At 64.2% G+C, this 115343-nt stretch carries 96 protein-coding genes (2 of these 96 running past the window's edge); 46 read left to right on the top strand and 50 right to left on the bottom strand.

Features of this window, described 5'->3' with window-relative positions:
- Positions 1 to 594 carry the 5' portion of an arginine--tRNA ligase gene (gene argS, locus AC5QPF_RS02080; protein WP_494961805.1) on the bottom strand. Its footprint begins 1143 nt before the window's first position, so 594 of the gene's 1737 nt are visible here — the first part of the coding sequence; its start codon is at positions 592 to 594; its stop codon lies off the left edge, out of view.
- 104 nt (positions 595 to 698) lie between these two features.
- Positions 699 to 2918, bottom strand: a complete 2220-nt coding sequence (locus AC5QPF_RS02085) for a primosomal protein N' (protein WP_494961806.1) — start codon at positions 2916 to 2918, stop codon at positions 699 to 701.
- 169 nt (positions 2919 to 3087) lie between these two features.
- Here AC5QPF_RS02085 and rpmE point away from each other — a divergent pair, with 169 nt between their 5' ends.
- From rpmE to AC5QPF_RS02100, 3 genes are all read left to right on the top strand, one after another.
- Positions 3088 to 3303 (top strand): 50S ribosomal protein L31, encoded by a 216-nt coding sequence (gene rpmE, locus AC5QPF_RS02090; protein ID WP_494961807.1) that lies wholly within the window; start codon positions 3088 to 3090, stop codon positions 3301 to 3303.
- Between the two features lie 59 nt (positions 3304 to 3362).
- Positions 3363 to 4103 carry a thermonuclease family protein gene (locus tag AC5QPF_RS02095; RefSeq protein WP_494961808.1) on the top strand — a complete coding sequence of 247 codons (741 nt, stop codon included), beginning with the start codon at positions 3363 to 3365 and terminating at the stop codon, positions 4101 to 4103.
- Positions 4104 to 4281: 178 nt separating this feature from the next.
- The gene (locus AC5QPF_RS02100; RefSeq protein WP_494961809.1) at positions 4282 to 5550 is read left to right on the top strand and encodes a malic enzyme-like NAD(P)-binding protein; all 1269 of its coding nucleotides are present in this window, start codon (positions 4282 to 4284) and stop codon (positions 5548 to 5550) included.
- 143 nt (positions 5551 to 5693) lie between these two features.
- Here the strand turns inward: AC5QPF_RS02100 and AC5QPF_RS02105 are convergent, their stop codons facing one another.
- Positions 5694 to 8123, bottom strand: a complete 2430-nt coding sequence (locus AC5QPF_RS02105; protein WP_494964110.1) for a PBP1A family penicillin-binding protein — start codon at positions 8121 to 8123, stop codon at positions 5694 to 5696.
- A gap of 188 nt (positions 8124 to 8311) precedes the next feature.
- Between AC5QPF_RS02105 and pilM the strand changes: the two genes are divergently transcribed.
- From pilM to hemE, 10 genes are all read left to right on the top strand, one after another.
- On the top strand, positions 8312 to 9220 hold the full coding sequence (gene pilM / locus AC5QPF_RS02110; RefSeq protein WP_494961810.1) for a pilus assembly protein PilM: 909 nt from the start codon (positions 8312 to 8314) through the stop codon (positions 9218 to 9220).
- Positions 9220 to 9759 (top strand): PilN domain-containing protein, encoded by a 540-nt coding sequence (locus AC5QPF_RS02115; protein WP_494961811.1) that lies wholly within the window; start codon positions 9220 to 9222, stop codon positions 9757 to 9759. Before pilM ends, AC5QPF_RS02115 begins: the two co-directional genes overlap by 1 nt.
- On the top strand, positions 9756 to 10640 hold the full coding sequence (locus AC5QPF_RS02120; RefSeq protein WP_494961812.1) for a type 4a pilus biogenesis protein PilO: 885 nt from the start codon (positions 9756 to 9758) through the stop codon (positions 10638 to 10640). The genes AC5QPF_RS02115 and AC5QPF_RS02120 overlap by 4 nt, the downstream gene beginning before the upstream one ends.
- A gap of 21 nt (positions 10641 to 10661) precedes the next feature.
- Entirely contained in the window at positions 10662 to 11924 is a 1263-nt protein-coding gene (locus AC5QPF_RS02125) for a type IV pilus secretin PilQ (RefSeq protein ID WP_494964111.1), read from the top strand.
- Positions 11925 to 11928: 4 nt separating this feature from the next.
- Positions 11929 to 12447 carry a shikimate kinase AroK gene (aroK, locus tag AC5QPF_RS02130; protein ID WP_458980051.1) on the top strand — a complete coding sequence of 173 codons (519 nt, stop codon included), beginning with the start codon at positions 11929 to 11931 and terminating at the stop codon, positions 12445 to 12447.
- A 100-nt stretch (positions 12448 to 12547) separates the two neighbouring features.
- Entirely contained in the window at positions 12548 to 13645 is a 1098-nt protein-coding gene (gene aroB / locus AC5QPF_RS02135) for a 3-dehydroquinate synthase (RefSeq protein ID WP_494961813.1), read from the top strand.
- Positions 13646 to 13661: 16 nt separating this feature from the next.
- Complete coding sequence (locus tag AC5QPF_RS02140) at positions 13662 to 15296, top strand: AAA family ATPase (RefSeq protein ID WP_494961814.1); 1635 nt, start codon at positions 13662 to 13664, stop codon at positions 15294 to 15296.
- Positions 15297 to 15667: 371 nt separating this feature from the next.
- Positions 15668 to 20113: a glutamate synthase large subunit gene (gene gltB / locus AC5QPF_RS02145; RefSeq protein WP_494961815.1), complete on the top strand. Its 4446-nt coding sequence runs from the start codon at positions 15668 to 15670 to the stop codon at positions 20111 to 20113.
- Between the two features lie 121 nt (positions 20114 to 20234).
- On the top strand, positions 20235 to 21653 hold the full coding sequence (locus tag AC5QPF_RS02150; protein ID WP_494961816.1) for an FAD-dependent oxidoreductase: 1419 nt from the start codon (positions 20235 to 20237) through the stop codon (positions 21651 to 21653).
- Between the two features lie 116 nt (positions 21654 to 21769).
- Positions 21770 to 22834, top strand: a complete 1065-nt coding sequence (gene hemE / locus AC5QPF_RS02155; protein ID WP_494961817.1) for a uroporphyrinogen decarboxylase — start codon at positions 21770 to 21772, stop codon at positions 22832 to 22834.
- A gap of 58 nt (positions 22835 to 22892) precedes the next feature.
- Here the strand turns inward: hemE and AC5QPF_RS02160 are convergent, their stop codons facing one another.
- A complete protein-coding gene (locus tag AC5QPF_RS02160) occupies positions 22893 to 23732 on the bottom strand; it encodes a hypothetical protein (protein ID WP_494961818.1) in 840 nt (279 codons plus the stop codon).
- Between the two features lie 150 nt (positions 23733 to 23882).
- Here AC5QPF_RS02160 and AC5QPF_RS02165 point away from each other — a divergent pair, with 150 nt between their 5' ends.
- Entirely contained in the window at positions 23883 to 24236 is a 354-nt protein-coding gene (locus AC5QPF_RS02165; RefSeq protein ID WP_494961819.1) for a NirD/YgiW/YdeI family stress tolerance protein, read from the top strand.
- 116 nt (positions 24237 to 24352) lie between these two features.
- Here the strand turns inward: AC5QPF_RS02165 and AC5QPF_RS02170 are convergent, their stop codons facing one another.
- On the bottom strand, positions 24353 to 25585 hold the full coding sequence (locus AC5QPF_RS02170; RefSeq protein ID WP_494964112.1) for an MFS transporter: 1233 nt from the start codon (positions 25583 to 25585) through the stop codon (positions 24353 to 24355).
- A gap of 163 nt (positions 25586 to 25748) precedes the next feature.
- On the opposite strand from AC5QPF_RS02170, the gene AC5QPF_RS02175 reads away from it, so the two are divergent.
- The gene (locus AC5QPF_RS02175) at positions 25749 to 26636 is read left to right on the top strand and encodes a LysR substrate-binding domain-containing protein (protein ID WP_494961820.1); all 888 of its coding nucleotides are present in this window, start codon (positions 25749 to 25751) and stop codon (positions 26634 to 26636) included.
- Here the strand turns inward: AC5QPF_RS02175 and AC5QPF_RS02180 are convergent, their stop codons facing one another.
- From AC5QPF_RS02180 to AC5QPF_RS02285, 22 genes are read right to left on the bottom strand one after another with little or no spacing between them, the layout of a single operon-like run.
- Positions 26637 to 27083, bottom strand: a complete 447-nt coding sequence (locus tag AC5QPF_RS02180; protein WP_494961821.1) for an excinuclease — start codon at positions 27081 to 27083, stop codon at positions 26637 to 26639.
- Between the two features lie 15 nt (positions 27084 to 27098).
- On the bottom strand, positions 27099 to 27542 hold the full coding sequence (locus tag AC5QPF_RS02185; RefSeq protein ID WP_494961822.1) for a hypothetical protein: 444 nt from the start codon (positions 27540 to 27542) through the stop codon (positions 27099 to 27101).
- 20 nt (positions 27543 to 27562) lie between these two features.
- Positions 27563 to 28789, bottom strand: coding sequence for a beta-ketoacyl-ACP synthase (locus tag AC5QPF_RS02190; protein ID WP_494961823.1), 1227 nt, complete (start codon positions 28787 to 28789; stop codon positions 27563 to 27565).
- Complete coding sequence (fabG, locus tag AC5QPF_RS02195) at positions 28789 to 29517, bottom strand: 3-oxoacyl-ACP reductase FabG (protein ID WP_494961824.1); 729 nt, start codon at positions 29515 to 29517, stop codon at positions 28789 to 28791. Before fabG ends, AC5QPF_RS02190 begins: the two co-directional genes overlap by 1 nt.
- Positions 29514 to 29981: an ApeP family dehydratase gene (locus AC5QPF_RS02200; RefSeq protein WP_494961825.1), complete on the bottom strand. Its 468-nt coding sequence runs from the start codon at positions 29979 to 29981 to the stop codon at positions 29514 to 29516. Before AC5QPF_RS02200 ends, fabG begins: the two co-directional genes overlap by 4 nt.
- Positions 29978 to 31165 (bottom strand): beta-ketoacyl-ACP synthase, encoded by a 1188-nt coding sequence (locus tag AC5QPF_RS02205; protein ID WP_494961826.1) that lies wholly within the window; start codon positions 31163 to 31165, stop codon positions 29978 to 29980. Before AC5QPF_RS02205 ends, AC5QPF_RS02200 begins: the two co-directional genes overlap by 4 nt.
- On the bottom strand, positions 31162 to 31647 hold the full coding sequence (locus tag AC5QPF_RS02210; RefSeq protein ID WP_494961827.1) for a hypothetical protein: 486 nt from the start codon (positions 31645 to 31647) through the stop codon (positions 31162 to 31164). Before AC5QPF_RS02210 ends, AC5QPF_RS02205 begins: the two co-directional genes overlap by 4 nt.
- On the bottom strand, positions 31644 to 32375 hold the full coding sequence (locus AC5QPF_RS02215; RefSeq protein WP_494961828.1) for a methyltransferase domain-containing protein: 732 nt from the start codon (positions 32373 to 32375) through the stop codon (positions 31644 to 31646). The genes AC5QPF_RS02210 and AC5QPF_RS02215 overlap by 4 nt, the downstream gene beginning before the upstream one ends.
- Positions 32372 to 33619 carry a tryptophan 7-halogenase gene (locus AC5QPF_RS02220; RefSeq protein ID WP_494961829.1) on the bottom strand — a complete coding sequence of 416 codons (1248 nt, stop codon included), beginning with the start codon at positions 33617 to 33619 and terminating at the stop codon, positions 32372 to 32374. The genes AC5QPF_RS02215 and AC5QPF_RS02220 overlap by 4 nt, the downstream gene beginning before the upstream one ends.
- Complete coding sequence (locus tag AC5QPF_RS02225) at positions 33606 to 34766, bottom strand: cation:proton antiporter (RefSeq protein ID WP_494961830.1); 1161 nt, start codon at positions 34764 to 34766, stop codon at positions 33606 to 33608. The genes AC5QPF_RS02220 and AC5QPF_RS02225 overlap by 14 nt, the downstream gene beginning before the upstream one ends.
- A complete protein-coding gene (locus AC5QPF_RS02230) occupies positions 34763 to 37132 on the bottom strand; it encodes an MMPL family transporter (protein WP_494961831.1) in 2370 nt (789 codons plus the stop codon). The genes AC5QPF_RS02225 and AC5QPF_RS02230 overlap by 4 nt, the downstream gene beginning before the upstream one ends.
- Positions 37122 to 37712, bottom strand: coding sequence for an outer-membrane lipoprotein carrier protein LolA (locus AC5QPF_RS02235; RefSeq protein WP_494961832.1), 591 nt, complete (start codon positions 37710 to 37712; stop codon positions 37122 to 37124). Before AC5QPF_RS02235 ends, AC5QPF_RS02230 begins: the two co-directional genes overlap by 11 nt.
- A complete protein-coding gene (locus AC5QPF_RS02240; RefSeq protein ID WP_494961833.1) occupies positions 37709 to 38134 on the bottom strand; it encodes a thioesterase family protein in 426 nt (141 codons plus the stop codon). Before AC5QPF_RS02240 ends, AC5QPF_RS02235 begins: the two co-directional genes overlap by 4 nt.
- On the bottom strand, positions 38127 to 39671 hold the full coding sequence (locus tag AC5QPF_RS02245) for an aromatic amino acid lyase (protein ID WP_494961834.1): 1545 nt from the start codon (positions 39669 to 39671) through the stop codon (positions 38127 to 38129). Before AC5QPF_RS02245 ends, AC5QPF_RS02240 begins: the two co-directional genes overlap by 8 nt.
- Positions 39652 to 40590 carry an LpxL/LpxP family acyltransferase gene (locus AC5QPF_RS02250; RefSeq protein ID WP_494961835.1) on the bottom strand — a complete coding sequence of 313 codons (939 nt, stop codon included), beginning with the start codon at positions 40588 to 40590 and terminating at the stop codon, positions 39652 to 39654. Before AC5QPF_RS02250 ends, AC5QPF_RS02245 begins: the two co-directional genes overlap by 20 nt.
- Positions 40587 to 41321, bottom strand: coding sequence for a glycosyltransferase (locus tag AC5QPF_RS02255; protein WP_494961836.1), 735 nt, complete (start codon positions 41319 to 41321; stop codon positions 40587 to 40589). Before AC5QPF_RS02255 ends, AC5QPF_RS02250 begins: the two co-directional genes overlap by 4 nt.
- The gene (locus AC5QPF_RS02260) at positions 41318 to 42988 is read right to left on the bottom strand and encodes an ApeI family dehydratase (RefSeq protein WP_494961837.1); all 1671 of its coding nucleotides are present in this window, start codon (positions 42986 to 42988) and stop codon (positions 41318 to 41320) included. The genes AC5QPF_RS02255 and AC5QPF_RS02260 overlap by 4 nt, the downstream gene beginning before the upstream one ends.
- Positions 42985 to 43530 (bottom strand): COG4648 family protein, encoded by a 546-nt coding sequence (locus AC5QPF_RS02265; RefSeq protein WP_494961838.1) that lies wholly within the window; start codon positions 43528 to 43530, stop codon positions 42985 to 42987. The genes AC5QPF_RS02260 and AC5QPF_RS02265 overlap by 4 nt, the downstream gene beginning before the upstream one ends.
- Positions 43527 to 43781 (bottom strand): acyl carrier protein, encoded by a 255-nt coding sequence (locus AC5QPF_RS02270; RefSeq protein ID WP_330073581.1) that lies wholly within the window; start codon positions 43779 to 43781, stop codon positions 43527 to 43529. Before AC5QPF_RS02270 ends, AC5QPF_RS02265 begins: the two co-directional genes overlap by 4 nt.
- Before the next feature lie 9 nt (positions 43782 to 43790).
- Positions 43791 to 44057 (bottom strand): phosphopantetheine-binding protein, encoded by a 267-nt coding sequence (locus AC5QPF_RS02275; RefSeq protein WP_330073580.1) that lies wholly within the window; start codon positions 44055 to 44057, stop codon positions 43791 to 43793.
- Positions 44032 to 44844 carry a 1-acyl-sn-glycerol-3-phosphate acyltransferase gene (locus AC5QPF_RS02280; protein WP_494961839.1) on the bottom strand — a complete coding sequence of 271 codons (813 nt, stop codon included), beginning with the start codon at positions 44842 to 44844 and terminating at the stop codon, positions 44032 to 44034. The genes AC5QPF_RS02275 and AC5QPF_RS02280 overlap by 26 nt, the downstream gene beginning before the upstream one ends.
- Entirely contained in the window at positions 44820 to 45533 is a 714-nt protein-coding gene (locus AC5QPF_RS02285; RefSeq protein WP_494961840.1) for a beta-ketoacyl synthase chain length factor, read from the bottom strand. The genes AC5QPF_RS02280 and AC5QPF_RS02285 overlap by 25 nt, the downstream gene beginning before the upstream one ends.
- Before the next feature lie 314 nt (positions 45534 to 45847).
- Between AC5QPF_RS02285 and AC5QPF_RS02290 the strand changes: the two genes are divergently transcribed.
- The gene (locus tag AC5QPF_RS02290) at positions 45848 to 46621 is read left to right on the top strand and encodes an AAA family ATPase (RefSeq protein ID WP_494961841.1); all 774 of its coding nucleotides are present in this window, start codon (positions 45848 to 45850) and stop codon (positions 46619 to 46621) included.
- Here AC5QPF_RS02290 and trxC read toward each other — a convergent pair.
- The 7 genes from trxC to betI all read right to left on the bottom strand — a co-directional run bounded on the left by trxC (position 46618) and on the right by betI (position 58058).
- Entirely contained in the window at positions 46618 to 47052 is a 435-nt protein-coding gene (trxC, locus tag AC5QPF_RS02295) for a thioredoxin TrxC (protein WP_494961842.1), read from the bottom strand. The genes AC5QPF_RS02290 and trxC overlap by 4 nt on opposite strands.
- Positions 47053 to 47221: 169 nt before the next feature.
- The gene (gene selO / locus AC5QPF_RS02300; RefSeq protein WP_494961843.1) at positions 47222 to 48682 is read right to left on the bottom strand and encodes a protein adenylyltransferase SelO; all 1461 of its coding nucleotides are present in this window, start codon (positions 48680 to 48682) and stop codon (positions 47222 to 47224) included.
- Positions 48679 to 51990 (bottom strand): mechanosensitive channel MscK, encoded by a 3312-nt coding sequence (gene mscK, locus AC5QPF_RS02305; protein WP_494961844.1) that lies wholly within the window; start codon positions 51988 to 51990, stop codon positions 48679 to 48681. Before mscK ends, selO begins: the two co-directional genes overlap by 4 nt.
- Before the next feature lie 53 nt (positions 51991 to 52043).
- Positions 52044 to 53786, bottom strand: a complete 1743-nt coding sequence (locus AC5QPF_RS02310; protein ID WP_494961845.1) for a potassium/proton antiporter — start codon at positions 53784 to 53786, stop codon at positions 52044 to 52046.
- A gap of 321 nt (positions 53787 to 54107) precedes the next feature.
- A complete protein-coding gene (betA, locus tag AC5QPF_RS02315; RefSeq protein ID WP_494961846.1) occupies positions 54108 to 55808 on the bottom strand; it encodes a choline dehydrogenase in 1701 nt (566 codons plus the stop codon).
- 83 nt (positions 55809 to 55891) lie between these two features.
- Positions 55892 to 57364, bottom strand: coding sequence for a betaine-aldehyde dehydrogenase (gene betB, locus AC5QPF_RS02320; protein ID WP_494961847.1), 1473 nt, complete (start codon positions 57362 to 57364; stop codon positions 55892 to 55894).
- 28 nt (positions 57365 to 57392) lie between these two features.
- Positions 57393 to 58058 (bottom strand): transcriptional regulator BetI, encoded by a 666-nt coding sequence (betI, locus tag AC5QPF_RS02325; protein ID WP_494961848.1) that lies wholly within the window; start codon positions 58056 to 58058, stop codon positions 57393 to 57395.
- Between the two features lie 484 nt (positions 58059 to 58542).
- Between betI and AC5QPF_RS02330 the strand changes: the two genes are divergently transcribed.
- Complete coding sequence (locus AC5QPF_RS02330) at positions 58543 to 60489, top strand: BCCT family transporter (RefSeq protein ID WP_494964113.1); 1947 nt, start codon at positions 58543 to 58545, stop codon at positions 60487 to 60489.
- A gap of 747 nt (positions 60490 to 61236) precedes the next feature.
- Here the strand turns inward: AC5QPF_RS02330 and AC5QPF_RS02335 are convergent.
- From AC5QPF_RS02335 to AC5QPF_RS02350, 4 genes are all read right to left on the bottom strand, one after another.
- On the bottom strand, positions 61237 to 62796 hold the full coding sequence (locus tag AC5QPF_RS02335) for a diguanylate cyclase (RefSeq protein WP_494961849.1): 1560 nt from the start codon (positions 62794 to 62796) through the stop codon (positions 61237 to 61239).
- Between the two features lie 172 nt (positions 62797 to 62968).
- Entirely contained in the window at positions 62969 to 64144 is a 1176-nt protein-coding gene (choV, locus tag AC5QPF_RS02340) for a choline ABC transporter ATP-binding protein (protein WP_494961850.1), read from the bottom strand.
- Entirely contained in the window at positions 64141 to 64989 is an 849-nt protein-coding gene (gene choW, locus AC5QPF_RS02345; protein WP_170946366.1) for a choline ABC transporter permease subunit, read from the bottom strand. Before choW ends, choV begins: the two co-directional genes overlap by 4 nt.
- A gap of 66 nt (positions 64990 to 65055) precedes the next feature.
- Positions 65056 to 66003 (bottom strand): choline ABC transporter substrate-binding protein, encoded by a 948-nt coding sequence (locus tag AC5QPF_RS02350; RefSeq protein ID WP_494961851.1) that lies wholly within the window; start codon positions 66001 to 66003, stop codon positions 65056 to 65058.
- Between the two features lie 447 nt (positions 66004 to 66450).
- Between AC5QPF_RS02350 and AC5QPF_RS02355 the strand changes: the two genes are divergently transcribed.
- Both AC5QPF_RS02355 and gbdR read left to right on the top strand, forming a co-directional pair.
- Entirely contained in the window at positions 66451 to 67827 is a 1377-nt protein-coding gene (locus AC5QPF_RS02355) for an L-serine ammonia-lyase (RefSeq protein ID WP_494961852.1), read from the top strand.
- Positions 67828 to 68224: 397 nt separating this feature from the next.
- Positions 68225 to 69328, top strand: a complete 1104-nt coding sequence (gene gbdR / locus AC5QPF_RS02360) for a choline metabolism transcriptional regulator GbdR (protein ID WP_494961853.1) — start codon at positions 68225 to 68227, stop codon at positions 69326 to 69328.
- A 56-nt stretch (positions 69329 to 69384) separates the two neighbouring features.
- Here gbdR and AC5QPF_RS02365 read toward each other — a convergent pair whose 3' ends face one another.
- From AC5QPF_RS02365 to choX, 5 genes are all read right to left on the bottom strand, one after another.
- Positions 69385 to 69645: a hypothetical protein gene (locus AC5QPF_RS02365; RefSeq protein ID WP_494961854.1), complete on the bottom strand. Its 261-nt coding sequence runs from the start codon at positions 69643 to 69645 to the stop codon at positions 69385 to 69387.
- Positions 69646 to 69954: 309 nt separating this feature from the next.
- Positions 69955 to 70425 (bottom strand): thioesterase family protein, encoded by a 471-nt coding sequence (locus AC5QPF_RS02370; RefSeq protein ID WP_494961855.1) that lies wholly within the window; start codon positions 70423 to 70425, stop codon positions 69955 to 69957.
- A gap of 13 nt (positions 70426 to 70438) precedes the next feature.
- Positions 70439 to 71404: an L-carnitine dehydrogenase gene (locus AC5QPF_RS02375; protein ID WP_494961856.1), complete on the bottom strand. Its 966-nt coding sequence runs from the start codon at positions 71402 to 71404 to the stop codon at positions 70439 to 70441.
- Positions 71405 to 71420: 16 nt separating this feature from the next.
- The gene (gene cdhC, locus AC5QPF_RS02380) at positions 71421 to 72305 is read right to left on the bottom strand and encodes a 3-dehydrocarnitine:acetyl-CoA trimethylamine transferase CdhC (RefSeq protein WP_494961857.1); all 885 of its coding nucleotides are present in this window, start codon (positions 72303 to 72305) and stop codon (positions 71421 to 71423) included.
- Between the two features lie 154 nt (positions 72306 to 72459).
- A complete protein-coding gene (choX, locus tag AC5QPF_RS02385) occupies positions 72460 to 73401 on the bottom strand; it encodes a choline ABC transporter substrate-binding protein (RefSeq protein ID WP_494961858.1) in 942 nt (313 codons plus the stop codon).
- Positions 73402 to 73571: 170 nt separating this feature from the next.
- Between choX and AC5QPF_RS02390 the strand changes: the two genes are divergently transcribed.
- Positions 73572 to 74519: a helix-turn-helix domain-containing protein gene (locus AC5QPF_RS02390; RefSeq protein WP_494961859.1), complete on the top strand. Its 948-nt coding sequence runs from the start codon at positions 73572 to 73574 to the stop codon at positions 74517 to 74519.
- A 7-nt stretch (positions 74520 to 74526) separates the two neighbouring features.
- Here the strand turns inward: AC5QPF_RS02390 and tssM are convergent, their stop codons facing one another.
- From tssM to tssH, 4 genes are read right to left on the bottom strand one after another with little or no spacing between them, the layout of a single operon-like run.
- Positions 74527 to 78117, bottom strand: coding sequence for a type VI secretion system membrane subunit TssM (tssM, locus tag AC5QPF_RS02395; protein ID WP_494961860.1), 3591 nt, complete (start codon positions 78115 to 78117; stop codon positions 74527 to 74529).
- Positions 78118 to 78131: 14 nt separating this feature from the next.
- Positions 78132 to 79565 carry a type VI secretion system protein TssA gene (gene tssA / locus AC5QPF_RS02400; protein WP_494961861.1) on the bottom strand — a complete coding sequence of 478 codons (1434 nt, stop codon included), beginning with the start codon at positions 79563 to 79565 and terminating at the stop codon, positions 78132 to 78134.
- Complete coding sequence (vasI, locus tag AC5QPF_RS02405) at positions 79553 to 80224, bottom strand: type VI secretion system-associated protein VasI (protein ID WP_494961862.1); 672 nt, start codon at positions 80222 to 80224, stop codon at positions 79553 to 79555. Before vasI ends, tssA begins: the two co-directional genes overlap by 13 nt.
- 13 nt (positions 80225 to 80237) lie before the next feature.
- Complete coding sequence (tssH, locus tag AC5QPF_RS02410; RefSeq protein WP_494961863.1) at positions 80238 to 82799, bottom strand: type VI secretion system ATPase TssH; 2562 nt, start codon at positions 82797 to 82799, stop codon at positions 80238 to 80240.
- A gap of 501 nt (positions 82800 to 83300) precedes the next feature.
- Between tssH and tssB the strand changes: the two genes are divergently transcribed.
- The 17 genes from tssB (at position 83301) to AC5QPF_RS02495 (ending at position 102571) form a co-directional block, all read left to right on the top strand.
- Entirely contained in the window at positions 83301 to 83804 is a 504-nt protein-coding gene (gene tssB / locus AC5QPF_RS02415) for a type VI secretion system contractile sheath small subunit (RefSeq protein WP_494961864.1), read from the top strand.
- 45 nt (positions 83805 to 83849) lie between these two features.
- Positions 83850 to 85331: a type VI secretion system contractile sheath large subunit gene (tssC, locus tag AC5QPF_RS02420; RefSeq protein WP_494961865.1), complete on the top strand. Its 1482-nt coding sequence runs from the start codon at positions 83850 to 83852 to the stop codon at positions 85329 to 85331.
- Positions 85328 to 85774: a type VI secretion system baseplate subunit TssE gene (gene tssE, locus AC5QPF_RS02425; RefSeq protein ID WP_494961866.1), complete on the top strand. Its 447-nt coding sequence runs from the start codon at positions 85328 to 85330 to the stop codon at positions 85772 to 85774. The genes tssC and tssE overlap by 4 nt, the downstream gene beginning before the upstream one ends.
- 22 nt (positions 85775 to 85796) lie before the next feature.
- On the top strand, positions 85797 to 87563 hold the full coding sequence (gene tssF, locus AC5QPF_RS02430) for a type VI secretion system baseplate subunit TssF (protein ID WP_494961867.1): 1767 nt from the start codon (positions 85797 to 85799) through the stop codon (positions 87561 to 87563).
- On the top strand, positions 87527 to 88546 hold the full coding sequence (gene tssG / locus AC5QPF_RS02435) for a type VI secretion system baseplate subunit TssG (RefSeq protein ID WP_494961868.1): 1020 nt from the start codon (positions 87527 to 87529) through the stop codon (positions 88544 to 88546). Before tssF ends, tssG begins: the two co-directional genes overlap by 37 nt.
- A complete protein-coding gene (tagH, locus tag AC5QPF_RS02440; RefSeq protein ID WP_494961869.1) occupies positions 88543 to 89874 on the top strand; it encodes a type VI secretion system-associated FHA domain protein TagH in 1332 nt (443 codons plus the stop codon). The genes tssG and tagH overlap by 4 nt, the downstream gene beginning before the upstream one ends.
- The gene (tssJ, locus tag AC5QPF_RS02445) at positions 89874 to 90878 is read left to right on the top strand and encodes a type VI secretion system lipoprotein TssJ (RefSeq protein ID WP_494961870.1); all 1005 of its coding nucleotides are present in this window, start codon (positions 89874 to 89876) and stop codon (positions 90876 to 90878) included. The genes tagH and tssJ overlap by 1 nt, the downstream gene beginning before the upstream one ends.
- Positions 90878 to 92215, top strand: a complete 1338-nt coding sequence (tssK, locus tag AC5QPF_RS02450) for a type VI secretion system baseplate subunit TssK (RefSeq protein WP_494961871.1) — start codon at positions 90878 to 90880, stop codon at positions 92213 to 92215. The genes tssJ and tssK overlap by 1 nt, the downstream gene beginning before the upstream one ends.
- Before the next feature lies 1 nt (position 92216).
- Positions 92217 to 93083 (top strand): type IVB secretion system protein IcmH/DotU, encoded by an 867-nt coding sequence (gene icmH / locus AC5QPF_RS02455; RefSeq protein ID WP_494961872.1) that lies wholly within the window; start codon positions 92217 to 92219, stop codon positions 93081 to 93083.
- A gap of 101 nt (positions 93084 to 93184) precedes the next feature.
- Complete coding sequence (locus AC5QPF_RS02460) at positions 93185 to 93703, top strand: type VI secretion system tube protein TssD (protein WP_494961873.1); 519 nt, start codon at positions 93185 to 93187, stop codon at positions 93701 to 93703.
- A gap of 97 nt (positions 93704 to 93800) precedes the next feature.
- Positions 93801 to 95873, top strand: coding sequence for a type VI secretion system tip protein TssI/VgrG (locus AC5QPF_RS02465; RefSeq protein WP_494961874.1), 2073 nt, complete (start codon positions 93801 to 93803; stop codon positions 95871 to 95873).
- On the top strand, positions 95870 to 96805 hold the full coding sequence (locus tag AC5QPF_RS02470) for a hypothetical protein (protein ID WP_494961875.1): 936 nt from the start codon (positions 95870 to 95872) through the stop codon (positions 96803 to 96805). Before AC5QPF_RS02465 ends, AC5QPF_RS02470 begins: the two co-directional genes overlap by 4 nt.
- A complete protein-coding gene (locus tag AC5QPF_RS02475) occupies positions 96802 to 99954 on the top strand; it encodes a T6SS effector BTH_I2691 family protein (protein WP_494961876.1) in 3153 nt (1050 codons plus the stop codon). The genes AC5QPF_RS02470 and AC5QPF_RS02475 overlap by 4 nt, the downstream gene beginning before the upstream one ends.
- A complete protein-coding gene (locus AC5QPF_RS02480) occupies positions 99951 to 100718 on the top strand; it encodes a DUF6708 domain-containing protein (protein ID WP_494961877.1) in 768 nt (255 codons plus the stop codon). The genes AC5QPF_RS02475 and AC5QPF_RS02480 overlap by 4 nt, the downstream gene beginning before the upstream one ends.
- Entirely contained in the window at positions 100715 to 101497 is a 783-nt protein-coding gene (locus AC5QPF_RS02485) for a DUF6708 domain-containing protein (protein WP_494961878.1), read from the top strand. Before AC5QPF_RS02480 ends, AC5QPF_RS02485 begins: the two co-directional genes overlap by 4 nt.
- A gap of 272 nt (positions 101498 to 101769) precedes the next feature.
- Positions 101770 to 102276, top strand: a complete 507-nt coding sequence (locus AC5QPF_RS02490) for a DUF6708 domain-containing protein (RefSeq protein WP_494964114.1) — start codon at positions 101770 to 101772, stop codon at positions 102274 to 102276.
- Between the two features lie 37 nt (positions 102277 to 102313).
- Entirely contained in the window at positions 102314 to 102571 is a 258-nt protein-coding gene (locus tag AC5QPF_RS02495; RefSeq protein WP_494961879.1) for a PAAR domain-containing protein, read from the top strand.
- 7 nt (positions 102572 to 102578) lie between these two features.
- Here the strand turns inward: AC5QPF_RS02495 and AC5QPF_RS02500 are convergent, their stop codons facing one another.
- Entirely contained in the window at positions 102579 to 102998 is a 420-nt protein-coding gene (locus tag AC5QPF_RS02500) for a DUF3010 family protein (protein ID WP_494964115.1), read from the bottom strand.
- An 8-nt stretch (positions 102999 to 103006) separates the two neighbouring features.
- Positions 103007 to 103414, bottom strand: coding sequence for a lysozyme inhibitor LprI family protein (locus AC5QPF_RS02505; RefSeq protein WP_494961880.1), 408 nt, complete (start codon positions 103412 to 103414; stop codon positions 103007 to 103009).
- Positions 103415 to 103929: 515 nt separating this feature from the next.
- Between AC5QPF_RS02505 and AC5QPF_RS02510 the strand changes: the two genes are divergently transcribed.
- Positions 103930 to 104229: a DUF3077 domain-containing protein gene (locus AC5QPF_RS02510; RefSeq protein WP_494961881.1), complete on the top strand. Its 300-nt coding sequence runs from the start codon at positions 103930 to 103932 to the stop codon at positions 104227 to 104229.
- A gap of 94 nt (positions 104230 to 104323) precedes the next feature.
- Here AC5QPF_RS02510 and AC5QPF_RS02515 read toward each other — a convergent pair whose 3' ends face one another.
- Positions 104324 to 105061, bottom strand: a complete 738-nt coding sequence (locus tag AC5QPF_RS02515; protein WP_494961882.1) for a hypothetical protein — start codon at positions 105059 to 105061, stop codon at positions 104324 to 104326.
- A 242-nt stretch (positions 105062 to 105303) separates the two neighbouring features.
- Here AC5QPF_RS02515 and AC5QPF_RS02520 point away from each other — a divergent pair, with 242 nt between their 5' ends.
- The 8 genes from AC5QPF_RS02520 to AC5QPF_RS02555 all read left to right on the top strand — a co-directional run.
- Positions 105304 to 106281: a membrane dipeptidase gene (locus AC5QPF_RS02520; RefSeq protein WP_494961883.1), complete on the top strand. Its 978-nt coding sequence runs from the start codon at positions 105304 to 105306 to the stop codon at positions 106279 to 106281.
- Positions 106282 to 106356: 75 nt separating this feature from the next.
- Positions 106357 to 106887: a DUF5943 domain-containing protein gene (locus tag AC5QPF_RS02525; protein WP_030139308.1), complete on the top strand. Its 531-nt coding sequence runs from the start codon at positions 106357 to 106359 to the stop codon at positions 106885 to 106887.
- Between the two features lie 17 nt (positions 106888 to 106904).
- Positions 106905 to 108965: a dimethylglycine demethylation protein DgcA gene (gene dgcA, locus AC5QPF_RS02530; protein ID WP_494961884.1), complete on the top strand. Its 2061-nt coding sequence runs from the start codon at positions 106905 to 106907 to the stop codon at positions 108963 to 108965.
- A gap of 141 nt (positions 108966 to 109106) precedes the next feature.
- A complete protein-coding gene (dgcB, locus tag AC5QPF_RS02535) occupies positions 109107 to 111053 on the top strand; it encodes a dimethylglycine demethylation protein DgcB (RefSeq protein WP_494961885.1) in 1947 nt (648 codons plus the stop codon).
- A complete protein-coding gene (gene etfA / locus AC5QPF_RS02540) occupies positions 111053 to 112276 on the top strand; it encodes an electron transfer flavoprotein subunit alpha (RefSeq protein ID WP_494961886.1) in 1224 nt (407 codons plus the stop codon). The genes dgcB and etfA overlap by 1 nt, the downstream gene beginning before the upstream one ends.
- A gap of 15 nt (positions 112277 to 112291) precedes the next feature.
- Positions 112292 to 113062: an electron transfer flavoprotein subunit beta gene (gene etfB, locus AC5QPF_RS02545; protein ID WP_494961887.1), complete on the top strand. Its 771-nt coding sequence runs from the start codon at positions 112292 to 112294 to the stop codon at positions 113060 to 113062.
- Between the two features lie 695 nt (positions 113063 to 113757).
- On the top strand, positions 113758 to 114654 hold the full coding sequence (locus AC5QPF_RS02550; protein WP_494961888.1) for an RHS repeat-associated core domain-containing protein: 897 nt from the start codon (positions 113758 to 113760) through the stop codon (positions 114652 to 114654).
- Positions 114651 to 115343, top strand: partial view of an RHS repeat-associated core domain-containing protein gene (locus AC5QPF_RS02555; RefSeq protein WP_494961889.1) — the 5' portion only. Its footprint extends 153 nt past the window's final position; the window shows 693 of its 846 coding nt (coding positions 1-693); it begins with the start codon at positions 114651 to 114653; its stop codon lies off the right edge, out of view. Before AC5QPF_RS02550 ends, AC5QPF_RS02555 begins: the two co-directional genes overlap by 4 nt.

Here is a 115343-nt window from a genome sequence, read left to right on the forward strand (position 1 = left end):
CGCCGCGCGGTAGAAGTTCTCCAGGTCCGACAACTCGTCGCTGGTGATGGGGTTCTCTTCCAGGTAGGCCAGGAGCATGCCGAACTGGGTGCCCCAGTCGCCCACGTGGTTCTGCCGGATCACTTCGTCGCCGAGGAATTCCAGGACCCGCGCCACTGCGTCGCCGATGATGGTGGAACGCAGATGGCCGACGTGCATTTCCTTGGCCAGGTTCGGCGCGGAAAGGTCGATGACCACTTTCTGCACAGCGCCCGCCTTGTGCACGCCGAGCTTGGCGTCGGCCAAGGCGGCATCCAGGCGCGAAGCCAGGGCCTGAGTGTTCTGGAAGAAGTTGAGGAAGCCGGGGCCGGCAATCTCGACCTTGCTCACCTGCGGGTCGGCCGGCAGCGCGGCGATCAGCTTCTCAGCCAGGTCGCGCGGTTTCAGACCAGCCGGCTTGGCCAGCATCATGGCGATGTTGCTGGCGAAATCGCCGTGGGTCTTGTCCCGGGCGTTCTCCACCTGGATCGCCGGCGCCAGCCCTTCAGGCAGCACACCTTCGGCGGTGAGTTGGGTCAGGGCTTGCTGGATGAGCTGGCGAATGGTGTCTTTCATGGGATTCTCTTTCGACCGCAAGCGCGGTGGCGCTTCGAGGCGCAGGTGGAAAAACTGGGCATTATCCGTTGCCGGGCATGGGTTGCCAACCTTTGCTGCCGGGGTCAGTACAGGTCCACCGGGTCCACATCGAGTGACCAGCGTACCTGGCGTCCGCTCGGCAGCCCCTCCAACACTAGCAGCCAGGCGCTGATCAAGCGGTGCAGCGGCGCCCGCGCACTGGCCTGCAACAGCAGTTGCGCGCGGAAGCGTCCGGCCCGGCGCTCCATCGGTGCCGGCACCGGACCGAGCAATTCGATCCCATGCAGACCCTGCTCGGCCAGCAATCGTTCGGCGGCGGAACAGGCTTCGTCGAGAAAACTTTCCGCCTGCCCCGGCTTGTGCGCTTCGGCGCGCAGCAGGGCGAGGTGGGCGAAGGGCGGCAGGCCGGCGGCGCGGCGTTCGCTCAGGGCCTGCTCGGCGAAGGCGAAATAGCCTTCCTCGGTCAGTTGCACCAATAAAGGATGGTCGGCCAGGTGGGTCTGGATGATTACCTTGCCCGGTTCCTCGGCACGCCCGGCGCGACCGGCGACCTGGATGATCAGTTGCGCCATGCGCTCGCTGGCGCGGAAGTCACCGGAGAACAGCCCGCCATCGGCATCGAGGATTGCTACCAGGGTGACCCGCGGGAAGTGGTGTCCTTTGGCGAGCATCTGCGTGCCCACCAGGATGCACGGCTGGCCACGCTGGATGGTGTTGAACAGCTGGTTCATCGCGTCCTTGCGTGAGGTACTGTCGCGATCGACCCGCAGTACCGGGTAATCAGGGAAGAGGATGCTCAGGCGTTCCTCCGCGCGCTCGGTGCCGGCGCCTACCGGTCGCAGATCGACGTGGCTGCATTGCGGGCACTGGCGCGGGATGCGCTCTTCATGGCCGCAGTGATGGCAGCGCAGTTCGCCGGAGCGCTGGTGCACGGTCATCCGCGCGTCACAGCGCGGGCATTCCGAGAGCCAGCCGCAATCGTGGCAGAGCAGGGTCGGGGCGAAGCCGCGGCGGTTGAGGAAAACCAGTACCTGCTGGCCCGCCGCCAGGGTCTGGGCAATGGCCTGTTGCATCGGGCCGCTGATGCCGCTGTCCAGAGGCCGGCTCTTCACGTCCAGGCGCAGGAAGCGCGGGGCCTGGGCGCCGCCAGCGCGGTGATTCAGGCGCAGCAGGCCGTAGCGCCCGGAGTGGGCGTTGTGCAGGCTTTCCAGGGATGGTGTCGCCGAGCCCAGAAGAATCGGGATGTTTTCCTGTCGCGCCCGCACCAGGGCCAGGTCGCGGGCGTGGTAGCGCAGGCCTTCCTGCTGTTTGTACGAGCCGTCGTGCTCCTCGTCGATGATGATCAGCCCCGGATTCTTCATCGGGGTGAACAGCGCCGAACGGGTACCGATGATGATGTCGGCCTCACCATCGCGTGCGGCCAGCCAAGCGTCCAGGCGCTCGCGGTCGTTGACCGCCGAATGCAGCAGGGCGATACGGGCATTGAAGCGCTGCTCGAAGCGGGCCAGGGTCTGCGGCCCGAGGTTGATCTCCGGGATCAGGATCAGCGCCTGCTTGCCGGCCTCAAGGGTCTCGCGGATCAGTTGCAGGTAGACCTCGGTCTTGCCGCTGCCGGTGACTCCGGCCAGGAGGAAGGCATGGAAGGTACCGAAACCGGCACGCACGGCATGGAACGCGGCACGCTGTTCGTCGTTCAGCGGCAGTTCCGGCTGCGCCAGCCAGTGTTCATGGCGTGCCTGCGGCGCGTGGCGGCGCACTTCCACCTGCACCAGATCCTTGGCCAGCAGCAGGTCGAGGCTGTCCTTGCTCAGGCCGAGCTTGCCCAGCACGCCATGGGCGACGCCGTGAGGGTGCTGGGCCAGGGTGGTCAGGGCCTCGCGCTGACGTGGGGCACGGGCGATGCGTGGGTCGTCGAAGCGCGCATTCGGAGCGATCTGCCAGAAACGCTCCTGACGTGCCTCGGCAGGCTCGCCCTGGCGCAGCAGCACCGGCAACGCCCAACTTAGGGTGTCGCCAAGGCTGTGCTGGTAATACTGGGCAGTCCACAGGCACAGCTTGAACAGGGCGGGCGGCAACGGTGAGACCGGATCGAGCAGGGCGATAGCCGGCTTGAGCTTGTCCGCCGGGACTTCGCTGTGTTCGGCGACCTCCACGAGAATGCCGATCATCTCACGCCGGCCGAACGGCACGCGCACGCGCATGCCCGGCGCCAGCGCTTGCCGGGCCATGCTCGCCGTGCCCCTGTAGTCGAACAGTCGCCGCAGTGGCGAGGGCAGGGCAAGGCGAAGAATGACGTCGGACACGCGGAGAATTCTCTGTAAGGATGATTCCAGATGCCCGCGAGCCTAGCAGACGACGGTTGGTGCGAGCGACACCTTGCGTTGATGGGCGCCTCTGGTATTATTCGCCGCCTAATTACGTGCGGTATTCAACAATGGTGTTGGATGGCGGCACGCAGTCGAGGAAATCACCATGAAAGCTGATATTCACCCAACTTACGAAGTAGTTGCAGTCACCTGCAGCTGCGGCAACAAATTCGAAACCCGTTCGACTCTGGCCAAGCCACTGGCGATCGACGTTTGCTCTGAGTGCCACCCGTTCTACACCGGCAAGCAGAAAGTCCTGGACACCGGCGGCCGCGTACAGAAGTTCGCCGACCGTTTCGGCATGTTCGGCACCAAGAAGTAATTCTGCGCGTGGGTTTTCCCACGTTGCTGAAGAAAGCGCCCCTTGTGGGCGCTTTTTTTATGGCCGCGATCTGGCAGCCACCGGCTCAGGCCTTCTGTCCGGCCCCGGCAGGAGGGAAGGCGGTGGAGGTGCGGCGGGTGATCGATGGCGACACCTTGCGCCTGGCCGACGGTCGCAGCGTCCGTCTGATCGGCATCAATGCTCCGGAAATCGGGCGCAAGGGCAAGCGGAGTGAACCCATGGCCGAGACCGCTCGTCGGCGTCTGAAGGCGTTGGTGCGAGAGAGCGGTGGTCGGGTCAGCCTGGTGGCTGGGCGCGAGGCGCACGACAAATATGGTCGCACCTTGGCCCATGTGTACGCGGGCTCTGGCGACAATCTGGCCGCCCGCCTGCTCAGCGAGGGTCTTGGCTACCGGGTGGCGGTTGCGCCAAACAACCGTCTGGTAGCCTGCCAGCGCCGTGCCGAAACGTCTGCGCGCCAGGCGGGCATTGGCCTTTGGCGCAAGCCGTCGCTGGTCACCACGCGTGAATTGCGCCGTTCCGGATTTGCCGTGGTCCGGGGCAAGGTCAGTGCAATTCGTCGTCATCGTGGCGCCATCCGCCTGGAAATCGACCATTCACTGGTGGTAGGTGTGCCGCGCAGCGTTCCTCTTTCCTTCACTGCTGGTCTCAAGGGGCAACGGGTCGAAGTTCGCGGCTGGGTGCTGGATCGTTCCCGCAACAACGGCTCGTCAGCCCGAGGAAAGCGCTGGTTGCTGCCATTGAGCGATGCGAGCATGCTGGAGAGGATCGAAAGCTAAAAATTGTGAACATTTTTTAATTCGATTGTACACACTGAAAGCCTTGAACTACGCGGGTCTTGGCTGAAAGTCGTAGGTTAAAGGCCTTGACACTGGTGACCGGGCAGTCTTGTCGGCCCATTGCTCTTTGCGTATCCTCGGCGGTCCGTCAGAACAGTAAACAAGCGGAATGCCCACCATGTCAGACCTGAAAACCGCCGCTCTCGAATATCATGCTCAGCCTCGTCCGGGGAAACTGAGCGTCGAGCTCACCAAACCAACCGCAACCGCACGTGACCTGGCGCTGGCCTACAGCCCGGGTGTCGCCGAGCCGGTGCGTGAAATCGGTCGCGATCCTGAGCTGGCATACCAATACACCGGCAAGGGCAACCTGGTCGCAGTGATCTCCGACGGTACCGCCATTCTCGGCCTGGGTAACCTCGGCCCACTGGCTTCCAAGCCGGTCATGGAAGGCAAGGGTGTTCTGTTCAAGCGTTTCGCCGGCATCGATGTGTTCGACATCGAAGTCGACTCGGAAAGCCCGCAGGCTTTCATCGACACCGTCAAGCGCATCTCCATCACCTTCGGTGGCATCAACCTGGAAGACATCAAGGCGCCTGAGTGCTTCGAGATCGAGCGCGCCCTGATCGAACAGTGCGACATCCCGGTCTTCCACGATGACCAGCACGGCACCGCGATCGTGACCGCAGCCGGCATGATCAACGCCCTGGAAATCGCTGGCAAAACCCTCGGCGACGCCAAGATCGTCTGCCTGGGCGCCGGCGCTGCGGCCATTTCCTGCATGAAGTTGCTGGTGAGCATGGGCGCCAAGGTCGAGAACATCTTCATGATCGACCGTTCCGGCGTGATCCACGCTGGCCGTGACGACCTGAACCAGTACAAGGCCGTGTTCGCCCACGCCACCGACAAGCGCACCCTGGCCGATGCCCTGGATGGTGCTGACGTGTTTGTCGGCCTGTCTGGTCCGAACCTGCTGAGCGCTGAAGGCCTGAAGTCGATGGCCGCCAACCCGATCGTGTTCGCCTGCTCCAACCCGGATCCGGAAATCTCTCCGGAACTGGCGCACGCGACCCGTAGCGATGTGATCATGGCCACCGGTCGTTCCGACTACCCGAACCAGGTCAACAACGTACTGGGCTTCCCGTTCATCTTCCGTGGTGCCCTGGACGTTCGCGCCAAGCGCATCAACGAAGAAATGAAGATCGCTGCTGCCAACGCCCTGAAGGACCTGGCCAAGCTGCCAGTGCCGAAGGAAGTCTGCGACGCTTACAAGGTCGATGCTCTGGAGTTCGGCCGCGGCTACATCATTCCGAAGCCACTGGACCCACGCCTGCTGAACGTCGTTTCCGACGCGGTAGCCAAGGCGGCCATCGAGTCCGGCGTTGCGACCCTGCCGTATCCGAAGCACTACCCGCTGAACAGCGTGGATGAAGTGTTCAACGGTTGATCCGCTGACGCTGTAAACAAAAAGCCCCGGCTCGTGAGAGTCGGGGCTTTTTTTGAGCTTCAAGCTGCAAGTTTCAAGTTACAAGAGAAAGGCCGTGTTGCTGCGGACTGCTTTTTCTTGCCGCTTGAAGCTTGCAGCTGATTTCAGAACAGATCCATCGGCGCCGCCTCATCCGCCGGCAGCGGGCTGCCCGGCGCACTGCCATTGCCCAGTTCGTTTACCGACGGCGGCGTATCTTCCGCCTTGAACAGTTCAAAGTACGCATTCGGCGTGCTCGGGGTCGCCGCACGGCCACTCACCGGGTCGATGCGCAGGCTGAGGATGCCTTCCGGCTCCGGCAACTGATGCTCTGGCCGGTCCTTCAACGCCGGGCCCATGAAGTTCATCCAGATCGGTAGCGCCACGGTACCGCCATATTCGCGGCGACCCAGGGTTTCCGGCTGGTCGAAGCCCGTCCACACGGTAGTCACGTAGTCGGCGTTGTAGCCGGAGAACCAGGCGTCCTTGGAGTCGTTGGTGGTGCCGGTCTTGCCTGCCAGGTCGCCACGGCCCAGGGCCAGGGCGCGACGACCGGTACCGCGCTTGATCACGTCTTCCAGCATGCTGGTGAGAATGTAGCTGGTGCGCCCGTCGATGATCCGTTCGGCGATCTGCGGTGCCTGTGGCAGCCCGGACGGCGCTGGCTGGCCATCGGTGGTGATCGGCTGGAGCTGCGGCGCGGCGATGCCGGCTGCGGCTTCGTGACCACTTGGCACCCGCGCCGGGTTGGCGGTGAACAGGGTCTCGCCGTTGCGGCTCTCGATGCGCTCTATCAGGTATGGGCTGATCTTGTAGCCGCCGTTGGCAAAGGCGCTCCAGCCGGTGGCGATCTCCATCGGCGTCAGGGTCGCGGTGCCCAGAGCCAGGGACAGGTTGCGCGGCAGGTCCTGCTTGTTGAAGCCGAACCTGGCGATGTAATCGATGGTCCTGTCCACACCCATGCTCTGCAGGAGTCGGATCGACACCAGGTTGCGCGACTTGTACAGCGCTTCGCGCATGCGGATCGGGCCGAGGAAGGTGTTGGTGTCGTTCTTTGGCCGCCAGACCTTGTCCAGGTACTCGTCGACGAACACGATCGGCGCATCATTGACCAGGCTGGCCGCGGTGTAGCCATTGTCCAGCGCGGCGCTGTAGACGAACGGCTTGAAGCTGGAGCCCGGTTGGCGCTTGGCCTGCATGGCGCGGTTGTAGTTGCTCTGTTCGAAGGAGAAACCACCGACCAGGGCGCGAATCGCACCGTTGTTCGGGTCCAGGGTCACCAGCGCGCTCTGCGCGCCTGGTACCTGGCTGAAGGCCAGGTGGCCGTCAGGCATGTGGCGCACGCGGATCAGGTCGCCGACCTGGGCGACATCACCCGGCTGCTGAGGGGCGCGACCCTGGCTATTGGTGTTGAGGAACGGACGGGCCCACTTCATGGTGTCCCAAGCCACGTTCGCCTCCTCGCCGGAGCGGGTCAACACGCGCAGACCGGTCTTGTCGACCTGGGTAACGATGGCCGACTCCAGGCCGCCCATGTTGCGCTGCTTGTTCAGTTCCTGCAGCCAGGCCGCGCGGGTCTTGCCCGGCAGGCGCGATTCGGGGCCGCGGTAGCCGTGGCGCTGGTCATAGTTGGTGAGGCCGTCGAGCACCGCGTTGTTGGCGATTTCCTGCAGGTTGCTCGGAACCGTCGTGGTCACGCGGAAGCCTTCGGTGTAGGCGTCGCTGCCATAGCGACCGACCATTTCGGCACGGGCCATCTCGGCGATGTACGGCGCGTTCACTTCTGGGGTCGGCACGTGGTAGCTGGCGTTAAGCGGCTCGGCGAGGGCGGCCTGGTAGCTGGCTTCGTCGATCTTGCCCAGCTTGTACATGCGCCCGAGGATCCAGTCGCGGCGTTCCTTGGCCCGCGCCGGATTGGCCAGCGGGTTGAAGCGCGACGGCGCCTTGGGCAGGCCGGCGATCATCGCCATCTGCGCCAGGCTGATGTCGCGGATGGACTTGCCGTAGTACACCTGAGCCGCCGCCTCGATACCGTAGGCGCGGTTGCCCAGGTAGATCTTGTTGACGTACAGCTCGAGGATCTCGTCCTTGGTCAGTTCGCGTTCGATCTGCAGGGCCAGGAGGATTTCGTTGGTCTTGCGCGAGAAGCTGCGTTCGCTGGTGAGGAAGAAGTTCTTCGCCACCTGCATGGTGATGGTGCTGCCGCCGGTCTGGATATGCCCGGATTTGACCAGCTGGGTCGCTGCGCGCATCAGGCTGCTGGGGTCGACACCATAGTGGTTGAGGAAGTTATCGTCCTCGGCTGACAGCAATGCCTGAATGAAGTGTGGGGGAATATCCGCGAAGCGGATCGGCGAGCGGCGCATTTCGCCAAACTCGGCGATGAGCTTGCCGTCACTGCTGTAGACCCTCAGCGGTATCTGCAACTGGATGCTACGCAGCGCCTCGACCGACGGCAGGCTGGGACTAAGATACAGAAACGCGCCGCTCAGACCGAGGACGGCTGCGCTAATGACTGCGACGAAAGACCACCAGAAGAACTTCAGCAGGCGTATCAAGGCGTTGGGGTGTCCAGTTGGAGTTTTGAGGGGGCGCAGGCCTTACGGGCCGGAAAAAGCGCTCGGCATTATAAGCAATTTTCACTTTCCCGCGTGATTTGCACCGGGTGTCAAGGTCGGCTATCGCCGCCTTCGCCAGGACGGCGGCTTGTCGCCTTTTTTCAGGGCAGAACGAGGAAAACAGGATGTTTGGACGTACAGGACGGGATACCGGTTCACTGCTGGGGGTGGAAATAGCCTCCGGCGCGGTCAGGTTGCTGCAACTGGAGCGCCGTCCACGTGGGCTGGGGTTGCGCGGTTGGGCGATCGAGGCGCTGCCGCCGTGCGCCCTGGCGGATGGCCGGGTGGTCGCCCACGAGGACGTGGCCGAGGCTTTGACCAGGGCGCTGGCACGCAGCGGAGCGAGTGCCCGGGAGGTCGCGCTGGCAGTTCCGGCGACGGCAGTGATCCAGCATTCGGTGGCCATGCCGTCGGGGCTGGACGACGAGGAAATCGACGAACGGCTTCGCGACGAGGCCGAGCAGTTCATTCCGTTTGCGGTAGAGGAAGCCGCCCTGGACTATCGCGTCGTGCCCGGCAAGCCGGGGATGCTCAACGTGGCCTTCAGCGCCTGTCGCCAGGAGTGGCTGGACAGCCTGGAGACGGTCATGGGCCTGGCCGGGCTGCGCGCACGGATCGTCGACATCGACAGCCATGCCTGGCAGCGGGTGCTGGCCCGGCAGGAGCCGGGACTGTCGGCGCTGGTGCTGGTAGAGCGCGATGGCTGGATGTTCCATGGCTTTCGCGTGGACGGCTCGCTGTCGTTCAGCGAGCGCCAGTTACCGCGGGAGCCGGCTCTCGAACAACTGGTTGAGTTCGTCGACCAGTGCCTGCTGCGTGAGCCAGGCGCGATGCCGGACAGGCTCTGGCTGGCCGGTGCCGAAGCGAGGCGGGAGGGACTTGCCGAATATATGCAGCAGCGCCTGGGGATTGCCACCCGGACCTTCGACCCCTTGGCCGGCATGCTTGCGCCGCAGCGGAGCCATGAAGGACTTGCCGACGCTGCTCCGTTGCTCGGCGTGGCTTGTGGGTTGGCCATGCGAGGGTATTGCTGATGCCGGGAATCAACCTCCTGCCCTGGCGCGAATGGCACCGGCGCCGGGCGATTCGTTATTGGCAGGGACTGCTTTGCGCCAGTTTGCTGATGGGAACATTGATTTCGCTGGTGGCTGGTACCTTGCTGGACCGGCACCTGGACCGGCAATCCGGGTTCAACGCGCGGCTGGCAGAGCGCATCGTCGGGCTGGCTGGCGATCTTGAGCAGGTATCGGTGCTGCGCGAGCGTCGCGACGAGTTGCTTGGCCAATGGAATGAGTTGCAGCGCTTGCGGGACAAGGGACAGTCCGCTGGCGACTTGCTGTTGCGCTTGATGGAGATCGTCCCGCCAGGGGCCAGGCTCGATGAGTTGCAATTGACCGACGGCGAGTTGCGGCTGTCCGGATTCGCCCGTGGTGGTGCGCAAGTGGCGCAACTGCTGCGCAACTTGCGTCAGGCGCCTGGGCTGGGCGCGCCTGATCTGCAGGAAGTGGTGTCATCCACGGCAGGCGAGCGGTTTCGCTTGCTGGTCAGTCTCCAGTCGCTGGAGTCGTCATGATCCTTTCATTCATTGATGACGTCGTGGACTGGCGGGCGCTGTTGCGCTGGTCATGGCCGGCGAAGGCCGCGCTGCTGGGTATGTGCCTGTTGCTGGTGCCGGCGCTGACCTACGGCTTTCACGGCCGTGCGAAGCTCGATGTGCTTGCCGGCGTACAGGCCCGACATGACGAGTTGTGGCAGCAATGGCAGGCGCGATCGACGGAGGCGGAGTCGCTGGCAGCTCATCGGGAGCAGGTTGCGCACGTACAGGCCGACCTGAGCCAGGGCCGCCGCGAACTGTTCGACGACGATGGCCTGGCAAGCCTGCTGCAGAGCCTGGCGCGCCTGGGTAGCGGACTGTCCTTCGAGCAGGTCATGGCCTTGGAGGCGCAGGTGCAGCCGAACCATGTCGAACTGCCCTTGCAGGTGCAGGTATCGGGTGAGTACCGGCGCTTGAAGCAGTTTCTCGCCGGACTCGGCGGGTTGGGCAAGTTGGTGACGGTGCATGAGTTGAAGCTGGTAGCGGCGGACGAACAGTTACCCGGCGTGTTGCGCCTGCACCTGCGTTTACAGGCCTATCGCGCCATCGAAGCGCAAGGCGCGCAGGCGCCGGACGGATCGGTACCTATAACACCCCGCAATCCGTTCGAAGCGGTGGAGGGTGCGGTGGTTGCGGGCGGCAGTGTCGCAACGGAGCAGGCGCGGCTGGTGGGGCACTTGCGTGATCGCGAGGGGTGGGTGGCGCTGATTCGCCTGGACGCGACGCTGCATGCGTTGCGCGAGGGCGACAGGTTCGGTGCCGGCCGGGTTTCTGTCATCGAGGAAGGGCGAGTCGAACTGCTGGGCGCCACGGAAGGCGCGGCAGGGATTGTGCGGGTGCTAACGCTCGCCAAGGGATAAAGGACAAATGGCATGAACAGGATGTTCAAGATAATGGGGTTGTACCTGGCGCTGCTGGCGCCACTGGTCGGTGCGGTACCGGCGCCTGGTGGCAACACGGGCAAGCCGCTGTCGCTGAATTTCCAGGATATCGAGGTCAGGGCGGTGCTGCAGGTGCTGGCGGATTTCGCCGGGGTCAACCTGGTTGTCAGTGATGAGGTGCAAGGCAATATCACCCTGCGTCTGCAAGAGGTGCCCTGGGACCAGGCGCTCGAGACGGTGTTGAGGAGCAAGGGCCTCGGCAAGCGCCTGGAGGGTAACGTATTGCTGGTGGCGCCGCTGGCGGAGCTGGAGAACAGCGGCAGGCCGGTTTACGGCGTGCGCGAGCAGGCGCTGCTCCAGGTCAACTACGCCCAGGCTGCGGATGTCGCAAGTTTGCTCCAGTCGCTGCTGGACGTCAGCCCCGACGAGGAGCCCTGGGGTGCGATCAGCGTCGATGAGCGTACCAATACCCTGGTCACCAGCCAGCATCCGCAGCGACTGGTGACCCTTCGCCGTCTGGTCCGCCAGCTGGACGTGCCGGTGCGCCAGGTACTGATCGAGGCGCGGATTGTCGAGGCCAACGTCGATTACGAGCGAGGGCTTGGGGTGCGCTGGGGTGGGACGCTGGGCGGCGGCCGGCTGAAGGCCGTCGGCCTGGGCGCGGAGTCACCCACCTTTGTCGATCTCGGTCTGGAGCGTTCAGGTGCCGGCATCGGCTTTGGCCTGATCGGCGATAGCGGGCTGCTCGACCTGGAACTGAGTGCGATGGAAAAGTCGGGCAATGGCGAGATCATCTCCCAGCCCAAGGTGCTCACCGCCGACAAGGAAACCGCGCGGATCCTCAAGGGTTCCGAGGTGCCCTACCAGGAGTCGGGTGCCAATGGTGCCACCTCGATCACTTTTCGCGAGGCAACGCTGTCGTTGGAGGTCACCCCGCAGATCATGCCCGGTGGGGAAGTCAGCATGCAGGTCAAGGTGACCAAGGATGAGCCCGACTATCTGAATATCCAGGGCACGGTGCCGCCAATCCGCAAGAATGAGGTCGCTGCCCGGGTCCGGGTGGGGGATGGGCAGACCATCGTCATCGGTGGCGTTTACTCCACCAGCAAAAACAAAGTGCAGGACAAGGTGCCATTTTTCGGCGATGTGCCGTATGTTGGGCGGCTGTTTCGTCGCTCTACCGTCCAAGAGAAAAAATCCGAGCTGTTGGTCTTCCTGACTCCGCGTATCATGAATGACCAGGCGATTGCTGTGAGTCATTGATTCTGTGCGAAATTTGATACTTGTTGGGCCGATGGGTGCTGGCAAAAGCACCATCGGCCGCCTGCTGGCCAAAGAGCTGCGCCTGCCTTTCAAGGATTCCGACAAGGAAATTGAACTGCGTTGTGGTGCCAATATTCCGTGGATCTTCGACAAGGAAGGCGAGCCGGGCTTTCGCGATCGCGAGCAGGCCATGATCGCCGAACTGTGTGCCGCCGACGGCGTGGTCCTGGCCACCGGTGGTGGCGCGGTGATGCGTGACGCCAACCGCAAGGCCTTGCATGAAGGCGGCCGGGTCATCTATCTGCACGCCTCGGTCGAGCAGCAGGTGGGCCGTACCGCTCGTGACCGCAATCGCCCGTTGCTGCGCACCGCCAATCCGGAAGAAACCCTGCGCAACCTCTTGGCGCTGCGCGATCCGCTTTATCGCGAGATCGCCGACCTGGTGGTGGAAACCGACGAACGGCCACCGCGCATGGTGGTGCTGGATATTCTCGAACGCTTGCAGAAGTTGCCGCCCCGCTGACGCATGACTATCCTCGGCGACCAGTCATGCCGTGACAGGGCACTTTGTTACCACGCGGGCCAGGATCTGAAGTCCGCGTCTTCGTTCTTTGTGGGGATACATGCAGACACTTAAGGTCGACCTGGGCGAACGCAGCTACCCGATCTACATCGGTGAAGGGCTGCTGGACCAACCTGAACTGCTGGCGCCGCATATTGCCGGTCGGCAGGTCGCCATCGTTTCCAACGAGACCGTCGCGCCCCTGTATCTGGAGCGCCTGAGCAAGACCCTCGGCGCTTTCTCGGTACTGCCGGTGGTGCTGCCGGATGGCGAGGCCTACAAGAATTGGGAAACCCTGCAACTGATCTTCGATGCCCTGCTCACCGCACGGCACGATCGCCGGACCACCGTGGTCGCCCTCGGGGGCGGCGTGATCGGTGACATGGCCGGTTTCGCCGCCGCCTGCTACCAGCGCGGCGTCGACTTCATCCAGGTGCCGACCACCCTGCTGTCCCAGGTCGACTCCTCCGTGGGCGGCAAGACCGGCATCAACCACCCGCTGGGCAAGAACATGGTGGGTGCCTTCTACCAGCCCAATGCGGTGCTGATCGATACCGCCAGCCTGCGCACCCTGCCGCCGCGCGAGCTGTCCGCAGGCCTTGCCGAAGTGATCAAGTACGGCCTGATCTGCGACGAGCCGTTCCTCGGCTGGCTGGAAGACAACGTCGATGCTTTGCGCAACCTCGATTCCGTGGCCTTGACCGAAGCCATCCGCCGCTCCTGCGCGGCCAAGGCTGCGGTAGTCGGTGCCGATGAGCGGGAGTCCGGGGTGCGCGCTACGCTGAACCTGGGCCACACCTTCGGCCATGCCATCGAAACCCAGATGGGCTACGGTGTCTGGCTGCATGGCGAGGCGGTGGCTGCGGGGACGGTGATGGCTCTGGAGATGTCCTGCCGTCTCGGCTGGATCAGCCAGCAGGAGCGCGACCGTGGTATTCGTCTGCTTCATCGCGCCGGCCTGCCGGTGGTACCACCACAGGACATGACCCCTGCGCAGTTCATGCAGCACATGTCGGTGGACAAGAAAGTACTCGATGGTCGTCTGCGTCTGGTCCTGCTGAGCAAGCTGGGCGAGGCGGTGGTCACCGACGACTACCCGCAAGAGATTCTTCAGGCCACGCTGGCGGCGGATTACCCCGCGATCGTGGCCCAGCTTTGAGGTTGATGAGAGCCCGATGACCCTACATGCCGACGAGGCCTTTCTCGGCCACTACCAGTTGAACCACGATCCCTTCGCCGCACGCGTTCCGGGGTTCAAGTTCTTCCCTGCCCAGCGCAAGCCGGTCCTGGGCCAACTGCATCACCTCGCCCGTTACAGCCAGCTGCTGCTGGTGGTAACCGGCCCGCAGGGCAGCGGCAAGACCCTGCTGCGCCAGGCCCTGGTGGCCAGCACCAACAAGCAGTCGGTGCAAAGCGTGGTGGTTTCTGCCCGTGGTGCCAGCGACGCGGCCAGCGTGCTGGCCCAGGTGGCGCAGTCGCTGAACGTGGCCAAGGCCGATGCCGCGGCGATCCTCTCCCAGGTGGTGCAGCTTGGCCTGACCGGCCAGGAAGTCTATCTGCTGGTGGACGATGCGGAACAACTGAACGAATCCGCGCTCCAAGCGTTGCTGGAACTGGCGGCGGGTACCGCGGAGGGCCGCCCCCATGTGTTCCTGTTCGGCGAACCCGAGCTGATCACCAGCCTGGACGCGCTGGAGATCGAGGAAGAGCGTTTTCATGTCATCGAGCTGCAGCCCTATAGCGAAGACGAGACCCGGGAATACCTGGAGCAGCGTCTGGAAGGCGCAGGTCGCGGCATCGAGGTGTTCACTGCCGAGCAGATCGCCGACATCCAGCAAAACTCCGAAGGCTGGCCCGGGAACATCAACCAGGTCGCCCGCGATACCTTGATCGAAGCCATGATCGCCAGCCGCTCGACGGCGAAGCGACCATCAATGGGGTTCACTATGCCGAAGAAACATGTGCTGGCGCTGTCTGCCGTGGTGATTGTCGCCGTCGGCGCCGCCGTGCTGATGCCGAAGAAAGGCGACCAGCCCAAGACCGCCGCACCTGCCGAGCAGACGCAACTGCCGCTGGGCCAGGGCCAGCCGTCCGCTGCACAGTCGAACAACGGCGGCCCGGCGATCGAATTCGCCGGCTCGTCGCAGCCGATGCCGCTGCCGCTGGTGGGTCAGTCCCAGCCCGTGATGCGTGGTCCGCTGGCGGAAGCCGCTGGCATGAATGAAGGTGAGGAAGGGGGGCCGGCCGGCAACACTGCGCTGCAGCCGCCTACCGTCACCACCACCGCGCCGCCTGAAGGTGTCGCGGCCGGCCCGGCGCCGACTCCGGCCCAGCCGATCCAGCCGTCGCGAACCCTGGCTTCCGCACAGCCGGTTGCACCTGCTCACCAATCTGTCGCCCCTGCGGCCAGCAAGCCGGTTGCGCCTGCGCCGAAGCCTGCTGAAGTTGCCGTGGCCAAACCTGCCGCTCCAGCCGCCAAGCCAGCGGAAAAACCGGCTGCCGCCGCAACCAGCGGGACGTCCGGTGGTGGCTGGTACGCCGCGCAAGCACCGGGCAACTATGTGGTCCAGATCCTCGGTACCAGCTCCGAAGCCACCGCCCAGGCCTACGTGAAGGCTCAGGGTGGCGACTATCGCTACTTCAAGAAAAACCTCCAGGGCAAGCCGCTTTACGTCATCACCTACGGCAGCTTCTCCAGCCGCGATGCCGCACTCAATGCCATCAAAGCCTTGCCAGCCAAGGTCCAGGCTGGTAAACCTTGGCCTCGTACAGTCGCAAGCGTCCAACAAGAGCTCGCCGCGACTCGCTGATTAGATAGCCTGATCCGGCTGGCAACTACCCCCGCCAGCCGATCATCTCTGAATTTCACAGGCAGCCTGCTGTGCTAATGCGCGGCAGGCTTTTCTGTCCCGGACTGCCGGCCAAAAGCCCGTCTTGCAGTCCTGGCTGAAACGCTTCAGACTCAAGCCAAGTCGTTACCACGACACTCGCTTTAAAACATTCAAAAATGCGACATGGATTTTCGATGATTCGTCATCAAATTTGTGGGATTCTCTGTCGCCGTGCAACAATGGCACCCGTATTGCCCCCGCAAAGCTGGCGTTCGTTCGGCGTGGATGGTAAGTGGTTGAATTAAAAGAGATTTGCCTACCTGATAGGCGAACCTGGTGAGAAAGTGTCTATGAAAACAGGTCTGTACCATCCCGAAGAGTTCAAGGACAACTGTGGATTCGGTCTGATCGCCCACATGACGGGCGAACCCAGCCACCACCTTTTGACAACGGCTATCGAAGCCCTGACCTGCATGACCCACCGCGGCGGCATCAACGCCGACGGCAAGACCGGCGACGGTTGCGGTCTGCTGATGCAGAAGCCCGATGCGTTCCTGCGCGCCATTGCCCAGGAAACCTTCAGCACCGAACTGCCGAAGCAATATGCCGTGGGCATGGTGTTCTTCAACCAGAACGACGCCAAGGCCGAAGCCGCTCGCGAAAACATGAACCGCGAGATCCTCGCAGCCGGCCTGCAGCTCGTCGGCTGGCGCAAGGTGCCGATCGACACCAGCGTTCTCGGCCGACTGGCCCTGGAGCGCCTGCCGCAGATCGAGCAGGTGTTCATCGGCGGCGAAGGCCTGAGTGACCAGGAATTCGCCATCAAGCTGTTCAGCGCCCGTCGCCGTTCTTCGGTGGCCAACGCCGAAGACAGCGACCACTACATCTGCAGCTTCTCGCACAAGACCATCATCTATAAGGGTCTGATGATGCCGGCGGACCTCGCCGCCTTCTATCCGGACCTCGGTGACGAGCGCCTGCAGACTGCGATCTGCGTGTTCCACCAGCGCTTCTCCACCAACACCCTGCCGAAATGGCCGCTGGCGCAGCCGTTCCGCTTCCTCGCCCACAACGGCGAGATCAACACCATTACCGGTAACCGCAACTGGGCCCAGGCCCGTCGCACCAAGTTCGCCAACGAACTGATCCCGGACCTGGAAGAGCTCGGCCCGCTTGTCAACCGCGTGGGTTCCGACTCGTCCTCGATGGACAACATGCTCGAGCTGATGGTCACCGGTGGCATCGACCTGTTCCGTGGCGTGCGGATGATCATTCCGCCGGCCTGGCAGAACGTCGAGACCATGGACGCCGACCTGCGCGCCTTCTACGAATACAACTCCATGCACATGGAGCCGTGGGACGGTCCGGCCGGCGTGGTAATGACCGAAGGTCGCCACGCGGTCTGCCTGCTCGACCGTAACGGCCTGCGCCCGGCGCGTTGGGTCACCACCAAAAACGGCTACATCACCCTGGCCTCTGAAATCGGCGTGTGGAACTACAAGCCGGAAGACGTCATCGCCAAGGGCCGGGTGGGCCCGGGCCAGATCTTCGCCGTCGACACCGAGACTGGCCAGATCCTCGACACCGATGCCATCGACAACCGCCTTAAGTCGCGTCATCCGTACAAGCGCTGGCTGCGCCAGAACGCCCTGCGCATTCAGGCCGATCTGAGCGACGATCAGGGCGTGGCCAGCTACGACGCTGACCAGCTCAAGCAATACATGAAGATGTTCCAGGTTACCTTCGAAGAGCGTGACCAGGTCCTGCGTCCGCTCGGTGAGCAGGGCCAGGAAGCGGTGGGTTCGATGGGTGACGACACACCGATGGCGATCCTGTCGCAGCGTGTGCGTTCGACCTACGACTACTTCCGCCAGCAGTTCGCCCAGGTGACCAACCCACCGATCGACCCGCTGCGCGAAGCCATCGTCATGTCGCTGGAGATCTGCCTCGGTGCCGAGCGCAACATCTTCCAGGAATCCCCGGAGCATGCTTCGCGGGTGATCCTGAGCTCGCCGGTAATCTCGCCAGCCAAGTGGCGTTCGCTGATGAACCTCGAGCGCGAAGGCTTCGAGCGTCACGTGATCGACCTCAACTATGACGAGAGCCTGGGTCTGGAAGCCGCGGTGCTCAGCATCGCCGATCAGGCCGAGGAAGCCGTGCGCGCGGGCAAGACCCAACTGGTACTGAGCGACCGCCATATCGCTCCGGGCAAGCTACCAGCCCACGCCTCGCTCGCTGTGGGCGCGGTCCACCACCGCCTGACCGAAAAAGGCCTGCGCTGCGACAGCAACATCCTCGTGGAAACCGCGACCGCCCGTGACCCGCATCACTTCGCCGTGCTGCTCGGCTTCGGCGCGTCGGCGGTCTATCCGTACCTGGCCTACGAAGTGCTGGCCGACCTGATCCGCACCGGCGAAGTGCTGGGTGACCTGGACGAAGTCTTCAAGTACTACCGCAAGGGCATCTCCAAGGGCCTGCTGAAGATCCTGTCGAAGATGGGTATCTCCACCATCGGCTCGTACCGCGGCGCGCAGCTGTTCGAAGCGGTCGGCCTGTCCGAGGAAGTGGTCAACCTGAGCTTCCGTGGCGTGCCGAGCCGCCTGAAAGGCGCGCGCTTCGTCGACATCGAGAACGAGCAGAAGCTGCTCGCCGCCGAAGCCTGGAGCGCGCGCAAGCCGATCCAGCAGGGCGGCCTGCTGAAGTTCGTCCACGGCGGCGAATACCACGCCTACAACCCGGACGTGGTCAACACCCTGCAAGCCGCCGTGCAGCAGGGCGACTACGCCAAGTTCAAGGAATACACCGCGCTGGTGGACAACCGTCCGGTGTCGATGATCCGCGACCTGCTCAAAGTGAAGACCGCCGACCAGGCCCTGGACATCAGCGAGATCGAACCGCTGGAAGCCATCCTGCAACGCTTCGACTCCGCCGGTATCTCCCTCGGCGCGCTGTCGCCAGAGGCCCACGAAGCCCTGGCCGAGGCGATGAACCGCCTTGGCGCGCGCTCAAACTCCGGTGAGGGCGGTGAAGACCCGTCGCGCTACGGCACCATCCGCAGCTCGAAGATCAAGCAGGTCGCCACCGGTCGCTTCGGTGTCACCCCGGAATACCTGGTCAACGCCGAAGTGCTGCAGATCAAGGTGGCCCAGGGCGCCAAGCCGGGCGAGGGCGGCCAGCTGCCAGGCGGCAAGGTCAACGGCCTGATCGCCAAGCTGCGCTACGCGGTACCGGGCGTGACCCTGATCTCGCCACCGCCGCACCACGACATCTATTCGATCGAAGACCTGTCGCAGCTGATCTTCGACCTCAAGCAGGTCAACCCGCAGGCGCTGGTCTCGGTCAAGCTGGTCGCGGAAGCCGGTGTCGGCACCATCGCCGCTGGTGTGGCCAAGGCCTATGCCGACCTCATCACCATCTCCGGTTATGACGGCGGTACCGGCGCGTCTCCGCTGACCTCGATCAAGTATGCCGGCGCCCCATGGGAACTGGGCCTGGCCGAGACCCACCAGACCCTGCGCGGCAACGACCTGCGCGGCAAGGTCCGGGTGCAGACCGACGGCGGCCTGAAGACCGGCCTCGACGTGATCAAGGCGGCCATCCTCGGCGCCGAAAGCTTCGGCTTCGGCACCGCGCCGATGATCGCCCTGGGCTGCAAGTACCTGCGCATCTGCCACCTGAACAACTGCGCCACCGGCGTAGCCACCCAGAACGACAAGCTGCGCAAGGACCACTACATCGGTACCGTCGACATGGTGGTGAACTTCTTCACCTACGTCGCCGAGGAAACCCGTGAATGGCTGGCCAGGCTGGGCGTGCGCAGCCTTGGCGAACTGATCGGGCGTACCGACCTGCTGGAAATGCTCCCCGGCGAAACCGAGAAGCAGAAACACCTCGACCTCAGCCCGCTTCTGGGCAGCGCCCACGTGCCGGCCGACAAGCCTCAGTTCTGCGAGGTCGACCGCAACCCGCCCTTCGACAAGGGCGTGCTGGCCGAGAAGATGGTGCAGATGGCCCTCCCGGCCATTCGCGACCTCAGCGGTGGCGAGTTCGAACTGGACATCTGCAACTGCGACCGGTCTATCGGCGCGCGGATTTCCGGCGAGATCGCCCGCCTGCACGGCAACCAGGGCATGGCCAAGGCACCGGTGACCTTCCGCTTCAAGGGCACCGCAGGCCAGAGCTTCGGCGTGTGGAACGCCGGCGGCCTGCACATGCACCTGGAAGGTGACGCCAACGACTACGTCGGCAAGGGCATGACCGGTGGCAAACTGACCATCGTGCCGCCGGCCGGCAGCCCGTTCGCCACCCAGGACAGCGCCATTGTCGGCAACACCTGCCTGTACGGCGCTACTGGCGGCAAGCTGTTCGCTGCCGGTACCGCGGGCGAGCGTTTCGCGGTGCGCAACTCCGGTGCCCACGCCATCGTCGAAGGCACCGGCGATCACTGCTGCGAATACATGACCGGTGGTTTTGTCTGCGTCCTGGGCAAGACCGGCTACAACTTCGGCTCCGGCATGACGGGCGGCTTCGCCTACGTGCTGGACATGGACAACAGCTTCGTCGACAAGCTGAACCATGAGCTGGTGGAAATCCAGCGGATCACTGGCGAGGCGATGGAGGCTTACCGCAGCCATCTGCACCGCGTGCTGACCGAGTACGTCGAAGAGACCGGTAGTGAATGGGGTCGTGAGCTCTGGGAAAACCTGGACGACTACGTCCGCCGCTTCTGGCTGGTCAAGCCGAAGGCGGCGAACCTGAAGAACCTGTTGTCCAGCACCCGGGCCAACCCACAATAAGAGCAGCTGCAAGTGGCAAGCCTCAAGCTGCAAGAGAAGCAGTGCGAGGTTTGCCGAGCTAAGTGATCGACTTGCGGCTTGCAGCTTATAGCTTGCAGCTGCTGTATAGAGGTTTTGAAAAATGGCTGAACGTCTGAGTAATGACTTCCAGTTCATCGAAGTCGGGCGCAAGGATCCGAAGAAGAAGCTGCTGCGCCAGCGCAAGAAGGAGTTCGTGGAGATCTACGAACCCTTCAAACCACAGCAATCGTCGGAACAGGCGCACCGCTGCCTGGGTTGCGGCAACCCGTACTGCGAATGGAAGTGCCCGGTCCACAACTTCATCCCCAACTGGCTGAAGCTGGTCTCCGAAGGCAACATCCTCGCTGCGGCGGAGCTGTCGCACCAGACCAACACCCTGCCGGAAGTCTGCGGCCGCGTATGCCCGCAAGACCGCCTCTGCGAAGGTGCCTGCACCCTCAACGACGGCTTCGGCGCCGTGACCATCGGCTCGGTGGAGAAGTACATCACCGACACCGCCTTCGCCATGGGCTGGCGTCCGGACATGTCCAAGGTCAAGCCGACCGGCAAGCGCGTCGCCATCATCGGCGCCGGTCCTGCCGGCCTGGGCTGTGCCGACATCCTGGTACGCGGCGGCGTGACCCCGGTGGTGTTCGACAAGAACCCGGAAATCGGCGGCCTGCTGACCTTCGGCATCCCCGAGTTCAAGCTGGAGAAGACCGTGCTGAGCAATCGCCGCGAAGTCTTCAGCGGCATGGGCATCGAGTTCCGTCTCAACACCGAGGTGGGCAAGGACGTGACCATGGAGCAACTGCTCGCCGAGTACGACGCGGTGTTCATGGGCATGGGTACCTACACCTACATGAAGGGCGGTTTCCCGGGTGAAGACCTGCCAGGTGTGCACGATGCGCTGGACTTCCTGGTGGCCAACGTCAACCGCAACCTGGGCTTCGAGAAGTCGCCGGAAGACTTCGTCGACATGAAGGGCAAGAAGGTCGTGGTCCTGGGCGGCGGCGACACCGCGATGGACTGCAACCGCACCTCCATCCGCCAGGGTGCCAAGGCCGTGACCTGCGCCTACCGCCGTGACGAAGCGAACATGCCCGGCTCGCGCAAAGAGGTGAAGAACGCCAAGGAAGAAGGCGTGAAGTTCCTCTACAACCGCCAGCCGATCGCCATCATCGGTGAAGACAAGGTCGAAGGCGTCAAGGTGGTCGAGACCCGTCTCGGCGAGCCGGATGCCCGTGGCCGTCGCAGCCCCGAGCCGATCCCGGGTTCCGAGGAGATCATCCCGGCCGACGCCGTGGTCATCGCCTTCGGTTTCCGTCCGAGCCCGGCGCCATGGTTCGAGCAGTTCGGCATCCAGACCGACAGCCAGGGCCGCGTCGTCGCACCGGAGAAAGGCAAGTTCAAGCACCAGACCAGCAACCCGAAGATCTTCGCCGGTGGCGACATGGTCCGCGGTTCCGACCTGGTGGTAACGGCGATCTTCGAAGGCCGCAACGCTGCCGAAGGGATCCTGGACTACCTGGGTGTCTGATTCGCCAGATAGAAACTATTGATGCAGCGCATCCGATAGACAAAAGGCACGGTAACTACCGTGCCTTTTCTTTGTGCGTCTGAGAAAATGCCCGCACTTTTTTTCCGGATGCCGACATGACTGCCTTGAAGAACGATCGTTTCCTGCGCGCCCTGCTCAAGCAACCCGTAGACGTCACCCCGGTGTGGATGATGCGCCAGGCCGGCCGCTACCTGCCGGAATACCGCGCCAGCCGCGCCAAGGCTGGTGATTTCATGAGCCTGTGCATGAACCCGCAATTCGCCTGCGAAGTGACCCTGCAGCCGCTGGACCGCTACCCGCTGGACGCCGCGATCCTCTTCTCCGACATCCTCACCATCCCTGACGCCATGGGCCAGGGTCTGTACTTCGAGACCGGCGAAGGCCCGCGCTTCAAGAAAGTGGTCAGCACCCTGGCCGACATCGAGGCCTTGCCGATTCCTGATCCGCAGAAAGACCTCGGCTACGTGATGGACGCCGTCAGCACCATCCGCCGCGAGCTAAACGGCCGCGTGCCGCTGATCGGCTTCTCCGGTAGCCCATGGACCCTGGCCACCTACATGGTCGAAGGCGGCTCGTCGAAAGACTTCCGCAAGACCAAGGCCATGCTCTACGACAATCCGCAGGCCATGCACCTGCTGCTCGACAAGCTGGCGCAGTCGGTCACCAGCTACCTCAACGGCCAGATCCTGGCCGGCGCGCAGGCGGTGCAGATCTTTGACACCTGGGGCGGCAACCTCTCGGCCGCGGCCTACCAGGAGTTCTCCCTGGCCTACATGCGCAAGATCGTCAGCGGCCTGATCCGCGAACACGAAGGGCGCAAGGTGCCGGTGATCCTCTTCACCAAGAACGGCGGCCTGTGGCTGGAAAGCATCGCCGATGCCGGTGCTGACGCGCTGGGGCTGGACTGGACCTGCGAGATCGGCGACGCCCGCCGCCGCGTCGGCGACAAGGTGGCCCTGCAGGGCAACATGGACCCGACCGTGCTCTACGCCAAGCCCGAGGCCATCCGTGCCGAAGTGGCGCGCATCCTCGCCAGCTACGGCAATGGCAGCGGCCACGTGTTCAACCTCGGCCACGGCATCACCCCGGAAGTCGATCCGGAGCATGCCGGTGTGTTCATCAACGCGGTGCATGAGTTGTCGGCGCAATATCACGCGTAAGTTCAACGCGGCATGACCAAGGCCCCGGGTATCGATCCTGTCGATGCCCGGGGCTTTTTCATTCGGTGCTCACGCCAAGTCCTTCTAGGTACGGTTGCGACTGGTCGCGAGGCGCGTAGAAAAACACCTGATCCGGATGAGTCAACTCGACCCTGACCACCGGAACGAACTTGCCCGTGGCCAGGATGAAGTCCACCTGCATCTGCCGCGCCTGCTCCAGCCCGTCGTCCGCGTAGTACAAGGCTTGGATCGGCAGTTGCTCGGGGATGTCCTGTGGCCATGGCGCGATGACCATTTCGTTCCAGATCCTGCGGTGGCTGGGGACCGGAAAGTGCTGCCGCACCTCGATGCTGAACTGGAACCATTGCGCAGTCGGCTCGAAATAGCAGGCGCCGAAGCCGGTGTGCTCGGCGAAGTGGGCGACCCAACTGGGGATATCGGTGACGCCGCTCAGGTGGCAGGGCAGAGGAAACTCTTCCGTGGCGCAGCTTTTGACCCGGCTGTCAGTCGCGGCATTCAAGGGGAACACGCAGCGCACGGTGAGCGGGTAAGCCGATGGCGCCAAGGGGCTGAGGATCAGCCCGGAATTGCCGGCCACCAGCTCGTTGCCGACATCAGCACGGAAATACGAGAACGACACGCCCTGGCGTTCGATGTTTTCCGGGCTGGGATTCCAGAACTTCAGCCCGGTCGAGCCCCGGATGGCACGAATGATCACACCGTTGCAGGTGTAGGCGGCACCGCCGTCTTCGCAGGCGGGGCGGGTATCGTCGAAGCGTTGCTGCAGTTGCTGCACGATGCTGGGCCCCGGGTCCTCGTCGGCGATCGCGGGACGGGGCTGCAAGCCTGGCAGGGCGACCAGCAGCAGGAAAAGGTAGCGAGCGAAGGCGGGAATCATGGTGGTGTCCTCGTGGCCGAGGAGGTCATCAGGCCATGAGGATCGCGGCGGGCACAACTGACAGAAATATCAGGTGCAGCGTGCGTTTAAGCTTGAATTCAGCCTCCCCGGGTAACCTGGTCCCATCAAAACCTGCCAAGGATCAGAACCATGAAAACACGTTATCTTGCCTTCGTTCTCGCCCCTCTGTTCAGCACCGCGGCCCTGGCCGCTGGCGCCGGCTATACCGGCCCTGGTGCGCAATCGGTGACCACCGTGGCCGCGGCCAATGATGCAGCCGACGACACTCCGGTGGTGCTGACCGGCTACGTGATCAAGAAGATCAACAACGACGACAAGTACGAGTTCAAGGACCACACCGGCACCATCACCGTCGAGATCGACAATGAAGACCTGCCGGCGGTGGCGTTCAACGACAAGACCAAGGTGAAGCTGACGGGTGAGGTGGAGAAGCACCTGATGTCGCGGGAAGTGGATGTGGATCTGGTCGAGATCGTGAACTGACTGCAGTTCCAAAGAGCGACATCAATCCCTGTGCGGGTTTACCCGCGATGACGGTAGTGAATTTACTAGCGCAATCGCGGGTGAATCTCCCACGAGGACCGTGTCGGTCTTGAGGCTTATGCCGTCTTCGGCGGCAACTTGCTCAGGTATACCGCTACCCCCAGCGCCACCGCCAGCAGGCTGCCGATGAACAGCCCGATCCCGTTCCATCCACCGTAGTGCCAGAACACCCCGCCCGCCGTCCCCGCCACGCTCGACCCCGCGTAGTAGCTGAACAGGTACAACGACGAAGCCTGCCCCTTGGCCTTGAACGCCCGCCGGCCGATCCAGCTGCTGGCCACCGAGTGCGCGCCGAAGAAGCCGAAGGTGAACACCAGCATGCCGACGATCACCAGCGGCAGCGCCGTGAACAGGGTCAGCAACATGCCGCTGAACATCAGCACGATGGTCCCCCAGAACACCCGCCGCCGCCCCAGCTTGTCGGCCAGCGCACCGATCTGCGCCGAGCTGTAGATGCCCGACAGGTAGACGATGGACAGCAAGCCCACCAGCGCCTGGCTCATGTGATACGGCTCGGCCAGCAAGCGATAGCCGATGTAGTTGAACAGGGTGACGAAGGCGCCCATCAGCAGGAAGGCTTCGAGGAACAGCCACGGTAGCCCGGCGTCACGGAAGTGCAGGACGAACCCATCCAGCAAACTGCGCGGGTTCATCGACCGCGAGCGGAAGTTGCGCGACTCCGGCAACACCTTCCAGAACAGCGCCGCCGCCACCAGGGCCAGGCCACCGATCACCAGCATCGCCGTGTGCCAGCTGACGAAGTCGATCAGCACCCCGCTGATCAACCGCCCGCTCATCCCGCCAATGGCGTTGCCGCCGATGTACAGCCCCATGGCCAGGCCGATGTGCTGCGGATGAATTTCCTCGCTCAGGTAGGTCATCGCCACTGCCGCCAGCCCGCTCAGCGACAGCCCCACCAGCGCACGCATGGCCAGCACGCCTTCCCAGGTTGGCATCAAGGCACTGGCGATCGTGCTCAGGGCCGCACAGAACAGGGCGAAGACCATCACCGGCTTGCGCCCGATCCGGTCGGAAATCGGCCCGGTGATCAACAGCCCGAAGGCCAGCAAGCCGGTGGACACCGACAACACAAGGCTGCTCTGCGCCGCATTGATGGAAAAGTCCCGGGACAGCAGCGGCATCATCGGCTGCACGCAGTAGAGCAGGGCGAAGGTGGCGAAACCGCCGCAGAACAGCGCCAGCACCGTGCGCATGAAGGCCGGGGTGCCTTTTTCGATCCAGGTTTCCTGCAGGGTGGCCGTGATATCGGCCTGGGGAGCGGGGGGGATTTCGTGGGCGTGGGGCGCTACAGCAGTTTTCACGGGGAACCTCGGCGGGCGGCCTCTGGAGGGCAACTGCAAAAAGAATATAGCTGGCTAACGTTCATTTCCAATATATTGTTCGACCTGTTTAAGACGTTTTACGACTTATTTGCGAGTCTTTGGAGCGACCATGGAATTGCGTCACCTGCGGTACTTCATCGCCGTCGCCGAGGAACTGCACTTCGGCCGCGCCGCAGAGGTGCTGGGGATTTCCCAGCCGCCGCTGAGCCAGCAGATCCAGGCCCTGGAGCAGGAGCTCGGGGCGCGCCTGTTCGACCGCACCAACCGACGCGTGGCGCTCAGCGAAGCCGGCCGGCTGTTTCTCGAGGAAGCCCGCCAGGTCCTGGCTCAGGTGGACAAGGCGGCGGACGTGGCGCGCCGTGCGCAACTGGGCGAGCTGGGGGAGATGAAGATCGGCTTCACCTCGTCGGCGCCGTTCAATTCCAGTATTCCCAAGGCCATCTACAGCTTCCGCCAGCGTTTCCCGGCGGTGCACCTGAACCTGCAGGAAATGAGCAGCCGCGAAGTGGCTGACTCCCTGCTCGATGAAAGCATCGAGGTCGGCCTGATGCGGCCTTTGCCGCTGCCGGAATCGCTGGTCGCCACCGAGCTGTTCCGCGAGCCGCTGGTGGCGGTGTTGAATGCCGATCATCCGCTGGCGCAGGGTTCGGAGAGGGGCCTGCACCTGGCCGCGCTGGCCAACGAACCATTCGTGTTCTTCCCGCGCAGCTATGGCAGCGGCCTGCACGCGCAGTTGCTGAGCCTGGCGCGGGCAGCCGGATTCACCCCGCATTTCTCGCAGGAGGCGGGTGAGGTGATGACCATCATCGGCTTGGTATCGGCGGGACTGGGGGTGTCGGTGCTGCCGGCGTCGTTCCAGCGCATGCGAATCGACGGGGTGGTCTATCGCACGCTACTGGATCCGGACGCCGACACCGCGGTGTGGCTGGTACAGCGTCGCGAGCCAGGCTCGGCAATGGCTGGGGCCTTCGTCGAGTTGCTGACCCGCAAGAAGTGATCAGTCGACGCGGGACAGGTCGCCCTTGATCGCGACACCGGCCATTACGGCGCCGGCGTGGCATTCATAGGTGGTGGCGTCCTTGCGCTCGTTTTTCTTGTAGTAGCTGACGATATTGGTGACGGCGTTGGCGTTCACCTTCTTCGCAGCGTCCTGCATGGTGATCAGCGCCGATTGCAGGGCCCATTCGCAGGCTGCTTCGTCGGTCTTGTTGAAGGCATTGGTCTTCTTGTTGGTGACCGCGTTCGGGCTCACCACGGTGACCTTGCCGCGTGGCTGCACGCCGGCCAGGTAGAACTTGAGGGACTTGTCGAGCTTGCCCTCGTTGTACATCTGCTGCACGACCTTCTCGAACGGCAGGTACAGGGCGGTGTCACGGGCCTGGCTCAAGCCGGGCAGGGCACACAGCATGAGCGCGGCAGTAGCGCTCCAGACTTTCAGACGCATGGGTATCTCCTTGATTTATTTGGTATTGCTCGGGTTCTGTTCGTTCATCGCACGCTGCACCATCCGATTGGTTTCCATGCGCTTGAGTTCCCGCAGGATGTTCTTGTCCAGCGCGTGCACCCACCGGTTGTAGTTGCGGTGGATCTTGCCGTCCTTATGGTCCAGGCCACGGCTGTCGCGGTAGTCGATGCGGAAGTCGCTGGCGCTGTAGCGGATATCCACGGCGGCGTAGAAGGTGTTGCGCACGGTGATGTCGGCCTGGATCAGGCCCGGCGCCACCTGACGCGCGCTCCAGCCGCGCAGGGCGGCGGCCTGGAGGATGGCGTACTGGATTTCCTGGTCGCTGTAGGAGGGGCCGGCCACCAGCACTTCCTTGGGCGTCAGCACGGGTTTTGAGGTGCAGCCCACCAGGCCAGCCAGGACCAGGCCCATCAGGGCCGCGCGAATCATTGAAGACATTCCTTTCTCTCCAGCTCGTTTCAGGACCAGCGGCGGAAGATCAACGACGTGTTGACTCCACCGAAGGCGAAGTTGTTGCTCATGACGTATTGGTTGCTGAGGTGGCGGAACTCCCCGCACAGGTAGTCCAGCTCGCCGCAACGCGGGTCGATGTCGTTCAGGTTGAGGGTGTGCACGTAGCGGTCGCTGTTCATCATCTCGATGCTGAACCAGGCCTCCAGCGCGCCGCAAGCGCCCAGGGTGTGACCGAGGAAGCTCTTTTGTGAACTGATTGGCATCCGCGGCCCGAACAGGGCGCTGGTGGCCAGGGTCTCGGCGATGTCACCCTGTTCGGTGGCGGTGCCGTGGCCGTTGACGTAGCCGATGGCCTCTGGCGACAGGCTCGCATCTTCCAGCGCCAGCTCCATCGCCCGGCGCATGGTTGCCTGCTCGGGACGGGTGGTGTGCTGGCCGTCGGCGTTGCTGCCGAAGCCGACGATCTCGGCGTAGATGCGGGCACCGCGGGCCAGGGCGTGTTCCAGCTCTTCCAGCACCAGCATGCCGGCACCCTCGCCGATCACCAGGCCGTCACGGCCGCTGTCGTAGGGGCTCGGGGTCTGTTGCGGGGTGTCGTTCTTCAGGCTGGTGGCGTACAGGGCGTCGAACACCATGGCCTCGGTGGGGCACAGCTCTTCGGCGCCGCCGGCAAGCATCATCGGCAGGCGGCCGAACTTGATCGCCTCGTAGGCGTAGCCGATGCCCTGGCTGCCGCTGGTGCAGGCGCTGGACGTGGGGATCAGGCGCCCGGTCAGGCCGAAGAAGATGCTGATATTGGCCGCGGTGGTGTGCGGCATCATGCGCACGTAGGAGTTGGCGTTGAGGCCCTCGGCCACCGAGTTGAGCAGCATGTTGCCGAACGCCTTGATCTCGTCGGTGCTGCCGGTGGACGAGCCGCAGGCCACGCCCATGCGTCCGTCGCGGATCGACGGGTCGTCCAGCAGGCCGGCGTCGAGCAGGGCGTTCTGCGAAGCGGCGACCGCCAGCCGCGATACCCGGCCCATGCTGCGCAACTGCTTGCGGGTCCAGCTGGAGGGCACGGCGAAGTCATCCACCGGGCCGGCCAGGCGGGTGTTCAGTTCTTCGAAACGGTCCCATTCGTCCATGCGCCGGATGCCGCTGCGGTTGGCAGCGAAGTTGCCGGCGATGGTCGCCCAGTCGCTGCCCAGGGAGGTGATGCCGGCCATGCCGGTAACGACCACGCGCTTCATCAGCACAGCCCTCCGTTGACCGCCAGGACCTGGCGGGTGATGTACGAGGCTTCGGCGGACATGAGGAAATTCACCGCGCCGGCGACTTCCTCGGGGGTGCCCATGCGCTGCGCCGGGATCATCTTCATCAGTTCTTCCACCGGTACATGTTCGTCGAGCATGGCCGTGTCGATCAGGCCGGGGGCCACGCAGTTGACGGTGATCTTGCGCTTGCCCAGCTCGATGGCCAGGGCCTTGGCCGCGCCGATTACGCCGGCCTTGGAGGCGCTGTAGTTGACCTGTCCGCGGTTGCCGATCAACCCCGACACGGAGGTGATACAGACGATGCGCCCGGCGGCGCGGCGACGGATCATCGGCATCATCACCGGGTGCAGGACGTTGTAGAAACCGTCGAGGTTGGTGCGCAGGACCTGGTCCCAGTCTTCCTCGGTCAGGGCCGGGAAGGCGCCGTCACGGGTCAGGCCGGCATTGCACACCACGCCGTAGTAGGCACCGTGGGTTTCCACGTCGTCTGTGAGAATCGCCGCGCAGGCGGCGCGATCGGCCACGTCGAACTGCAGAACCCGGGCCTGCTGGCCGAGGGCGCGGACCTCCTCGGCGACCGCGTCGGCCTCCGCTCGACCGCTGCGGCAGTGCAGCACCAGGTCGAAACCGGCGCGGGCCAGGCGCAGGGCGATGGCGCGGCCGATGCCACGGCTGGAACCGGTGACCAGGATGGTGTCGGTCATTGTGGGGACTCCTCGACGCCCGCTTCAGCCAGGTACTCGGCGGCTTGCGGCGGGCGGAAAACATTCAGGCGGGCCGTGGCGTACAGCCCCGGTCCGTTCAGGTGGCATTCGAACACGCCCATGCCGTTCTCGTCTTCCAGCGAGCGCAGGGCATGGATGCGCAGTTGCGCCCCGGCAGGGAAATGCTCGACGTCGCATTCGAACTTGCGCGTGCCGAGCAAAAAGCCCAGTTCCACCGGCTTGCCCTGCTGGCGCGCACGGCAGCCCGCATAGGCGGCCACGGTCTGGGCCATCAGTTCGATGCCGACCCAGGCCGGCAGGCTGCCGTCAGGGCGGTTGAACAGGCCACCGGGGCGCACGGTGAGGTAGGCGTGGATCTGCTCCTCGTCGAACGACTCGATCCCGTCGATAAGGATCATGTCGCCGGCATGGGGCAGCAGTTCGGCCAATGGCCAGGCAATCATGGGGTGTCTCCGAGAATCAGGCTGACGTTATTGCCACCGAAGGCGAACGAGTTGCTCATCAGGCGTCGCGAGCCGCCGGCGGGCAGGCGCTGGCCAGCACCGATCAGGTTGAGCGCGGCCAGCGTCGGGTCGGCCTGGCCGTCCCACAGGTGTGGCGGCAGCCGGCCATCGGCCAGGGCCAGCCAGCAGAACGCGGCTTCCAGCGCCCCGGCGGCGCCCAGGGTGTGGCCGGTCATGGGCTTGGTCGAGGAACAGGCCAGGTCGGCGCCGAACAGTTCGTTGACAGCGAGGCTCTCCATGGCGTCGTTGTGCCGGGTGGCGGTGCCGTGAAGGTTCAGGTAGTCGATCTGTGCAGGCAGCAGGCCGGCATGGGCCAAGGCCTCGCGCATCGCCCGCAGGGCCCCGGCACCGCTCGGATCGGGAGCGGAGATATGGTGCGCATCGGAGCTGGCCCCGGCGCCGAGCAGGGCCACGCTGCAGCCTTCGGCATTGGTGTCGCGGGTCATCAGGAACACCGCGGCGGCCTCGCCGATGTTGATGCCGTCGCGGTTGACCGAGAACGGGTTGCAGCGTGTCGGACTGACCGCTTCCAGGGCGGTGAAACCATTGAGGGTCAGCCGGCACAGGCTGTCGACGCCGCCGCAGATCACCGCGTCGCACAGGTTCAGTTCGAGCAGGCGACGGGCGCTGATCAGGGCGCGGGCGCCTGAGGTGCAGGCGGTGGAAATCACATAGGCCGGACCGCCCAGGCCCAGCCAGTTGGCGAGGAAGGCCGCTGGCGCACCGAGCTCCTGCTGGGCGTAGGCGTAGCTGGAAGGGAACTCGCCCTGGTGCAGGTACTTGGCGATGCCTTGGCTGGCTTCTTCGATACCCGAAGTGCTGGTGCCGAGGACCACGCCGATGCGTTGGGCGCCGAAGCGGGCGATGGCCTCGCGCAGCGGCGTTTCGATCTGCGTGCAGGCCAGGTACAGCAACTGGTTGTTGCGGCTGTGACGGTCGGTGAGCGCTGCCGGCAAGGGCGGCAATTCACCTGCAACTGCACCGACGATCACCTGCTTTTCCGGGACCCAGCCCGCGTCGGCGCGCATGCCGGAGGCATCGCCGGCGAACAGGCGCCGGGTGACGTCGGCCTGGTCGCGCCCCAGGGCACAGACCAGGCCCAAGGCGTTGAGGTAAGCGGTCATGGTGGGTTCTCGCCGGGCAAGGGGGTGACTTGATAACGCAGCCCTTGCTGCAGATTCAAGGTGAAGTCGTCGGGCTGGCGGTAGCTGACCTTCCAGCGCTCGCCGAGCCAGCGCCGATTATCCTGCTGCTGCGCCGCCGGATAAAGCGCCGTCAGGCGCTCGGCCGGAGTCAGGGCGAAGAGCACGGCGGCAAACAGCTCGCGGGCCGCCGGGTTGGGTGGCAGCAGGCCGTCGGCCTGCCAGGTGCCGTCTTCCAACAGTTGGCGGGCCTGGGGAATGCCCAGCAGGTCGAGCAGCGACCAGCGCAGGCGCAGGTTTTCGCGCTGGATCACCAGCAGCCAGTCCTGGCTCTGCCCGGCCTGTTCGCGCTGCACGTGCAAGGTCATCGGCAACTGCAACGGCGGCAGTTGCTCGGGCAGCGGCGGCTTGCCGGCGCAGGCGCCGAGGATCAGGCAGGCGAACAGCAGCAACAGCCGTTTCATGCGGCATCCAGTGGCTTGCGTGCCACCACGTTGACCAGGGTTTCCTCACGCTGCCCTGGCGGTGGCGGCTTGCGCAGGCCGAAGCGTTCGAGCAGGCCGAAGTCCTTGGAACGGCTCCACCACAGGTACGGATAGGAGACATTGCGCTCGCTGAATTCGAAGCCCTGCTCACGTAGCATCTGCAGGTAACCCTCGGCGCTCTTCTGCACGTGCATCGGGTGACGGAACAGCCAGCGGATCACCCAGGTGTCGATATAGGCCTCGGTGGATTCGGCGAACAGCAGGTAACCACCGGGCTTGAGCACCCGCCAGAACTCGGCCAGGGCCTTTTCCTGCTCCACCAGGTGGTGGAAGGTCTGGTGGCAGAACAGCAGGTCGACGCTGGCATCCGGGAATTGCAGCTTGGCACAGTCGCTGCCCTTCAGTTCGACCTTCAGCCCTTGGTTCACCGCCTCGGCGCCGCTGCACTCCAGGCTGTGCGGGTCGGCGTCGGTGCCGATCAGCCGGCTCGGCTTGAACACCTGCTGCAGGTGGCGGAACGAGCGCCCCTGGCCGCAGCCGACATCGAGCATCACCGGTGCCTGCGGCGGTTCTTCGTCGAACAGCCGGCGCAGGTCGTTGATCGCCACCCGCAGCACGTGGTGCTGCCAGGTATGGCTGCGCAAGAACCAGAAACCGAAACGGGTTTCCTCGACGTAGGTATCGCTCAGGAACTTCGATTCGCTCATGCCTCCGTCCTCGCGCAGATCTCGGCGAGCATGCGCAGGCGTCGCTTGGGCTCGCTGACGAACGGGTTGCGCGAATCCCAGGCGTAGCCGGCGAGGATCGAGCTGATCATGGCGCGGATCTCTTCGGAGGCTTCCGGGTGATAGATCACGTCCTGGAAGCTGCCGTTGTACCAGCCCTCGACATAGGCACGGAAGGTGTCGACGCCGCGTTTGAGCGGGGTGGCGAACTCGCTTTCCCAGTCCACCGCTTCACCTTGCAACTGACGGTGCAGCACGCCCGCAGCCATGCTCGCCGAGCGCATGGCGATGGTTACCCCGGAAGAGAACACCGGGTCGAGGAATTCTGCGGCATTGCCGAGCAGGGCGAAGCCCGGGCCGTGCAGGGTCTTCACGTTGGCCGAGTAGCCGCCGATGGTGCGCGCCGGGGTATCCCACACGGCGTTCTTCAGTACCTTCGACAGGCTCGGGGTCTGTTCGACGAAGCCTTTCAGGCAGGCGTCCAGATCGTCCGGGGCGTTGTCGTAGTGCTCCGCCGCAGCGACCACGCCGAGGGAGCAGCGGCCGTCGCTGAAGGGGATGGTCCAGAACCAGATATCACGGTGTTCCGGGTGGGTGGTGATGAGGATCTTGTTGCGGTCGAAGGCCGGGTGGTCGATGCGGTCTTCGATATGGGTGAACACTGCCTGGCGCACCGGGAAGCTCGATGGCGCCTCCAGGTCCAGCAGGCGCGGCAACACGCGGCCGTAGCCGCTGGCGTCGAGGACGAACTGCGCTTCGACCAGGTATTCGCTGCCATCCAGCCGGCGCACACGTACCTGCGGGCGCTCACGCTCGAAGTCGGCGGCGACGATCTCTTCTTCGTAACGGATCTCCACACCTTGCAGGGCGGCCTGGTCGGCCAGCAACTGGTCGAAGCGGGCGCGCTGGACCTGGAAGGTGGTCGGCCGACCCTTGCTGAAGGTCTTGCCGAAGTCGAAGGCGCTGTACTCCTCGCCCCAGGCGAAGGCCGCGCCGTTCTTCAACTGGAAGCCGGCGGCCAGCAGGGCGTCGAGCATGCCGGCTTCCTCGACGAAATCGATGCAGTGCGACAGCAGGCTTTCGCCGATGGAGAAGCGCGGGAAGCGCTGGCGTTCGACGATCAGCACGTCGTGTCCCTGGCGCTTGAGCAGCGCTGCGGCGATGGCGCCGGACGGGCCGGCGCCGATAACCAGTACCTGCCGTGTTTGCAATTCAGTGTTCGGCATGTGGCCTCCGTGCCGTGTTAAGGGAGTTGAGTGGAATGCGGTGCAGCCCGGCCAGGGCGGGCATCAAGGTGGCGACCAGGCTCATCAACATCAGCGCGAAATACAGCGCCGGGCTGATCAGTTGCTGTTGCAGGAGCAGGTTGAGAAAGACGATCTCGCTCAGGCCGCGGATGTTCAGCAGCAGGTTCTCGCGCCAGCGGCTGGCGCCGGGGAACGAGGGCGTGGTCCACTTCAGGCCGAGCCAGTTGCCGAGCATCTTGCTGAGGATCGGCAGTGCCACCAGGGCAAGCAGTTGCAAGAGATCGAGGTGCTGCAGCAGGTGCTGGAAGTCGATCTGGACGATGCCGAAGGTGATGATCAGCGGGATCGCGATGCCGTGCTGCAGGCGCTTGATCCAGGTGGCGGACAGCGGCAGGCGCAGTGGCACCTTGAGCCAGGCCAGGCAGGCCATGTAGCCGATGCCGAGGATCAGTGCGTTGAGCTTGTAGTGCTCGGCGACGAACAGCAGGGCCAGGAAGGTGAGGCCGAATACCCAGGGCCGGCGCAGGCCCAGCAGGTACAGCGGTAGCGGTGCGCAAGCGGCCAACAGTGGCCAGGCCAGGCTCATCGGCGCCAGGCTGCCCTGGCCCAGGCCGAACAGCAGCCAGCAGAGCAGGTCGATGCTGATCGCCACCTGCATCAGGCGGCGGGTGGCGGCGGGTGGGTAGTCGATGTTGCGCAGGTACAGGTAGAGCACCGGCACGGCGGTGATGGCGAACACCAGGCCGAGGGCCAGGGAGGTCAGCCAGGGTTGCTCGGGCAGCAACAGGACGCCGCAGGCCAGGCCGCAGATGAAGGGTACGAGGAAGCTGGGCAGGGCGATCTTCAGGCTCTGGCGGTCGACCTTGAGGTCGACCACGTCGGAAAGGATATGCCCCAGCAGCAAGGCGAAGCTCAGCCCGTACAGGGTCTTGAGCCAGGACGGCGCGATCAGTTCGGCGCCGCTCAGTTGCCAGTGCGGCCCGACCCAGAACAGCATCAGCAGCGGCAGACCGAGGGTCGCCAGTAGCAGGTGGCTGACGATGCTGATCAGGCCGAGGCGGCGGCCTATCTCCCCGGCGATCAGGAACAGCGAAAGGGCCAGGGCCCAGAACAGCACGATGCTCAAGCCGACGTCTCCTTGTGGCGTGGCGCGGCCCAGGGGGCCAGGGCGAAACTGAAGACCAGGCCGAGGCTGACGGACAGGCCGAAATTGCTGACCGCCGGGGTACTGGACACCGCCAGCAGGCCGAACGACAGCCAGGTGGTAGTGGCCGCCAGCAGCGTGCCTAACAGGCTTACTGCCGCACCGCCGATTTGCTCGTGCATGAGGATCGCGTAGTCGACGCTGATGGCCGTGACCAGCAGCAGGCCGAACAGGCTGAACAGGGTCAGTGGTTGCCCCAGCCAGCCCAGGCTGGCCAGGCTGCACAGCGCCGCCAGCAGCGGCAAGGCGACAATGCGCACGGCGCCGCCGAAGCCGAAAGGCACGACCAGTAGAACGACGATCAACGCGCAGGACAACAGCTTGAGTTCCGCTGCACTGACCTGGGTGGCCGCGAAGAGCTGGTTCAGCTCGCCGAGGCGGTCCACCAGTTGTACACCTTCCAGGCCTTCGGCCTGTTGACGCAGGACACTGGCGTCGCTCAGGCCTTGCAGGCTGACGATGGCGGCTACGCCCTGTCCGTCAGAGACACACCCACCTGTAGGAGCAGGCAAGCCAGCTCCTACAGGGGCAACGCAACCCAGCCATAGGGGGCGCCAGGCTTCGCCGAGGGGGCCGGCGAGGATTTGGTCGATATCCAAGGTCGGCAGGGCCTGCAATTGCGCCAGTTCCGCATCGAGGGCTCTTTGCGGCACGCCGCCGGCCAGCAGTGGTTGCCAGTGCTCGGGCAGGCGAGCGAGGGCGGCGCGGGTCTTTTCCTGCTCGGCCGGGCTGGCGAGCAACTGGTCGAGGGCCATATAGCCCTTCAAATGGCCCGCCGCGACTTGCTGGTCCAGACGTTCCCCAAGCGCTTGCAGACGGTCGAGCAACTGGCCTTCATCGCTGGCGCGCACCAGATAGAACTGGCTGGTGGGCTGGTACCCGGTAATCCGCGCCACCGCCATTGCTTCCTCCTGAAGCTGCGGCGGGGCCGCAACCCACTGGCGCACATCGTTGCGGTTCTGCAGGTGCCACAGGCCACCGATGCAGAACAGCGCCAGCAGCCCCGGCAATACGAACGTCGGCAAGCGCTCCAGCAGGCGCAGCCGCAGGTTCACCAGGGCTTCGGCGATACGCAGCGGCCATTGCGCCGGTTGCAGGTCCATGTTCTTCAGCAGCGCCGGCAACAGGCACACCGAGCTCAGATAAGCGCCGATCAATCCGGCCGCAGAGAACGCGGCAATCTGGGTCAGCGCCGGAAATGGCGTGAAGCCCAACGCCAGGTAGCCGATGCAACTGGTGGCGAGGCTCAGGCTCAGGCCGGGCAGGGTCTTGCGTACCGCCTGCCAGGTGTTCCAAGGGCGCAGGCTCCAGCTCTTGGAGAGGAAGTGCAATGGATAGTCCACGGCCACGCCGATCAGACTGGCGCCGAGCACCAGGGTCATCACGTGCATCTGGCCGAACAGGGTAATGCACGCGGTGGCGCCGAAGAGCATGCCGATCAGCACCGGGATGAACGCCAGCAGCACGCGGAAACGACGGAAGGCCAGGAGCAGGATCGCCAGGATGCCCAGGGTCGCGCCGCCGCCGATCCAGCTCATCTCGTGGCTGGCCTGGCGCTGGCCGTTGGCGGCGTAGAGCAGGCCGCTGGCGGCGAGCAGCCGGGCGTCGTGTTGTGCGGCGACGGTGCGGCTGTCTTGCAGCAGGTCCGCCACGTGTACCGGCAGCTTCATGTCGAAGGCATTGCCTTCGGTGCGGGCGCGCAGCAGCACCCAGTATTTGTTGTCGGCCTTGGCCAGCAGTGCGCCGCTGGCGGTGTCCAGCTCGATATTGGCCGGACGCGGCTGGCTGTTCTGGATACGCCCGGTCAGGCCCAGCCAGTCGTCCTGGCTGGACACCAGGCTGAACCCGGCGAAGGGATCGAAGAGGCTTTGCAGGCGTTGCTGGATGAAGGTCTCGGGGGCGTCGGCGAGGGTTGCGCGGTCGGCCCGCGAGAGCATGGCCAGGCGGCCTTGCAGCAACTGTTCGCGCAGCGTCTGAAGATCGGTCTGCAGGCTCCACTGCACCTTCTCGAATAGGCCGCTGGCCTGCCATGTCCCGGCCAGTTCACGGGCCAGATCGATGGCTTTGTCACGGTCGGCATGACCCACCAGCACCAGCATCTCGCGGTTGAGCGGCTCCTGCATGCGCTGTTCGGCGCGCTTGACCAGCGGCTCCTGAGTCGCCCCGGGAACGAGGGTCATCAGGTCGGCAGACAGCACCGCGCCGCGCTGCCACTGCCAGCCGGCAAGGGCCAGCACGGCGAGCAGCAACACGAGGAACAGGCGTGGCAGCAGGCGCTCAATCGACAAGGTCGTGGCGCTCCGCATCGGTCAGTGTGCTGCTGGTGCTGGACGGCATGCGCAGCACGGTGCTGTCGCCCTGGGTTTCCAGCAGCTGGATGCGGTCGACGAACTGCCCGCCGTGGATCTCGATGCGGGTGAAGATCTGCTTGAGCACCAGCGAGCGTGGGGTCAGGTCGAGGGTCCAGTCCTTGGCATCGCCTTGCAGGGCCAGTTCGAAATCGCGCTCCAGGCCGCTGCTGTCGCCTTGCAGCACGGCAAAGAACAGCTTGTTCTGCTCGGTCCCGGCGGTGCGTGTCGGCAGCGTCTGCCAGCCGTTGGCGTCACGGCGGGAAATACCCTGGGCGTTGAGACGGTAGTCCTGCTTCAGCGGCGTTTGCAGCAGCCACAGCAGGCCGTGGTCGCGGGCGAGGACGAACTGGCCGTTGCTGACCAGCGGCTGGGGCAGGGCGCGCAGGTGTTTTTCCTGGATGAACGGGCCCTTGATCACCTCGGGCGCGCTCAGTTGCTTGCGCAGGTCGTCGAGGCCGAAGGCCTGGGCCAGTCCGCAGGCGCACAGCAGGCCAAGGCCGAGCAACAGGCGCTTCATGAAAGCACCCGGTCGACCGCGTCGAGCATGACCTGCGGCGAGGCCAGTTGCATCTCGCGGCTGGCGATATGCACGGCGACCTGCACCGTGCTGGCGCGGGTCATGCGTTCGCCGGTGGCGGCGTCGCTGATCAGGTAGTTGATCTTCAGGCGGTTCTCCCACTCCACCAGGCTGGCGCGCACGTTCAGGCGCTGGCCGAAGGTGGCGCCGCGCACGTAGCGCAGTTGCAGGTCGATCACCGGCCAGGCATAGCCGGCCTCCTGCATCTGCACGTAGTTGTGGCCGAGTCGGTCGAGCAGCGCACAGCGCGCCACTTCCAGGTATTTCACGTAGTGGCCGTGCCAGACCACCAGCATGCTGTCGACATCGAAGAAGGGCACCAGCACTTCGGTATCGACGTGAAGGACGCCCTGACTACGCATGGAGCCTCCAGTGTTGCGCGACGATGCGTTGCAGGCAGCGGCGCAGGTCGCTTTCCAGCGCGCGGTCTTCAATGACCGGGGCGAAGTCGTCGAGCAGGGCGCGGTGCATTTCGTCCAGCGCAGCCGGCAGCGGGCGGGCATCGTCTTCGCGGCTGCGCAGCCACACGCCCTGGTTGGCGGCTAGCAGGGTCGCGGCGGCCACCTGCTCGGTCAGCTCCAGCACGCGCAGGGCATCGCGCGCGGCGATGGTGCCCATGCTGACCTTGTCCTGATTGTGGCATTCGGTGGAGCGGGAGAAGACGCTGGCGGGCATGGTGTTCTTCAGCGCTTCGGCGGTCCAGGCGCTGGCGCCGATCTGCACGGCCTTGAAACCGTGGTTGATCATGGCGCGGTCGGCCGGAGCGCCGGACAGGTTGCTCGGCAGGCCGTGGTTGTAGCGCACGTCCACCAGCAGGGCCAACTGGCGGTCGAGCAGGTCGGCGACGTTGGCGACGAGGCTCTTCAGGCTGTCCATGGCGAAGGCGATGTGCCCGCCGTAGAAGTGCCCGCCGTGCAGGACGCGCTCGGCGTCGCCGTCGATGATCGGGTTGTCGTTGGCGCTGTTCAGCTCGGTCTCGATAAAGCCGCGCAGCCAGCCCAGGCTGTCGGCCAGCACGCCCAGCACATGCGGGGCGCAGCGCAGCGAGTAGCGGTCCTGCAGGCGGTGCAGCGGTGCGGTCGGCGCATCGATGGCCAGGTCCTGGCGCAGCCAGGCGGCGACCTGGGTCTGGCCGGGGTGCGGCTTGGCAGCGAACAGACGCTCGTCGAAGTGTTCCGGGTTGCCTTGCAGGGCTACCACGTTGAGCGCGGTGATCCGCGTGGCGAGCTTGAGCAGGTAGTCGGCGCGGGTCCAGGCCAGGCAGGCGAGGCCGGTCATGACGGCGGTGCCATTCATCAGGGCCAGAGCTTCCTTGGGCCGCAGCACCAGCGGCTGCCAGCCCAGTTCGCGGTGCACGTCGGCGGACAGCCGGCGTTCGCCGCGGTACAGCACTTCGCGCTCGCCGGACAGGGTGGCGGCCACGTAGGACAGCGGCGTCAGGTCGCCGCTGGCGCCCACCGAGCCTTCCTCCGGGACCACCGGCAGGATGTCGTGGGCGATGAAGGCCTGCAGCCGCTCCAGCAACTCCACACGTACCCCGGATACACCGTGGCACAGCGACTGCAGGCGGGCCGCGAGCAGGGCGCGGGTCGACGGCTCGTCGAACACCCGGCCCAGGCCACAGCCGTGGAAGGTGAACAGGTGCTTGGGCAGCGCCTCGACATGCTCCAGCGGCACCGCGACCACGCAGGAATCGCCGTAGCCGGTGGTCACGCCGTAGATCACCCCTTCCTTGTCCAGCAGGGTGTCGAGGAACTGCGCACCGCGGGCGATGCGCGCGCGGTAGTCGGCATCGTCCTGCAGGCGCGAATCGGCCTGGCGTTGGGCCAGGGCGTGGATGTCTTCGATCGAAAGCGGCGTCTCGCCGAAGGTTACGGGCTCACGCGGATGCATCGTCATCGTTCTTCCAGAAAGGGTAGAAGTTGAACCACTGCCGGGGTGCTTGCAGGCAGTAGCGGCCAAGGCGTTCGGCGTAGCGCGCGGCGTGCTCGGCGATCACCTGGTCGCGCTGGCTGCGGCGCCATTGCACGGCGTCGGCGAAAGGTTCGAGGGTGATCTGGTAGCGGCCCTGGCGCTTGAGGCAGAACAGCAGGTTGACCGGGCACTTGAGCAGCCCGGCCAGCAGCCACGGGCCTTGCGGGAAGGCCGCCGGCTGGCCGAGGAAGTCCACCGTCACGGTACGCCCGCCATGCAGCGGAATGCGGTCGCCGGCGATGGCCAGCCACTCGCCGCGCTCCAGGCGCTGGCTCAGTTGCAGCATGGTCGCCGGGTCCAGCTCGCTGACCTGGATCAGCCGCAGGTGGGTCGCCCCGGCCTCGCCCAGCAGGCGGTTGAAGCGCTCGGCATGGCGGGTGTGCACCAGCACGTTCATGGTCACCTGCTGGCCGATCTCGGCCAGTGCGCGACAGACCTCGAGGTTGCCCAGGTGCGCGCCCACCAGCATCTGACCTCGCTCGGCGCGCAACTGGCTGTGCAGTTGGCCGGGATCGACAATATCGATCCGGTCCAGGCCAAGCCGGCCGTTCCACACGTCGAGCTTGTCCAGCAGGGCATCGGCGAAGGCCATGAACTGGCCGAACACGCTGCGGGTGGTGGGGCGCAGCCCGGTCTGGCCGCTCCACGCGGCCAAGTGGCGCTGATAGGTCCAGGCGGCGCGGCGGGCACGGCGGCCGAAGAGGAAGAAGTACAGGACGATGCCGTACAGCACGGGGCTGAGCAGGCGCCGGCCGAGCACCCTGACGCCGAAGGCGGTGATCTTCATGAGCAGGAAGCTGCCGCGCTCCTCGTGGTCGGCCCAGTGGCGTTCCTGGCCGCTCATGTCATCCACCGCCGCCAGAGGATCGCCGGGGCCCGCAGCAACATGCCGAAGAACAGCTTGGTGTGCATCTTCGAGATCAGCGCGTTGTCGTGGAACAGGCGGAAATGCGAGAGGCCGTCCTGCGGGTAATGCACCTTGGTCGGCAGCCACTGCATCGGCTGGTTGCGCCAGGACAGGCGCACCAGCACCTCCGGGTCGAAGTCCATGCGCCGGCCCAGCTCCACCTTGTCGATCAAGGCCAGCACTGGCGGCAGCGGGTAGACGCGGAAGCCGCACATGGAGTCGGGAATCTTCAGCGACAGGCTGTTGATCCACACCCAGACGTGGGTCAGGTAGCGGGCGTAGAGGCGGCCCTTGGGCACGCTGGCGTCGTACTGTGGATAACCGCAGATCAGCGATTCGGGATGAGCCCGGGACTGTTCCAGGAAGCGCGTGACATCGGCCAGGTCATGCTGGCCGTCGGCGTCCACCTGCAGGGCATGGCTGAAGCCCAGCCGCGCGGCTTCACGCAGGCCGGCCATGACCGCGCCGCCCTTGCCTTGGTTGACCGGCAGTTGCACCAGCCAGGTGTCCGGCTCCGTCGCCAACTGGCGCAGCACTGCGGCGCAGGCCGGGCTGCTGGCGTCGTCCACCAGCACGCAGGGCAGGCCGGCAGCGCGCAAGTCGGCGACGACTGCTGGCACTGCCAGTTCGTGGTTGTACACGGGAATCACCGCACAGGGCTTGTTCATGAGGCGGCCTCCAGGAGGATGCGGCCACTGGAGCAAGGCTTGCCGTCGCAGGTGTAGGCGAAATACAGCTTGCCGCGCTCGGCGTCGAAACGCAGGGTCAGCAGCACCTGGTCGCCGGGGCGCACCAGTTGCTGGAACTTCAGCACTTCCATCCCGGCGAAACGCCGGGGCGTGTCGAGCAAGGGCTGGCCGAGGGCAATCGCCCAGTCGGCCTGGACCACACCGGGCAGCACCGGCGTCTTGGGGAAGTGGCCGTTGAAATAGGCGAGGTCGCCGGAGATGGCCAGGGTCAGGTGCAGTTCGTCGCCGTGGCGTTCTTCACTCAGCACATCGGGGCCGGTCGGGCGTGGCGCCATCAGCAGGGTATCGACCAGCGATTGCGGCAGCTTGCCTTGGGCGGTATACGGCAGTTGCCGCAGCAGGCGCCAACGGCGCGGCAGGGCCAGGGCCTCGCAGTGCGGGCGCAGGTGCGTACGCAGGGTTTCGGTAACGGCGCGGCGGCCCTGGTTGCGCAAGGCGTGCAGGCCGCTGGCGCTGAGTTGCAGCAGGGCACCGAGGGCGGCGCGACCGCCGTGGATCACGCCCAGGCGGGCGTCTTCGACCCACGGATGCTGGAGCAGCGCTTGTTCCAGCATGGGCAGGGCGATGCGCTTTTCTTCCAGCTTGACGATGCGGTCCAGACGCCCGAGCAGGCGGAAATGGCCGCTGGCGTCGAAGCTCACCGCGTCGGCGCTCTGCTCGATATGCCCGGCGGGCAGGTACGGCGATTCGATGCACAGCGCGCCGTCATCGTTCTGGCTCAGGCGAATGCCGGCGAACGGCTGCCACAGGCTGTCGCCCTGGCGCCAGGCGATGCCGCCGGTTTCCGAACTGCCAAGGATTTCCGTCGGCCACTGGCCGAGGCGCTGGTGCAGCTCGCGGGCGGCGTCTGCGGGGAGTTCGCCGCCGGAAGAGAACACCCGGCGCACGTCGCTCAGGGCCGGCCAGTCGAGGTTGTCGCCCATGCGCTTGAGCAGCGCCGGGCTGGCGACCCAGGCGAAAGCCGGATGCTCGCGGCTGGCCCGCTGCAGGTCCTCGGGGAACGGCAACTGGCGGCGCACGAAGGTACGCCCTGCGCACAGTGGCCAGAGCACGCGGAACAGCAGGCCATAGATATGCTGGGTGGCGACGCTGCCGATGATGCAGGCATCCCCGAGGTCTCGGCCCCATAGGGCTTCGAGGCTGTTCACTTCGTTGGCCAGCTGGCGCAGGCACTTGTCGATGCGTTTGGGCGCGCCGGTGGAGCCGGAGGTGCACAGGCTCAGGCGGCAGGCGTCGAGGTCCAGGTCGGCGGCGGGCAAGGCTTCGGCGAACAGCTCGGCCGGGCGCTGGTCCTGCTCGCTCAGCCACAGGTCGACCTCGGCGTCCCAGCGCTGGCGCGTCTGGTCCTGCAGGTCGGCGGGCAGCAGCGCCTCGACCCCGGCGCGCCAGGCACCGAGCAGCGCCACCGACAGTTCGGCGGCGTCTTCCAGGTAGATGGCCAGGCGGCGCACGCCGCGCTGTTGCAGACCGGCAGCCAGGCGCAGGACCTGATCGCACAACTGCGCATGGGTCAGCGTCGGGGCGTGGCTGACCAGGCGAGGGGCCTCGGTCGGCCATAACAGCTGCTCAAGGTTGATCCATTTCATGAGCGTCCTCGTACGCGTTGTCGTATCAGCCATTCGATGACGAACAGCAGGCCCATCAGCCCGTAGGCGATCAGGCCGTTGTAAAGGGTCCACCAGGCCAGCGGCGCCCACAGGGTCAGGGCCGCGGCCACCAGGCCATTGACCAGGAAGAACGCGCTCCATACCTCGGTGACCCGCCGTGTGTAGCGCACCGCCTTCTCTGGCAATTCCGGCTCGCTCAGGCGCGCCAGGCGCTCGGCCATGGGCATGCCGATCTTCAGGCTGGAACCGAACAGGGCCAGCATGAAGACGCTGATCAGCACCGGGTACCAGCGCAGCAGCGCCGGGTCGTCGAACACTGCCAGCAGCCCGCAGAAGGCGATGGCCAACAGCGCCATCCAGCGTGCGCCGGGGTTGTCCGGCTGGGTCAGTGCGCGGGCCAGCCACAGCCCGCCGAGCAGCAGGCCGAACTGCCAGGGCGCGAAATGCGCCATGCCGAAGTGCACCGCGAACGGGTACAACAGGCCGGCCAGGACCAGCCCGAGCCCGATCAGGCGTTTCATGCCGCCGGGTTGACCAGGCGGTACACCGCTTCGACCACGTCGTTGACGGTGCGCACGGCCTTGAATTCCTCAGCGGCGATCTTCTTGCCGGTCTGGCGCTTGATGTGATCGATCAGGTCGACGGCATCGATGCTGTCGATCTCCAGGTCCTCGTACAGGTTGGCGTCGAGGGTGACGCGCTCGGCGTCCAGTTCGAACAGCTCGACCAGCGCGTCGCGCAGGGTGTTGAAGATGTCTTCACGGGTTTGCATGGTGCGGTCTCAGGCGGCCTGTTTGGCGGTGACGAAAGCGGCCAGGCTGGCCACGTTGGCGAAATGCGAGCGGGTGTCCTTGGCATCGGCGTCGATCTTGATGCCGTAGCGTTTCTGGATCGCCAGGCCGAGTTCCAGTGCGTCCACCGAGTCCAGGCCAAGGCCTTCGCCGAACAGGGTCTGCTCGTCGCCAATGTCGTCCGCGCTGATGTCTTCCAGGCCCAGGGCCTCGATGATCAGGTCCTTGATGTCATGGTTGAGTTGGGGATTGCTCATCTTCTGCGAGCTCCTTGATGAAATGTTGATGCAAGTGGTCGTTGAGTTTGCGCGAGGCCTGTGGGGCCGGGCCCTGGCTGGAGAAGGCCTGTGGATCGATGTCGCTGCCGACCCGCAGGCTGAAGTGCACGCGGCGGTCCGGGATGCGGTACCAGGGTTCGCATTTGGTCAGGGTGGTGGGGCTGACCTTGATGGTCACCGGAGTGATCACCCGTGCGCCACGCAGGGCGATGGCCGCCGCGCCGCGGTGAAAGGCGGGAGGCTTGCCGGGCTCGGTGCGAGTGCCTTCGGGGAAGATCACCAGGGTCTGGCCGTCTTGCAGGGCTTGGACGGCCGTGTCGAGCATGTCCATGCTGCCGTCGTTGCTGATGTACTGCGCCGAACTCACCGGCCCGCGGGTGAACGGATTGGCGAACAGGCTCTGCTTGACCACGCAGTTGCTCTTGCGCACCAGGCCGATGAGGAATACCACGTCGATCAGCGACGGGTGGTTGGCGATGATCATCTGGCCGGGACGGCCGAGGCGCTCGGCGCCTTCGACTTCATAGGTGAGCACGCCACAGGCGGCCATGAAGCGGATGAAACGCCAGAACAGCCAGCTGATGGTGTGCCGCGCGCGTTCGCGGTGGCGCAGGCGGTCGCCCGGCAGGCACGCGAGCAGCGGGAAGACCAGCAAGCGCAGGCACAGCCCGCCGAGCCCGAACAGCAGGAAGCTCAGGGCGGTGGCCAGCAGACGCCAGTGCCAGGCGTCGCGCGGGCGGCTCAGGCCTTGCGTTGCCAGTTCCATGTGCGGTCCTTCAGGCTGTGGGTGCAGGTCGTGCGGTCTTCGAGCAGGCAGCGCAGCCAGCTCAGGGCGTGAGGTTCGAGGGCGGGGCTGGCCTTGTCTCCATCCAGGGACAGGCTCCAGTCTTCGCCGGGGGTCAGCAGCAGACCAAGGGCATAGTCGAAAGGAACATCAGTGATCCACGGGCGGTAGGCCTCGGGCGGCTGTTCCTCGGCGACGATCAGCAACACAGCAGGCGCGCCGTCATGCAGCAGGCCGGCGGCTTCCACCACGCCCTGCTCGAAACCGTCACCCTCGGCGGCGATCGCAGTCATTTCGCTGGTTTCGCCGCGCAGGATCGACCACAGGCCAATCACTGCGTTGTGCACGGAGAGGCTGAACTGGGTGGGCGAGAGCGGCTCGCCGTTGCTCAGGTCGCTGAGGATCTCGAAGGTGCGCGGGGTTTCGCCATGGCGGGAGACGAACACCAGCGGCAGGTGCTCCAGGCCTTCGGCCAGTGGCCAGCCCACGGCAAACGCCATGCGCGCCAGGCGGCTCAAGCGGCGGCGCTGCATGGCAGGCAGGAACGCCACGTCCGGCGCTGCGTCCGCGCTGTCGGTCGGGGGCTCGCCACGGCTCCACTGCTGCCAGTGCGCAGTCGTCGAGCGTCCGGGCGCCCAGGCGCGCCATTGGCTGATATTGAATGTAATCAAGGTGTGTACTCGCCCTGAGGGACTTCCATGCCGAGGGGGACTCGGAGCAACGGCCTGCAGGGCGAAATCGCCGAGTGCCGGGCATTATCCCGGTGCAAGGGGCCTCAAGCAAACAATGTATTGCTATTGATTACGAAGCTGACTGAGTGAACAGACATCCAAACGCAGCGGCCATTTCGCCCGGGCGCTTTTTCCCGACAAGCGGCCCGCACCTGTTGTCGGTCGCTTTGGCGATCTCTTGAGCCTTTCTGTGCTGGTCAATCCCGCGAGCTCAACACATACTCGGTCATTCTTTGAAACACGGAGGTCTTTCCATGCGGCGCGTGGTGTTCAATCAGAAGGGTGGCGTCGGCAAGTCCAGCATCGCCTGCAATCTTGCGGCGGTGAGTGCCAGTGAAGGCTATCGGACCCTGCTGATCGACCTGGATGCCCAGGCCAACTCCACCCAATACCTCACCGGGCTGACCGGCGAGGACATTCCCATGGGGATTGCCGACTTCTTCAAGCAGACCCTGTCGTCGGGGCCGTTCGCCAAGAAGAACAAGGTGGATATCTACGAGTCCCCGTTCGACAACCTGCACGTGGTCACCGCCACGCCGGAGCTGGCTGACCTGCAGCCAAAGCTCGAGGCCAAGCACAAGATCAACAAGCTGCGCAGATTGCTCGACGAGCTGGACGAGGATTACGAGCGAATCTACCTGGATACGCCACCGGCCTTGAACTTCTACGCGGTTTCCGCGTTGATCGCCGCCGATCGTGTGCTGATCCCTTTCGATTGCGACAGCTTCTCGCGCCAGGCGCTGTATGGCTTGCTGTCGGAGCTCGAAGAGCTGAAGGAAGACCACAACGAAGCCCTGCAGGTCGAAGGGATCGTGGTCAACCAGTTCCAGCCGCGCGCCAGCCTGCCGCAGCAGATGCTCGACGAGCTGCTGGCCGAGGGGTTGCCGGTGTTGCCGGTGTACCTCAACAGCTCGGTGAAGATGCGCGAGTCACATGAGGCCAACCTGCCGCTGATCCACCTGGAACCGCGGCACAAGTTGACCCAGCAGTTTGTCGAGCTGCATTCCCTTCTGGAAGAAAACGCCTAGATGCCCTGAGTGCGCAGCCACTCCAGCAACTGCTGGAGTGGGAATGCGCCGCTCTGGCGTGCGACTTCCTGGCCGTTCTTGAACAGGATCAGGCTGGGAATCGAGCGGATGCCCAATTGGCCAGCCAGTTCGCGGTTGGCTTCACTGTCCAGTTTCGCCAGCCGGCAGCGTCCGGCCAGTTGCCGTGCGGCTTGTTCGAAGACCGGCGCGAAGGATTTGCATGGCCCGCACCAGTCGGCCCAGACGTCGATCAGCAGGGGCAGGTCGCCCTTGATCTGGCTGCTGTAGTCGGTCTGTTTCAGTTCGAAGGGACTGGTCAGCAGGACCGGGCTCTTGCAGCGGCCGCATTTCGGGTCGTCGCCGAGGCGGTCGGCGGGGAGGCGGTTGAGACCGTTGCAGTGGGGGCAAGGGATCAGGAGGGGGTCGGTCATGGGATCGGGTCCGGGAAGCGGGTTGTTGCTGGGTATGTGGCGGTGAATCCGGGGTTTTCAAGGTGGTCTTCCGGGCCTCATCGCGGGTACTTCATATGCCTTGGGATCGCCGCGATCCTTGTGGGAGCGGGCGTTGCCCGCGATGAGGCCCGAAAGAGCACCCGAGAACTCATGAAGAACAACTGATCTCCAGATGCTTCCCCCACTCCGGCGGCCGCTCGGCGTACGCCTCCATCCCCACCTGCTCCTCGAATGGCCGGCGCAGCACTTCATGCAGCCGCCGTACTTCGCTGAAATCCCCACCCTGCGCCGCCTCGATGGCCCGTTGCGCCAGGTAGTTGCGCAGCACGTACAGCGGGTTCACCCCATGCATCCGCTCCCGCCGGCCTTCGGCATTGCCCGGCTCACGCTGCACCCGCGCCAGATAGTCCTGCGACCAGCGATCAAACCCGGCCAGGTCGATGAAATCATCCCGCACCACCCGCAACGCCTCTTCCACCGCCCGGTCCCCGAGCTTGCGGAAGAACAGGCTGTAATCCACTGCCCCCGGCTGCATCAGGCTCAGCAGGCGCTGGATCAGTTCCTTGTCGCCATCCTCCGCCGTGGTCAGCCCCAGTCGCCGACGCATCAGGTCGAGGTAGTGCGCCTCGTACAGCGGCAGGAACATCCCCAGCGCTTCCTGCAGCGCTTCGACACTGATGAACGGTGTCAGCGCCTGGGCCAGCGCGCTGAGGTTCCAGTGGGCGATCGGTACCTGGTTGCTGTAGCTGTAGCGTCCCTGGTCATCGGAGTGATTGCAGATGAACCCGGCATCGAAATCATCGAGGAAGGCATAGGGCCCGAAATCGAAGGTGATGCCCAGGATCGACATGTTGTCGGTGTTCATCACCCCATGGCAGAAACCATAGGCCTGCCATTTGCCGATCAGTTCGGCGTTGCGCTCGACGATGGTGCGGAACATCGCCAGGTACGGCTCGTCCGCTGCGCGGCAGTCGGGGTAGTGCAGGTCCAGCACATGGTCGACCAGCAGGCGCTGCTGCTCCGGCTGGCGGGTGTAGTAGAAATACTCGAAATGCCCGAAACGGATATGGCTCGGCGCCAGGCGCAGCAGCATCGCCGCGGTTTCGCGGGTTTCGCGCCACACCGGCGTGCTCGAGCCGATCACGCACAGCGCCCGGCTGCTGGGAATGCCCAGGGCATGCAGGGCTTCGGAGGCGAGGAACTCGCGGATCGACGAGCGCAGCACCGCGCGGCCATCGCCCATGCGCGAGTAGGGCGTCTGGCCGGCGCCCTTGAGGTGCAGATCCCAGGACTGGCCGGCATCGTTGCGTACTTCGCCCAGCAGCAGTCCACGCCCGTCGCCCAGGCGCGGATTGTACGAGCCGAACTGGTGCCCGGAATAGACCATCGCTCGCGGCTCGGCCTCGGCCCAGAGCTTGTGTCCGCTGAACACCTCGGCGAACAGCGGCGAATGGGCCTCGGTAGGCTCCAGGTCGAGCAGGGCCATGGCTTCTTTGCTGGCGACCACCAGCACCGGATCATCGATCGGTTCCGGCAGTACCTCGGTGGAGAACGCATCGCCCAGGCGGGCGAAGCGATTGTCGAAGGTCAGTTCGTCGAGGGCTTTCACGCGGTGGCTCCTGGCGTCTGCGGCCCGGTAGTGGGCTCCATCGGAATCAGCTGTTTCCTGGTGCCTGCGGTATCCATCAGGAATACCTCCACCTGGCGCACGGAAATCTTGATGTTGTGCGCCTTGAACTCGCGGTTGATGTAGCGGTTCAGTTCATCCAGCGTCGGGTTGCGGTCGCCGAGGTCGCGCACGTGCATGCGCAGCTCGTGGTCCAGCGAGCTTTCGCCGAAGTTGAGGAAGTACACGATAGGCTCCGGATCCTTGAGCACCCGCGGGTTTTCCCGGGCGCCCTTGAGCAGCAGCTCGCGCACCAGGTCGAGGTCCGAGCCGTAGTCGATGCCGAGCTTGAGGGTGACCCGGGTGACCGTGTCAGTCAGCGACCAGTTGATCAGCTGGCCGGTGATGAAGGTCTTGTTGGGGACGATGATGTCCTTGCGGTCGAAGTCGGTGATGGTGGTGGCGCGGATGCGGATCTTGCTCACCGTGCCGGACAGGTTGCCGATGGTGATGGTGTCGCCGATCCGCACCGGCCGCTCGAACAGGATCATGATGCCGGAGATGAAGTTGGCGAAGATCTCCTGCATGCCGAAGCCCAGGCCCACCGACAGCGCGGCCACCAGCCATTGCAACTTGTCCCAGCTGACGCCGAGGGTCGACAGGGTGGAGACGAAGCCAACGCCGACGATGACGTACGACAGCAGTGTGGTGGTGGCGTAGGCGCTGCCCTGGGCCAGGTCCAGCTTGGACAGCACCAGCACCTCCAGCAGGCCGGGCAGGTTGCGCGCCAGGGCCAGGGTGATGCCGACGATGACCAGGGCGCCGAGGAGGTCGCCAAGGCTGATCGGCACCATGCTCGCCGCGGCGCCGGTGCCGCTGGTGTACTCGTAGAGGGTGAAGTTGTTCAGGTAGGCAAAGACCGTGATCAGATCGGCCCAGACGAAGTACAGCCCGGCCATGAACGCGCCGAGCAGGGCCAGGCGGATCAGGCGTAGCGACTGCTGGTTGACCTGTTCGATGTCCAGGGTCGGTTCTTCTACCGGCACTTCGCCGTCGAGGCCCTCCTTGGCTTGCTGGCGCTTGGCCAGGGCCCGCTGGTAGGCCAGGCGCCGCGCGGCCACGGCCAGGCCGCGGACGAAAGTGGCTTCGATCACCAGCCAGAACATCAGCAGGTACAGGGTGTAGATCAGCCGGTCGCTGAGCTTCAGCGCGGTGTAGTAGTAGCCGAAGCACACCGCGACGAACAGGGCGATGGGCAGGGCGGTGAAGGCCACGCCCACGGCCTTGCGGAACAGCGAGGTGTTGCGGTGGGTCGGGCTGCTCAGCAGCAGGCGGCTGAGCAGCCAGGCCATCAGGGCGTAGCAGGTCAGTACCACGCCGATGCCCAGTACGTCATCGGCCAGCGCCGACGGCTGGTGCTCGGCCACCGCGACCACACCGACCAGGGCCAGTACCACCGCGCCAAGGCGGCGGATCCAGCGGCGAAGGAATTCCACCTGGGGCTTCTGCCAGCGGAAATGCAGCTCGGCCACGCCGCCCGGGGCGAGGATTCGATAAGCGGTGTAGAACACCAGCCAGGCCTGGGCGATCTGCCACAGCGCCGCGCCGAGGTTGGCGTTCTGCCCGCGGGCGTCGATCTGCAGGGCGTAGCTGCACAAGGCGAGGAACAGGCTCAGGGGCAGGGCCAGGAGGATGTTGATCAGGATCGCCTGGGGCGTGTGCCACTGGCTGTCGCGCTTGAAGTGACCGATATCGCTGTGCACCTTGCTCAGCCGCGCATACAGGTATTTGCGCCGCCACAGCAGGGCGCCGATCACCAGCAGCAGTGGCAGGAACAGCAGCGGTCGCTCCAGCAGGCCATCGGCCAGCTCGCTGATGCCGGCGCCCCACGGCAGGCTGTCCATCTGTTTCTGGAAGCGCTCGGGCACATAGCGCAGCCATTCAAGGTCCAGCGGCTTGTTGCTGGGGATCCAGAACATCTGCTCGTCGAGGGTCGCACGCAGGTTCTGCGCAGTGCTCAGCAACTGCTTCTGGTTCAGTTGCAGGGTGATGGATTCGTTGAGCAGCGCGCTCAGCTCGCGGTTCAGGCGCTCCAGCAGGTCGGAGCGGGTAATCGCCACTTCCAGCAGGGCCTTGCGCAGGGCCGGGGTGGCTTCTTCGGCGGGCTGGTCGGCGAGGAGCTTGTCGACGTACTGGGTCGGGCTGGCGATCAGCTCGCGCTGCTGGTTGACCTCGAACTGGTACAGGCGGATGTCGGCGATCTGGTCGGCCAGGTCGCGGTCCAGTTTGAGGTGCGGCAGGGCCTGCTTCTGCTTGTAGAGGATCTTGGACAGCAGCAGGCTGCCCTTGAGCACGTTGATCTGCTCGTCCAGCGCCTGGTCGGCCTGGTTCAGGCTGTCCAGTTGCTGCTTGGCCTTGAGGTTCTGCTGGGTCACCTCGTTGAGGCGGTCGGTGCTGCGCAGCAGGTAGTCGGAGAGCTTGAGGTTGGCCGCGCTTTCGGTGGCCAGCACGGTGCCGCCGCCGGCCTTCTGCGCTTCGATGGATTGTTGGGTGACGGTCTGTTGCGACTGGGCCAGGCGCTTCTCGTTGATCAGCGTCTGCAGGTCCTGGATTTCCTGCTCCATGCGCGCGACGCGCTCGATCAGCAGGTCGTGCTGGGTGCTACCGAGGTCTTGCAGCAGGCTGTTGCCGGCCAGTTCCTGGCGGCGCAGCAGGGTCAGGGCATTGAGCGAGGCCAGCTCGGCGTTGAGCTGGTTGCGCTGGTCGGCAGACAGCGTCTTGCCGTTGTCCTTGCCGGTCTTGAGCAGGCTGTTGATCTGCTGGGTGCGGGTCTGGTTGTTGCTGATCTCGGCCTGGGCGCGTTCGGGACGGGTCTGCGCATTGATGGTCAGGCTGTTGGCCTCGGACAGGGCTTTTTGCAGTTCACCCTGTTCATTGGTGCGATCGGACAGTACCTGTTCCAGTTGCGGCACGCTCATCGTGGCGTAGCGCTGCGGCACCGGCGTCGGCTTGGTGGCCAGCAGGCGCGCCAGTTCGCGCTGGTTCTCGCTGGTCTGTTTGGGAGCGTCGAGCAACTGCTGCTTGAGCGCGCCCAGGCGTTTTTCGTAGTCAGCCTTGTTGGCCAGGAACGCCAGGGTCTGCTCCAGCACTTGCTGCAGCGCCTTCTGGTCGGCCTCGGGCAGCTTGCGCTCGGCGATCTTGTCGAGACTCTGCTGGACGCTCTCGGTGGTAGGGGGCTCCGCCGCGAAGGCGGTAGACAGGGACAGGCACAGCCCGATCAGGGCTGCGCCGACAAGCGTGCGCAGGGACATAGGCAGAAAATTCGTACAGTCGAACTGGAAAAGGCAGTGTAAAGGAGCCGCTTTTACAGGAACAGGCCGGGGCCCGGGCGGCTGCCTTCGGGGAATCTGATCCCCACCTTCTGGATCTTGTTCCCGTCCATAAGTGCAACAGTCCATGTCGTGTTGTTCCACTCGATCTGGTCGCCGACCACCGGTGCGCCGCCAACTTTCTGCTGGATGAAGCGGGCCAGTGGCATGTGCGGGTCCTGGCCGTCCAGTTGCAGGCCGTAGAGCGCCGCGACAGCGCCCAGTTCGGCATCGCCTTCGAGGACGAAGTCGCCGAAGAAGCGTAGATCAAGGCCGCGTTGCGGAGCCTGGCTGAACAGTTTGCCGAGGGCCGGCAGGTTATGTTCGTGGCCGATGACGCAGAGCAGGTCACCCACTTCGAGGGTGGTACTTCCCGACGGATGGAGCAGTTGCTGGCCGCGGAACAGGGCAGCGATACGGGTGCCCTCGGGCATCTTCAGCTCGCGCAGGGCGGCACCGATGCACCATTTTTCCGCGCCGAGGCGGTAGACGAACAGCTCCCACTCGCTGGTGACGTGGACTTCCAGGGCCGAACGGGAGATCGGCGCCGGGTCCGGCGGTACCGTCACCTTCAGCAGCCGGGCGACCCACGGCAGGCTGGTGCCCTGTACCAGCAGCGAGACCAGCACGATGAAGAACGCCAGGTTGAAGTACAGCTGGGCCTGGGGCAGGCCGGCCATCAGCGGGAACACGGCGAGAATGATCGGCACCGCGCCGCGCAGGCCGACCCAGGAAATGAAGGCTTTCTCGCGGCCATGGAAGGCCTTGAACGGCAGCAGGCCGGCGATCACCGACAGCGGCCGGGCGACGAGAATCATCCACAGCGCCAGGGCCAGGGCGGGCAGGGCGATCGGCAGCAGGTCGTGGGGCGTGACCAGCAGGCCGAGGACCAGGAACATGCCGATCTGGGCCAGCCAGGCCATGCCGTCGAGCATGTGCAGGATGCCGTGGCGGCTGCGGATCGGGCGGTTGCCCAGGACCAGGCCGAACAGGTACACGGCGAGGAAGCCGCTGCCGTGCAGGGCGTTGGTCAGGGCGAAGATCACCAGGCCGCCGGCGATCACCAGGATCGGGTACAGGCCGCCGGCCAGATGGATGCGGTTGACCAGTTGCAGCATCAGCCAGCCGCCACCCAGGCCCAATACGCCGCCGATGCCGAACTCGCGCACCAGGTGCATGAGCAGGCTCCAGTGCAGGCCGGTCTGGCCGGTGGCGATCATGTCGATCAGGGTGACGGTGAGGAATACGGCCATCGGGTCGTTGCTGCCGGATTCGATTTCCAGGCTGGCGGTGACCCGCTCGTTGAGGCCCTTGCCGCCGAGCAGCGAGAACACCGCGGCGGCATCGGTGGAGCCGACGATGGCGCCGATCAGCAGGCCCTGCATCAGGTTCAGGTCGAACAGCCAGGCGGCGGCCATGCCGGTGAGGCCGGTGGTGATCAGTACGCCGACCGTTGCCAGCGACAGCGCCGGCCACAGGGCCACGCGGAAACTCGCGACCCGCGTGCGCAGGCCGCCGTCGAGCAGGATCACGGCGAGGGCGAGGTTACCGACCAGGTAGGCCACGGGATAGTTGTTGAAAATGATGCCGCCACCATCGACCCCGGCGACCATGCCGACCGCGAGGATGATGACGAGAATGGGGATGCCCAGGCGCGACGACAGCGAGCTGACCAGGATACTTGCCCCCACCAGCAATGAGCCGATGAGGAACAGGCTGTTGATGGTGCTCGCATCCAAAGGCAGTACTCCGGGAACATCGCGGGAAGAAGCGGACCTCGTTGATAAGCAGGTCGCGTGCCAACCGATTCTAACCTGATGAATTGGCGGGCTGTAAAGCGTTTCCGCAGATGTAGAAAAGACACCTGGGACAGGTGCCTTTTTCTGTGTTGCCTGTGCTGGCCTCATCGCGGACAACGCCCGCTCCATGGTGGCAGGGCATGATGGCCCTATCGCTGGCAAGCCAGCTCCCACAGATATCGCGCCGGTCTCGAGGACAGCGGTGAACCTGTGGGAGCGGGCGTTGCCCGCGATGAGGCCGGTACAGGCCCCATCAATGCATCAGGCCTGCTTCACTTCGCGCATCGCCTTGCCCTTCACCGGCGCACCATTGGCCACGTAGTACTTGGCAGTGCTGCGCGCCAGCGGCTTGCGGCCACGGATCTTGTCGGCGATTTTCTCGGCGATCATGATCGTGGTGGCGTTCAGGTTGCCGGTGATGATGATCGGCATGATCGAAGCATCCACCACGCGCAGGCCTTCCATGCCGTGCACACGGCCCTGGCCATCGACCACCGCCATGTCGTCTTCGCCCATCTTGCACGAGCAGGAGGGGTGGAACGCGGTCTCGGCGTGTTCGCGGATGAATTTGTCCAGCTCTTCGTCGGTCTGCACGTGCTCACCCGGGCTGATCTCGCGGCCACGGTAGGCGTCCAGCGCTGGCTGGGCCATGATTTCGCGGGTCAGGCGGATGCCGTCGCGGAATTCCTGCCAGTCCTGCTCGGTAGCCATGTAGTTGAACAGGATGCTCGGGTGCTGGCGTGGATCGCGGGACTTCAGCTTGATCCGGCCACGGCTCGGCGAACGCATCGAACCCATGTGCGCCTGGAAGCCGTGTTCCTTCACACCATTGGAGCCGTTGTAGTTAATCGCTACCGGCAGGAAGTGGTACTGGATGTTCGGCCACTCGAACTCGGGACGGGTACGGATGAAACCACCAGCTTCGAACTGGTTGCTGGCGCCGATGCCGGTGCCGTTGAACAGCCATTCGGCGCCGATGGCCGGCTGGTTCCACCACAGCAGCGACGGATACAGCGACACCGGCTGGGTGCAGGCGTACTGCAGGTACAGCTCGAGGTGGTCCTGCAGGTTCTCGCCGACGCCCGGGAGTTCGTGGACCACCGGAATGTTCAGGCTGTCCAGCAGTTCGCGGGAGCCGACGCCGGAACGTTGCAGCAGTTGCGGCGAGGCGATGGCGCCGCTGCAGACGATGACTTCCTTGCGCGCACGGGCTTCCACGCGCTCTTCGCTGGAGCCGACCAGGTAGGTCACGCCAACGGCACGCTTGCCTTCGAACAGCACGCGGTCGGTGAGGGCGTGGGTGACGATGGTCAGGGTCGAACGCTTCTTGGCGGTGTCCAGGTAGCCGCGGGCGGTGCTGGAGCGACGGCCGTTCTTGGTCACGCTGCGGTCCATCGGACCGAAGCCTTCCTGCTGGTAGCCGTTGAGGTCTTCGGTGCGCGGGTAACCGGCCTGCACGCCGGCTTCGACCATGGCGTGGAACAGCGGGTTGTTACCGGCCTTGGGCGTCGCCACGCTGACCGGACCATCGCCGCCGTGGTAGTCGTTCGGGCCGATGTCCCTGGTCTCCGCCTTCCTGAAATAGGGCAGGCAGTCCAGGTAGGTCCAGTCTTCCAGGCCTGGCAGCTTGGCCCAGCCATCGAAGTCCATGGCGTTGCCACGGATGTAGCACATGCCGTTGATCAGCGAGGAACCGCCCAGGCCCTTGCCGCGACCGCATTCCATGCGGCGGCCGTCCATGTGCGGCTCCGGATCGGTCTCGTAGGCCCAGTTGTAGCGGCGGCCTTGCAGGGGGAAGGCCAGCGCGGCCGGCATCTGGGTGCGGAAGTCGGCGCGGTAGTCCGGGCCGCCGGCTTCCAGCAGCAGGACGGTGACGCCTTCGTCTTCGGTCAGGCGGGTGGCCAGGGTGTTACCGGCCGAGCCGGCACCGACGATGATGTAGTCGAAAATATGGGAGGACATGTTCTGTTCCCTCTTGGGCAAGCGGGTGGGAAAGCGGGGAGGCGCCCGGTCGGCAGGGACCGGGCGCGGCTACAGGACGCGGCTTAGAAGACCGAGTTGTAGTTGCCCAGCTCGACCTGGACCGACTTGATGCGGGTGTACTGGGCCAGCGAGCTGACGCCGTTCTCGCGGCCGACACCGGATTGCTTGTAGCCACCGACCGGCATTTCCGCCGGCGACTCGCCCCAGGCGTTGATCCAGCAGATACCGGCTTCCAGCTTGTGGATGATGCGGTGGGCGCGGCTGATGTCGTTGGTGCAGACGCCGGCGGCCAGGCCGTATTCGGTGTCGTTGGCACGACGGATGACTTCTTCCTCGGTCTCGTAGGAGAGGATGCTCATCACCGGGCCGAAGATCTCTTCCTTGACGATGGTCATGTCGTCGCGGCAGTCGGTGAACACGGTTGGCGCGACGAAGGCGCCCTTGGCGAATTCACCCTCGGTCAGACGCTCGCCGCCGCACAGGACGCGGGCACCTTCTTCCTTGCCCTTGGCGATGTACGACAGGACGTTTTCCATGTGCGGGAAGCTGACCAGCGGACCGAAGTTGGTGTTCTCGTCTTCCGGGTTGCCAACACGGATGCGGGCGACACGTTCGACGATCTTGGCTTCGAAAGCCGCCTTCATCGACGCAGGAACGAAGACGCGGGTGCCGTTGGTGCAGACCTGGCCGGAGCTGTAGAAGTTGGCCATCATGGCGATGTCGGCGGCCTTGTCCAGGTCGGCGTCCTCGCAGATGATCAGCGGCGACTTGCCGCCCAGTTCCATGGTCACTTCCTTCAGCGAGGAGCTGGAAGCGCTGGCCATGACTTTCTTGCCGGTGGTGGTGCCGCCGGTGAAGGAGACTTTCTCGATGCGCGGGTGCTCGGTCAGCCAGGTGCCGACTTCGCGGCCGCTGCCGGTCAGGACGTTGAACACGCCATCCGGCAGGCCGGCTTCGGTGTAGATCTCGGCCAGTTTCAGGGTGGTCAGCGAGGTGACTTCCGACGGCTTGAAGATCATCGCGTTGCCGGCGGCCAGGGCCGGAGCGGATTTCCACAGTGCGATCTGGATCGGGTAGTTCCACGCGCCGATACCGACGGTGACACCCAGCGGCTCGCGGCGGGTGTAGACGAAGGACGATTCACGCAGCGGAATCTGCTCGCCTTCGATGGCCGGGACCAGGCCGGCGTAGTATTCCAGCACGTCAGCGCCGGTGACGATGTCGACGTAGCGGGTTTCCGAGTACGACTTGCCGGTGTCCAGGGTTTCCAGGGCGGCCAGCTCGTCGTTGCGCTCGCGCAGGATCTCCACGGCGCGGCGCAGGATGCGCGAACGCTGCATGGCGGTCATCGCGGCCCAGACTTTCTGGCCGCGCTCGGCGCTTTCCACGGCGCGCTCGACGTCGGCCTGGGTGGCGCGTTGCACATGGGCGAGGACTTCGCCGTTGGCCGGGTTGATGGCCTCGAAGGTGGCATCGCTGCCAGCGTCGACGTAACCGCCATCAATGTAGAGTTTTTGCGTTTCGAAACGGGCCATAGTGTCCTCGCAAGTGCAATGTGGGTGGCTATCCGGCAGTGGCTCCCGACTTCTTGCGGGTGGCTTTGCGCGGGGTGGCAGAGGCCTGGGTCTGTGTGTCCGGGCTCGTCTGCTTCGCCAGTTGTAGATCCATGTATTCGTAAGCGATTTGTTGCGCCTGGTGGGTATCGAAGGCGTCTCCCGACAGCGCACCGCGCAGCCACAGACCGTCGATGAGGGCTGCCAGGCCGCGGGCTGCGCTGCGTGCTTCGGCAAGCGGCATGGCGCGGCGGAACTGGCAGCACAGGTTGGAATACAGGCGGTGATCGTTGATCCGCTGCAACCTGTGCAAGGACGGCTGGTGCATGCTGGTGGCCCAGAATGCCAACCAGGTTTTCATTGCCGGGCCATTGACCTGGCTGGCGTCGAAGTTGCCTTCGATGATCACCTGCAGGTGGGCGCGCGGGCTGTTGTCCGTGAGTGCCTGGCGACGGGCGGCGACGCCCTCGCTCAATACCGTCATCAAGTACTGCATGGTCGCTGCGATCAGGCCGTTCTTGTCCCGAAAGTAGTGACTGATGATGCCATTCGACACACCGGCCAAACGGGCGATCAGCGCAATGCTGGCGTCCCCCATGCCGACCTGGTCGATAGCCGTCAACGTGGCTTCGATCAACTGCTGGCGGCGAATGGGTTGCATACCGACCTTGGGCATCTTGCAAATCTCCTCAGGCCTGCGAGCAGACGACAAGCGGCTGACTCGGCGAAGGCCAGTCTATTTTGTTTTGATTGAACGTTCAATCAACAAAGAATAAGCTCTGCGACAATTCGTACCCTTGACAGGCCCTGAGGCCCCGTCAGCAGGTCCGGATTGGCACCCCCGAAAGACGTGTAACCCCTTTGTAACAAGGTAGTTGGCGCGCATAGACGCAACGTTGAACAGATCTGCCGAACGGGTTCGTGGCTCGTCGGCAAAACCCTTGAGCCGGGGTTTTCAGCCTGTTTTTCAACGCATTCGATTTGGGATCACGGTTTTTCAAGGTGCTTTTATAACACCTGTGGCGATGGGGCTATTGCACCAATTGCCCGGGTGACCGGTCGCTGTCTCTTTTTCCTACGCACCGCCTTGGAGCATCCGTGCAATGAGTTCTGCCTCTCTGATCAAGACCCCCGCCGAGAGGGTCCGGGTCAACAACGTGGTGTTTTTCACCTCCACGCTGCTGATCCTCTGTTTGACTGCCTTGCTTATCGCTGTTCCGGAAACCGCCGGTCGCGTGCTTGGACAGGCCCAGGCCTGGCTGTCGCGCAGCTTCGGCTGGTACTACATGCTGGTGATCGGCGGCTACCTGCTGTTCGTCATCGCCATCGCCTTCTCCCGCTACGGCTCGCTCAAGCTGGGCGGGAAAGACGACAAGCCGGACTTCAGCTATGGCGCCTGGGCCGGCATGCTGTTCTCCTCAGGTATAGGTATCTCGCTGCTGTACTTCGGGGCTTCCGAGCCGCTGGACCACTACTTCAACCCGCCTGAAGGCGCGCCGGCCAGCCTGGAATCGGCCCGTCACGGCCTGCAGCTGACCTTCCTGCACTGGGGCCTGCACGGCTGGGCGATCTACGCTCTGGTCGGCCTGGCCGTAGCCTACTTCGCCTACCGCCACAACCAGCCGCTGGCCCTGCGTTCGGCGCTGTACCCGCTGGTCGGCGAGCGTTGGGTCAAGGGTGCTGCCGGGCACATGGTGGACATCTTCGGCATGTTCGTGACCCTGCTGGGCCTGGTGACCAACCTCGGTATCGGCTCGATGCAGGTGTCGTCCGGTCTGGAATACCTGTTCGGTATGGAACACAGCAACACCAACCTGCTGATCGTGATCCTGGTGATGAGCACCGTGGCGACCATCGCTGCCGTGTCGGGCGTGGAGAACGGCATTCGCCGCCTCTCCAACCTGAACATCATCCTGTTCAGCGGCCTGCTGCTGTTCGTCCTGCTCAACGGCCCGACCCTGCACCTGCTCAACGGCTTCGTGCAGAACATCGGTGACTACCTGAATGGCGTGATCCTCAAGACCTTCGACCTCTACGTCTACGAGGGCGACGCGGCCAAGTCCGAACGCTGGCTGGGCCTGTGGACCGTGTTCTACTGGGCCTGGTGGATTTCCTGGGGTCCGTTCGTCGGCATGTTCATCGCGCGGATTTCCCGTGGCCGTACCGTCAAGGAGCTGGTGGCCGGCGTGCTGCTGATCCCGCTGGGCTTCACCCTGGCCTGGCTGTCGATCTTCGGCAACACCGCGCTGGACCTGGTGATCAACCAGGGCGCCGTGGAGCTGGGGCGGACAGCCCTGGAACAGCCGTCGATGTCGATCTACCAACTGCTGGAACACTTCCCGGCGGCGAAGATCGTGGTCGGTGTCGCGGTATTCGTCGGCTTCGTGCTGTTCCTCACCCCGGCCGACTCCGGTGCGGTGATGATGGCCAACCTGTCGTGCAAAGGCGGCAACGTCGACGAAGACGCCCCGCACTGGCTGCGTATCCTCTGGTCCGCGATCATTACCCTGGTGACCGTCGGCCTGCTCTTCGCCGGTAACTTCGAGGCGATGCAGACCATGGTGGTACTGGCCGGCCTGCCGTTCTCGGTGGTGCTGGTGGTGTTCATGTTCGGCCTGTACAAGGCGATGAAACAGGACAGCCAGGTCGAGCAGGAGCAGGCCGAGCTGGCTGCCCGTGGTCGTCGCGGTTTCAGCGAGCGCCTGAGCCAGCTGGACCTGCAACCGACCCAGGCGATGGTCCAGCGCTTCATGGACAAGCAGGTCAGCCCGGCGCTGAAGGAAGCCGCCGAGCAACTGCGCAATATGGGCCTGAGCGTGCAGACCCGTGTGGGTGCGGCACGTGAGGCCATGGGCCTGCGCATCGAGATGGAGGAGGGCAACCCGTTCGTCTACGAAGTCAGCCTGGACGGCTACCTGGCCGCACCGAGCGAGGCGCCGGTGGAAGGCGAGAGCGAAGTGCGCCAGCGCTTCTATCGCGCCGAGGTGTACCTGCACAACGGCAGTCAGGAGTACGACCTGATGGGCTTCACCCCGGACCAGATCACCCGGGATGTGCTGGATCAGTTCGAGAGTCACCGCCAGCTTTTGGGTCGGGTTTATAGCTGATCATTGAAATGAAGAAAGGGCCTCGCCGGTGACGACGAGGCCCTTTTTTTGGCTCTTCACGGTATATCGGGAAACTTGGGGTTGAACGTTCGGTGTCGGTGTCGCGAGATTATCCATTGCGGGCGGTGACGCCACCGGCCCCTTCCGCCTTTACGGCGGGTCCATTTTGTTGCGGCAAAATGGACGAAAACCGCCCGCTCCCACAGCCGGCCCTGCGCTTCGCTCCGGGTCCCCTCCTTCCGGCGCCTTGCGTGGGCCCGCGGCCTACGACTTGCTTCGCAAGTCTTCACCTCGCGCTTCGGCTTCGCCGAAGGGTGCTGCGCACCTGCCCCCGCAAGACACCTCCACTCGGCCGGCCGAGGTCGCAATTTGCGGCGTCTGAACCTTCGCGCACCAAGAGCAAAAGCAAGAGCGCGGCGTCTTGTTATGTTGGGCTACCGATGCCGATCTTGTTTTCGAAGATGGGTCTTTCGTGTCGCCACCCGTAACTCGCGACGTCAGGCGCCGGAGGGAGGGGACCCGGAGCGCAGCGCAGGGCCGGATGCAGGAGCAAGCGGTTTTCGTCTATTTTGCCAAGACAAAATAGACCTGCCGTAGAGGCGGAAGGGGCCGATGGCTTCGCCGCCCGCAATGGATAAGCTCGCGATACCGATACCGCCACTAAACCCAAAGCGTCCCGGTATTCCGTGATGAACCTTTTCTTTGGGGCTGCAATGCGCTCCCACAGGGTCTTGTGGTGTTCTTTGGTCAAGTGACTACCCTGTTGCGCCCGGCTTCCTTGGCCCTGTACAGGTTCTTGTCCGCCTGCCTGAGCACCTCCGCCGCACTGCTCGACTCCGGCCCGCGGCAGGCCACACCAATGGAAATGGTGATATGCCCCACCCGCGGAATCTGCAGTGCCGCAATCGCTGCGCGAATCCGCTCGGCGATCACCTGCGCCCCGCCCAGATCGGTATCCGGCAGCAACAACACGAATTCCTCGCCCCCGGCCCGGCAGGCCAGGTCATCTGTCCGTGAATGCTGGTTGAGGATATCCGCCACCTGCTTCAGCGCCACATCCCCGGCATCGTGGCCATAGGTGTCGTTGACCCGTTTGAACCAGTCGATATCCAGGGCCAGTGCGGCGTAGGGCCGCTGCGACTGGTCGAGCAGGTCCAGGGCAGCGTTCATGCCGCGGCGGTTGGCCAGTCCGGTCATCGGGTCGCTCTGGGCTTCTTCGCTGAGTCGGCCGATCTTGCTGTGCAGCAACTGCACACTGGCGATCAGCGCCCGGCGGATCGCTGCCGGTTCCTTGTACCAGGCACGGATGCGGGTCAACTGGTCGACAGTCTGCGGCTGCGACAAGTGGTTGGCACTATCCGCCAATTGTTGCAGCGGCCGGGTGATCCAGCGCGCGCCGATCCACAGCAGCATCAGGCCGAGCACGCTGGCCGGAATCAGGTCGATGAACATTTCCTTCATCAACTGGCCGAGGGTGGCCAGCGCCATGGCCCGCGGCTGCTGCGCCACCACTGCCCATTCAGCGCCGGCCACCGGGGCGTAGCCGGCGAGCATGGGGATGTCCTTGTAGTTGTTCGTTTGCATGCTGCCGCTCTCGCCGGCCAAGGCGGCGTCGACGGTAGCGCTCTTGCCCAGCACTTCGCCGATGCGTTCCTTGTCGGGGTGATGGAGCAGGCGGCGGTGCTTGTCGGCGACGAAGGCGAAGGTGCCGCCCTGGTGAAAATGGTTGGAGATCACAGTGCTCAGGGCGCTGTCCTTGCGGATGTAGACGGCGCCGCCGAGCACGCCGAGAAAGTTGCCGTCGGTGTCGAAGATCGGGTGGGAGATGAACACCATCAGGTTGCCGGTGGTGGACTCGTAGGCATGGCTGACCAGCGGGTGGCGCTCCTTCACGGCCTGGCGTACTTCCTCGGAGCGCAGGGTGGTGCCGAGCAGGCGCGGGTCCTCGGGGTAGGTTTGCAGCACCTTGCCGTCGTCGTCGGTGATGACCACGGCATTGAAGTCCTCGTCCTGGGCTTGCAGGCGCCTGGCTTCGTCACGCAGGCGCAGGTGGTTGTTGAAGTCGGCGGCGAGCAGTTCGGCGCTGTAGCCGAGGTGCGAATGGGCCGAGGTGAGGAAGGCGCCGATGCTGGAGGCGACCTTGGCCGCGTAGGCGTGGTTGGCCTGCAGGGTGGAATTGATCAGGGCGTCGCGCTGCACACCGTAGGCCACCACCAGGCTGTTGGCCAGGGTGGCCAGGGCCGAGAGCAGGGCGAACAGCAGGATCAGCCGGGACAGGTCGAGGGTGGAGGATCGGAACAGTTTCATCGCGCCGTGGTACCGGGTGGTCGTCGGTGCGATTCAGGATAGGCAAGATTCAGGGAACAGGTTTTGTGGGGGGAACGCGGACCCAGTGGGAGCGGGTTCACCCGCGATGACGTCGGTGAATTCACCACCGTAATCGCGGGTAAACCCACAAGTACCGAAGAGGCCCGAAAGGTCAACCGTGGTTCTTGCCCAAGAGCGCGTGATACAGCTCGCTGTCGCCCAGGATCCCCACCACCTTGTTGCCTTCCTGCAACACCAGCTTGTTGCCGGTCTGGTAGCGGATCTGCAGCGCTTCGCGCATACCGATGTTGACGTTGACCAGGGTCGGTTTGCGGCCCAGGTCTTCCACCGCCTGGCCCGGTGCCCAGTTCTGCAGGTCGAGGCCGTTGACGCCCTGGCGCGCGCCCTTGATCACGCCGTCGGCCAGGTCCAGCCAGGAGTCGCCGCTCGGGTCGATGCACACCGATCCGTTGACCCGCTTGCAGTTGTCCAGGGTGCGCATCAGGCTGCGGCCGCACAGCACGTTGAGCGGGTTGGTGTGGGCGACGAACGTACGCACGTAGTCGTCCGCCGGGTTGAGCACGATCTCTTCCGGCTTGCTGTACTGGATGATCTTGCCGTCTTTCATGATCGCGATGCGGCTACCCAGTTTCAGCGCTTCATCAAGGTCGTGGCTGACGAAGACGATGGTCTTGCTCAGCTTGCGTTGCAGCTCCAGCAGCTCGTCCTGCAGGCCCTGGCGGATCAACGGGTCGAGGGCGGAGAAGGGTTCGTCCATCAGCAGGATGTCGGCGTCCATCGCCAGGGCGCGGGCCAGGCCGACACGCTGCTGCATGCCGCCGGACAGCTCGTCCGGCTTCTTGTTGCGCCACTGGGTCAGGCCCACCAGCTCCAGTTTCTCGTCCACCAGCTTGCGCCGCTCCTTCTCGGGGCGGCCCTGCATTTCCAGGCCGAAGCTGATGTTCTCGCGCACTGTCAGCCAAGGCATCAAGGCGAACTTCTGGAACACCATGGCGATGCGCTGGGTGCGCATCATTTTCAGCTCCGCCGGGGTGCAGTGGGCGATGTCGATGTGCGTGCCTTCATGCTCGACGAACAGCTTGCCGCGGCTGACGGTGTTGAGGCCGTTGATGCAGCGCAGCAGGCTCGACTTGCCGGAGCCGGACAGGCCCATCAGCACGCAGATCTCGCCCTTGTTGATATCCAGGTTGGCCTTTTCCACGCCGACCACCAGCCCGGTTTTCTTGAGGATCTGCTCCCGCGACAGGCCCTGGTCTAGCAGGCTGAGGGCCTCCCGCGGTCGATTGGAGAAAATGACGTCTACGTCTTCGAAGCGAATGATGCTCATGCCTCACCCCTTACCTGTACATCGGGTTGTTTGCAGATACGGTCGAGCATGATTGCCAGCAGTACGATCGCCAGCCCGGCCTCGAAGCCCAGGGCGATATCGGCGGTGTTCAATGCGTTGACCACGGGTTTGCCCAGGCCGTCGGCACCCACCAGCGCGGCGATCACCACCATCGACAACGACAGCATGATGCACTGGGTGACACCGGCCGCGATGCTGGGCATCGCATGGGGCAGTTCGATACGGGACAGCAGTTGCCGGCGCGAGCAGCCAAAGGCCTTGCCGGCGTCCAGCAGTTCCTGGGGTACGTCGCAGATGCCCAGGTAGGTGAGGCGGATCGGCGCGGCGATGGCGAACACCACCGTGGAGATCAGCCCGGGTACCACGCCCAGCCCGAACAGGGTCAGGGTCGGGATCAGGTAGACGAAGGTGGGGACCGTCTGCATCAGGTCGAGCACTGGACGCATGGCGGTGTAGAACATCGGCTTGTGCGCGGCGACGATACCCAGCGGCACGCCGATGGCCACGCACACCAGGGTGGCGAACATCACCTGGGCCAGGGTTTCCATGGTTTCCTGCCAGTACCCCAGGTTGAGGATCAGCAGGAACGAGGCGACACAGAACGCGGTCAGCGCCCACTTGCGCTGGATCAGGTGTGCGCCCACCGCGATCAGCCCGATGAGGACGAACGGATTGAACCAGGTCAGGGCCCCGGTCACGCCGTGGATCATCCATTCCAGCGCTGCGGCAAAGGCATCGAAGTAATTGGCGCCGTGTTGGGTCAGCCATTCAACGAAGGCCGCGATGTGCTGGCCCAAGGGTATTTTTTGATCGATCAGCATGATAGCGAGCGTCCACCTGCAAGGATTCGGAAACTCCCCGCAGCGGTCGTGGCCGCTGCGGGGGCGTGCTTACTGCGTGAGTTTGGCCTTGGCGGCTTCCAGGCCGGGCTTGCCGTCCACGGTGGTGACACCGGCCAGCCAGGTGTCGAGCACCTGTGGGTTCTTCTTCAGCCACGCCTTGGCGGCGGCGTCGGGCTTCATCTTGTCGTCGAGGACGTTGCCCATCAGGCTGCTTTCCATGTCCAGGGTGAACGACAGGTTCTTCAACAGTTGGCCAACGTTGCTGCATTCCTGGACGTAGCCCTTGCGGGTGTTGGTCAGGACGGTGGCCTTGCCGAAATCGGGACCGAAGTAGTCATCACCGCCAGTGAGGTACTTCATCTCGAAGCGTTTGTTCATCGGGTGTGGTTCCCAGCCGAGGAAGACCACTGCAGTACCGCGTTTCACCGCACGGTCGACCTGCGAAAGCATGCCGGCCTCGCTCGACTCCACCACCTTGAAACCGGCGTCCTTGAGACCGAAGGCGTTCTTGTCGATCATGCTCTGGATGGTGCGGTTGCCGTCATTGCCTGGCTCGATGCCGTAGATCTTGCCGCCCAGGTCATCCTTGAATTTCGCGATATCGGCGAAATCGTGGAGGCCCTTGTCATACAGCGCCTTGGGTACCGCCAGGGTGTACTTGGCGTTCTCCAGGTTGGCGCGCACGGTTTCCACGCTGCCGGCATCGCGGTACTGCTTGATGTCGTTTTCCATGGTCGGCATCCAGTTGCCGAGGAACACGTCCATGTTCTTGCCGTCGGCCAGCGACTTGTAGGTCACCGGTACGGAAATCATGGTGGTGCGGGTCTTGTAGCCGAGGGATTCGAGGACGACGCTGGTTACCGCAGTGGTGACCGTGATGTCGGTCCAGCCGACATCCGAGAAGTTGACCGTGTGGCACTGTTCAGGCTCCGCGGCCTGGGCCAGCACCGGCAGACTCAACAGCGCGGCCATCAACAACGAGGGTGAACCTTTCATGTATGGACTCCTGAGTGTTTTTTTTCGGATGTCCCAGGGACCGCCGTGCTTTATCTCTGCATTCGGTCGGGCCGGCTGCCGGGCGACAGCGGGACGAGTGCCGTGCAATCGAGTCGATAACGATCATCTACCAGCGAAAAACAAACGCCTACAGGGTGGGTCGTAACCAGTACAGGCAGGGTCGCATCCAGTGCCAGTGAGGTCGTTTATGGATCAATCGGCCCCTGTCCGGGCTCTTTCCCGTGAACTGCGCCGCAAAAAACGGCGCTTTCCGACCCTCCACGAAGGGCGGCGTTGCTGGACAAGAGTGGGTCGGTTGCAGACGGCAGGGGTGCCGGTAAAAACCTGATGATGCGCTGAATCGGCGGATTGCCGCTCAGTCAGCGTAGCAGCTGTGGCACCTGTGTCCGGGTTGCGCGCACCTGCCCAATCAGGAGGTTCGTGGCCATGGCCATCAGTGTGTTCGACCTGTTCAAGATCGGTGTCGGCCCGTCCAGTTCCCATACCGTCGGGCCCATGCGCGCCGCGGCGCTTTTCGTCCAGGGACTGCGTGAGCGCGGCGAGCTGGAGCGGGTGCGCCGCATCGAAGTGCGCCTGTACGGATCGCTGTCCGCCACCGGTGTCGGGCACGGCAGCGACAATGCGGTGATCATGGGCCTGATGGGCGAATGGCCGGATGCCATCGACCCGTCCAGCATTGGTCAGCGCATCCACGAATTGCGCGAAACAGACACCCTGAAGCTGGATAACCGGTTCCCGGTGAACTTCGTCTGGAGCCGCGATATGCGCCTGCTCGACGAGAACCTGCCCTACCATCCCAACGCCATGACCCTGGTTGCCGAAGGCGACGCAGGCGAGCTGCACCGCGATACCTATTACTCGGTCGGCGGCGGCTTCGTGGTCGACGCCGCGCAGGCTGCCAGCGGCGTGCTGGACAGCGACACCACGGTGTTGCCGTACGATTTCAACAGCGCGGCGGAACTGCTCGAACGCTGCAAGCAAAACGACATGCGCGTGTCGCAATTGATGATGGAGAACGAGAAGGTCTGGCGCAGCGAAGCGGAGATTCGTGCCGGTCTCATGAAGCTGTGGAACGCCATGCAGGAGTGTGTGGAAAACGGCCTCAAATATGAGGGCATCCTTCCCGGCGGGCTCAACGTGAAACGTCGCGCGGCCAAGCTTCACCGCAGCCTGCAGGAGTTGAACAAGCCCAATGTGATCGGCTCGACCCTGAGCGCCATGGAGTGGGTCAACCTCTATGCCCTGGCGGTCAACGAAGAGAACGCCGCCGGCGGGCGCATGGTCACCGCACCGACCAATGGTGCAGCGGGGATCATCCCGGCGGTGCTGCACTACTACATGCGCTTCAGCGACCAGGTCAGCGAGGCGTGTGTGGTCGACTTCTTCCTCGGCGCCGCGGCGGTAGGCATCCTGTGCAAGAAGAACGCTTCGATCTCCGGTGCCGAAGTGGGCTGTCAGGGCGAGGTCGGTTCGGCCTGCGCCATGGCGGCGGCGGGCCTGGCCGAAGTGCTCGGGGCGACCCCGGCGCAACTGGAAAACGCTGCGGAAATCGGCCTGGAACACAACCTCGGGCTGACGTGCGACCCGGTCGGCGGGCTGGTCCAGGTGCCGTGCATCGAGCGCAACGCCATTGCTGCGGTGAAGGCGATCAACGCCGCACAGATGGCCTTGCGCGGCGATGGCGAGCACTTCATCTCGCTGGACCGGGTGATCCGTACCATGCGCGATACCGGCGCTGACATGCACGACAAGTACAAGGAAACCTCCCGCGGCGGCCTCGCCGTCAGCGCCATCGAGTGCTGATCCCGCTGCGCACTTTTCGCTCATTCCTATAGGCCCGCGCCGCTTTTTGGCGCGCGGGCCGACAAGCTTCCCATCTCCCTGGTAACAAATTCCCTAGTACTTGCGGTGACATTCCTACGTGTCGCTTCTGGGCATCTTGTCTCGCAGTGCTACCGATCTGCTCACGACACATCTGGACATGCTTTGCCACGCGCCTTTGCGGGCAGATTTCATGTCGTTGGAAGCCGCTGCTTAGACGTATCACGACGTCGCTTTCAGGATTTATTGAATGCGCATTCAATTTCAGGCACGGCAATTGCGAGAGGAAGCAACATGCCCTGCAATCGAGTCGACAGGGCCCATAACAAAAAAAGCCCACGCCTGGGGCGCAACCTGCTTTGTGTGAGGAGAGATCGCGATGACGTCGTACAACTCCGGGACCCAATCCCAAGCCCGCACACCTCAATCTATCGGCTTCCTGCTGCTGGACAATTTCACCCTCATCTCCCTCGCGTCGGCGGTTGAACCGCTGCGCATGGCCAACCAGCTGTCCGGTCGCGAACTGTACCGCTGGCACACCCTGAGCGTGGATGGCGGTCAGGTGTGGGCCAGCGACGGGTTGCAGATCACCCCGGACGCGGCGATGCACAAGGCGCCCCCGATGGACACCGTGATCGTCTGCGGCGGCATCGGTATTCAACGGACCGTTACCCGCGAACACGTGACCTGGCTGCAGAGCCAGGCCCGCCAGTCGCGCCGCCTGGGGGCGGTGTGCACCGGCAGTTGGGCACTGGCCTGTGCCGGCTTGCTCGATGGTTTCGACTGCAGCGTCCACTGGGAATGCCTGGCGGCGATGCAGGAAGCTTTCCCGCGGGTGAGCATGAGCACGCGCCTGTTCACCCTCGACCGTAACCGCTTCACCAGCTCCGGTGGCACCGCGCCGCTGGACATGATGTTGCACCTGATCAGCCGCGACCATGGCCGCGAGCTATCGGCGGCGATCTCGGAGATGTTCGTCTACGAGCGCATCCGCAACGAACAGGATCACCAGCGTGTGCCGCTCAAGCACATGCTCGGCACCAACCAGCCGAAGCTGCAGGAAATCGTCGCGCTGATGGAGGCCAACCTGGAAGAGCCGATCGACCTCGACGAATTGGCGGTGTACGTGTCGGTGTCGCGCCGGCAACTGGAGCGGTTGTTCCAGAAATACCTGCACTGCTCGCCGTCGCGCTACTACCTGAAGCTGCGCCTGATCCGCGCGCGGCAGTTGCTGAAGCAGACGCCGATGTCGATCATCGAAGTGGCGTCGGTGTGTGGCTTCGTCTCCACGCCACACTTCTCCAAGTGCTACCGCGAGTACTTCGGCATTCCGCCGCGGGATGAGCGCGTGGGTTCGAATACCGCGCAGCAGGTGGCGATGATGCCGATTCCGCAGGCGCTGGTGCTGTCGCCGATGGCCGGGCCGATGACGGCGTTGAGTCAGGCGCGGAACGAGTCGACGTTTGCCAGCGTGAGGTTGTAAGCGGAAAGTCTCTCAGGGCCTCATCGCTGGCGAAGCCTGCGATGAGGCCCTTCAATTCACTGATGAGTGGCCTTGTACTCGGCCAGAGCAGGCAACAACTGCTTTTCAATGGCCTGCCGCACGGCCGGCAAGATGGTCGCCCGCCCGGTGTACATCTGCTCCACCATCCCTTTCAACGCCCGTGCCTGTGGCGCATCCAGCCCGCGCACCGCGTGCTCGCACGCCTGCTCGGCGCTGACCCCGGACGGCGTCTCGAAACCCAGGGCCCGCAGGTGCCCAACCAGGTCTTCCTGATCAATCAAATCCGCATGCATCATGGTGTTTGTCCTTGTGGCAGGTAAGGTCTCGAACCGATTCTGGAAGCGCCCGGCAGACGGGGCAAGGACAGTTTGTCGCGATGGCCGCTTTACCTATGAACAGGTCGTTTTCGGCAAAATCGAGTGACGCGGGAGTGGGCACACTGGGGCCATGCACAGGTTGAGGGCGGTTTGGTCACCACCTTTCTGGCAGGTACAGTTGCTCGCTCTTTGCCCCGGCTGCGTCACGGCTTGCCGGGGCTGTTTTTTGCCTGGCTGAAAAATGAGCGGGCCCCAATCGCTGGCAAGCCAGCGATGAGGCCCGAAAGACTAGCCCGGCAACTTCATGACCCGCCCAACATATTCGGGCACCGGCAAGTCCTGCTGCTCCGCCACGATCCCCTGCAACCTCTCCAACACTTGCGGCGCAAACGCCGCCGACTTCGGCCCCGCCAGGTCGACATGCAGCAGCATCTGCTCGTTCGCCGCCAACGCCTCGTCGAACCCTTCCCGATGCAGGCTGTGATAGAGGTGCACGCGCTTACGGTCATGCCCAAGCACCTGCGTGCGCACTGTCACCTCGGTGCCCAGTTTCACCTCGTGCAGGTAGTTGAGATGACACTCCAGGGTGAACAGCGAATGCCCGGTGGCCTCGCGGTTGTCGCCATCCAGGCCGATGCATTCCATGAACGCATCGGTGGCATAGCTGAAGATCAGCAGGTAGAAGGCATCGCGCAGATGCCCGTTGTAGTCCACCCAGTCCGGCATCAACGGGGTGCGGTAAGTCTGCAAGGCTGGCATCGCGCGTCTCCGTTCAATCGCTGAAGTTCAGGCCATGCTTGGCCTTGGTGCTCTTGACCGCATCCAGCACCGCCAGCAGGCAGTCATCACGATAGCGTTCCAGCGAGGCGATGCTGCGTTCGCCGCGTTGTTCACTGGTACCGTCGACTACTGCGTCGATCAGTTTCTCGGTCAACTCCGGCGCTGGCAGGTAAGTCCAGGGCAATTGCAGCGCCGGGCCGAACTGGGCCATGAAGTGACGCATGCCGGCATCGCCGCCCGCCAGGGTGTAGGTGAGGAAGGTGCCCATGAACGACCAGCGCAGGCCGGCGCCAAAACGGATCGCGTCATCAATCTCGCCAGTGGTCGCCACGCCGTCGTTGACCAGGTGCAGCGCCTCGCGCCACAGCGCTTCGAGCAGGCGGTCGGCGATGAAACCGGGGACTTCCTTGCGCACATGCAGCGGCTGCATGCCCAGCGCGCTGTAGACCTGTTTCGCCGCCTCGATCGCCTCCGGCGCGGTATTGCGTCCGCCGACGATTTCCACCAGCGGTAGCAGGTACACCGGGTTGAACGGATGCCCGACCACGCAGCGCTCGGGATGGCTGGACGACTCGTAGAACTCGCTGGGCAGCAGGCCCGAGGTGCTGGAGGCGATCAGTGCATTCGGTTTGGCCGCAGCGCTGATCTTGCCGTGCAGATCGAGCTTCAGCTCAAGGCGTTCCGGCGCGCTTTCCTGGATGAAATCGGCGTCGCGCACGCATTCCTCGATGGTGGTGACGAAGCGCAGGCGCGACTGCGATGCACCGGGTTTCAGGCCCTGCTTTTCCAGGGCCGGCCAGGCATTGGCGATACGCTTGCGCAGGGCTTCTTCGGCGCCGGGCGCGGGGTCCCAGGCCACCACGTCGAGGCCGTTGGCCAGGGCGCGGGCGACCCAGCCGCTGCCGATCACGCCGCTGCCGAGGGCGGCGAAGGTCTTGATGTCGGTAATGAAGCTCATGAAATTCTCCTGGGGATCAGCGACGGGTCAGGTTCATCTTGGCGCGGCCTTCGGCGGGGGTGAGGACCCGGGCGCCAAGGCGGTGAAGGATTTCGGCGGCGCGTTCCACCAGTTGGCCGTTGCTGGCCAGCACGCCTTTTTCCAGCCACAGGTTGTCTTCCAGGCCGACCCGCACGTTGCCGCCGAGCAGCACCGCCTGCGCGGCCATCGGCATCTGCATGCGACCAATGCCGAAGCCGGCCCAGGTCACGTTCGGCGGCAGGTTGTCGACCATGGCTTTCATGGTGGTGGTGTCCGCCGGCGCGCCCCACGGGATGCCCAGGCACAGCTGGAACAGCGGGTCGTCGAGCAGGCCTTCCTTCATCATCTGCTTGGCGAACCACAGGTGGCCGGTGTCGAAGATTTCCAGCTCGGCCTTCACACCCAGTTCGGTGATGCGCTTGGCGCCAGCGCGCAGCTGGCTCGGGGTGGAGACGTAGATGCTGTTGCCGTCGCCGAAGTTGAGGGTGCCGCAGTCCAGGGTGCAGATTTCCGGCAGCAGGGCCTCGACGTGGGCCAGGCGTTCCAGCGGGCCGATCAGATCGGTACCGGCGCCGAACTCCATGGGCATCTCGCCCGGTCCGATCTCCAGGTCGCCGCCCATGCCGGCGGTGAGGTTGACGATGATGTCGACGTCGGACTCGCGGATGCGCTCCATCACCTCGCGGTACAGGTTGACGTCGCGGCTGAAGCGGCCGGTCTCGGGATCGCGGACGTGGCAGTGGACCACGGTGGCGCCTGCCTTGGCTGCTTCCACGGCGGCCTCGGCGATCTGTTTCGGGGTGACCGGGACTAAGTGGCTCTTGCTGGCGGTGTCGCCAGCGCCGGTGAGGGCGCAGGTGATGATGACGTCGTGGTTCATTGCGGGATCCTTCAGGCGTGTCGGGGCTGCGCGGGACGGGGTGTCCGCGAGTTCTTTGGTTGTCTGGGAGGGCCTCATCGCTGGCAAGCCAGCTCCCACAGGGGACTGTGTAAACCGGACCTGTGGGAGCTGGCTTGCCAGCGATAGCGGTGGATCAGTTGGCAGTGAGCTTGAGGTTGTCCGCCGCCGGCTTGCCGTCGAAGGTGGTCACGCCTTCGAGCCAGCGCGCCTTGTCCTCGGGATGGTCCTTGAGCCACTGCCGCGCCGATTCCAGTGCGTCCTTGTGGTCGAGCAGCGGCTGCATCATCCGGCTCTCGTCCTCGGCGCTGAAGGTCAGGTTGGCCAGCAGGCGGCTGGCGTTCGGGCAACGGCTGGCGTAGTCCGGCGCGGTCACCGTCCACACCGTGGCACGGCCTTCGTCCGGGCCGAGGGCGTTTTCGCTGCCGCTGAGGTATTCCATGTCGATGTTCACGTTCATCGGATGCGGCGCCCAGCCGAAGAACACCACCGCTTCCTTGCGCCGCACGGCGCGGTCGACAGCGGCGAGCATGCCGGCCTCGCTGGACTCCACCAGCTGGAACTTGCCCAGGCCGAACTGGTTCTTGGCGATCATCGCCTTGATCTGCGTGTTGGCGCCGGAGCCCGGTTCGATGCCATAGATCTTGCCGCCCAGCTCCTTCTCGAATTTTTGAATGTCGGCAAAGGTTTTCAAGCCCTTGTCTGCCAGGTACTTGGGCACGGCGAGGGTGGCGCGGGCGTCGCTCAGGCTCGGTGCGTCGAGGACCTTGACCTGGCCTGCATCGACGAACGGGGTGATGGTCTGGGTCATGATCGGGTTCCAGTAACCCAGGAACAGGTCCAGGCGCTGGTCACGGATGCCGGCGAAGATGATCTGCTGCGAGGCGCTGGTCTGTTTGGTCTGGTAGCCGAGGCCGTCGAGCAGAACCTGGGTCATGGCGCTGGTGGCCATCACATCGGTCCAGTTGACGACGCCCAGGCGGACGTTCTTGCAGGCGGCCGGTTCTGCGGCCATCACGTTGGTGCTGAGGATTGCGGTACCGACGAGCATCAAAAGCGAACGACTGATCGATTGCATGGTGGCTCCTCCAACGGCAGTTCTAATTGTTATGGGGGGCGGCTTCTGCGAGCCGTGGTGCTCAAGTTACGCGGGGATGGCCCGATGAAATCGCACTCTGGCGACCAGCGCTTGCACAGTGGCGACCTGCGGAGTATTAACCCTGATTCCCCGTTCAGCGAGACGGCGCCATGCCTCAGGAATTCCACTTTCTGCTGTTGCCCGGTTTTTCCGCCCTTGGCTTCATTTCGGCGCTGGAACCGCTGCGGGTGGCCAACCGCTTTCGCGCCGGGCTGTATCGCTGGCGGGTGCTGAGCCTGGACGGTGGGGCGGTGCTGGCGAGCAACGGCATGTCGGTGAACGCCGATGGTCCGCTGGAGGGGCTGGAGAAGGGCGCGACCCTGCTGGTGGTGGCCGGCTTCGAACCCTTGCAGAACTACGGCCCGGCGCTGGCGCACTGGTTGCGCAAGCTCGACCACGACGGCGTGGTGCTGGGCGGTATCGACACCGGCACCCTGGTCCTGGCCGAGGCCGGTCTGCTCGATGGCCACCGGGTGACCCTGCACTGGGAAGCGCTGGAGGCCTTCAAGGAACGCTATCCGCGCCTGGAAGCGACCCAGGAGCTGTTCGAGGTGGACCGCCGGCGCATCACCTCGGCGGGCGGCACCGCCTCCATCGATTTGATGCTCGACCTGATCGGCCAGGCGCACGGCGCCGAGCTGGCGATCCAGGTATCCGAGCAGTTCGTGCTGGGCCGCATCCGCCCGCGCCAGGACCACCAGCGCATGCAGATCGCCTCGCGCTACGGCATCAGCAACAGCAAGCTGGTGCAGGTGATCGGCGCCATGGAACGGAATACGGAAACGCCGCTGAACACCCTCGACCTGGCCGATTCGGTGCAGGTCAGCCGACGCCAGCTGGAGCGCCTGTTCCGCCTGCACCTGAACGACACCCCCAGCGGCTTCTACCTGCGCCTGAGGCTGGACAAGGCGCGGCAACTGCTGCGCCAGACCGAGATGAGCGTGCTGGAGGTGAGCATCGCCTGTGGCTTTGACTCACCTTCGTATTTCACCCGGAGCTACCGGGCGCGGTTCCAGCGGTGTCCGCGGGAGGATCGGCGGGCGGTCAGCGGCGGGTGAACAGGTTCTACACGCCCTCCGGCAACAGCGTCCGCGGCAAGGTAAAGCCCTTGAACAGCGGCTGGGTGAACGGGTTGTCGGCCTTGTCGGTACTGATGCGATAGCGCATGCCGCCGTCCGGTGCGGCGAAGCTGAGGTCCACGCTGGTGCTGGTGGTGCCGTTGAGCCTGGCCTGGCTCAGCAGGCGATAGAGCGACCACGGCCCGCGATGGACCAGGCCGCTGCTGCTGCCGGCCGCATTGACCAGGCTCATGCGGCTTTCGTTGTTCGGCGCCAGGGTGTTGGGCCAGATCAGCGCCGTGCTGGTGGTCGGGCCATGGTTGTAGGTGACCAGTTGCCCTTCGATGCTGATCGAGCTGCTGCGCTTGGTCGGCGCCAGCCCCAGCGGCTCGATGTAGAACTGCACCCCGAGCAGCCCGCGGCTGTTGAAGAAGGCGTCGCGGATACGGTCGGCAGACTGCAGGCGCTCCTGCACGTCCGCTCGCACCAGGTAACCACCGAGTCGCTCGGAGTAGAGCGCTTCGAGGTTGTCTTCGAGGAACAGGTCGAGGTACTGCTCGCGGAAGCGCTGCAACCGACCCTGCGGGCCGAAGAACGCGGTGAAATCCTCCAGCGAGGTTTCTTCCCGGCTGGCCGGATTGAAGGGATAGCGCCCGGCCAGGCGCTCGCGGTAGAAACGATGGACGTCGTGGTCCCAGCGCCGCTCCAGTTCGCGCAACGCCTCCACCAGGATCACCCGGGAAGACTCATCGGCCAGCTTGGCGACCTGGCGGTTGAGCGGCTCGGGTAGCCCGGCGGCGATCCTCTGCAGGTTGGCGATCGGGTCGGGGCCTTTCAGGGAGAAGCGTTCCACCATCAGGGCGAGGGCGGCCTTGCTGCGGTCGGGGCTGTCGTGGACGACGCGTACCTTGTCCTGCACGCTGCCGATCGCCAGCATGGTTTCCTCCAGATAGGACGCCCGCTCGCCCCGGTCCTCCAGCAATTGGTTCAGCGGCGCGAAGGCCCGGGCGATCTCCAGGGTCAGCGGGGTCTGGGGGGTGTCCTTGTCAGGCTCGGCTGCCTTCTCCAGCAGATCGGCTCCGGCGACGTCCCCGATAGCGGGGGTGGCCCGGACGGCAAGTTCACTGTTGTCGCGTACCGTTTCCAGCAAGCGACGCAATGGCGCAGCGGGACCGGTGACACTGCCCAGGAGGCCGACGGCATCGGCGATATCGTTGAAGTCGCGTACTTCGAGCTGGCTGAGGTTGCGCTGCCAGGTGTCGACGTAGGCGCGGCTATAGATCGCCTGGATCCGGGTGGCGAGAATGGCCTTGTCGGCTTGCGAATAGTCGATGCCGTTGCGTTCGCCCAGCGCCCACTGGTCGATCATGGCCAGCTCGGTAAGGTCGTCGCCATGGCGGGCGAAGTAGCTGCGGTAGCCGCTGGCGGTCAGCAAGGCATCGATACGGCCATCGGAGGCCGGCCCTTCGCTCTGGTAGACGATATCGAAGGCCGGGCCGATTTCGTTGCGCAGGTCCAGCGGCGAGCGTTGCGCGGCCCCGGCCTCCTGGCGCAGGGTCATGTACACCCGCTCCGGCAGGGGAATCTGCTGCAGATGCCGCTGGACCACGGCAACCCGCTCCTGGTACTGCGGCAACTGCGTATCGACGTAGCGCATGGCGTATTGCAGGTGGCGCATCAGCGCGCTCTGGGTGCCGTCCTCGCCAGGGAACGCCCGTTGCCAATACGCCGCCATCCAGTCCTCGACCACCGGCACACGGCGGTTGGGGCGGTCTTCGATCATCCGGTAGACCCGCAGGGCCGCGAGCTGGGCGTCGCCGTCCAGGTCGGAGCCGTCCAGCGACTCCATCACGCCGCTGGCCAGGGCCGGCAGGAAGCGTTGCGAAAGCAGGGACAGATAGGCTTCGTCGACCTTCGGACCTATCGCCCGGCCCTGGTACAGGCCCATGTTGGCCAGCACCGGCCAGGCATTGCGGTAGTTGCCATAGACGGCGACGGCATTGCTGATCTGGTCCAGCGGTTGCAGGAGGTTGCCGGCGCTGGGGTCGAGGGTGCCGTCGATGGCGCTGGCGCTGAAGTCGCGGCTGCGCTCCATGACGCTCAAGGCCTTGTCGCGGTTGACGGTGTAGTAGTGGTACCAGCCGCCGATGATCAGCGCGCTGCCCAGGGAGGCGATGCCGAAATGCAGGGCCAGGGCGTGTTTCTTCTGTATCAGCACCCGCGGGTTGTCGCCGGCCAGGCCAGATTCGGGGTAGATGATGCGCTGGAACAGTTGCTGGGCAAAGTAGACGACGGAGCGTCCGCTGGGATGCATCTTGTTGGCCGGTTCGCGCAGGCTGTAGCCCTGCGCCGCCGAGGCCACGAAGGCGTTGTTGAGCACGCCTTGCTGGTACACCGAGGAGAAGAACACGCCGCGTGGCAGGGACGGGGTGACGAAGCGGTCGCTGCCCATCACATCGGCGAGGAAGTCCAGCAACACCGGACGCAGGCCGGACAGTTGCCGTGCCAGCGAGTACAGGGCTTCCCGCTGCTCGGTTTCGCCGGCCTGGGCCATGGCGTCGAAGACATGCTCGTTCAGGCGGACCAGGAACCCGTCGTAGCGCGCGCCCAGCTCATCGAGCCAGGCATCGTAGTCCTTGAGTGAATCCAGGCTGAAGTTGAAACCGAGGATATCCTCCCGTGCCGACCTGGGCAGCCGGGCAAACAGGGGCTCGAAACCTTCGAGCAGATCGAACTTGCTGAGCACCACATAGAGCGGTGGACGGGTGCCCAGCTCGCGGCTGAGCTCGATCAGCCGTGCCCGCAGCAGCACGGCCAGGGCCTTGCGGTCACTGGGTTTCTGGTTCAGCAGGGTCACCAGGCTGACCATCAGGACCACACCGTTCAGCGGCCGGCGGCTGCGATTGCGACCCAGCCAGCTGACGAAGCCGGCCCACAGGCGCGGGTGCAGGTCTTGCGGCAAGCCGCCCGTGACCGGCTGCTGTGCACCGCCTGCTGCACTGGGCTGGCTGATGAGTTCACCGGGAGGGTCGATCAGTACCGCCTGGTCGCCGATGCACCAGTCGATCGTGTAGAGCCGGTCTGGATCGTCGTCGTGGCGCCAGTTGCCGGCCTTCATTTCGCCGCTCAGGGAAAAGCTCTGGTTGGAGCGGTTGACGAAGCTGGTCTTGCCTGAGTTTTCCTGCCCCAGTACCAGGTACCAGGGGATCTGGTACAGGGCATTGCGACCCTTGAGGTTGGCCTGGAGCAGCGCGAGGTTGCGGTCGAGGTCGCGCTCCTGGGCTTCGATGTAGCGCAGGCAGAGGTCGTCTTGTACTTCCTTGTCGTGCTTGCGCTCTGCCTCCAGCAGCCGGGTGCGGCGGCGCAGATGAAGCGCCCAGCCCAGCAGCGGGATGACCAGTACCACGAGCGTGGCCAGGACCCGTGCCACCAGGCTTGCGAGCGGTCGGTAGTCGGCCAGGGTCCAGCGGGGGCCGAGCCACCAGATGGCGATCATGGCCAGGACCAGGGCCCCAGCCAGCATGAGTGGCAGGCCGGGCTTGAGCCAGCGCAGGACGGGCTGGCCATATCGTTGCAGGTTGGACCAGAGGGTCTCCATGGCGATGCTCCTGTTCAATGCTTGTGTTGTTCGCCAGCCGGGGTGTGTTGCACCAGCAATGCGTAGAGTTCCGGCTCCCAGGCGGGGAGGGTGACGCTGTCCATGACGCTGCGAGCCCGCGCATACAGGCCCTCGGCCAGCCAGCTCAGCCCGCGGGAGGCGAGCAGCTCGGCGGCGATGGCCATCACATGGCAGGAATGGCGCGGGTCGGGGTTGCGCTGCTGGGTCGATTCGAGGGTGCGCAGCATCGATTCCACGCCCGTGGTGTCGAGCAGCAGGCTCAGTTCGTCGCGCAAGGCCGGATATTCCAGTCCGGTGCCGGCCCCTGCGTTTTGCGTGGACCCACTCAGCCAGGCCTGGGTGTCGTCATCGATGAAGGGACGGCCATCGGAAAATGCCAGTGCGGTCAAGGCCGGCAGGCGGGTGACGAAACGTTCGCTGGCCTGGCGAATGGCTTCGGCGACCCGCGGCATGTCCAGCTTGCGGGCGACCTCCGCCGACAGGAAGCTGCCGCGCAGCCAGTACGGGGAGGCGGTCACGCTGCGCTCGATCCGCTGCAGCAGCGTCGGGCTGATGTCGTTGCCGTGCAGGGCCTTGTCATAGTCGCTCACCAGGTCCACGGGGGCGGCCATCAGCTCCGTGCGGTTCTCGTTGCGCGCCGGAGGCGCCTGGAGCAGGTGGGCCCACAGGGCGAAGCGGCGCAGCAGGTAGCCGGTCGGGTCATACAGGTCCTGGTGGTTGATGAATTCTGCGGCGGTGAGCAGCGAACGGCGGTTTTCCCGTTCATTGCCCGGCAGAGGTTGCGGGGGAGTGAGGAAGGTCTCGGCCAGCGCGTCGTTGCCCGTGGGCAGGCTGACCCTGGACGCGGTCACCTCCGGGGCACTGCTGGCTTCGCTGTACTGGCGCAGCTTGCTTTCCAGCCGGCTCAGGTCTGCCACCTTCAGCCCGGCCAGCGCGGCGCTGGCCTGGAGGCTGTCGAGTGCCTGCTGGGCAGCCTTGTAGAAGTCCTCGGCATAGCCCTTGCGCGCAAGCCCCGGCAGGGCGTCGCCCAGTCGTTCCAGGTAATTCCCGACCAGGCGGCGCTTGCCCAGGTAGCCCGTGGGCCCCGGCTTGGGGTGACCGGTTTCCCAGTACTTCTCCACCATGCCGGCCAGGATGCCGGCGACGTCGGCCCAGCCGCGCCAGCTGTTGGTACGCAGGTGGGCCGTCATCAGATGGCCGGCGATGCGGAAGTGCTTGCAGTGTTCGTTCAGGTAGCGCCGTGCGCTGAGATCGACGAACTCCCAGTCGATGGCACGCTCCTGCAGGCCGCCCAGCTTGACCATCTCGTGGTCGATGTCCTGGAACAGCGGGTCTTCGGCATCGAAGGTGCCTGCTGGCTGGCTTGCATGCAGCGGGCTCAGCAGCGCCTTGAGGTCCAGTGGGGGAAGTTGCTTCACCAGTGACATGCCTCCCGCTGCCTGGACATATGCCTGGCCAGGGCCCGGGCATCGAAGGCCATGCCGTCGAACGCAGCGTGATCGCTTTCGATCTGCAGTCGTTCGCCCGGTCGGGTCAGCTGTCTCAGTTGCTCGATGGCCACCAGGCCGCGGCCCGCATCGCTGACCGTGCCGTCTTCCAGTACTTGCCAGGTGCGCCTGGGCGTTACAGGGCGGCCGTCCAGCAGGAGCCGGATGTCGATGTGGTTCACCGGCAATGGCTCGGCACTCAGCAACTGCAGCCGGGAAATGTTCGACAGGCAACTGATCGCCAGGTAGGTGTCGGGCGCGGTGCCGGTCAGCGCCGGGACCGTGATCATGACCTTGTCCTGTCCTGGCAGGGCATCCGCGCTGCGGGTGATCCTCGACCCGGTCTCCTCGGGCTGGCGTCCTGCTTCGTTGGCCTCGACCAGAAGCCTGATGGCGGGCACCTTGACCACGGGTTCGGTGGCTGGCGATGGAAGGGAAGGATCGCCGGGCGGTGTTCCGGCCGCTGCATCGAAGCAGGCAAGACGTTCGAGTGCCGAAGTGATCCGGGTGCAGTCGTGGGTTGCCGCAGTGGCGGGCTCGTTGCTGTCGCAGCCCACCAGCAGGGTGGCCGTCAGCAGTGTCAGTCGCATCAGTTTCATGCGTCCTCCGGGCTCAGGCCAATGTCGCCGCGAAGGCGCCATCGTTCCAGTCCAGTTCTGCACGCTGGAAGCGTTCACCGCGAGACAGGTTCTGCAGTACCGCCAGCGACAGGGGCGGGAGCAACTCGCCATCGATGATCGCATCGAGCATGCGTGCGCCGTTGCGATGCCGGGCGCAACGCGTCTGCAGTTCGTTGCGGGCGCTGCCGGTGATCGTCAGGGTGGCCTGGTGACGTTGGTCGAGTTGCTGCTGCAAGCGCTGCAGGCGGGTGTCGATGATCTCGTCGAGCACCTCCTCGTTCAGGTAGCGATACGGCACGATCTGCATCCGTGCCAGCAGCGCCGGCTTGAAAAACGCCGCGAGACGCTGGCGCAGCGCATCGCCATCCAGGTCCCGCAGCGTTTCGTCATCCTGGTCGAAGCCCAGGTTGGAAGTGAGGAAGAACAGCACGTTGCGGCAGTCGATGCGGCGGCCTTCGCCGTCGTTCAGTTCACCCTTGTCGAAGGCCTGGTAGAACAGGTCGAGCACATCCGGATGGGCTTTCTCCACCTCGTCGAGCAGCACCACCGAATACGGCTGCTTGCGGATGGCCTCGGTGAGCACGCCTCCTTCGCCGTAGCCCACATAGCCGGGTGGGGCGCCCAGCAGGCGGGAGACGGTGAACTTCTCCTGGTACTCGGACATGTTGATGGTGGTGAGGAAGCGCTCGCCGCCGAACAGCGAGTCGGCCACTGCCAGGGCCGTCTCGGTCTTGCCGACCCCGCTGGGGCCTGCCAGCAGGAAGGCGCCCATGGGCGTGCCTGGACGGCGCAGGTCTGCCAGTGCGGTGAGCAGGTGCCGGTAGAGGGTGTCCAGGGCGGCGTCCTGGCCCTTGATGCGCTGTCTCAGGTCAGCCGGCAGGCGCTCCACGCGGGCCATCTGGTCGCTGCTGATGGTGGTGGCGGGAATGCCCGTCCAGTCGGCGATGACCTGGGCGATCTGCTGCGCCCCGACATCGGCGTGGATCAGGGCGCCTTCGCGCTGGAGGTCGGCCAGCTGTCCGACCTTGTCTGCCAGCAACCGGGGCGAGTCCTCGCTGTTGGCCCGCAGTGCAACGATCTCGTCCACCAGGGCTTTCTGTCTTGCCCATTGCTGGCCCAGCTGTTCGATGTCGAGTTCGAGGGTCTTGCGCTTCCCGGCCAGCACCTCCAGTTGCCCTGGGACGATCTGGCGGCCAGCGCGTTCGTCGCGTAGCAGTTGGGTGGACTCGGCGTCGATCTGCCAGAGCTGGTTTTCCAGCGCGCCAAGCCGGCGTGGCGGCTCGGCCAGGGCCGAGGCGACCCGGGCGCAGGCAGTATCGAGTACGTCGATAGCCTTGTCCGGTAGCTGGCGCCCGCACAGGTAGCGGTCCGACAGGGCGGCGGCGGCCTGCAGCGCCTCGTCTGCGATGAACACCTGGTGCGTCGCCTCGTACACCGGGCACAGGCCACGCAGGATGTGCACGGCCTGTTCGGCAGATGGCTCCTCCAGCCTGACCGGCTGGAAGCGGCGGGCCAGCGCCGGATCCTTCTCGAAATACTTCTTGTACTCCGACCAGGTGGTTGCCGCGATGGTGCGCAGTTCGCCCCGGGCCAGGGCCGGTTTCAGCAGGTTGGCGGCATCGCTGCCGCCGGCGCTGTTGCCGGCACCGATCAGGGTATGGGCTTCGTCGATGAACAGGATGATCGGACGTGGGGAGCGCTTGATCTCGTCGATGACCGCCTTCAGGCGCTTCTCGAACTCGCCCTTCACCGAAGCGCCGGCCTGCAGGGCGCCGAGGTCCAGCCCCCAGAGTTCGACCTTGAGCAGCGCCTCGGGCACGCGGCCCTGCACGATACGCAGGGCCAGGCCCTCGACCACCGCGCTTTTGCCGACCCCGGCATCGCCCACCACGATGGGGTTGTTCTTGCGCCGGCGGGCAAGGATATCGACCATCAGGTCCATCTCCGCATCGCGACACAGCACAGGGTCCAGGCGGCCGGCCCGGGCCTGGGCGGTGAAGTCGTGGCCGAACCGGGCCAGCGCGCTGTCCTCGCCGGGCAGGCCTGGCAGGGGCGCTGATTCAGGTGTCGCCTGCAGGGCTTCCGTCGACGTCGCCAGCAGTGTCGCGAAGCCTTTGCGCAATGCCTCGCGGTTGATCTCGTCGAACAGCCGGATCGCCGCCAGCGGCAGATAGCGTGCCGGGTTTAGCAAGGCGGCGAGGAACACCGCGCCGCTACGGATATGCGGCTGCTCCAGTTCGACCGAACTGAGCAGCCAGGCGTCCTGCAGGACCTCGATGAGCAGCGGCGAGAAAGAGGGGTATTGGTCGTGGCCGGCGTAGCGGGCTTCGAACGCGCTGGACAACGCCTGCCGAACGGCCTCGACGGCAATGCCCGCGTTGCCGAGCGTGACGCGGACATCGCAGGCGGGCTGGTCGAGGAACGCCGTCAGCACATGCGCGACGGTCACCTCTGCGCCACCCTGGCTGATACACAGGTTGCCTGCCTCTTCCAGTGCCTGTCGGCAACAGGGGCTCAGACGTTCTAATAGCGCAGCCGGATCGACCGTGATCATTGTTGGAATTCACCTTTCATAAGCAGGAATCACTTCCCTGTTGCGCGCAAGTCCATTATCGAAGGACTGTCTTCAGCATCTTGCGGCGCCCGTTTTAGTTGAAATTGCATGGCCGGAAAATCGGCGCGCAACAGTCTGGGAAGAAAGCATCAAAGTCGACTGCTCGTATATAGGAATATTCCGATGGTTTTATGGAAAATTCCCTCAAGTCAAACTTCAAAAATTTGAGGACGCTTCCTTCAATTTCTTAGGAGAATTCCTATTTTTTTGCTGTTTGGCTGCGCTTTAGTCTTGGCGGCGCCTGTGGGCTGGTGCGCCAGCCCCGGCGGATTACTTGCTGGTGCCAGTTCGGAAGCGGACGGCGCGAATCAGATTTTTTTGAAATTTTATGTAACTGGATGAGTTCGCTGATCCTGTGGATTTCATTGCGCCTTCATATAGGCGCTGCTGCGAGTCAAGAACAACTAAAGCGGACTTCCAAAGGAAAAGGAGAAGTGCCTGATGGCGAATAAAAGAGGTTCTATTGCCCCGAAGGAGCGCATCAATATCACTTACGTTCCTGCCACCAATGGCGAGCAGGAGGAGGTCGAGCTTCCTCTTCGGTTGCTGGTGACGGGGGACTTCATCGGGCGTGAAGAAGACATTGCGCTCGAAGACCGGATTGCGGTCCGGATCGACAAGGACAATTTCAACGATGTCATGGCCGAGCGCGATATCGGCTTCAAGGAAAGCCTCCCCAACACCCTGTCAGGGGGCGCGGACGACACGCTGGATGTCGATCTCAGGTTCCGCTCCATCGATGACTTCAGCCCGGACGCCATCGCCCGGCAGATCCCCGAACTGAACAAGCTGCTGGAGCTGCGCGAGGCGCTGGTCGCCCTCAAGGGGCCCCTGGGCAATGTCCCGGAATTCCGCAAGCAGCTGCAGGCCATGCTGGGTGACGAGGCGGCGCGCGGCCAGCTCGCCAGGGAGCTGGAAGCCGTGCTGGGCGAAAGCCAGGGCTGAACCGGCGCGAGACATTCATCCATTCAGGTTTCAAAGGACATGAGCATGACAAACGCGCACTCCGCTGCCGTAGAACAACAAGACTCCCTTCAGGAAGGTGGCCTGCTGGCCCAGATCCTCGCCCGCACGCGAATCGAGCCCAGCCAGGAAGGCTATGCCATTGCCGAGCGCGGCGTGGCGGCCTTCATCGCCGAGATGCTCAAGTCTTCCGACCGGCAGCAGCCCATCAACAAGCAACTGGTCGACCAGATGCTGGCTCAGATCGATGCGCGGATCGGCAAGCAGATGGACGTCGTCCTGCACAACCCTGGATTCCAGGCGCTGGAGTCGAGCTGGCGGGGGCTCCGGTTCCTTGTCGATCGCACCGACTTCCGTGAAAACACCCTGATCGACGTGCTGCATGTGACCAAGAGCGAGCTGCTGGACGACTTCGAAAACGCCAGCGACATCACCCGCAGCGGCCTCTACCGTCACGTCTACAGCGCAGGCTACGGCCAGTTCGGTGGTTCGCCGGTGGGTTGCATGGTCAGCAACTACACCTTCGGTCCGTCGGCTCCCGACATCAAGCTGCTCGGCTACGTCGCCTCCGTCGGCGCCATGGCGCACGCGCCGTTCCTCGGTGCTGCGGGCCCGGAAATGTTCAACCTGGATTCCTTCCAGGCGCTGCCCAACCTCAAGGAAGTGAAGGACATCTTCGACGGCCCGCGCTTTACCAAATGGCGCGCCCTGCGGGACTCCGAGGATGCCCGCTACCTTGGCCTGAGCATGCCGCGCTTCCTGCTGCGCCAGCCCTACGATCCGCTGGAAAGCCCGGTACGCAGCTTCGACTATCGCGAGACCATCGACGGCAACCACGACAACTATCTCTGGGGCAACACATCGTTCGCCCTGGCGAGCCGCATCGTCGACAGCTTCGCCCGCTACCGCTGGTGCCCGAACATCATCGGCCCGCAGTCCGGTGGCACCGTCGATGACCTGCCCGTGCACCTGTACGAGTCCCTCGGCCAGCTCCAGGCCAAGATCCCCACCGAAGTGCTGGTCTCCGACCGCCGCGAGTTCGAACTGTCGAGCGAAGGCTTCATCCCGCTGACCATGCGCAAGGGCAGCGACAACGCGGCGTTCTTCTCGGCCAACTCGGTCCAGCGCCCCAAGGTCTTCGCCAAGACCCCGGAAGGCCAGGCCGCGCAGACCAACTACATGCTGGGTACGCAACTGCCCTACATGATGATCATCAACCGCCTGGCCCACTACCTGAAGGTCCTCCAGCGCGAGCAGATCGGCAGCTGGAAGGAGCGTCCGGACCTGGAGCGCGAGCTCAACAACTGGATCCGCCAGTACGTTGCCGACCAGGAAAGCCCTTCCTCCGATGTGCGCAGCCGCCGGCCGCTGCGCGCGGCGCAGATCCAGGTGCACGACGTCGAGGGTAATCCGGGCTGGTACCAGGTGTCGCTGTCGGTCCGCCCGCACTTCAAGTACATGGGCGCCAACTTCGAGCTGTCGCTGGTCGGCCGGCTCGACAAGGAATGACGGTGAACCCCAGGGGATCGTCCGTCTCGGCTCCGGCCAGCCTGTTCCAGCGGCTGGAACCGGACCATCCACCGCGGCGCTTGCACAACCGTCAGGCGCAGGCCGCCGAACGGATCCTGGCGATCAAGCACAACCTTGAGCAATTGCTCAATGCCCGTCGGGGTGGCTCGCAGAGCTGCCCCGACCTGGGCCTGCCCGACATGAACGATGCGGGCAACGGCCAGCTGGAGCTGAGGAACCGGATCTGCCAGGACATTGGCGAAATGATCACGCGCTACGAACCGCGGGTCCGGGTCCTGGAGGTACGCCCTCTGGCTGCCGCCGAACAGCCGCAGGGCCTGTGTTTTCGCCTGCATTGCCAGATCCCGCTGGTGGAGGCGGCCGAGCAGGTGGAGATCGACCTGCTGGTTCATCAGCGGCAACAACGGATCCAGGTGTTGTGAGCACCACAGTCAGGGAGGCTGGATGTCACTGAAGAGCAAGTTTCGCGACGAGCTGGATTATCTGCGCCGGCTCGGGCGCGTGTTTTCCCGCAACAACCCGCAACTGGCCAGGTTTCTCGGCGAGGAGGCCAGCGACCCGGATGTCGAGCGGTTGCTGGAGGGCTTCGCGTTCCTCACGGCCAGGCTGCGCCTGAAGATCGAGGATGACTTTCCCGAACTGACCCATTCCTTGCTGCAACTGCTGTGGCCGAACTACCTGCGTCCGCTGCCCAGCGCCACCATCATGCAGTTCTCACCTGCGGACCGCTCGGTCACCGTGCGCCAGCGTATCGCCAGGGGCACCCGCGTGGGCTCGCTCGGTGTCGACGGCGTCGCGTGCCAGTTCCGCACCTGCTCCCACGTCGATATCTATCCGCTGCAGATCAGCCAGATCAGCGACGTGCATTCCCTGGAGAAGTCGACGGTGCGGGTCGACCTCGCGACCCTGAGCCAGAACCCGCCCGATACCTACGACTGCGACCGCCTGGACTTCTACCTGAGCGGCAGCGACTACTGCGCCCGGACCTTGTACCTGTGGCTGTCCTGCTACCTGGACCATGTGCGCCTGGAGTGCGATGGCCTGGTCAGGCACATTCCTGCCAGCCAGATCCTGTTTCCCGGATTCAGCCCGGACGAGGCCTTGCTGCCCTACCCGAAGAACGCCCTGGATGGCTACCGCATCCTGCAGGAGTACTTCCTCTTTCCCCGGCGCTACTTCTTCTTCGGACTCACCGGCCTGCGTGCCCTGTGGCCTGCCACCAGCACGCAGCGCATTCGCCTGGAGTTCCGCTTCACCCGGCCCATGCCCAACGACATCCGCATACAGACCGGGGACATGGCCTTGTACTGCGCGCCCGCCATCAATCTCTTCGAGCATGACGCCGAGCCGGTCCGGCTCACCGGCAAGACCCTCGATCATCGTGTGCGCCCGGCGGGCCAGCGTCCCGATGCCTACGAGATCTTCAGCATCGATCACGTCGACGGCTGGAAAAGCGAGGCCTCCGATCAACCTGGTGCCTGGCTGCGGACCTACCAGCCGTTCGAGTCGCTGCGCCACCAGATCGACTTCGAGCGGGGGCAAACCGTCCTCTACTACCGCACGCGCATTGCCCAGTCGCTGCTGAACGCCGGTATCGAGCACCGGGTTTCATTCGTGCGCAGCGATGAACAGCACTACATCGGGCGGGAGGAAACCGTCTCCTTCTCGCTGACCTGCAGCAACCGCGACCTGCCGCAGGCACTGGCAGCAGGCGACATCTGCGTACGCACCGGGGATGTGCCGACCTTCGTCGAGTGCCGCAACCTGACCGCGCCGACCCCTTCGTACCGGCCCGTGCTGGATGGCGACCTGCTGTGGACGCTGATCTCCAACCTGTCGCCCACCTACCTGTCGCTGCTCTCGGCCGAGCCCTTGAAGGCGGTTATCCGTGCCTACGACTTCGCCGCCCACCATGACCTGCAGCGCTCCCGCGCCACGCAGATGCGCCTGGGCGCCCTGCAGGACGTGCAGACCGCGCCCATCGACCGGATGTTCAAGGCGCTGCCCATCCGTGGCTTGCGCACCCTGGTCAAGCTCGACCAGGACGGATTCTCCTGCGAGGGCGACCTGTACCTGTTCGGCACGGTGCTCAGCCATTTCCTGTCGGTGTACGCCAGCATTTCCTCCTTCCACGTGCTGGAAGCCACCAACCTCAAGAACCAGGAGCACTACGCATGGCCGATGCGCAGCGGCACGCAGCCCCTGATCTGAGCGGGCACCTGCTCGATACCGCCCGGGGGTACGACTTCTTCTGTCTGCTCGAACGCCTGCATGGCTTGCATGACGATGACCTGGAGTCCGCCGATGCCTGCGCCCCTGAGCGCCAGCGCATTTTCCTGAGCAATTTCGCCGGTGTCGGGTTTCCCGCCTCGGACGTTGCCCTGGCGCGGCGTCTCGATGATGCCCTGCCGCATCAGTACCTGGTGCAGGCGACCTTCCTCGGCATGCACGGTCCCGACTCGCCGCTGCCGTCGTACTACCTCGAACGCCTGGCCTACGAGGCCGGGCAGGGCGAAGGCATCCGCCCGGCATTCTTCGATTTCTTCAACCACCGCCTGCTGACCCTGCTGCACCAGGCCTGGCGCAAGTACCGGCATTACATCCGCTTCCGTCCAGGGGCGAGCGACCGGCTTTCGCAACGCCTCTTCGCCCTGGTCGGGCTCAAGGACACCGCCATTCGCGGCGCCACCCCGATTGCCTGGAGCCGCCTGCTCAGCTTCGCCGGTGCGGTGGTGCACCGCAGTCGCTCGCCGGACATGGTCGCCGGGCTGGTCGCCCACTGCTTCGATCTGCAGGACGTCAGCCTTCGCGATTTCGAACTGCGCGACACCGATATCGAACTGCCTGCCCGTACCCGGCTTGGGCAGCGCAATGGCTGCCTGGGCGACAGCTTCCGTGTCGGCGCCAGGGTCCGCACGCGGCACTGCAAGTTCACCCTGATCATTTCGGACCTGTCGCAGGCGCGCTTTCGCGAGTTCCTGCCCAAGGGCGAGAACTTCGAACGGCTACGGATGCTGATCGCCTACCTGCTGCGCGACCAGACCCCTTGCGACCTCGAATTGCGGCTGCGTGCCAACGAAGTTCCCGCCTTCAACCTCGGGCGCGACAGCGGTTGCCAGCTGGGCTGGACCAGCTTCCTCGAACAGCCGCAACGACGCACTCCACCTCCCGTTCGACTCACGGTACGTACATGACTCTGAATAACGCCAACCAGCGCCTGTTGCTGGTAGTGGACAACCCCCAGGTGCTCCAGCAGGGCAGCACGCCCCGGCACCTGTTCGGCACCGGGGGCGGCAGCATCGGATCGCAGGGTGCCAGCTGGACGCTGTCCGACCGCCACGCCAGGGTCAGGCCCCAACACTGCGAGATCCGCTACCAGGACGGTGGGTTCCTGATCGTCGACAGTTGTGGCGAGACCCGCGTCAACGACCAGACCCAGGCGCTCGGCACCGGCAGCTACGGCAAGTTGAGCGATGGCGACAAGCTGCATATCGGCCTGTACCGGATCTCCGTGCACCTGGGGCGTGAGTTTTGCGAGACGGACGATGCCGACGGCCATGGCGCCGGCCTTGGCCAGATGTCCGGCGAGTTCATGAGCGCGCTTCCGGAGGCCGCAGCGCAGGAAGCCGATGGCGAACCGCATCCGTCACCGGGTCAGGCCGGGTTCCAGGCACTCGGCGAACGCCATGGGCCGGTGGGCCTGCTCGATCCCCTCAAGGCCCTCGACGTTGCCAGTGGCGGCGCGGCGGACAGCCTCGATTCCCATCACTACGGGCATACGCCGATGGCCGCCCAGGCCGACGTCGCCACGACCCGATCCGAAGCCGTCTACGGCATCCCCAAGCACGCCCCAGGAGAAACCTTCATGTCGGAGCAGGACAGCTCGCACCCCGCCGCCCAGGACTGGATTCAACGTCAGTTCTGCGGCCAGGCCCAGCCCGCAGGCCTGGTCGAACCTTTGGTGGACGGTATTGGCGCAACCGTCGGAACGGTCGACGAGCTCGACGCCTATGCCCTGCTCAACGAGGCAGGACGCACGATCGGCGCGCTGATTCGCGGCCTCGCTGCACTGAATGCCCCGGCAGCCGATGACCGCCAGCGCATTTCCCTGGCCGGACGTACGCTGCAGCCCATCGAGGACAACCCGCTGCGCCTCGGGCAGGGCTACCCGGAAACCGTGCGGGCACTGTTCGCCGCCGAGCGCAGTGTTGTCCACCTGTCACCTTCGGCGGCGGTGGAAGAGTCGCTGGAGCAGCTTCGTCGTCAGCAGATCGCCATGCACCAGGCCATCAGCGCCGGGCTGGCCGCGTTGCTGCAGGCGTTCTCCCCCGAACAGCTGGAGCAGCGGTTCCAGCGCTATCGCCCGGCGCGCGGCGGGCAGGCGGCGACGGCGGACTGGGCCTGGCACATGTACGGCCACTATTACGAGGAACTGAAGTCCGGCCGGCAGCAAGGTTTCGACAAGCTGTTCTGGGAAGTCTTCGAGCAGGCCTTCGACCAGGCCTTGCGCGCGGAGGCATGATGAGATCGGCCATCGCGCTCCTGCTGGCCGCTGGCACGCTTGGCGGTTGCAGCACCGTGGGCAATGTGCTGACCAAGAGCGGCCAGGTGCTGATGAACCCTTCCATCCAGGTCGGGACCGCCCACGAGCAGCTCTCGCAGGTTGCCTTGAGCCTGTACGCCAGTCCGGACGTCAATCCCAACCCGCTCAGCCTGGCGTCGCTGGCCGACGACGAAGACATGCTGGCCGCGCCGCTGGACATGCAGGGGCGCGGACCGTTCGCGGTCAATCTGCGCAGCGCCAGCAAGGACGAACTGATCGGGCATCTGCGTGCCTTGGCGGAGCATTTCGAGAACGAGCGGGACAACATCGCTGGCGCACTTGCCATCCGCCAGCGCCTGGCCATTCCAGGCCTGGTCGTCGATGAACACGCACCGCCCATGACCCTCGGCAAGTCACAGCCCGAGACGCTGTTCACCGACAGCAGCGCATCACGCTGGCCACAGCCCTCGAACTGGTTGCTGCGAAAGGGACTGCCGGCGCCTCCCGCTGAGGAGCAATCCCGGGGCGATCTGGATCTTGGCCAGTACGGCCAGGGCCCGGCCCTGGCCCGGGCTGTCGAGGCGAGGGTGATGCCGGGCAACGCGACACCCATTGGCTTCCGCGTCCTGCAGTTGAAGGACGACTCCATGCTCGAAAACGCCGATCCCGAGCGACTTCGCAGCGCGCCTGAAAAGGCCCTGGGCAGCACGCTGCTGGCCTCCGACGACTACATCCTCGTGCCCGGCCAGTTCAAGTTCATCGAGTTTGCCGAAGTCGACGAGGACACCCGCTACGTCGCGGTGGTCGCCGATTTCCACGACCCCAATGCCGAACGCTGGCATGACGTGTTCCGCATCGAATCGCGCGGCCGCAAGTACCCGCTCATGGTGATGCTGCAGGGCAGCCGCGTGGTGATCACCGATGAAAGCTACCGACCCGCGCCTGCCCCCGCCGGCCTCCGCAACCCCGCGAGATCCTACTGATGACCACCCGTAATCCCGTCGTCTGGGGCGAAGGCCTCTTCGTCAAGCCCCAGCATTTCCAGCAGGCCAACCGTTACCTGGAGCACTGCATCAACGCCCGCAGCGGCAGCCGCTACGGGTTTGGCTTCAGCGAGCTGGAGCTGAACCAGGAGTTCCTCGCCTTCGGCAAGATCGCCATCGTTCGTGCCCGCGGCATCATGCCGGACGGTACGCCGTTCGATATTCCCCATGACCAGCCGCCACCGGATCCGCTGGCCATTCCCGACGCCAGCGCGGCCAACCAGACCGTCTACCTCACCCTGCCGTTGCGCTCGGACGGCAGCGGGCAAGTGCGCTGGCCGGACAGCCAGGGCGATGCCCGCTACCTGCTGCGTTCGGAGGAGGTCCGCGATACCCACAGCTACCAGGGTGACCACACGCCGCTGGACCTGGCCGTGCCGAACCTGCAACTGGCCCTGGAGCGCGCCGACCGCAGCGCCTTCACCAGCCTGGCACTGGGCCGCATCCTCGACCTGCAGCCCGATGGCCGGCTGCTCATGGATAGCGGCTTCTACATCACCGGCCTGTACCTCCACGCCATTCGCCCGCTGGCGCACTTCATGGAGGAAATTTCCTCGCTGATGCATGAGCGGGCCAAGAGCATCGCCCAGCGCATCGGTTCGCCAGGCCAGTCGGGCGTCGCCGACTTCACCGACTTCAGCCTGCTGCAGGCGCTCAACCGCTGGCAGCACCAGTTCCGCCACCTGGCCCGGGATCCGGATGTGCGGCCGCTGGATGCCTACCTCGCCTGCGGCCAGGCGAGCGGCGAGCTGGCCACCTGCATCGATGAGTCGCGCCTCGCGCCTGAATTCCCCGCGTACCAGCACGACAGCCCGAAAAACACCTTCCTCATGCTGGAGCAGACCCTGCGCCGGCTGCTCGGCACCGTGCTGCAACTGCGCGCCGTGTCGCTGCCGCTGGTGCGGCAGCGACACGGCATGCTCACCGCGCAGGTCAACGACGACAGCCTGATGGACGGAGCCGACTTCATCCTCGCCGTGAATGCCCGCATGCCGCTGGAAAGAATGCGCCACCTGTTCCTGCTGCAGGCCAAGGTGGCTTCCCAGGAAAAACTGCCCGAGCTGATCCGCCTGCAACTGCCGGGCATTCCCCTCAGCCCGCTGCCCGTGGCGCCTAGGCACCTGCCGTTCCATGCCGGCTTCACCTACTTCCAGCTCGATCGCACCGCGGCCAACTGGCCAACGCTGATGCCAAGGGGCGCGAAGAGCTTCGGCTTCCATATCAGCGGCGACTTCCCGGAGTTGCAGTTGCAGTTCTGGGCTATCAGGAGTCAGTGAGATGAGTACTTCCGTCAACGCCAGTAACGAATCCTCCGAGCCCTCCCCGGTGGTCCTCCCGAACCAGACCCAGCAACCCCAGCCCCAGGGAGCGGAGTCCGGGGGTGCCAGCGAGCAGCAGGACAAGGATCACGTGTCGTTGAACAAACTCGACGCCGACCCCGACCTGCAATTCCAGCTGCGCGGCCACAGCCTCAACCCCTTGATAGATGTCGCCCAGCCGCTGCTCGCATTGGTCATGCACGTGCGCCAACTTGATTACGTTGCCGATGTGAACAGGTTCTATATCAAGGTTCGCGACCACATCACCACGCTGAGCGAAGAAGTGCGTCAACAGGGCTATGACCCCGTCACGCAACTGGCTTACCGCTACGCCTTGTGCGCCTTTATCGACGAGGCGGTGATGGCCAGGCCGTGGTCGCGCGCTTCGACCTGGTCTGATCGCTCCCTGCTCAGCTACCACCACAACGAAACCTGGGGCGGCGAGAAGTTCTTCACCGTCCTTGCGCGCATGCAGATGGACCCGGAGCGCTACCGCGACGTGCTGGAGTTCAAGTACCTGTGCCTGTGCCTGGGCTTCGAGGGCAAGTACGGCCTGCAGCACAACAACCGGGAAATCCTCAACGGAATCATCACCAAGCTGCACCGGGTGCTGCGCTCGCAGCGCGGCGACACGCCCGAGCGCCTGACCGAGGCGCCGGAGCACGTGGCCTCGCGGCGCTATCGACTAGCACGGCAATGGCCATTGTGGACGCCCTGGGCATTAGCCGGGGTGGTCTTGCTGGCGACCTATCTCGGCTTCTCCATCAGCCTCGGGAACAGCACGGAAGAAGTGCTCCGGTCCCTGGATTTCATCCTCAAGCCCTGAAGTGCTCACGAAATTGAAGCAACGCCTGCTTCAAACCCTTGCCATCAGTGATGGCACCACGGCCTGCAAGGCCTTACATCAACGCAACAAGGAGGCACTCCATGCCGAATCCAGCTTTTATCAGTATCACCGGTGAAAACCAGGGTCCCATCACCGAAGGTGCATTCACCGCCAATTCGGTGGGTAACGTGTATCAGGAAGGTCATGAAAATCAGATGCTGGTCCAGGAAATCGAGCACCTGATCAAGACCCCTGCCGACCCACAAAGCGGCCAGCCTTCTGGACAAAGGGTTCATGGCCCTTTCACCTTCACCTCGGCACTGAACAAGGCTTCCCCGCTGCTCTATCAGGCTCTGGCTACCGGTGAAATGCTGACGAACGTGGAAGTGACGTGGTACCGCACCTCGACTAACGGAATTCAGGAGGCCTTCTTCACCACCAAGCTGGAAGACGCCACCATCGTCAGCATCGACACCGTACTGCCGCACGTGCAAGACAAGGAAAACGCTGAATACACCCAACTGATCAAGGTCGCCCTGGCCTATCGCAAGATCATGTGGACCCACGACGTTTGCGGCACTGAAGGCTCTGACGACTGGCGCAAGCCCCGGGAGGCTTGATTAACGTACCCGTCTGCGGACCGGCGCAGTAATGCGCCGGTCTGTTTCACTCGCACAAGGATCATTGGCCCGCTTTTCGGGCTGACAAGGATTTCTCATGCCTGCCCAATCCGATCTGCGCTTTACCTTCACCGCAGCAACCGGTGTATTCGAGGTCGTCGAATTCCACCTCAGCGAAGGTCTTTCCGAAACCTTTCGCCTCGAAGTCGACCTGAGCAGCACCGATCCTGCCGTCAAGTTCGGCGAGATCCTCGACCGTCCCGCACTGTTCACGATCTGGCAGGGCGACCAGCCAGTGCGTTACGTCCACGGCTCGGTCAGCACCTTCCAGCAGGGCGAAACCGGCTTTCGCCGCACCCGCTACCGCGCGGTTGTCGAGCCTCGCCTGGCCCGTCTGCAGCTGTGCTCGGACTGGCGCATCTTCCAGACCCTCAGCGTGCCCGACATCGCCAAGGTGATGTTGAAGAAGCACGCCCTCGACCTCGACTACGAACTGCGCGCCGCCAAGGGCCGCAATGCCCGCGAATACTGCGTGCAGGCCGGCGAAACCGACTACCACTTCGTCGAGCGCATCATGCGCGAAGAGGGCTTTTTCTACGGCTTCGTGCACAGCAAGGAAGGCTGCCGCCTGATCCACTGTGACTACCTGTGGATCTTCGGCAAGCAGCCCGGCCCGCCGGTGGAATACAACCCCAAGCCCGGCGCCGACCGCCCAGGTCCGGCGTTGCACCGCTTCACCTACAGCGAAAACGTGCGCAGCGCCCAGCAGGTCCAGCGCGACTACAGCTTCAAGAACCCGAAATTCACTGAGGAGAGCAAGTACAAGGCCACGGACCTCGAGCACCAGGCCGACAGTTACGAGCGTTACGACTACCCCGGTCGCTACCGGGGAGACAAGACCGGTGAGGCCTTCAGCCGCAGCCGCCTGCTCGGCCTGCGCGGTGATGCCTGCCAGGTCATTGCCGAGGGCGACGATGCCCGGATGGTCCCCGGCCTGTACTTCGACCTGGTCGGCCACCCCCGCGACGACATGAACTGCGGCTGGCGCCCGGTGCACCTGGAGCACCATGGCAAGCAGTACGTCAGCCAGGCCGAGGAAAGTGCCGGGGCCGACAGCGGCACCCACTACAACTGCATCGCCACGCTGGTGCGGGACAATGCCGAATGGCGCCCCGAGCCGCTGCCCAAACCCCGCATCGACGGCCCGCAGATGGCCACGGTGGTCGGGCCGCCGGGCGAGGAAATCTACTGCGATGAATACGGTCGGGTGAAGGTTCATTTCCCCTGGGATCGCCAAACCAAGGAAAACGAACCCAGCTCCTGCTGGATTCAGGTTTCGCAGAACATCGCCGGGGCGCTGTGGGGCCATATGGCGATCCCGCGCATCGGCCAGGGCGTCATTATCAGCTACCAGAACTCGGACCCTGACCAGCCAATAATCACGGGCAGGTGTTACACGACGCTGCAGCTCCCGCCCTACGAACTGCCCGCAAACAAGACGCGCATGACCATCAAGAGTCAGACCCACAAGGGCGACGGCTTCAACGAGTTGCGCTTCGAGGATGAGGCCGGGCAGGAAGAGGTGTTCATTCATGCGCAGAGGGATCAGAACAATGTCGTCAAGAACGATGAAACCACCCACGTCGGGCATGACCGCAGCGAGCAGGTGGATAACGACGAAACCCTCACCGTCGGCCACAACCGCAGCGACACCGTGGGCAATGACGAGCAGGTGCTGATCGGGCAGCACCGGCGGCATGAGATCGGCAAGGACGACGCCCTGATCATCGGCGGCAATCACAGCATCACCACGGCCGGGGACCGGACCGAAGAGGTCCGTAGTAGCCGTCTGGACAAGACCACCGCCAACCATCGTGTGCAGATCGGCGGGAATCTGGATCAGCAGGTGCAGGGGACGGTTGGTCTCCAGGCTGGTCAGCGCATCACCCATCACACCAAGGTGTACGAGATCCACTCCTCAGAGGCGGTGGTCATCAAGGGCCCGGGCGGCACGCTGCGCATCGACTCGTCAGGCATCACCCTGGACGGCACGGCGATCACGCTGACCGGCCCGATGAACAAGGCAAGGGGTGGTGCCGGCAATAGCTTGGCAATGGCAAGCGAGCCCGTCGAAGGTGACAAGGGCAACTGCGGGGAGGGCGGCCGATGACCCGGGACCCCGTTATCAACTTCGCCAGGCAGTACCGTACGTTGGATGACTACCTCTACCTGCTGGTAGACGGCCAGGCCGAATGTGCACTTAATCATGCGCTCAGCGTGACATCGCTGACCGAGTCGCTGGGTGCAGCGGCTATCACCCGCGTGCTACGGCCCGACATCTCCCACAGCCCCGAACGTTGTCCTGCGCTTATTCAGCTGGCAGCGCCGGGTGAGGGTGTATTGCAGCATTATCTCGAACGCAGTGCCGACTACGCTGCCTGGGACCTGGGCTACAACGAGCGGTACATCTGCGGTTGGCTCGCCAGCCGGCAGCCGCTGGAGGTCGTCGCCAAGCATATCGCGACTCGCTGCGACACCACCGCAGCCGGAAAACCTTCGCCCTGGTTCGAGCCGCTGAGGCTGGAGCTGTTGCTCTGTGCGATGGACAAGGAGGCCGGCTGTTTACTCAGCCCGATCCGGCACTGGCTGTTCCCGGTCAGTTGGGGCGGCTACTCCCTGATGCGCAGTCCTGACTATTACTGCGCCCCGGAGCTTTCCGAACTGGCAAGACAAACCCAGCGGTTGGCGCCAGTGATCCATGCGTTTCTCGGCGTCTGGCGTCATGTCCAGCAACGCCCTCCAGCCTTCGCCCCCTGGCGCTGGACAGGCTCCTCCATTCTGCCGCCGCAGGCCGGGGGGCATGGCTTCCGGCTGATCCGCGACGCAGAAGGGCTAGGCCTGACAAGGAGTCGCGACCTCATTTCCCTCAGCCTGCATCGGGTGTTGTTGCACCCCTATTTGCCACAGCACCCGGATGTCCGTCAGATCATCGCCCAGGCGAGCGCGGGCCCCACTGATCTGCAAGGTCATTTCGCCAACTGCAGCGACGCCTTCTGGAAGCGCGTCGTCACCGAACTGCCCCGTGCGGAGGATTACTCATGAACTTCGACACCAACTTCAATTTCGCCCTCGATATCGACGCCGCCATGAAAACGGCCGATCCGGTTCCCGTCGAAAGCTGCAAGGCCTGCCAGCGCAGCGGCTTGCCCATTCTGCCGCTGCGCGCCGCCTATGCCCCGGAACCCTGGCACTCACAGGCCAATCCGGTTGACCGCAACCCTGAGGTCAAGGCCGTGAGGATGCGTCTTGAGCAGCCGCGGATCCTCCGTCAGGGCTTTCTCTATGTGATGCTCGACAGGAAGGAATGGCAGGCCTACCAGATCACTCCCGAAGGTGCGCTGCGCCATTTCCGTCCCTACCAGATTCCCCGTGAAGAGCCCAAGCCGTTGAGCCGGGTCTGCGTCATGCAGGACCACGACATCCCCGCGTCCTTCATCAATATCGACACCGAAAAGTACTCCACTGCCTGGCTGGCCATTGCCAACGATCCCTGGCCCGAGCGGGTGCTGGACGCCTACCTGCGTGGTGGCGTGGTCGACGGGATGAACCTGGATGAGCGCTTCTACAAGCTCGACCTCAAGACCGCCCGCAACGACCCCGGCAGCGTCGGCGTCGCCATGACCGAGACCGACCTGCAGATGCACCAGGTCCTCGAATACGCCCAGTCCATGGCCGGTGATTTCCACAGCGTGCACGGCTTCTATCCGCGCAATCACCGGCTGCGCGCACTGGCGGCGCATGTGGGGACGGTGACCCAACAGCACAAGCTGCCCAATGGCGTGCTGGCCCTGGTGTTGCCGGATCCGATTGGCGTGGTGCAGGAGCTCAATGCCCAGCGGATGTTCCGCTACCAGTCCATGCTGGAATGGAGCGCCGAACCGCAACGGTGCTTCGAATACTTCACCTCCCAGACCTTGCTCGGCATCCGTCAGTTCCAGGTCAAGAAAGCGCATGCCCGTGCGATCCAGGAGGCCGAGGCAGTGGTCAAGGAGCGGGAGGAATACAACGACAGGCCCCATTCCTACCGGGCACCGCTGCCGGTTCTCGATCTGGAGCAGGAGAAGGAGCGCCGGACCGCCGAAGCCATCGCCGATGCCCGTGAACGGCTCGATGAACGCTACGACGAAAACGCCCGCAAGACGTTCCAGGACCATTGCGACAAGACCCAGGCGGCGTGGCAGAAGATCGTCGACGACGTCGCCGAGCCCTATGTCAGTCATTATTACGGCGCGGCGTTCCAGTTGGCCGTGCTCAACGACTACTACTTCGCGGTCGACGAGTCGCGTGAAGCCCTACTCCGCGTGTTGGCGATGTGCTACGCCGGCGGGGTGACCGAGCCCATCACCATCAACCAGTTCGGGGTGACGCGCAGCTTCTGGCTGGACCAGCTGGAAAATCAGGACAGCCTGTTCCACAAGGCCATGCGGATCCTCGACAGGACGGGCCCCGAACAATTCGCCCACGACCTGGCCGGAGACGAGCAGACCCGGCTCTACCACGGTGCCAAGACCCTGATCGGCGGTGTCGAGGCTGACAAGGTCATGGGCAAGGCGACAGAGGCCGCCGTCAGCCAGTTGCTCGGTGCTGCCGCCAATGCCAGCAATGCCCTCGGCGAGCAGTTGTCGGAGCAGACCAGGGCGCTGCTGCTGCATCTGCACCGCGAGGCGTGGCGGCGTTACTACCGTGCCGACGCCACCCGGGTCACCCTGTCCCTCAGGGTGGGCGAGTACCTCACGCTGCTCAACGAGGTGCTCTACGAGGGCACCGAGCGCCTTGTCAAGAAAATCGACCAGCAGTTCCGCAAGCCGGCCGAGCGCAAGGTCCGGGCCATGCTGCTGAGCAACTACTTCGCCCCGGCACTGGGCAGCAACCACGCCAGGCTGATCGATGTCGTCGTATGGACGACGGAAAGCGCCGAGAGCCTCAAGGCTCGTCTGGGCACACTGGGAAGCGGCCTCGGCGAAGGCCTCGACGATGCGCTGCGCAACGTCAGCATCGACGGTTTTGCCCTGAAGGCCGGCATGAAGGACTTCGCCCACCACCTCAGCCTCAATGCCGAAGTCACCCGCCTGCTGGCCAGGGACTCGATGCGCAACATGCGCAATGCCCTGAGTTTCAACGGTACTGGTGCGGCCAATGTGGGGATGGCGGTGGGCAGCCTGTATTTCCAGCAGGATGCGCTGCGCAGGAGCTACCAGAACATGCTCAAGGCTATCGGCGACGAGCATGACGAGGCGGCTGCTGCGGTGATGTCGGCGTCGGTCGGGGTGATGGGGGCGGGTGTCGAGATTGCGGGTGGGGCCATTCAGATGTTGCGGCCGGATTGGAAGGTGTCGGTTCGTTCTGCTGGGAGGGTGGTGCCGGTTGGGTTGGGGGCGCGGATGCTGCAGTACGGTGGGGCGATTGTGTCGTTGGCTAGTGCGGTGGAGGGGTTGCAGTATGCGTTGGCAGCGGGGCGGACAAGTCGGGCTGGTGATCAAAGTGCAGCAAAAAATTACCGAGCGGCTGCTGGCATGGCTGGTCTTTCTGCACTGGCGGGATACATGGGCTCAGTGGGCGCTACTGGAGTACTCCTCGGCCCACTCGCAGTCGCGGTGCTCTTTGGCTTCATAGCATTTGGATTTGCAGTCAAGGCGAAACGGTCGGAGTCGCAGCCCCTGGAGTTGTGGGCACGACATTCACTTTGGGGGCTGCCTGAAGAGCACCGCCGCTGGGTGGAGTCGCATGAAATGGATACGGCGATTGGCGCCTTGAATGCGGCTCTGCTGGGTTTGATCGCACAGCTGGATGTAGCCCATCGGCTTCAAATGCGGGGTAAGGAGGTGTTAGGCCCAGGCGGATCTATGGACTACAAAATCGTCCTGCCAGGCTATAAGGCTGAAGCCTCGCGCTATGAATGGGCATTGTGGGCGTACCGCCAACGGGAGGTACCGGGGCAGATCATTGCTGGTGGGTCAACCGAAGGTACGGATGACCCATTACCTGCAACTACAGCCCCATTAATTCAGCACGATGTCGAAGCAGAGACGCTCGAGATCAGGGGATCCATTGCTTTCTCGGGGCATCTTGATTTTCACGCCTTGGAACTTGAGGTGTCGTATTGGCCGGACAAGAGTGATGAGTCCGGAGTAGCTCGGCTGATCGTCAAGGAAGACAAAATTGAAGGTCAACTATGGGAGAGCCTCTTTTGAGTAGTCCCAAGCTCACCCCCCCTTGTTCTGGATGGCAGGAAGATCTTCCTGGTTCTGACGAGCTACCGGTAATAGCTCCTGGATTGGGATTTGATACGCCTAATCATCAGGATGGTGTGTATCTGGAATTATCACGGGCGTCAGCGCTTGCCAGAGGATTGGTGTTCTGGGCGATACCGGTTATGTGCATTTATCTCGCCGAGTATTTTTGGTTTTTTTTATCAATTGAAAAAGCTTCGAGAATTGAAGAGTGGGGAGTATTCATTTTCATGGCGTCCATGATCATGTTGGCGATCCCGATCTGTTGGAGATTTGATGTATCACCTCCCCGGGATCAGCCACTTCGTTTTAATCGCACTCGTCAACGTCTCTACGCCTACAATTTTAAGTGCAGTTGGTGGAATCTCGTTGAGCGCTGGCGAGTGGAGCCGGTCGCCTATGACTGGTCACAAGTCCGGGCCGAACGTTGGTTGAAGCGCGGCGCGACGGGGAATGGAGTGGTCATCAAAGGCGGCGTGATGCTCTCCATCGTCAAACCGGGCACCAATGAAGTCATCGACCGTTTCCCCCTCACCACCATGGGCGCCGACGCCCATGCCTGGGCCTATATCTGCACCTACATGCAACAAGGCCCCGACGCATTACCACCACCCGGCCCGCCGAAAGATCACAACGATGTGTCGTGGTGCAACATCGCATTGCTATTGGCGCCGAAGGTGAAATGGCCCGCGGAAATGGATCGGGAATCGAGGACTGAGCCATGAGTGTGGGTCATGTAAGCAGCCCTAAACTCATTCCCCCCTGTTCTGGCTGGCAGGAAGATTTGCCCGTTCCTGAAGAACTGCCCATTCTTCCCCCAGACCTCGGGTTCGACACACCCAATCATCAGGATTGTGTATATCTGGAGTTACCCCGCGCATCTGCACTTATAAGAGGGTTGATCATCTGGTTTGCACCGCTCATAGCTTTTCTTATGACTCAGATGTCATGGATCTTCTTTTCAATTGAGCACAAGTTGGGAGTTGAGTTCTGGCTGGCCCTTCTCTTTTGTATGTCCGTTGGAGTTTGGTCTTTATGGTTCAGCGTGAAGGTTGAGGTGGCTCCTCCCCGAGATCAGCCCCTCCGCTTTAACCGCGCCCGCCAACGCCTCTATGCCTACAACTTCAACTTCCGCTGGTGGAATCCCTTCGAGCGCTGGCGGGTGGAGCCGGTGGCCTACGACTGGTCGCAAGTCCGGGCCGAGCGTTGGTTGAAGCGCGGCGCGACGGGTAATGGAGTGGTCATCAAAGGCGGCGTGGTGCTCTCCATCGTCAAACCGGGCACCAATGAAGTCATCGACCGTTTCCCCCTGACCACCATGGGCGCCGACGAGCATGCCTGGGCCTATATCTGCACCTACATGCAACAAGGCCCTGACGCATTACCACCTCCAGGCCCGCCGAAAGATCACAACGATGTGTCGTATTTCAACATCGCCCTGCTCTTGGCGCCGAAGGTGAAATGGCCTGCAGACATGGATCGGGAATCGAGGAGTGCGCCATGAGGGCGGGTCATATAAACAGGCCTAAACTCATTCCCCGATGTGCTGGTTGGCAAGAGGACCTGCCTCACCCCCACGAATTGCCAGTATTGTCTCCGAATCTAGGTTTCGATACGCCTAACCACCAAGATGATGTTTTTCTGGAGATACCCAGAGCTGCGGCGCTTGCCAGAGGTTTGGTGGTCCTGTCTGTGCCAGTGCTGGCCGTATCGCTTGTGTTTGTTTCCTGGCTTTATATAACGGCTGAAAGAACGCTCAAGCTTGAAGAGTGGTTCATGTTCATTTCTATATTACTGATTGGAGTTTGGTCGCTCCCAATTTTTTGGAAGTTGGACGTGTCCCCTCCTCGGGATTTACCACTCCGCTTTAACCGAGCCCGCCAACGGCTCTACGCCTACAACTTTACCTACCGCTGGTGGAACCCCTTCGAGCGCTGGCGGGTGACGCCAGTAGCCTACGACTGGTCCCAGGTACGGGCCGAACGCTGGCTGCAGCGTGGCGCGACTACCCACGGGGTCATCATCAAGGGAGGCGTGGTGCTCTCCATCGTCAAGCCAGGTACCAACGAGGTCATCGACCGCTTCCCCCTGACCACCATGGGCGCCGACGAGCATGCCTGGGCCTATATCTGCACCTACATGCAACAAGGCCCCGACGCACTACCACCTCCTGGCCCGCCGAAAGATCACAACGATGTGTCGTACTTCAACATCGCATTGCTATTGGCGCCCAAGGTGAAATGGCCTGCGGACATGGATCTTGAATCGAGGACGGCGCCATGAGCCTTGGCAATCGAAACCAGATCAAAGGAACTCATTCATGAAACCAGTCGTCCTCGTAGGCCACCGCCACGATTGTCCTGTCCATGGTCCAGGTACCGTAACCAGCGGCTCTACCGAAGATACCGTCAATGGCCGAGCCATCGCTCGGGTTGGTGACTCGATCAGTTGCGGTGCGGTTATCCGAACAGGCTCCAACGATACCTTCATCGACGGCCAGGCCGTCGCCCGTGTGGGAGATACCACCAGCCACGGCGGCACCCTGGTCGAAGGGGACCCCGACTGGCTGCTGGATTGACCTGTTTTCAGCGCCTCACAAACATCACCGCACAAGCACTCTTCCAAGCCTCATGCTGATACTTGTTCAACCCCGCCGGAGGCGTGAAGTCATGCTTCTTCCCCTGCGCCGTAATCGTCTGCGGCGACACCAGCAGCACCTCGCACCCTTGCAACAACTGCAGCAGCCCTTCCAGCTTGAACGTCACCGGGCCACCGGCGAAATCACCCTTCTTGCTGCGCTTCTTGATCGCCACATGGGTGACGCCATGTTCACTGACAAACGCCTGCACCCGCGCCGCAAAGTCGCGAACCTGCGCCGCGTCCTCGTCATCCTCGATGCCGATCTTCTTGACCGTCGTCGCCACATGCACCGGTTGCCCGGCGTCCATACCGGCAACCGCCAACAAGGCTTCACTGCCCTTCAATTCAATCCCGCAAATAATCATCGGTTCACTCAATCGGAAGTCGGCAATCCAAGGGATTGCAGGTACTCGGAACGGTCGTCATTGCGCTGCGCCATGCAGGTGTTCTGCGCCGCTTCGAAGGCCTTGCCCGCAGGGATGTCGTAGGTCTCGACCTTGCAGTCGGCATCACGCAGCTGTTTCCACACCGCTTCGGCTTCGTTCAGACGCTTGCTCAGCTCGGCAATCTTCGCCGTCTTGCCGGCATATTGTTCCTTGATCCGGTCCTGCAGGTCGGCGAAGGCGGCGTCCAGCTCGCGCTCGGAGGCGGTGCGGCTGTAGCGGGCGCATTCGAAATTCTGCTGGTCGGTTTCCACGTTGTCGCACGGCGTGCTTTCTTCTTCGGCAGCATGGGCGCCAACGGCCAGGGTTGCCAGCATCAGCCAGACCATCGATTTCATCTAAGTCATCTCCCAAGGGAATATGGGTCAGGATTCTCGCTCAGCCTCCGGGCAATGAACAGGGCAGGCTGATGAAGGTTTTATCAGTTGTTGGTGATAATGGTCGTCGATATTCGCGGGTATCGCCGGCTTATGTTTTCAAACGACTGGCATTCGATCAGCGCCTACAGAATCTGTGGAGTCGCCGCGCGTGAAACCTGTCGCATTCCGCCACGAAAATTCACCCATTTCCGGCTTTCTTGTAGGCAATTTCCCAAGCATACTCCCCGACCCCGCCTGGTGGTTGCGTCCTCTGGAAACGCTGCCTAATCTCCGCCGGTCGTTGCCAAATCGACGACACGGATTAGCAGTCCGAACTACGACTTCCCACCAGCAAGCCTCTATGGCGGCTGTGCGTGTGGGCACCTTCGGGTGCGCCGGGATTCTCGTAGCCGGTCTGCTAACTCACGTACAGTCGCCACCCTTCGTCTAGCAGCGATAGGTGGCCGATCCGTTTCAACTACGAGAGATACGCCATGAAAAAAATCGTCCCCGATCCACCCCTCACCACCACCCATACCCACTTCGCCACTACCCACCGCAGTCATGCACCGCTGTTCGCCGTGCGTGCCGGCATCTGCGTGGATGACGCCTTGATGCATGTGGCGTCCGCCTTGAAATCGGCTATCGAGACCAACCTGCAGCTGTGCGATCTGGACGATCGCAAACACGGCGACCTGATGTGGGCGACCCAGCAGTCGCTGGAGATTGCCCAGGCAGTGGTGGGTTCGTTGCTGGCTGCGGCCGAGATGCGCCGGAATGGCACACTGAAGTAAGCGGGCGGACGCCATCGCTGGCAAGCCAGCTCCCACAAGGACCGCGCCGCTGTCGAGAGCAGCAGTGAACCTGTGGGAGCTTGCGATGAGGCCATCAGAGCTTCAGGTTCGCCAGGAACCGCTGCGCATTCTGTCCCAGCTTGGCGATCACCGCCTCACGCACCTGCCCGTAGGTCTGGAGGTTGAGCACCGAGGTCTGGGCCGAGCGGAAGATCTGTATGTCATTGCGCTGGAAGGTCATGAACAGGAACCCGGTGCTGGTGGTATTGCGCATGATCTGCATGCAATTCATCAGCATGGTCACTTCACCCGTGGCGCTCTGGGTGCAGGGCATGATCTGGAAGGTGCCGACATTGCCACGGGTGCTGCTGCTGGAGAACAGTTCCAGGGCTCGGGGTTCCTTGCGCAGCGCTTCGAAGGTGCGTCGGGCGAGGGGGCTGTAGGCTTCGCCGCCGACCACGCTTTCGATGATGTCCAGTGCCACGTCATTGACGGTGAAAGCGCTCTGGCTCGGCTGGTAGCGCTGCATCCCGTTGCGTGACAGGGTCCAGCCCAGTTTGGCGAGGCCGTCGGTATAGAAGTTGAACCATTCTTCGCGCTGGCGCGCTTTGTCGTACAGCTTGCTCGCCGCCAACTGCATCAGCAGGGTGCTGTTCAGTACGTCTTCGCGGGCCTGCTGGCCAAGGCCGGAAACGAAGGACACCAGGCTGTCGCCGGCGACCAGCGCGCCTTCTTCGCTGGCATCGGGGGCTTGCCGGGTGTGTCGGTGCAGGGGTGGGCTGCCGGCCTCTGGCAGATCCAGTGCAGCGATGAAATCCAGTGTGTCGTGCATGGGGTGACTCCTGTCGTGGCGCAAAGCCTGTGACACTAGCCAGTTCCCGGCGTCGAGGCAGCCGGAGGGCCTTCCACGGCCGCGCCGACAGGCCTGTACGGCGCCCTTTGTCGGCCTTTGACGCTTTCGGCAATTCCCCTGTCGTTTTTGCATCGGGGCGACATTCACCCGAGGCATATGCTGACCCCCAATAGCGCCGGCAGACGATTCGGCGCGGGAATGCCAATAAAGGGGACTGCCTGATGAGCCCAGCCGAATTACACGCAGACAGCATCGTTATCGACGGGCTGATCATCGCCAAATGGAACCGCGAGCTGTTCGAGGACATGCGCAAGGGCGGCCTGACCGCGGCCAACTGCACTGTGTCGGTCTGGGAAGGCTTCAAGGCCACCGTCGACCAGATCGCCGCCAGCCAGAAGCTGATCCGCGAGAACAGCGACCTGGTGATGCCGGTGCGCACCACCGCCGACATCCGCAAGGCCAAGGAACTGGGCAAGACCGGCATCCTCTTCGGCTTCCAGAACGCCCATGCGTTCGAAGACCAGATCGCCTACGTGGACGTGTTCAAGCAGCTCGGCGTGGGCATCGTGCAGATGTGCTACAACACCCAGAACCTGGTCGGTACCGGCTGCTACGAGCGTGATGGCGGGCTGTCGGGCTTCGGTCGCGAGATCGTCGCCGAGATGAACCGCGTCGGCATCATGTGCGACCTGTCCCACGTCGGCTCCAAGACCAGCGAGGAAGTCATCCTCGAATCGAAGAAGCCGGTCTGCTACTCCCACTGCCTGCCTTCCGGCCTCAAGGAACACCCGCGCAACAAGTCCGACGAGGAACTGAAGTTCATCGCCGACCACGGCGGTTTCGTCGGCGTGACCATGTTCGCGCCGTTCCTGGCCAAGGGCATCGACTCGACCATCGACGACTACGCCGAAGCCATCGAGTACACGATGAACATCGTCGGTGAAGACGCCATCGGCATCGGTACCGACTTCACCCAGGGCCATGGCCAGGAGTTCTTCGAGTACCTGACCCACGACAAGGGCTACGCCCGTCGTCTGACCAACTTCGGCAAGATCATCAACCCGCTGGGCATCCGCACCGTGGGCGAATTCCCCAACCTCACCGAGACCCTGCTCAAGCGCGGCCATTCCGAGCGCGTGGTACGCAAGATCATGGGCGAGAACTGGGTGAACGTACTCAAGGATGTCTGGGGCGAATAAGCCTCCGAAGCCTCTCTTTCCAACCCCCGCATCAGGGCGGGGGCAGCCAACAAAAATTTCTGGAGTTGAGTTTCCATGGCCAAGATCGCCCCGCAATTGCCAATCGAAGTCGACAGCGAGACCGGTGTCTGGACCAGCGACGCGCTGCCGATGCTGTACGTACCGCGGCATTTCTTCGTCAACAACCACATGGGCATCGAGGAAGTGCTGGGCGCTGACGCCTACGCCGAGATCCTCTACAAGGCCGGCTACAAGTCCGCCTGGCACTGGTGCGAGAAGGAAGCCGAATGCCACGGGCTGGAAGGCGTGGCGGTGTTCGAGCACTACATGAAGCGTCTGTCCCAGCGCGGCTGGGGTCTGTTCAAGATCCAGGACATCGACCTCGACAAGGGCACTGCCAGCGTCAAGCTCGAGCACTCGGCGTTCGTCTACGTCTACGGCAAGGTCGGGCGCAAGGTGGACTACATGTTCACCGGCTGGTTCGCCGGGGCCATGGACCAGATCCTCGCCGCCCGCGGCAGCAGCATCCGTACCGTCGCCGAACAGGTTTATGGCGGTTCCGAAGAAGGCCACGACGACGGCCTGTTCATCGTCAAGCCGTTGTAAGTCGAGGAGCCCGCGCCATGGCGTTCGAAGCTATGTTCCAGCCGATCCAGATCGGCAAACTGACCATCCGCAACCGTGTGCTGAGTACCGCGCACGCCGAGGTCTATGCCACCGACGGCGGCATGACCACCGAGCGCTATGTGAAGTACTACGAGGAGAAGGCCAAGGGCGGCATCGGCCTGGCCATCTGCGGTGGCTCGTCGGTGGTTGCCATCGACAGCCCGCAGCAGTGGTGGTCGTCGGTCAACCTGTCCACCGACCGGATCATCCCGCACTTCCAGAACCTCGCTGACGCCATGCACAAGCATGGCGCCAAGATCATGATCCAGATTACCCACATGGGCCGCCGCTCGCGTTGGGACGGCTACCACTGGCCGACCCTGATGTCGCCGTCCGGCATCCGTGAACCGGTGCACCGCGCCACCTGCAAGACCATCGAACCGGAAGAGATCTGGCGGGTGATCGGCAACTACGCCCAGGCGGCACGCCGGGCGAAGGAAGGCGGCCTGGACGGCGTCGAGCTGTCGGCCGTGCACCAGCACATGATCGACCAGTTCTGGAGCCCGCGGGTCAACAAGCGCACCGACGAATGGGGCGGTACTTTCGAAGGCCGCATGAAGTTCGGCCTGGAAGTGCTCAAGGCGGTGCGGGCCGAGGTCGGTCCGGACTTCTGCGTCGGCATGCGTATCTGCGGTGACGAATTCCATCCCGATGGCCTCAGCCACGAGGACATGAAGGAAATCGCCAAGTACTACGATGCCACCGGCATGGTCGATTTCTTCGGCGTGATCGGCTCGGGTTGCGACACCCACAACACCCTGGCCAACGTCATCCCCAACATGAGCTATCCGCCGGAGCCGTTCCTGCACCTGGCGGCGGGCATCAAGGAAGTGGTCAAGGCCCCTGTTCTGCACGCGCAGAACATCAAGGACCCGAACCAGGCCACGCGCATCCTCGAAGGCGGCTATGTCGACATGGTCGGCATGACCCGTGCGCATATCGCCGACCCGCACCTGATCGCCAAGATCAAGATGGGCCAGGTCGACCAGATCAAGCAGTGCGTCGGCGCCAACTACTGCATCGACCGCCAGTACCAGGGCCTGGATGTACTGTGCATCCAGAACGCCGCGACCTCCCGTGAATACATGGGCGTGCCGCACATCATCGAGAAATCCACCGGGGCCAGGCGCAAGGTGGTGATCGTCGGTGCCGGCCCGGCCGGTATGGAGGCGGCTCGGGTCGCTGCCGAGCGCGGTCATGACGTGACCCTGTTCGAGAAGAAGGACCAGATCGGCGGGCAGATCACCATCGCCGCCAAGGCCCCGCAGCGCGACCAGATCGCCGGTATCACCCGCTGGTACCAGCTGGAGCTGGCGCGCCTGAAGGTCGACTTGCGCCTGGGTACTGCGGCGGACGCCGACACCATCATGGACCTGCGTCCGGATATCGTCGTGCTGGCGGTGGGCGGGCATCCGTTCATGGAGCAGAACGAGCATTGGGGCGCCGCCGAAGGGCTGGTGGTCAGCAGCTGGGACGTGCTCGACGGCAAGGTCGCGCCGGGCAAGAACGTACTGGTGTACGACACCATCTGCGAGTTCACCGGCATGTCGGTGGCCGACTTCATCGCCGACAAGGGCAGCCAGGTCGAGATCGTCACCGACGACATCAAGCCGGGCGTGGCGATTGGCGGGACTTCGTTCCCGACCTACTACCGCAGCATGTACCCCAAGGAAGTGATCATGACCGGTGACCTGATGCTGGAAAAGGTCTACCGCGAGGGCGACAAGCTGGTGGCGGTGCTGGAGAACGAATACACCGGGGCCAAGGAAGAGCGAGTGGTCGACCAGGTGGTGATCGAGAACGGCGTGCGTCCGGACGAGGCGCTGTACTACGCGCTGAAGGACGGTTCGCGCAACAAGGGCCAGATCGATGTGGAGGCGCTGTTCGCCATCCAGCCGCAGCCGATTCTCGGCCAGGCCGGCGAGGGCTACCTGCTGTACCGCATTGGCGATTGCGTGGCGCAGCGCAACACCCATGCGGCGATCTACGACGCCTTGCGCCTGTGCAAGGACTTCTGATCGGACCTTGATCGAGAGAGCGGCACGGACCCTGTGGGAGCTGGCTTGCCAGCGATAGCGGTAGTGAATTCACCATTGCAATCGCTGGCAAGCCAGCTCCCACAGGGTACGCGCCAACTCCAACCCGAGTGGGAGCTTCCCATGCTGAACCTTATCCTCCCCATCCTGCTGTTCGCCGCCCTCGGCCTGGCCGTGCTCGGTGCGGTGCGCCGTGTGCGGATGTGGCGCCAGGGCCGGCCGTCGCCGGTCAACCTGCTGGCCGGCCTGCTGGCCATGCCACGACGCTACCTGGTCGACCTCCACCATGTGGTGGAGCGCGACAAATACATGTCCAAGACCCACGTGGCCACCGCTGGCGGCTTCGTCCTCTCGGCCGTGCTGGCGATCGTCGTGCACGGTTTCGGCCTGCACAGCAAGATCCTCGGCTACGCCCTGCTGGCCGCCACCGTGCTGATGTTCTGCGGCGCGATCTTCGTCTTCAAGCGCCGTCTCGATCCGCCTTCGCGCCTGTCGAAAGGCCCGTGGATGCGCCTGCCGAAAAGCCTGCTGGTGTTCTCCACCACCTTCTTCATCGCCACCCTGCCGGTGGCCGGCATCCTTCCCGAAGGCTTCGGCGGCTGGTTCGTCGTCGGCCTGCTGGGCCTGGGCGTGATCTGGGGCGTGTCCGAGCTGTTCCTCGGCATGACCTGGGGCGGCCCGATGAAACACGCTTTCGCCGGTGCCCTGCACCTGGCCTGGCACCGCCGCGCCGAACGCTTCGGCGGCGGTCGTTCCACCGGCCTCAAGCCGCTGGACCTGGAAGACCCGTCCGCGCCGCTGGGCGTGGAAAAACCCAAGGACTTCACCTGGAACCAGTTGCTCGGCTTCGACGCCTGCGTGCAGTGCGGCAAGTGCGAGGCCATGTGCCCGGCTTTCGCCGCCGGCCAGCCGCTGAACCCGAAGAAACTCATCCAGGACATGGTTATCGGCCTGGCCGGTGGCACTGACGCCCAGTTTGCCGGCAGCCCCTATCCGGGCAAGCCGATCGGCGAGCACGGCGGCCATCCGCACCAGCCGATCGTCAACGGCCTGGTGGACGCCGAGACCCTGTGGTCGTGCACCACCTGCCGCGCCTGCGTCGAGGAATGCCCGATGATGATCGAGCACGTCGATGCCATCGTCGACATGCGCCGTCACCTCACGCTGGAAAAGGGCGCTACGCCGAACAAGGGCGCGGAAGTGCTCGACAACCTGATCGCCACCGACAACCCGGGCGGATTCAATCCCGGCGGGCGGATGAACTGGGCGGCGGACCTGAACCTGAATGTGCTGTCGGAAGTGAAATCCACCGAAGTGCTGTTCTGGGTCGGTGACGGTGCCTTCGACATGCGCAACCAGCGCACCCTGCGTTCCTTCGTGAAAGTGCTGAAGGCTTCCGGCGTCGACTTCGCCGTGCTCGGCCTGGAAGAACGCGACAGCGGCGACGTGGCCCGGCGCCTGGGTGACGAAGCCACCTTCCAGACCCTGGCCAAGCGCAATATCCAGACCCTGGCCAAGTACCGCTTCCAGCGCATCGTCACTTGCGATCCGCACAGCTTCCACGTGCTGAAGAACGAATACGGCGCCTTCGGCGGCGAGTACCTGGTGCAGCACCACAGCACCTGGATTGCCGAACTGCTGGATGCCGGCAAGCTGAGCCTCGACGCGCACAAGGGCGGCAGCGTGACCTATCACGATCCTTGCTACCTGGGCCGTTACAACGGTGAGTACGAGGCGCCGCGCCAGGTGCTGCGCGCCCTCGGTATCGAGGTCAAGGAAATGGAGCGCTCCGGTTTCCGCTCGCGTTGCTGCGGCGGTGGCGGTGGTGCGCCGATCACCGATATTCCCGGCAAGCAGCGTATTCCCGACATGCGCATGGAGGACATCCGCGAGACTGGCGCCGAAGTGGTTGCAGTCGGTTGTCCACAGTGCACGGCGATGCTCGAAGGCGTGGTCGAGCCGCGGCCGCTGATCAAGGACCTGGCCGAACTGGTGGCCGACGCCCTGCTGGAAACCCCGGCACCGAGCAAGCCGGCCGTGAGCAAACGTGAACCTGCGGAGGTGCACTGATGAGCGACATTATCCGCCGCGACCCGCGCGCCGAATGGATCGCGCGTAACCGCCTGCACCCTCTGCATGCGGCCATGCAGGTGCAGCAGGACAGCTGGATGGGCCCCAACGGGGTGATCCGCAAGAACCCCCATGCCGTGGGCTTCATCGGCCCCAACGGGATCAAGCGCATCGACCGCAGCGGCGCCCAGCAGGGCGGCAGCACGGGCAAGCGCAGTGCGGCGACCGAAGTGCAGTTGCCGCTGCACCAGGTGCCGGCGCCGGCGTTCTACATCGCCGTGGCCCCGGACATGGTCGGCGGCCGCCTGAGCAGCCACGACCGCGACCTGCTCGGCCTGGCCCACAGCCTGGCCGGCAGCGACGGTGCGGTGCTGGCCGTGGTGTTCGGTGAGCACAAGGAAAGCAACTTCGCCGGCAACGGTGTTGACCGCTTGCTGGTCCTCGAAGGCGAGCAGTTCGACGGTTATGCACCGGAGCAACGGGTGCAGGGCCTGCGGGCTGTGGATAACCAGTTTTCCCCTCGCCACTGGCTGCTGCCAGACAGCCGCACCGGTGGTGGCGAACTGGGCCGGCGCTTCGCCGCGACCTTGGGCGAACGCCCGGCGACACGGGTGTGGCAGGTCAAGGACGGCCTCAGCAGCGGCCGCGCCGGCGCCGGCCAGCAAGACCTGGTGCGCAATCTGCCGCGGCTGATCCTGGCTGCCGCCGAGTGCGCCGACCCGGTCAGCGAAACCCGTCACGAAGCCCTGCCGGTGGAGTTGTCCACAGGCGTGGCGCGCAGTCTTTCGCGGATCGAGGACCTCGGCCCGGTGGCCGTGGACCCAGCCGCCATTGCCATGGCCGAAGCCGAGTTCATTGTCTCCGGCGGCAACGGGGTCAAGGACTGGGACCTGTTCCATCGCGCCACTGCGGCCCTCGGCGCCACCGAAGGCGCTTCGCGGGTGGCGGTGGACGACGGTTTCATGCCGCGCAACCGCCAGGTCGGCGCCACCGGTACCTGGGTCACCGCACGGGTCTACGTGGCGGTGGGTATCTCCGGGGCGATCCAGCACCTGCAGGGCATCGGTGCCTGCGACAAGGTGGTGGCGATCAACATGGACCCGGGCTGCGACATGATCAAACGCGCCGATCTTTCGGTGATCGGCGACAGCGCGGCGATCCTGCAGGCGCTGATCGAGGCTGTGGACAACTTCCGCAATGGCGCCAGGCGCGATGCGGCATAAGGGCAGGGGACAAGCATGAACACGAAGGTCATCAGCCTGGTTTCGGTCGGCGCCCACCCCACCTCGGGCCGCAGCCGCCGCGCCGAACAGGACGCCCGTGCGGTAGAGCTGGGCCTGCAACTGGCCGGCGAACAGCTGCAGGTGCTGCATGCCGGCGACCCTCGCGAGGAAGCCCTGCGCGGCTACCTCGGCATGGGCCTGGCCCAGCTCGACGTGCTGGAACAACCCGCCGGCGCCGATGTGCTCGGCGTGCTCGGCGACTACCTGCGCGAGGCCGGGGCGCAGCTTGTACTCACGGGCAGCCAGGCGGAAACCGGTGAAGGTTCGGGCATGCTCCCGTTCCTGCTGGCCGAACGCCTGGGCTGGCCGCTGGTGGTGGGCCTGGCCGAGGTGGAATCCATCGACAACGGCACGGCCCAGGTGCTCCAGGCGCTGCCTCGCGGGCAACGCCGTCGGCTCAAGGTGCGCCTGCCGTTCCTCGCTTCTGTGGATAACGCTGCGCCGAAGCCACGCCAAAGCGCTTTCGGCCCGGCGCGGCGGGGTGTGCTGGCGGCGCGCGAGGTCGAAATCGTCGACGACGAACTGTTCGCCAGCGCCGAGCTGCTGCCCGCCAAGCCGCGGCCCAAACGGCTCAAGGTGATCAAGGCGAAGAGCGGTGCCGATCGCATGAAAGCGGCTACCGCCAAGGCCAGTGGCGGCGGCGGACAGGTCCTCAAGGACGTCAGTCCACAGGCCGGTGCCGAGGCCATTCTCAAGCTGTTGATGGAGGAAGGCGTGCTGCGCTGAGGGTTTTGCACAAAGTCTGTTGGCGGTTCTGTGGATAAAATGTTTGCCACCCTCTGAAAGCCTTGCTCTGCAAGGCTTTTGCGCTTCTGGTCATTTTTCGTACAGGGTTTTTACGGCTGTATTCATGCAAACGACGCGTGGGCAAGCGGTAGTTGCTCACAATCTCTGTTGGCGGTCTTGTGGATAAACTGTTTGGTTTCAAGTTAAGTTGTTTAAAAACAATGGTTTAGGATTTTTGATCAAAAAACGATCAGTTGATGAAATATTCATAACGATGCGGCATAAACCGTTGTAAATCAGGGCTGCTATGGCCTTATGCACAGGCTTGGATTCCACCCCCCATGTTTCACACAAAGTCTGTTGGCCTCTTTGTGGATAAGGTGTTCGCCAACCAGCACAAGGCTTGAATTCATTGGCTTAGAGAGGTTTGGTCAAAAAATGATCATTGATCGCTCCAGGTCGAAATACCAGGCAGATGCAGTTTTCCACAGGGGTTTCCCACAATAGCTGTGGGTCGAGCTGTGGATAAAATGTTTGCGAAGCCGCTTGCAGTCAATGAATACGGGGGGATTCAGCGCTTGAACAAAAAACGTACAGATGGCCTATGGCACCTGTCTACCTGATAAATCTGCCAGTAGTGAAGAGTGTGGGACGGGGGGTAAGGTAATCGGAGTCCGCTTCCTCCTGAGGTTCACATGCCGACATTGCCCGCCAACCGGATTGATCCAAGCGCGCCAGGCAGTGCCGGCCTCGCATTCAACGGCCAACTGCTCGAGGCCTGGGGCTGCTACCTGCCAGGCAATGGCTATCGCGCCTATAACCCCGTGCTGCAGCGCTTTAACAGTCCGGATCGCTGGAGCCCTTTCGATCGGGGTGGGCTGAATGCCTATGCCTACTGCTCAGGCGATCCAGTCAGCCAGGTCGATCCCAGTGGGCGATGGGAGGAGAAGGTCGGGCCTATGCTGACGATAATGCTCAACGTCGCGTTGTTCGGCGTCGCGATGCTGGGGATTCGCAGTCCGGCACCGGCCATGAAGAGCGGACCTGCGCTCAATGCGACCTATATCAGCGCGACTGGCGCCCTGGTGGGCATCTACGGTGCCGCCGAGCAGTTGCTGGGCAACCCTGAGGGCAAGTACATCAACTGGATCGGTACATCGATCTCGGCGCTGGCGGCCTGGAAGCGGTTCGGGATAGGCAGGAAGCCGGACCGGGAGGATCGCTTCAACGAACACATCGCGAGGTTCCGTCAGAAGACGCTGGAGCCTGCGGCGAAAATCCAGTACGTCCCGCCAGACTCCCCGCCGGTGAGTCCTCTTGCGTCCCGGTCGGCGCCTCCTTCGCCAGCTACCTCCTCGATGGCTACTTCTGCGCGCCCGTCACCCCTGCAATCCCGTTCGAACACGGCGACTCCGGAACCGTCCATACCTTCGTACTTGAGGATGAGCCGCTCGGGTTCGATAGCCAGTTCGATGTCGAACTCCTCCGCGGGCAGCCAGCAATCGCGCCTGGGGGAACTGCGTTTTCAGGTGCAATCCGTTCGTGGGCCCCGTCGCCTCAGCGACCGGGAGGCTGTGGTGACCCTGTCATGAGCAAGCCCCCGGCAGGTCGTCTAACAGCCACGTCACTGGCACGCCCCGGATTCAACGGTCAGCTTCGGGAAAACCCGCAGGGCTGGTACCACCTTGGTCACGGCCGGCGGATCCATAGCCCGTTGCTGATGCGCTTCCATTGTCCCGACCGGCTGAGCCCCTTCGGCGCGGGTGGCTTGAATGCCTATGCCTATTGCCACGGCGATCCACTCAACTTCACCGACCCGACCGGGGGCAGCATCGAAGGCCTCTTCGGCATGACTTACCTGCTGCATGCCCTGGTCGAGGTGGTCGGCGTGATGACGCTGCTGGTGCCCCACTTGCTGCTTCGCGCCCCGCCCCGAAGCCGGCGTGCCCGCTATGCCGCGATGAAGCCGGACATGGCGACACCGATCGGCGGGCTCAATGCCTTCGCCACCGGTACCGGGATGGTGGGCTCGTTGGTGGCGATGACTGCAACCGCGGTTACCCACAAGGACCCCGAGAGTGAGACGCTGGATGGCCTGATGTACACCGCCTTGAGTATCAGCATCGGGGTCATGGCGGTGAAGGGGGTGGCGTATGCAACACCCAAGGATGTCCCGCACGGTCGAGGCAGGAAATGGGCCGAGTTCGTCCACGGCAAGAAGGCGGTTCGCGACGCTGTGGGTGATCCCGTGCCGGACCGCGAGCCGCCGACGCGATTGAGA

Source organism: Pseudomonas sp. Con_6 (genome assembly GCF_059379395.1).

Excerpts from the sequence above, each read along its gene's own strand:
- gbdR (WP_494961853.1), top strand. The coding sequence starts at position 68,225 with ATGACGTCGTACAACTCCGGGACCCAATCCCAAGCCCGCACACCTCAA.
- AC5QPF_RS02355 (WP_494961852.1), top strand. The coding sequence starts at position 66,451 with ATGGCCATCAGTGTGTTCGACCTGTTCAAGATCGGTGTCGGCCCGTCC.
- AC5QPF_RS02490 (WP_494964114.1), top strand. The coding sequence starts at position 101,770 with ATGTTCATTTCTATATTACTGATTGGAGTTTGGTCGCTCCCAATTTTT.
- betB (WP_494961847.1), bottom strand. The coding sequence starts at position 57,364 with ATGGCCCGTTTCGAAACGCAAAAACTCTACATTGATGGCGGTTACGTC.
- tssG (WP_494961868.1), top strand. The coding sequence starts at position 87,527 with ATGGCCGATGCGCAGCGGCACGCAGCCCCTGATCTGAGCGGGCACCTG.
- AC5QPF_RS02250 (WP_494961835.1), bottom strand. The coding sequence starts at position 40,590 with ATGAGCGGCCAGGAACGCCACTGGGCCGACCACGAGGAGCGCGGCAGC.
- AC5QPF_RS02100 (WP_494961809.1), top strand. The coding sequence starts at position 4,282 with ATGTCAGACCTGAAAACCGCCGCTCTCGAATATCATGCTCAGCCTCGT.
- etfB (WP_494961887.1), top strand. The coding sequence starts at position 112,292 with ATGAACACGAAGGTCATCAGCCTGGTTTCGGTCGGCGCCCACCCCACC.
- AC5QPF_RS02350 (WP_494961851.1), bottom strand. The coding sequence starts at position 66,003 with ATGAAAGGTTCACCCTCGTTGTTGATGGCCGCGCTGTTGAGTCTGCCG.
- AC5QPF_RS02270 (WP_330073581.1), bottom strand. The coding sequence starts at position 43,781 with ATGCAAACCCGTGAAGACATCTTCAACACCCTGCGCGACGCGCTGGTC.
- etfA (WP_494961886.1), top strand. The coding sequence starts at position 111,053 with ATGAGCGACATTATCCGCCGCGACCCGCGCGCCGAATGGATCGCGCGT.
- tssJ (WP_494961870.1), top strand. The coding sequence starts at position 89,874 with ATGAGATCGGCCATCGCGCTCCTGCTGGCCGCTGGCACGCTTGGCGGT.
- AC5QPF_RS02200 (WP_494961825.1), bottom strand. The coding sequence starts at position 29,981 with ATGATTGCCTGGCCATTGGCCGAACTGCTGCCCCATGCCGGCGACATG.
- AC5QPF_RS02520 (WP_494961883.1), top strand. The coding sequence starts at position 105,304 with ATGAGCCCAGCCGAATTACACGCAGACAGCATCGTTATCGACGGGCTG.
- AC5QPF_RS02550 (WP_494961888.1), top strand. The coding sequence starts at position 113,758 with ATGCCGACATTGCCCGCCAACCGGATTGATCCAAGCGCGCCAGGCAGT.
- tagH (WP_494961869.1), top strand. The coding sequence starts at position 88,543 with ATGACTCTGAATAACGCCAACCAGCGCCTGTTGCTGGTAGTGGACAAC.
- AC5QPF_RS02220 (WP_494961829.1), bottom strand. The coding sequence starts at position 33,619 with ATGCCGAACACTGAATTGCAAACACGGCAGGTACTGGTTATCGGCGCC.
- AC5QPF_RS02505 (WP_494961880.1), bottom strand. The coding sequence starts at position 103,414 with ATGAAATCGATGGTCTGGCTGATGCTGGCAACCCTGGCCGTTGGCGCC.
- AC5QPF_RS02190 (WP_494961823.1), bottom strand. The coding sequence starts at position 28,789 with ATGAAGCGCGTGGTCGTTACCGGCATGGCCGGCATCACCTCCCTGGGC.
- AC5QPF_RS02205 (WP_494961826.1), bottom strand. The coding sequence starts at position 31,165 with ATGACCGCTTACCTCAACGCCTTGGGCCTGGTCTGTGCCCTGGGGCGC.
- AC5QPF_RS02245 (WP_494961834.1), bottom strand. The coding sequence starts at position 39,671 with ATGACGATGCATCCGCGTGAGCCCGTAACCTTCGGCGAGACGCCGCTT.
- AC5QPF_RS02390 (WP_494961859.1), top strand. The coding sequence starts at position 73,572 with ATGCCTCAGGAATTCCACTTTCTGCTGTTGCCCGGTTTTTCCGCCCTT.
- rpmE (WP_494961807.1), top strand. The coding sequence starts at position 3,088 with ATGAAAGCTGATATTCACCCAACTTACGAAGTAGTTGCAGTCACCTGC.
- AC5QPF_RS02375 (WP_494961856.1), bottom strand. The coding sequence starts at position 71,404 with ATGAGCTTCATTACCGACATCAAGACCTTCGCCGCCCTCGGCAGCGGC.
- AC5QPF_RS02210 (WP_494961827.1), bottom strand. The coding sequence starts at position 31,647 with ATGAAACGGCTGTTGCTGCTGTTCGCCTGCCTGATCCTCGGCGCCTGC.
- AC5QPF_RS02235 (WP_494961832.1), bottom strand. The coding sequence starts at position 37,712 with ATGAAGCGCCTGTTGCTCGGCCTTGGCCTGCTGTGCGCCTGCGGACTG.
- AC5QPF_RS02510 (WP_494961881.1), top strand. The coding sequence starts at position 103,930 with ATGAAAAAAATCGTCCCCGATCCACCCCTCACCACCACCCATACCCAC.
- AC5QPF_RS02495 (WP_494961879.1), top strand. The coding sequence starts at position 102,314 with ATGAAACCAGTCGTCCTCGTAGGCCACCGCCACGATTGTCCTGTCCAT.
- AC5QPF_RS02115 (WP_494961811.1), top strand. The coding sequence starts at position 9,220 with ATGCCGGGAATCAACCTCCTGCCCTGGCGCGAATGGCACCGGCGCCGG.
- AC5QPF_RS02125 (WP_494964111.1), top strand. The coding sequence starts at position 10,662 with ATGTTCAAGATAATGGGGTTGTACCTGGCGCTGCTGGCGCCACTGGTC.
- AC5QPF_RS02365 (WP_494961854.1), bottom strand. The coding sequence starts at position 69,645 with ATGATGCATGCGGATTTGATTGATCAGGAAGACCTGGTTGGGCACCTG.
- AC5QPF_RS02165 (WP_494961819.1), top strand. The coding sequence starts at position 23,883 with ATGAAAACACGTTATCTTGCCTTCGTTCTCGCCCCTCTGTTCAGCACC.
- tssB (WP_494961864.1), top strand. The coding sequence starts at position 83,301 with ATGGCGAATAAAAGAGGTTCTATTGCCCCGAAGGAGCGCATCAATATC.
- tssM (WP_494961860.1), bottom strand. The coding sequence starts at position 78,117 with ATGGAGACCCTCTGGTCCAACCTGCAACGATATGGCCAGCCCGTCCTG.
- AC5QPF_RS02485 (WP_494961878.1), top strand. The coding sequence starts at position 100,715 with ATGAGTGTGGGTCATGTAAGCAGCCCTAAACTCATTCCCCCCTGTTCT.
- AC5QPF_RS02160 (WP_494961818.1), bottom strand. The coding sequence starts at position 23,732 with ATGATTCCCGCCTTCGCTCGCTACCTTTTCCTGCTGCTGGTCGCCCTG.
- choV (WP_494961850.1), bottom strand. The coding sequence starts at position 64,144 with ATGAGCATCATTCGCTTCGAAGACGTAGACGTCATTTTCTCCAATCGA.
- AC5QPF_RS02500 (WP_494964115.1), bottom strand. The coding sequence starts at position 102,998 with ATGATTATTTGCGGGATTGAATTGAAGGGCAGTGAAGCCTTGTTGGCG.
- trxC (WP_494961842.1), bottom strand. The coding sequence starts at position 47,052 with ATGACCGACCCCCTCCTGATCCCTTGCCCCCACTGCAACGGTCTCAAC.
- choX (WP_494961858.1), bottom strand. The coding sequence starts at position 73,401 with ATGCAATCGATCAGTCGTTCGCTTTTGATGCTCGTCGGTACCGCAATC.
- AC5QPF_RS02265 (WP_494961838.1), bottom strand. The coding sequence starts at position 43,530 with ATGAAACGCCTGATCGGGCTCGGGCTGGTCCTGGCCGGCCTGTTGTAC.
- AC5QPF_RS02465 (WP_494961874.1), top strand. The coding sequence starts at position 93,801 with ATGCCTGCCCAATCCGATCTGCGCTTTACCTTCACCGCAGCAACCGGT.
- tssH (WP_494961863.1), bottom strand. The coding sequence starts at position 82,799 with ATGATCACGGTCGATCCGGCTGCGCTATTAGAACGTCTGAGCCCCTGT.
- gltB (WP_494961815.1), top strand. The coding sequence starts at position 15,668 with ATGAAAACAGGTCTGTACCATCCCGAAGAGTTCAAGGACAACTGTGGA.
- AC5QPF_RS02180 (WP_494961821.1), bottom strand. The coding sequence starts at position 27,083 with ATGCGTCTGAAAGTCTGGAGCGCTACTGCCGCGCTCATGCTGTGTGCC.
- fabG (WP_494961824.1), bottom strand. The coding sequence starts at position 29,517 with ATGACCGACACCATCCTGGTCACCGGTTCCAGCCGTGGCATCGGCCGC.
- AC5QPF_RS02525 (WP_030139308.1), top strand. The coding sequence starts at position 106,357 with ATGGCCAAGATCGCCCCGCAATTGCCAATCGAAGTCGACAGCGAGACC.
- AC5QPF_RS02275 (WP_330073580.1), bottom strand. The coding sequence starts at position 44,057 with ATGAGCAATCCCCAACTCAACCATGACATCAAGGACCTGATCATCGAG.
- mscK (WP_494961844.1), bottom strand. The coding sequence starts at position 51,990 with ATGTCCCTGCGCACGCTTGTCGGCGCAGCCCTGATCGGGCTGTGCCTG.
- dgcB (WP_494961885.1), top strand. The coding sequence starts at position 109,107 with ATGCTGAACCTTATCCTCCCCATCCTGCTGTTCGCCGCCCTCGGCCTG.
- AC5QPF_RS02215 (WP_494961828.1), bottom strand. The coding sequence starts at position 32,375 with ATGAGCGAATCGAAGTTCCTGAGCGATACCTACGTCGAGGAAACCCGT.
- tssC (WP_494961865.1), top strand. The coding sequence starts at position 83,850 with ATGACAAACGCGCACTCCGCTGCCGTAGAACAACAAGACTCCCTTCAG.
- AC5QPF_RS02290 (WP_494961841.1), top strand. The coding sequence starts at position 45,848 with ATGCGGCGCGTGGTGTTCAATCAGAAGGGTGGCGTCGGCAAGTCCAGC.
- AC5QPF_RS02515 (WP_494961882.1), bottom strand. The coding sequence starts at position 105,061 with ATGCACGACACACTGGATTTCATCGCTGCACTGGATCTGCCAGAGGCC.
- cdhC (WP_494961857.1), bottom strand. The coding sequence starts at position 72,305 with ATGAACCACGACGTCATCATCACCTGCGCCCTCACCGGCGCTGGCGAC.
- AC5QPF_RS02280 (WP_494961839.1), bottom strand. The coding sequence starts at position 44,844 with ATGGAACTGGCAACGCAAGGCCTGAGCCGCCCGCGCGACGCCTGGCAC.
- tssK (WP_494961871.1), top strand. The coding sequence starts at position 90,878 with ATGACCACCCGTAATCCCGTCGTCTGGGGCGAAGGCCTCTTCGTCAAG.
- icmH (WP_494961872.1), top strand. The coding sequence starts at position 92,217 with ATGAGTACTTCCGTCAACGCCAGTAACGAATCCTCCGAGCCCTCCCCG.
- betI (WP_494961848.1), bottom strand. The coding sequence starts at position 58,058 with ATGCCCAAGGTCGGTATGCAACCCATTCGCCGCCAGCAGTTGATCGAA.
- tssF (WP_494961867.1), top strand. The coding sequence starts at position 85,797 with ATGTCACTGAAGAGCAAGTTTCGCGACGAGCTGGATTATCTGCGCCGG.
- tssE (WP_494961866.1), top strand. The coding sequence starts at position 85,328 with ATGACGGTGAACCCCAGGGGATCGTCCGTCTCGGCTCCGGCCAGCCTG.
- AC5QPF_RS02175 (WP_494961820.1), top strand. The coding sequence starts at position 25,749 with ATGGAATTGCGTCACCTGCGGTACTTCATCGCCGTCGCCGAGGAACTG.
- AC5QPF_RS02185 (WP_494961822.1), bottom strand. The coding sequence starts at position 27,542 with ATGTCTTCAATGATTCGCGCGGCCCTGATGGGCCTGGTCCTGGCTGGC.
- AC5QPF_RS02470 (WP_494961875.1), top strand. The coding sequence starts at position 95,870 with ATGACCCGGGACCCCGTTATCAACTTCGCCAGGCAGTACCGTACGTTG.
- AC5QPF_RS02460 (WP_494961873.1), top strand. The coding sequence starts at position 93,185 with ATGCCGAATCCAGCTTTTATCAGTATCACCGGTGAAAACCAGGGTCCC.
- tssA (WP_494961861.1), bottom strand. The coding sequence starts at position 79,565 with ATGTCACTGGTGAAGCAACTTCCCCCACTGGACCTCAAGGCGCTGCTG.
- dgcA (WP_494961884.1), top strand. The coding sequence starts at position 106,905 with ATGGCGTTCGAAGCTATGTTCCAGCCGATCCAGATCGGCAAACTGACC.
- AC5QPF_RS02335 (WP_494961849.1), bottom strand. The coding sequence starts at position 62,796 with ATGAAACTGTTCCGATCCTCCACCCTCGACCTGTCCCGGCTGATCCTG.
- AC5QPF_RS02255 (WP_494961836.1), bottom strand. The coding sequence starts at position 41,321 with ATGAACAAGCCCTGTGCGGTGATTCCCGTGTACAACCACGAACTGGCA.
- AC5QPF_RS02140 (WP_494961814.1), top strand. The coding sequence starts at position 13,662 with ATGACCCTACATGCCGACGAGGCCTTTCTCGGCCACTACCAGTTGAAC.
- AC5QPF_RS02260 (WP_494961837.1), bottom strand. The coding sequence starts at position 42,988 with ATGAAATGGATCAACCTTGAGCAGCTGTTATGGCCGACCGAGGCCCCT.
- AC5QPF_RS02095 (WP_494961808.1), top strand. The coding sequence starts at position 3,363 with ATGGCCGCGATCTGGCAGCCACCGGCTCAGGCCTTCTGTCCGGCCCCG.
- AC5QPF_RS02370 (WP_494961855.1), bottom strand. The coding sequence starts at position 70,425 with ATGCCAGCCTTGCAGACTTACCGCACCCCGTTGATGCCGGACTGGGTG.
- betA (WP_494961846.1), bottom strand. The coding sequence starts at position 55,808 with ATGTCCTCCCATATTTTCGACTACATCATCGTCGGTGCCGGCTCGGCC.
- pilM (WP_494961810.1), top strand. The coding sequence starts at position 8,312 with ATGTTTGGACGTACAGGACGGGATACCGGTTCACTGCTGGGGGTGGAA.
- aroB (WP_494961813.1), top strand. The coding sequence starts at position 12,548 with ATGCAGACACTTAAGGTCGACCTGGGCGAACGCAGCTACCCGATCTAC.
- AC5QPF_RS02120 (WP_494961812.1), top strand. The coding sequence starts at position 9,756 with ATGATCCTTTCATTCATTGATGACGTCGTGGACTGGCGGGCGCTGTTG.
- vasI (WP_494961862.1), bottom strand. The coding sequence starts at position 80,224 with ATGAAACTGATGCGACTGACACTGCTGACGGCCACCCTGCTGGTGGGC.
- AC5QPF_RS02475 (WP_494961876.1), top strand. The coding sequence starts at position 96,802 with ATGAACTTCGACACCAACTTCAATTTCGCCCTCGATATCGACGCCGCC.
- AC5QPF_RS02150 (WP_494961816.1), top strand. The coding sequence starts at position 20,235 with ATGGCTGAACGTCTGAGTAATGACTTCCAGTTCATCGAAGTCGGGCGC.
- hemE (WP_494961817.1), top strand. The coding sequence starts at position 21,770 with ATGACTGCCTTGAAGAACGATCGTTTCCTGCGCGCCCTGCTCAAGCAA.
- AC5QPF_RS02240 (WP_494961833.1), bottom strand. The coding sequence starts at position 38,134 with ATGCGTAGTCAGGGCGTCCTTCACGTCGATACCGAAGTGCTGGTGCCC.